The organism is Streptomyces sp. NPDC092045 (genome assembly GCF_044756005.1).
Lineage (GTDB): Bacteria > Actinomycetota > Actinomycetes > Streptomycetales > Streptomycetaceae > Streptomyces.
Genome location: NZ_JBIVSC010000017.1, coordinates 1 through 110,778, shown reverse-complemented (window position 1 = coordinate 110,778; position 110,778 = coordinate 1). Strand labels below are relative to the sequence as shown.

General features: G+C 74.6%; 102 protein-coding genes, 1 tRNA gene and 1 pseudogene (1 of these 104 only partly in view). 60 read left to right on the top strand and 44 right to left on the bottom strand.

Annotated elements, in window-relative coordinates; all coding sequences use genetic code 11:
• The 5 genes from ACIQKA_RS28090 to ACIQKA_RS28070 form a co-directional block, all read left to right on the top strand.
• Positions 1-437, top strand: the 3' portion of a protein-coding gene (locus tag ACIQKA_RS28090) for a TNT domain-containing protein (protein ID WP_402542779.1). The gene continues 187 nt to the left of window position 1, outside the view; the window shows 437 of its 624 coding nt (coding positions 188-624); the start codon falls outside the window, past its left edge; its stop codon occupies positions 435-437.
• Complete coding sequence (locus tag ACIQKA_RS28085) at positions 434-730, top strand: hypothetical protein (protein WP_383155519.1); 297 nt, start codon at positions 434-436, stop codon at positions 728-730. Before ACIQKA_RS28090 ends, ACIQKA_RS28085 begins: the two co-directional genes overlap by 4 nt.
• A gap of 115 nt (positions 731-845) precedes the next feature.
• Positions 846-2,162 (top strand): ROK family protein, encoded by a 1,317-nt coding sequence (locus tag ACIQKA_RS28080; protein WP_383155521.1) that lies wholly within the window; start codon positions 846-848, stop codon positions 2,160-2,162.
• Between the two features lie 105 nt (positions 2,163-2,267).
• Positions 2,268-3,059, top strand: a complete 792-nt coding sequence (locus ACIQKA_RS28075) for a hypothetical protein (RefSeq protein ID WP_402542767.1) — start codon at positions 2,268-2,270, stop codon at positions 3,057-3,059.
• Positions 3,056-3,439 carry a GntR family transcriptional regulator gene (locus tag ACIQKA_RS28070; RefSeq protein ID WP_383155525.1) on the top strand — a complete coding sequence of 128 codons (384 nt, stop codon included), beginning with the start codon at positions 3,056-3,058 and terminating at the stop codon, positions 3,437-3,439. Before ACIQKA_RS28075 ends, ACIQKA_RS28070 begins: the two co-directional genes overlap by 4 nt.
• A 7-nt stretch (positions 3,440-3,446) precedes the next feature.
• Here ACIQKA_RS28070 and ACIQKA_RS28065 read toward each other — a convergent pair whose 3' ends face one another.
• Positions 3,447-4,694 (bottom strand): MFS transporter, encoded by a 1,248-nt coding sequence (locus ACIQKA_RS28065; protein ID WP_383155528.1) that lies wholly within the window; start codon positions 4,692-4,694, stop codon positions 3,447-3,449.
• 85 nt (positions 4,695-4,779) lie between these two features.
• On the opposite strand from ACIQKA_RS28065, the gene ACIQKA_RS28060 reads away from it, so the two are divergent.
• Both ACIQKA_RS28060 and ACIQKA_RS28055 read left to right on the top strand, forming a co-directional pair.
• Positions 4,780-5,160, top strand: coding sequence for a MerR family transcriptional regulator (locus ACIQKA_RS28060; protein ID WP_383155530.1), 381 nt, complete (start codon positions 4,780-4,782; stop codon positions 5,158-5,160).
• Between the two features lie 121 nt (positions 5,161-5,281).
• On the top strand, positions 5,282-6,124 hold the full coding sequence (locus tag ACIQKA_RS28055) for an oxidoreductase (protein ID WP_383155532.1): 843 nt from the start codon (positions 5,282-5,284) through the stop codon (positions 6,122-6,124).
• A 13-nt stretch (positions 6,125-6,137) separates the two neighbouring features.
• Here ACIQKA_RS28055 and ACIQKA_RS28050 read toward each other — a convergent pair whose 3' ends face one another.
• On the bottom strand, positions 6,138-6,527 hold the full coding sequence (locus ACIQKA_RS28050) for a hypothetical protein (protein WP_383155534.1): 390 nt from the start codon (positions 6,525-6,527) through the stop codon (positions 6,138-6,140).
• Between the two features lie 170 nt (positions 6,528-6,697).
• Here ACIQKA_RS28050 and ACIQKA_RS28045 point away from each other — a divergent pair, with 170 nt between their 5' ends.
• Both ACIQKA_RS28045 and ACIQKA_RS28040 read left to right on the top strand, forming a co-directional pair.
• Entirely contained in the window at positions 6,698-6,853 is a 156-nt protein-coding gene (locus ACIQKA_RS28045) for a CsbD family protein (RefSeq protein ID WP_402542778.1), read from the top strand.
• Between the two features lie 159 nt (positions 6,854-7,012).
• Positions 7,013-7,774 (top strand): restriction endonuclease, encoded by a 762-nt coding sequence (locus ACIQKA_RS28040; RefSeq protein ID WP_402542766.1) that lies wholly within the window; start codon positions 7,013-7,015, stop codon positions 7,772-7,774.
• 122 nt (positions 7,775-7,896) lie between these two features.
• Here the strand turns inward: ACIQKA_RS28040 and ACIQKA_RS28035 are convergent, their stop codons facing one another.
• The 5 genes from ACIQKA_RS28035 to ACIQKA_RS28015 form a co-directional block, all read right to left on the bottom strand.
• The gene (locus tag ACIQKA_RS28035) at positions 7,897-9,033 is read right to left on the bottom strand and encodes an XdhC family protein (RefSeq protein WP_402542765.1); all 1,137 of its coding nucleotides are present in this window, start codon (positions 9,031-9,033) and stop codon (positions 7,897-7,899) included.
• Between the two features lie 40 nt (positions 9,034-9,073).
• Complete coding sequence (locus tag ACIQKA_RS28030; protein WP_402542764.1) at positions 9,074-10,540, bottom strand: NCS2 family permease; 1,467 nt, start codon at positions 10,538-10,540, stop codon at positions 9,074-9,076.
• A gap of 191 nt (positions 10,541-10,731) precedes the next feature.
• Positions 10,732-13,137, bottom strand: coding sequence for a xanthine dehydrogenase subunit D (gene pucD, locus ACIQKA_RS28025; protein WP_383155544.1), 2,406 nt, complete (start codon positions 13,135-13,137; stop codon positions 10,732-10,734).
• 2 nt (positions 13,138-13,139) lie between these two features.
• On the bottom strand, positions 13,140-13,727 hold the full coding sequence (locus ACIQKA_RS28020) for a (2Fe-2S)-binding protein (RefSeq protein WP_383155547.1): 588 nt from the start codon (positions 13,725-13,727) through the stop codon (positions 13,140-13,142).
• A 1-nt stretch (position 13,728) separates the two neighbouring features.
• Positions 13,729-14,619 carry an FAD binding domain-containing protein gene (locus ACIQKA_RS28015; protein ID WP_386373723.1) on the bottom strand — a complete coding sequence of 297 codons (891 nt, stop codon included), beginning with the start codon at positions 14,617-14,619 and terminating at the stop codon, positions 13,729-13,731.
• Between the two features lie 310 nt (positions 14,620-14,929).
• Here ACIQKA_RS28015 and ACIQKA_RS28010 point away from each other — a divergent pair, with 310 nt between their 5' ends.
• Positions 14,930-16,627 (top strand): PucR family transcriptional regulator, encoded by a 1,698-nt coding sequence (locus ACIQKA_RS28010; protein ID WP_383436223.1) that lies wholly within the window; start codon positions 14,930-14,932, stop codon positions 16,625-16,627.
• A 311-nt stretch (positions 16,628-16,938) separates the two neighbouring features.
• Positions 16,939-17,727 carry a hypothetical protein gene (locus ACIQKA_RS28005; RefSeq protein ID WP_402542763.1) on the top strand — a complete coding sequence of 263 codons (789 nt, stop codon included), beginning with the start codon at positions 16,939-16,941 and terminating at the stop codon, positions 17,725-17,727.
• A 104-nt stretch (positions 17,728-17,831) separates the two neighbouring features.
• Here ACIQKA_RS28005 and ACIQKA_RS28000 read toward each other — a convergent pair whose 3' ends face one another.
• Positions 17,832-19,502, bottom strand: a complete 1,671-nt coding sequence (locus ACIQKA_RS28000) for a WD40 repeat domain-containing protein (RefSeq protein WP_390110935.1) — start codon at positions 19,500-19,502, stop codon at positions 17,832-17,834.
• A 65-nt stretch (positions 19,503-19,567) separates the two neighbouring features.
• On the bottom strand, positions 19,568-20,455 hold the full coding sequence (locus ACIQKA_RS27995; protein ID WP_391096330.1) for an FCD domain-containing protein: 888 nt from the start codon (positions 20,453-20,455) through the stop codon (positions 19,568-19,570).
• 193 nt (positions 20,456-20,648) lie between these two features.
• On the opposite strand from ACIQKA_RS27995, the gene ACIQKA_RS27990 reads away from it, so the two are divergent.
• Positions 20,649-21,515, top strand: coding sequence for a (2Fe-2S)-binding protein (locus ACIQKA_RS27990; protein ID WP_383151025.1), 867 nt, complete (start codon positions 20,649-20,651; stop codon positions 21,513-21,515).
• 194 nt (positions 21,516-21,709) lie between these two features.
• On the top strand, positions 21,710-22,822 hold the full coding sequence (locus tag ACIQKA_RS27985; RefSeq protein ID WP_383151024.1) for a DUF2637 domain-containing protein: 1,113 nt from the start codon (positions 21,710-21,712) through the stop codon (positions 22,820-22,822).
• Positions 22,823-22,858: 36 nt separating this feature from the next.
• Here ACIQKA_RS27985 and ACIQKA_RS27980 read toward each other — a convergent pair whose 3' ends face one another.
• The 4 genes from ACIQKA_RS27980 to ACIQKA_RS27965 all read right to left on the bottom strand — a co-directional run bounded on the left by ACIQKA_RS27980 (position 22,859) and on the right by ACIQKA_RS27965 (position 30,660).
• Positions 22,859-23,263, bottom strand: a complete 405-nt coding sequence (locus ACIQKA_RS27980; protein ID WP_383151023.1) for an ATP-binding protein — start codon at positions 23,261-23,263, stop codon at positions 22,859-22,861.
• Between the two features lie 86 nt (positions 23,264-23,349).
• Entirely contained in the window at positions 23,350-25,092 is a 1,743-nt protein-coding gene (locus ACIQKA_RS27975; protein ID WP_383432544.1) for a pyruvate dehydrogenase, read from the bottom strand.
• Between the two features lie 27 nt (positions 25,093-25,119).
• On the bottom strand, positions 25,120-26,775 hold the full coding sequence (locus ACIQKA_RS27970; RefSeq protein ID WP_402542762.1) for a protein phosphatase 2C domain-containing protein: 1,656 nt from the start codon (positions 26,773-26,775) through the stop codon (positions 25,120-25,122).
• 123 nt (positions 26,776-26,898) lie between these two features.
• Complete coding sequence (locus ACIQKA_RS27965; RefSeq protein WP_402542761.1) at positions 26,899-30,660, bottom strand: S8 family peptidase; 3,762 nt, start codon at positions 30,658-30,660, stop codon at positions 26,899-26,901.
• Positions 30,661-30,893: 233 nt separating this feature from the next.
• Here ACIQKA_RS27965 and ACIQKA_RS27960 point away from each other — a divergent pair, with 233 nt between their 5' ends.
• The 3 genes from ACIQKA_RS27960 (at position 30,894) to ACIQKA_RS27950 (ending at position 33,050) form a co-directional block, all read left to right on the top strand.
• Positions 30,894-31,877, top strand: a complete 984-nt coding sequence (locus ACIQKA_RS27960; protein ID WP_390110924.1) for a helix-turn-helix domain-containing protein — start codon at positions 30,894-30,896, stop codon at positions 31,875-31,877.
• A gap of 203 nt (positions 31,878-32,080) precedes the next feature.
• Complete coding sequence (locus ACIQKA_RS27955) at positions 32,081-32,563, top strand: DUF456 domain-containing protein (protein WP_383432550.1); 483 nt, start codon at positions 32,081-32,083, stop codon at positions 32,561-32,563.
• Positions 32,564-32,648: 85 nt separating this feature from the next.
• Positions 32,649-33,050, top strand: a complete 402-nt coding sequence (locus tag ACIQKA_RS27950; protein WP_383432552.1) for a PPOX class F420-dependent oxidoreductase — start codon at positions 32,649-32,651, stop codon at positions 33,048-33,050.
• A 3-nt stretch (positions 33,051-33,053) separates the two neighbouring features.
• Here the strand turns inward: ACIQKA_RS27950 and ACIQKA_RS27945 are convergent, their stop codons facing one another.
• From ACIQKA_RS27945 to ACIQKA_RS27935, 3 genes are all read right to left on the bottom strand, one after another.
• Positions 33,054-34,586 (bottom strand): DNA-3-methyladenine glycosylase 2 family protein, encoded by a 1,533-nt coding sequence (locus tag ACIQKA_RS27945; RefSeq protein WP_390110921.1) that lies wholly within the window; start codon positions 34,584-34,586, stop codon positions 33,054-33,056.
• 89 nt (positions 34,587-34,675) lie between these two features.
• Complete coding sequence (gene rsgA / locus ACIQKA_RS27940) at positions 34,676-35,785, bottom strand: ribosome small subunit-dependent GTPase A (protein WP_402542760.1); 1,110 nt, start codon at positions 35,783-35,785, stop codon at positions 34,676-34,678.
• Between the two features lie 354 nt (positions 35,786-36,139).
• A complete protein-coding gene (locus ACIQKA_RS27935; RefSeq protein ID WP_383150991.1) occupies positions 36,140-37,264 on the bottom strand; it encodes a YihY/virulence factor BrkB family protein in 1,125 nt (374 codons plus the stop codon).
• Between the two features lie 17 nt (positions 37,265-37,281).
• Between ACIQKA_RS27935 and ACIQKA_RS27930 the strand changes: the two genes are divergently transcribed.
• From ACIQKA_RS27930 to ACIQKA_RS27855, 16 genes are all read left to right on the top strand, one after another.
• The gene (locus tag ACIQKA_RS27930) at positions 37,282-38,937 is read left to right on the top strand and encodes an acyl-CoA dehydrogenase family protein (protein ID WP_402542759.1); all 1,656 of its coding nucleotides are present in this window, start codon (positions 37,282-37,284) and stop codon (positions 38,935-38,937) included.
• Positions 38,938-39,264: 327 nt separating this feature from the next.
• On the top strand, positions 39,265-40,560 hold the full coding sequence (locus tag ACIQKA_RS27925; protein ID WP_383444353.1) for a GAF domain-containing protein: 1,296 nt from the start codon (positions 39,265-39,267) through the stop codon (positions 40,558-40,560).
• 328 nt (positions 40,561-40,888) lie between these two features.
• Positions 40,889-41,458 carry a GNAT family N-acetyltransferase gene (locus ACIQKA_RS27920; protein WP_383150987.1) on the top strand — a complete coding sequence of 190 codons (570 nt, stop codon included), beginning with the start codon at positions 40,889-40,891 and terminating at the stop codon, positions 41,456-41,458.
• A 133-nt stretch (positions 41,459-41,591) separates the two neighbouring features.
• The gene (locus ACIQKA_RS27915) at positions 41,592-41,675 is read left to right on the top strand and encodes a putative leader peptide (protein WP_310887545.1); all 84 of its coding nucleotides are present in this window, start codon (positions 41,592-41,594) and stop codon (positions 41,673-41,675) included.
• A 136-nt stretch (positions 41,676-41,811) separates the two neighbouring features.
• On the top strand, positions 41,812-43,509 hold the full coding sequence (locus ACIQKA_RS27910) for a nitrite/sulfite reductase (RefSeq protein WP_402542758.1): 1,698 nt from the start codon (positions 41,812-41,814) through the stop codon (positions 43,507-43,509).
• A gap of 118 nt (positions 43,510-43,627) precedes the next feature.
• The gene (locus ACIQKA_RS27905) at positions 43,628-43,807 is read left to right on the top strand and encodes a hypothetical protein (protein ID WP_383150985.1); all 180 of its coding nucleotides are present in this window, start codon (positions 43,628-43,630) and stop codon (positions 43,805-43,807) included.
• The gene (locus ACIQKA_RS27900; RefSeq protein WP_383150984.1) at positions 43,804-44,511 is read left to right on the top strand and encodes a phosphoadenylyl-sulfate reductase; all 708 of its coding nucleotides are present in this window, start codon (positions 43,804-43,806) and stop codon (positions 44,509-44,511) included. The genes ACIQKA_RS27905 and ACIQKA_RS27900 overlap by 4 nt, the downstream gene beginning before the upstream one ends.
• On the top strand, positions 44,511-45,092 hold the full coding sequence (gene cysC, locus ACIQKA_RS27895; RefSeq protein WP_383150983.1) for an adenylyl-sulfate kinase: 582 nt from the start codon (positions 44,511-44,513) through the stop codon (positions 45,090-45,092). Before ACIQKA_RS27900 ends, cysC begins: the two co-directional genes overlap by 1 nt.
• The gene (gene cysD, locus ACIQKA_RS27890) at positions 45,089-46,024 is read left to right on the top strand and encodes a sulfate adenylyltransferase subunit CysD (protein WP_383150982.1); all 936 of its coding nucleotides are present in this window, start codon (positions 45,089-45,091) and stop codon (positions 46,022-46,024) included. Before cysC ends, cysD begins: the two co-directional genes overlap by 4 nt.
• Positions 46,024-47,367, top strand: a complete 1,344-nt coding sequence (locus ACIQKA_RS27885; protein ID WP_402542757.1) for a sulfate adenylyltransferase subunit 1 — start codon at positions 46,024-46,026, stop codon at positions 47,365-47,367. Before cysD ends, ACIQKA_RS27885 begins: the two co-directional genes overlap by 1 nt.
• 208 nt (positions 47,368-47,575) lie before the next feature.
• Positions 47,576-48,715, top strand: a complete 1,140-nt coding sequence (locus ACIQKA_RS27880) for an aliphatic sulfonate ABC transporter substrate-binding protein (RefSeq protein ID WP_391096335.1) — start codon at positions 47,576-47,578, stop codon at positions 48,713-48,715.
• A 37-nt stretch (positions 48,716-48,752) separates the two neighbouring features.
• Positions 48,753-49,547: an ABC transporter ATP-binding protein gene (locus ACIQKA_RS27875; protein ID WP_383150979.1), complete on the top strand. Its 795-nt coding sequence runs from the start codon at positions 48,753-48,755 to the stop codon at positions 49,545-49,547.
• Complete coding sequence (locus tag ACIQKA_RS27870; protein ID WP_381400073.1) at positions 49,534-50,421, top strand: ABC transporter permease; 888 nt, start codon at positions 49,534-49,536, stop codon at positions 50,419-50,421. The genes ACIQKA_RS27875 and ACIQKA_RS27870 overlap by 14 nt, the downstream gene beginning before the upstream one ends.
• A gap of 16 nt (positions 50,422-50,437) precedes the next feature.
• Complete coding sequence (locus ACIQKA_RS27865) at positions 50,438-51,193, top strand: sirohydrochlorin chelatase (RefSeq protein WP_383150978.1); 756 nt, start codon at positions 50,438-50,440, stop codon at positions 51,191-51,193.
• A 377-nt stretch (positions 51,194-51,570) separates the two neighbouring features.
• Positions 51,571-52,785, top strand: coding sequence for a lycopene cyclase family protein (locus ACIQKA_RS27860; protein ID WP_383150977.1), 1,215 nt, complete (start codon positions 51,571-51,573; stop codon positions 52,783-52,785).
• On the top strand, positions 52,772-54,349 hold the full coding sequence (locus tag ACIQKA_RS27855; RefSeq protein WP_383432572.1) for an FAD-dependent oxidoreductase: 1,578 nt from the start codon (positions 52,772-52,774) through the stop codon (positions 54,347-54,349). Before ACIQKA_RS27860 ends, ACIQKA_RS27855 begins: the two co-directional genes overlap by 14 nt.
• A 71-nt stretch (positions 54,350-54,420) precedes the next feature.
• On the opposite strand, the gene ACIQKA_RS27850 is transcribed toward ACIQKA_RS27855, so the two are convergent.
• The 4 genes from ACIQKA_RS27850 to ACIQKA_RS27835 are packed head-to-tail and all read right to left on the bottom strand — an operon-like array spanning position 54,421 to position 59,214.
• The gene (locus ACIQKA_RS27850; protein ID WP_383432637.1) at positions 54,421-55,407 is read right to left on the bottom strand and encodes a DUF5914 domain-containing protein; all 987 of its coding nucleotides are present in this window, start codon (positions 55,405-55,407) and stop codon (positions 54,421-54,423) included.
• Positions 55,408-55,412: 5 nt separating this feature from the next.
• Positions 55,413-56,495: a phytoene/squalene synthase family protein gene (locus tag ACIQKA_RS27845; protein ID WP_383150975.1), complete on the bottom strand. Its 1,083-nt coding sequence runs from the start codon at positions 56,493-56,495 to the stop codon at positions 55,413-55,415.
• A complete protein-coding gene (gene crtI / locus ACIQKA_RS27840) occupies positions 56,492-58,048 on the bottom strand; it encodes a phytoene desaturase family protein (RefSeq protein WP_402542756.1) in 1,557 nt (518 codons plus the stop codon). Before crtI ends, ACIQKA_RS27845 begins: the two co-directional genes overlap by 4 nt.
• Positions 58,045-59,214: a polyprenyl synthetase family protein gene (locus tag ACIQKA_RS27835; RefSeq protein ID WP_402542755.1), complete on the bottom strand. Its 1,170-nt coding sequence runs from the start codon at positions 59,212-59,214 to the stop codon at positions 58,045-58,047. The genes crtI and ACIQKA_RS27835 overlap by 4 nt, the downstream gene beginning before the upstream one ends.
• Before the next feature lie 218 nt (positions 59,215-59,432).
• Between ACIQKA_RS27835 and ACIQKA_RS27830 the strand changes: the two genes are divergently transcribed.
• Positions 59,433-60,140, top strand: coding sequence for a methyltransferase domain-containing protein (locus ACIQKA_RS27830; protein WP_402542754.1), 708 nt, complete (start codon positions 59,433-59,435; stop codon positions 60,138-60,140).
• 4 nt (positions 60,141-60,144) lie between these two features.
• Here the strand turns inward: ACIQKA_RS27830 and ACIQKA_RS27825 are convergent.
• Positions 60,145-60,375: pseudogene (locus ACIQKA_RS27825) on the bottom strand (disulfide bond formation protein DsbA); the annotation flags it as partial.
• Positions 60,376-60,458: 83 nt separating this feature from the next.
• Positions 60,459-61,013 carry a DUF1697 domain-containing protein gene (locus ACIQKA_RS27820; protein ID WP_402542753.1) on the bottom strand — a complete coding sequence of 185 codons (555 nt, stop codon included), beginning with the start codon at positions 61,011-61,013 and terminating at the stop codon, positions 60,459-60,461.
• A 336-nt stretch (positions 61,014-61,349) separates the two neighbouring features.
• On the opposite strand from ACIQKA_RS27820, the gene ACIQKA_RS27815 reads away from it, so the two are divergent.
• Positions 61,350-62,207 (top strand): phosphotransferase, encoded by an 858-nt coding sequence (locus ACIQKA_RS27815; RefSeq protein ID WP_386372748.1) that lies wholly within the window; start codon positions 61,350-61,352, stop codon positions 62,205-62,207.
• 95 nt (positions 62,208-62,302) lie between these two features.
• Complete coding sequence (locus ACIQKA_RS27810; RefSeq protein ID WP_402542752.1) at positions 62,303-63,130, top strand: alpha/beta fold hydrolase; 828 nt, start codon at positions 62,303-62,305, stop codon at positions 63,128-63,130.
• Positions 63,131-63,178: 48 nt separating this feature from the next.
• Here the strand turns inward: ACIQKA_RS27810 and ACIQKA_RS27805 are convergent, their stop codons facing one another.
• Together ACIQKA_RS27805 and ACIQKA_RS27800 are read right to left on the bottom strand one after the other, a co-directional pair.
• Positions 63,179-63,904, bottom strand: coding sequence for a 3'-5' exonuclease (locus ACIQKA_RS27805; RefSeq protein WP_383150968.1), 726 nt, complete (start codon positions 63,902-63,904; stop codon positions 63,179-63,181).
• A gap of 90 nt (positions 63,905-63,994) precedes the next feature.
• Complete coding sequence (locus ACIQKA_RS27800) at positions 63,995-65,209, bottom strand: SAV2148 family HEPN domain-containing protein (protein WP_383151030.1); 1,215 nt, start codon at positions 65,207-65,209, stop codon at positions 63,995-63,997.
• 587 nt (positions 65,210-65,796) lie between these two features.
• Here ACIQKA_RS27800 and glgX point away from each other — a divergent pair.
• Positions 65,797-67,920 carry a glycogen debranching protein GlgX gene (gene glgX, locus ACIQKA_RS27795; protein ID WP_383150967.1) on the top strand — a complete coding sequence of 708 codons (2,124 nt, stop codon included), beginning with the start codon at positions 65,797-65,799 and terminating at the stop codon, positions 67,918-67,920.
• 141 nt (positions 67,921-68,061) lie between these two features.
• A complete protein-coding gene (gene treY, locus ACIQKA_RS27790) occupies positions 68,062-70,434 on the top strand; it encodes a malto-oligosyltrehalose synthase (protein WP_383150966.1) in 2,373 nt (790 codons plus the stop codon).
• Positions 70,435-70,471: 37 nt separating this feature from the next.
• Here the strand turns inward: treY and ACIQKA_RS27785 are convergent, their stop codons facing one another.
• From ACIQKA_RS27785 to ACIQKA_RS27775, 3 genes are all read right to left on the bottom strand, one after another.
• Positions 70,472-70,975 (bottom strand): hypothetical protein, encoded by a 504-nt coding sequence (locus ACIQKA_RS27785; protein ID WP_402542751.1) that lies wholly within the window; start codon positions 70,973-70,975, stop codon positions 70,472-70,474.
• Positions 70,976-71,059: 84 nt separating this feature from the next.
• Positions 71,060-72,229 carry a cytochrome P450 gene (locus ACIQKA_RS27780; protein WP_390110877.1) on the bottom strand — a complete coding sequence of 390 codons (1,170 nt, stop codon included), beginning with the start codon at positions 72,227-72,229 and terminating at the stop codon, positions 71,060-71,062.
• A gap of 237 nt (positions 72,230-72,466) precedes the next feature.
• Positions 72,467-73,015: an FHA domain-containing protein gene (locus ACIQKA_RS27775; protein WP_383150963.1), complete on the bottom strand. Its 549-nt coding sequence runs from the start codon at positions 73,013-73,015 to the stop codon at positions 72,467-72,469.
• Between the two features lie 290 nt (positions 73,016-73,305).
• On the opposite strand from ACIQKA_RS27775, the gene ACIQKA_RS27770 reads away from it, so the two are divergent.
• Entirely contained in the window at positions 73,306-74,262 is a 957-nt protein-coding gene (locus tag ACIQKA_RS27770) for a GNAT family N-acetyltransferase (protein ID WP_391096367.1), read from the top strand.
• A gap of 73 nt (positions 74,263-74,335) precedes the next feature.
• On the top strand, positions 74,336-76,087 hold the full coding sequence (gene treZ, locus ACIQKA_RS27765) for a malto-oligosyltrehalose trehalohydrolase (RefSeq protein WP_402542750.1): 1,752 nt from the start codon (positions 74,336-74,338) through the stop codon (positions 76,085-76,087).
• Positions 76,088-76,102: 15 nt separating this feature from the next.
• Here treZ and ACIQKA_RS27760 read toward each other — a convergent pair whose 3' ends face one another.
• The 3 genes from ACIQKA_RS27760 to ACIQKA_RS27750 form a co-directional block, all read right to left on the bottom strand.
• Positions 76,103-77,248 (bottom strand): M24 family metallopeptidase, encoded by a 1,146-nt coding sequence (locus tag ACIQKA_RS27760; RefSeq protein ID WP_391096345.1) that lies wholly within the window; start codon positions 77,246-77,248, stop codon positions 76,103-76,105.
• A gap of 75 nt (positions 77,249-77,323) precedes the next feature.
• Complete coding sequence (locus ACIQKA_RS27755; protein ID WP_383432594.1) at positions 77,324-78,283, bottom strand: hypothetical protein; 960 nt, start codon at positions 78,281-78,283, stop codon at positions 77,324-77,326.
• 110 nt (positions 78,284-78,393) lie between these two features.
• Positions 78,394-78,918: a tetratricopeptide repeat protein gene (locus ACIQKA_RS27750; RefSeq protein WP_383432596.1), complete on the bottom strand. Its 525-nt coding sequence runs from the start codon at positions 78,916-78,918 to the stop codon at positions 78,394-78,396.
• Positions 78,919-79,215: 297 nt separating this feature from the next.
• Between ACIQKA_RS27750 and ACIQKA_RS27745 the strand changes: the two genes are divergently transcribed.
• Entirely contained in the window at positions 79,216-79,632 is a 417-nt protein-coding gene (locus ACIQKA_RS27745; RefSeq protein ID WP_383150958.1) for a VOC family protein, read from the top strand.
• Between the two features lie 368 nt (positions 79,633-80,000).
• A complete protein-coding gene (gene fusA, locus ACIQKA_RS27740; protein ID WP_402542749.1) occupies positions 80,001-82,010 on the top strand; it encodes an elongation factor G in 2,010 nt (669 codons plus the stop codon).
• A gap of 69 nt (positions 82,011-82,079) precedes the next feature.
• Here the strand turns inward: fusA and ACIQKA_RS27735 are convergent, their stop codons facing one another.
• On the bottom strand, positions 82,080-82,559 hold the full coding sequence (locus ACIQKA_RS27735) for a hypothetical protein (protein ID WP_402542748.1): 480 nt from the start codon (positions 82,557-82,559) through the stop codon (positions 82,080-82,082).
• A 92-nt stretch (positions 82,560-82,651) separates the two neighbouring features.
• On the bottom strand, positions 82,652-83,134 hold the full coding sequence (locus ACIQKA_RS27730; RefSeq protein ID WP_402542747.1) for an ATP-binding protein: 483 nt from the start codon (positions 83,132-83,134) through the stop codon (positions 82,652-82,654).
• Positions 83,135-83,240: 106 nt separating this feature from the next.
• On the opposite strand from ACIQKA_RS27730, the gene ACIQKA_RS27725 reads away from it, so the two are divergent.
• From ACIQKA_RS27725 to ACIQKA_RS27715, 3 genes are read left to right on the top strand one after another with little or no spacing between them, the layout of a single operon-like run.
• Complete coding sequence (locus ACIQKA_RS27725; RefSeq protein ID WP_402542746.1) at positions 83,241-84,143, top strand: Scr1 family TA system antitoxin-like transcriptional regulator; 903 nt, start codon at positions 83,241-83,243, stop codon at positions 84,141-84,143.
• Positions 84,140-84,379, top strand: a complete 240-nt coding sequence (locus ACIQKA_RS27720) for a DUF397 domain-containing protein (protein ID WP_402542745.1) — start codon at positions 84,140-84,142, stop codon at positions 84,377-84,379. Before ACIQKA_RS27725 ends, ACIQKA_RS27720 begins: the two co-directional genes overlap by 4 nt.
• Positions 84,380-84,390: 11 nt before the next feature.
• Complete coding sequence (locus tag ACIQKA_RS27715; RefSeq protein WP_383150953.1) at positions 84,391-85,176, top strand: SDR family NAD(P)-dependent oxidoreductase; 786 nt, start codon at positions 84,391-84,393, stop codon at positions 85,174-85,176.
• 13 nt (positions 85,177-85,189) lie between these two features.
• Here the strand turns inward: ACIQKA_RS27715 and ACIQKA_RS27710 are convergent, their stop codons facing one another.
• Complete coding sequence (locus ACIQKA_RS27710; RefSeq protein WP_402542744.1) at positions 85,190-85,906, bottom strand: hypothetical protein; 717 nt, start codon at positions 85,904-85,906, stop codon at positions 85,190-85,192.
• Positions 85,907-86,054: 148 nt separating this feature from the next.
• Here ACIQKA_RS27710 and ACIQKA_RS27705 point away from each other — a divergent pair, with 148 nt between their 5' ends.
• Positions 86,055-86,630, top strand: a complete 576-nt coding sequence (locus ACIQKA_RS27705) for a CchlQ (protein WP_391096351.1) — start codon at positions 86,055-86,057, stop codon at positions 86,628-86,630.
• A gap of 17 nt (positions 86,631-86,647) precedes the next feature.
• Here the strand turns inward: ACIQKA_RS27705 and ACIQKA_RS27700 are convergent, their stop codons facing one another.
• Positions 86,648-87,553 carry an NAD(P)-dependent oxidoreductase gene (locus ACIQKA_RS27700; RefSeq protein ID WP_402542743.1) on the bottom strand — a complete coding sequence of 302 codons (906 nt, stop codon included), beginning with the start codon at positions 87,551-87,553 and terminating at the stop codon, positions 86,648-86,650.
• Positions 87,554-87,677: 124 nt separating this feature from the next.
• On the opposite strand from ACIQKA_RS27700, the gene ACIQKA_RS27695 reads away from it, so the two are divergent.
• From ACIQKA_RS27695 to ACIQKA_RS27680, 4 genes are all read left to right on the top strand, one after another.
• The gene (locus tag ACIQKA_RS27695) at positions 87,678-88,040 is read left to right on the top strand and encodes a winged helix-turn-helix transcriptional regulator (RefSeq protein ID WP_391096354.1); all 363 of its coding nucleotides are present in this window, start codon (positions 87,678-87,680) and stop codon (positions 88,038-88,040) included.
• Positions 88,041-88,109: 69 nt separating this feature from the next.
• Positions 88,110-89,486: a hypothetical protein gene (locus ACIQKA_RS27690; protein ID WP_402542742.1), complete on the top strand. Its 1,377-nt coding sequence runs from the start codon at positions 88,110-88,112 to the stop codon at positions 89,484-89,486.
• Between the two features lie 165 nt (positions 89,487-89,651).
• Positions 89,652-89,724 (top strand) — tRNA-Ser (locus tag ACIQKA_RS27685).
• Positions 89,725-89,807: 83 nt separating this feature from the next.
• Positions 89,808-91,031, top strand: a complete 1,224-nt coding sequence (locus tag ACIQKA_RS27680; protein ID WP_391096356.1) for a hypothetical protein — start codon at positions 89,808-89,810, stop codon at positions 91,029-91,031.
• A 94-nt stretch (positions 91,032-91,125) separates the two neighbouring features.
• Here the strand turns inward: ACIQKA_RS27680 and msrB are convergent, their stop codons facing one another.
• From msrB to ACIQKA_RS27660, 4 genes are all read right to left on the bottom strand, one after another.
• Positions 91,126-91,533 carry a peptide-methionine (R)-S-oxide reductase MsrB gene (gene msrB / locus ACIQKA_RS27675; RefSeq protein WP_376231996.1) on the bottom strand — a complete coding sequence of 136 codons (408 nt, stop codon included), beginning with the start codon at positions 91,531-91,533 and terminating at the stop codon, positions 91,126-91,128.
• Positions 91,534-91,556: 23 nt separating this feature from the next.
• Positions 91,557-92,948 carry a UDP-N-acetylmuramate--L-alanine ligase gene (gene murC, locus ACIQKA_RS27670; RefSeq protein WP_383150947.1) on the bottom strand — a complete coding sequence of 464 codons (1,392 nt, stop codon included), beginning with the start codon at positions 92,946-92,948 and terminating at the stop codon, positions 91,557-91,559.
• 161 nt (positions 92,949-93,109) lie between these two features.
• Positions 93,110-93,580, bottom strand: coding sequence for an indole-3-glycerol phosphate synthase (locus tag ACIQKA_RS27665; protein ID WP_383444398.1), 471 nt, complete (start codon positions 93,578-93,580; stop codon positions 93,110-93,112).
• 105 nt (positions 93,581-93,685) lie between these two features.
• Positions 93,686-94,495 carry a pyrimidine reductase family protein gene (locus ACIQKA_RS27660; RefSeq protein WP_383150945.1) on the bottom strand — a complete coding sequence of 270 codons (810 nt, stop codon included), beginning with the start codon at positions 94,493-94,495 and terminating at the stop codon, positions 93,686-93,688.
• Between the two features lie 36 nt (positions 94,496-94,531).
• Here ACIQKA_RS27660 and zapE point away from each other — a divergent pair, with 36 nt between their 5' ends.
• The 4 genes from zapE (at position 94,532) to ACIQKA_RS27640 (ending at position 98,589) form a co-directional block, all read left to right on the top strand.
• Complete coding sequence (zapE, locus tag ACIQKA_RS27655) at positions 94,532-95,617, top strand: cell division protein ZapE (RefSeq protein ID WP_383150944.1); 1,086 nt, start codon at positions 94,532-94,534, stop codon at positions 95,615-95,617.
• A 38-nt stretch (positions 95,618-95,655) separates the two neighbouring features.
• Positions 95,656-96,081: an OsmC family protein gene (locus ACIQKA_RS27650; protein ID WP_383150943.1), complete on the top strand. Its 426-nt coding sequence runs from the start codon at positions 95,656-95,658 to the stop codon at positions 96,079-96,081.
• Between the two features lie 169 nt (positions 96,082-96,250).
• Positions 96,251-97,627: an alkaline phosphatase PhoX gene (locus ACIQKA_RS27645; protein WP_383444404.1), complete on the top strand. Its 1,377-nt coding sequence runs from the start codon at positions 96,251-96,253 to the stop codon at positions 97,625-97,627.
• Between the two features lie 80 nt (positions 97,628-97,707).
• Positions 97,708-98,589, top strand: a complete 882-nt coding sequence (locus tag ACIQKA_RS27640; protein WP_402542741.1) for a polyphosphate kinase 2 family protein — start codon at positions 97,708-97,710, stop codon at positions 98,587-98,589.
• Here ACIQKA_RS27640 and ACIQKA_RS27635 read toward each other — a convergent pair.
• Positions 98,575-98,766 carry a hypothetical protein gene (locus ACIQKA_RS27635; protein ID WP_390110853.1) on the bottom strand — a complete coding sequence of 64 codons (192 nt, stop codon included), beginning with the start codon at positions 98,764-98,766 and terminating at the stop codon, positions 98,575-98,577. The two genes, ACIQKA_RS27640 and ACIQKA_RS27635, sit on opposite strands and share 15 nt — an antisense overlap.
• Before the next feature lie 238 nt (positions 98,767-99,004).
• Between ACIQKA_RS27635 and ACIQKA_RS27630 the strand changes: the two genes are divergently transcribed.
• Both ACIQKA_RS27630 and ACIQKA_RS27625 read left to right on the top strand, forming a co-directional pair.
• Positions 99,005-99,202 carry a hypothetical protein gene (locus ACIQKA_RS27630; RefSeq protein ID WP_402542740.1) on the top strand — a complete coding sequence of 66 codons (198 nt, stop codon included), beginning with the start codon at positions 99,005-99,007 and terminating at the stop codon, positions 99,200-99,202.
• A 26-nt stretch (positions 99,203-99,228) separates the two neighbouring features.
• Positions 99,229-100,122 (top strand): polysaccharide deacetylase family protein, encoded by an 894-nt coding sequence (locus ACIQKA_RS27625; RefSeq protein WP_402542739.1) that lies wholly within the window; start codon positions 99,229-99,231, stop codon positions 100,120-100,122.
• A gap of 25 nt (positions 100,123-100,147) precedes the next feature.
• Here ACIQKA_RS27625 and ACIQKA_RS27620 read toward each other — a convergent pair whose 3' ends face one another.
• Genes ACIQKA_RS27620 through ACIQKA_RS27610 form a run of 3 tightly spaced genes read right to left on the bottom strand, consistent with a single transcriptional unit; the run spans position 100,148 to position 102,202 of the window.
• Complete coding sequence (locus ACIQKA_RS27620) at positions 100,148-100,357, bottom strand: hypothetical protein (RefSeq protein ID WP_383432621.1); 210 nt, start codon at positions 100,355-100,357, stop codon at positions 100,148-100,150.
• A 55-nt stretch (positions 100,358-100,412) separates the two neighbouring features.
• On the bottom strand, positions 100,413-101,063 hold the full coding sequence (locus ACIQKA_RS27615; RefSeq protein ID WP_383150934.1) for an ABC transporter: 651 nt from the start codon (positions 101,061-101,063) through the stop codon (positions 100,413-100,415).
• Entirely contained in the window at positions 101,060-102,202 is a 1,143-nt protein-coding gene (locus ACIQKA_RS27610; protein WP_402542738.1) for an ATP-binding cassette domain-containing protein, read from the bottom strand. The genes ACIQKA_RS27615 and ACIQKA_RS27610 overlap by 4 nt, the downstream gene beginning before the upstream one ends.
• Positions 102,203-102,297: 95 nt before the next feature.
• Between ACIQKA_RS27610 and ACIQKA_RS27605 the strand changes: the two genes are divergently transcribed.
• The 3 genes from ACIQKA_RS27605 (at position 102,298) to ACIQKA_RS27595 (ending at position 105,616) form a co-directional block, all read left to right on the top strand.
• Complete coding sequence (locus ACIQKA_RS27605) at positions 102,298-102,981, top strand: peptidyl-tRNA hydrolase (RefSeq protein WP_383150932.1); 684 nt, start codon at positions 102,298-102,300, stop codon at positions 102,979-102,981.
• Between the two features lie 200 nt (positions 102,982-103,181).
• Positions 103,182-104,594 (top strand): DUF692 domain-containing protein, encoded by a 1,413-nt coding sequence (locus ACIQKA_RS27600; RefSeq protein ID WP_402542737.1) that lies wholly within the window; start codon positions 103,182-103,184, stop codon positions 104,592-104,594.
• A 2-nt stretch (positions 104,595-104,596) separates the two neighbouring features.
• A complete protein-coding gene (locus tag ACIQKA_RS27595; RefSeq protein ID WP_391096363.1) occupies positions 104,597-105,616 on the top strand; it encodes a TIGR04222 domain-containing membrane protein in 1,020 nt (339 codons plus the stop codon).
• Between the two features lie 203 nt (positions 105,617-105,819).
• On the opposite strand, the gene hemQ is transcribed toward ACIQKA_RS27595, so the two are convergent.
• On the bottom strand, positions 105,820-106,533 hold the full coding sequence (hemQ, locus tag ACIQKA_RS27590) for a hydrogen peroxide-dependent heme synthase (protein WP_383150929.1): 714 nt from the start codon (positions 106,531-106,533) through the stop codon (positions 105,820-105,822).
• Positions 106,534-106,550: 17 nt separating this feature from the next.
• Positions 106,551-108,047 carry a protoporphyrinogen oxidase gene (gene hemG, locus ACIQKA_RS27585; protein WP_383150928.1) on the bottom strand — a complete coding sequence of 499 codons (1,497 nt, stop codon included), beginning with the start codon at positions 108,045-108,047 and terminating at the stop codon, positions 106,551-106,553.
• 157 nt (positions 108,048-108,204) lie between these two features.
• On the opposite strand from hemG, the gene ACIQKA_RS27580 reads away from it, so the two are divergent.
• Both ACIQKA_RS27580 and ACIQKA_RS27575 read left to right on the top strand, forming a co-directional pair.
• A complete protein-coding gene (locus ACIQKA_RS27580; RefSeq protein WP_402542735.1) occupies positions 108,205-109,209 on the top strand; it encodes a DUF4349 domain-containing protein in 1,005 nt (334 codons plus the stop codon).
• Between the two features lie 10 nt (positions 109,210-109,219).
• Positions 109,220-110,593 carry an FAD-dependent oxidoreductase gene (locus ACIQKA_RS27575; protein ID WP_402542733.1) on the top strand — a complete coding sequence of 458 codons (1,374 nt, stop codon included), beginning with the start codon at positions 109,220-109,222 and terminating at the stop codon, positions 110,591-110,593.
• Positions 110,594-110,778 lie beyond the last annotated feature (185 nt).

The window sequence follows — 110,778 nt, the reverse complement described above, 5'->3', positions numbered from 1 at the left end:
GGAAGCTCTCCCCCGCCGCCTTCCTCAAGAAGTACTGGGAGGGCCCGGCCGACACCGGCGGCTGGAAGTACCCGCCGAACGACGGCTTCGGCGAGGTCGACAAGGCGCCCGAGCTGCTGGTGAGGGGCGAGCGCCTGGACCGCTTCGGCTCGGAGTTCGGCGGCTACCTGGCCCCCGCGGGCGACGCCTACGCGAAGCGGGCGCTGCCCCCGCAGAACCTCGACACCCGTGACGCCGCCTTCCCCTGCGACTACCACCTGTACGAGGTGACGCGGGCGTTCGTGGTCTGGGAGGGCTCCATCGCGCCCTGGTTCGAGCAGCCGGGCGGCGGCCGCCAGATCAAGCTGGACCCGGCGTTCCTCGACCCGGGCGAGGGGCGGCGCCTCAACGTGAAGTGGCTGCTCGACAACGGCTACCTCGTGCGCGTCCCCGCATGACCGACCACCGCCGCACGCTGGAACGGGCGCTCCAGGAGGCCGGGGTGCCCGCCGGCTACTACTGGATCGAGGGCGTCCACGAACCCTCCCCCGTCCCGACCGACTTCGCCTATCTGCGGGCGGCGCCGGGCGGGGACGGCTGGGAGACCGGGGTGTACGAGCGGGGCGCGTACGAGCCGGTGGCCACGCATCCGGCCGAGGCGGACGCCTGCGCCCACCTCCGGACGCTCCTGGGAGCCCAGTCCCGGGGCCCGGGAGGCACTTCCCCGGCACGTCCCGCGTTCGGGAAGTGAAGGCGACGGGGCCACGACCGCCTTATTTCACCTCATGACTTAAAGCTAAAGATAATGTCGCGACCCCGGCCCCGCAGCGGTATGTTCGATCAGGACTACTTCACCAGGGGGCCCAGTGACCAAGCGGAGCGGACGCACCGTCCGTGACCTGCGGCGCGAGAACCGCACCGCCGTCCTCCAGCGCCTGTACTTCGACGGGCCGACGAGCCGCTTCTCGCTGGGCCCCGCGACCGGGCTGAGTTCCGGCTCGATCAGCAACGTGGTGGCCGAACTCGTCGCGGAGGGCCTGGTCGAGGAGGCGGGCAGCGTCGACTCGGCCGGCGGGCGCCCGCGCACCCTGCTGCGGATCTCCCCCGGCAGCGGCTTCATGATCGGCGTCGACGTCGGCGAGACCCGGGTCAGGATCGAGCTGTTCGACCTCGCCCTCACCGAACTCGCGCGCGCCGAGCGCCCGCTGGCCGTGGGCGGTGCGCACCCGCACGACCGGTACGAGGTCGGGGTCGTCGTCGGGCACGTCCGGGACGGCATCGCGGAGGTGCTGCGGACCGCGGACGTGCCCGCCGAGCAGCTCCTCGGCGTCGGCGTCGGCGTCCCCGGCATCGTGGCCCGGACACCGGAGGACGGCGCGGTCGTGCACGGCCAGACCGTCGACTGGGACGGCGTGCCCCTGGAGCGCCTGCTCCGGGAGAGCGTGGAGCTCCCGGCCTCGGTGCCGTACCGGATCGAGAACGGCGCCAAGACCCTCGGCCAGGCCGAGATGTGGTTCGGCGCGGGGCGCGGCGCGCGCAGCGCCGTCGTCGTGCTCTTCGGCTCCGGCGTCGGCGCCTGCGTGGTCACCGACCCGACGGTGCCGGGGCGGGCGGTCGAGTGGGGCCACCTGAAGGTGCGGGTGCGGGGCCGCCGCTGCCGTTGCGGGGCCCTGGGCTGCCTGGAGGCGTACGCGGGCGCGGAGGCGCTGCTCGAACGCTGGCGGGAGGCGGGCGGGCGCCCCCCGGAGGACGCGGACGAGGAGACGGCCCTCACCGCCATGCTCGCCGCCGCGCGTCCCGCCGACGCCGGGACCCCGCCCGACCCCACGGCGCTCGCCGTCCTGGAGGAGACCGCCGAGTACCTGGGCGCCGGGTTCGCCGACCTCATCAACCTCTTCCAGCCCGAGCGCATCCTCGTCGGCGGCTGGGCCGGACTCCAGCTCGGCACCCGCTTCCTGGAGACGGTCGAGGGGTACGCGCGGGAGTACGCCCTGACGTACCCGGCGGCCCACGTGGACATCGGCCTGGGGACGCTCGGCCCGGACGCGGTCACGGTCGGCGCGGCGATCCTGCCGCTCGCGGACTTCTTCGCGCGCGGCGGACGGCGGGCGGAGACCGGGGGCGAGGCGGCCGGGGAGCAGCCGGTGTGGGCGACGGCCGTGCGGGAGCGGACGGCGCACTGATCCCAACCGGCCCCCTCTCCCCCTTGTGTCATCCATTTGACACAAGCTGCGGGGCCCGCCATCTTGTACTCGACACATGACACAAGAGTTCCGACGGGGGTCCCCATGCTCGACTCCGCCCCGCCCGCTCCGCTCCGGCCGGCCCGCGCCGAACTGCTCGTCCGGTGGGGCGGTGCGGCGATCGGCGCGGCGGCGGCCTGGACGGTCGCCCACGGCGCCGGGCTCGGGCTCGACGTCCTCCACGCCCTGCCGGTCTTCGCCGTCTGCGCCACGGCGGGCGTCCTGGCCGCCGACGCGCTGACCCCGGGGCCCGGCGGGGGCGCGGTGCGGCTCGCGGGCCTCGTCCCGCGCCGCGTCCGCGACGTCCTGCCGACCGGTTTCGCCCTCCTGCTCGCCGCCGAGGCCGCCGTGCTCCTCGCGCTGCTCGCCGTCGCCGCGCTCACCGCCGCCCCGGACGACACGGGCGGGGCGGGCCGCACGCTCAGCGTCGCCTGTACGAGCCTGACGGAGTCCCGGGGCCCCTGGCCCGGCCTCTTCTACGGCCTCCCGGTGCTCGCCGCCCTCGCGGCCGGCACCGCCGCCTGCGGCTACGCCCTGCGCCGCATCACCGGGCGCCCGGTCCCCGGCGGCGACTCCGCGGTGGCGGCGGACGACGCCCGGCGGCGCCGGGAACGCGCCCGCGCCGTGACGGCCGCGTGGGGCCTCCTGGTCTCGGCGCCGCTGGCCGGCGCCGCCCTCTTCGCCTCCGGCGCGCTGCGCTCGCTGTCCTGCGTGGGGCCCCTGGTCCACACCGCCGGCCTGCTCCTGCTGCCGGTCGCCGCGGTCGCGGCCGGGACGGCGCTGTGGTCGCTGTTCACCGTCCTCGCCCCGCCGGCCTCCCCCCGGAGCGGGCCGTGAACGGTCCGGCCGTACGCGTGGACACGACCGGCCCGGTCCCGCCGTACGAGCAGATCCGCTCCCAGCTCGCGGCGCTCATCGACGGCGGGGTCCTGCCGGAGGGCGAACGGCTCCCCACCGTCCGGCAGCTCGCCGCCGACCTGGGGCTCGCCCCCGGCACCGTGAACCGCGCCTACAAGGAGCTGGAGGCCGCGGGCCTGGTCCGCACCCGCCGGGGCGCGGGCACCAGGGTCGCCGCACGCCCGAACGCGGCCCCCGTCGACACCGCCGCCCTCACCCGTCTCGCCCGCGCGTACGTCGCCGGGGCCCGCGCGACGGGCGCCGACGAGACGGCCGCCCTGGCCGCCGTACGGGCGGCCCTGGACGCGCCGTCCGCCTGACGGCCCCTCAAGAGGACTCCCTGCGGGCGGGGAAGCCGTGGGTGCGGGCCGCGACGACCACGGCCGCCACGGGAACCAGGAGGGCGAGCACGCTCCAGGGCAGGGCCCCGGTGCCGAACGCGTCGAGGAGGAGGCCGCCGACCACCCCGCCGCCCGCCATGGCGACGTTCCAGAGGGTGACGAGCATCGCCTGCGCCGCGTCGGCCTGCTCGCCGCCCGCGTCGCCCGCCGCCGTCTGCAACAGGGTCGGCGCGCCGCCCCAGCCCAGGCCCCAGAGCACCACCGCGCCGTACACGAGCGCGGGCGACCGCGCGAACAGCGCGAGGATCCCGCCGGCCACCGCGACGAGCAGCGTGCCGGTGATCATCAGGGCCCGGAGCCGGCGGTTGATCAGGCTGCCGACGGCCCAGATGCTCAGCAGCGAGGCGGCGCCGAAGACCAGGAGGACGACGTCGGCCCGGCCGCCCATCCCGAGGCGGTCGAGGAAGGCGGCGATGTAGGTGTAGAGGAGGGTGTGGGCGAGGACGAAGACGAGGGTGACGGCGAGGACCGGGGCGACGCCGGGAACCTTGAGCGCGGCCGTCGTCGACGGCGAGGAGCCCTTCTCCGGGCGGTGTCCCGGGTAGTCCGGGACGGCGGCCAGGATCCAGCCGAGGAGGACCAGCGTCAGGCCGGTCATGACGAGGAAGGCCGTCCGCCAGTCGACGACCCTGCCGACGAACGTCCCGGCGGGCACGCCGAGGGAGAGCGCGACGGGGATGCCCGCCATGGCCACCGCGATGGCCTTGCCCTGGAGATGCGCGGGGGCCATCCGCCGGGCATAGCCCGCGAGCAGCGCCCACGCGAGGCCCGCCGCGACCCCCGCGGCGAACCGGGCCCCCATCGTCAGCGCGTAGGAACCGGAGAGCGCCGTCACGGTGTTGGCGAGGGCGAACCCGCCCATGGCCGTCAGCAGGAGCCGGCGGCGGCGCCATCCGGCGGTCGCGGCGGAGAGCGGGACGGCGGTGAGGACGGTGCCGAGGGCGTAGATCGTCACCGTCTGCCCGGCGGCGGACTCGCCGACGCCCAGGTCGCCGCCCATCGCGGGCAGCAGCCCGGCGGGCAGCGTCTCGGTGAGGCTCGTGATGAACACGGCGGTCGCCAGGGCGAGCAGCGCCGGCAGGGGCAACCCGCCGGACGGGGAAGGGTTTTCGGCCCGCCCCGAGGGGGCGGCGGGACGGGGAGAGGGTCCTCTGGTCAGGTCTGTGCTCGACATGGCAGCATGGTCGAACCCTTCCATTGATGTGAAGGTCAAGCGGGATCCGGAAGAGCGTCGCGGGAACGCGGGGAGGGCGGGGATCGTGCGCATCGGGGAGCTGTCGGAACGCACCGGGGTCTCCCGCCGGATGCTGCGCTACTACGAGGAGCAGGGCCTCATCGCCTCCCACCGGTGCGCCAACGGCTACCGCGACTACCCCGAGCCCTGCGTGGACCGCGTCCAGCAGGTGCGCGGGCTGCTCGACGCGGGCCTCTCGACGCAGACGATCCGCAGGATCCTGCCCTGCCTCGGACCGCCCGGCCGCATCGACATCCCGAACCCGACGCCGGAGACGATCGCGCTCCTGGAGCTGGAGTGCGCGCGCATGGCGCAGCGGATCGACCGGCTGACCCGCAACCGGGACGCCATGGCCGCGTACCTCGCGGACGTCCGCAGGGCGGCCCCGGCCGCACCGGCCGCCTGACGCCTGCCGGTGCGGCGCGGGGGCCGCGAACCCCTGTGCGCCCCAAGCCCGTTGACTTGGACGGCACTCCAGGTTCTAGCGTCGACCCGTCGGCCACAAGACGATCGGACGGTGGAAGAACATGGGTGTGTGGTTCGTCACGGGCGCCTCGCGCGGGCTCGGCGCGGAGATCACGCGTGAGGCGCTGGGCCGCGGGCATCGCGTGATCGCCGCGGCGAGGGACGCGTCGGCGGTGCTCCGCGCGTACGGGGAGAAGCCGGACGGACTGCTGGCGGTGACCGCGGACGTGACCGAACCGGAGCGGCTGGCGGCCGCGGTGGAGTCGGGTCTGAAGGAGTTCGGCCGGATCGACGTCGTGGTCAACAACGCGGGTCACGGCCTGGTGGGAGCGGTCGAGGAGACCTCCGACGAGGCCGTCCGGGCGCTGTTCGACGTCAACGTGTTCGGCGTGCTCAACACCTTGCGGGCGACCCTGCCGACGCTGCGCGCCCAACGGTCCGGACACGTCGTGAACATCGGCTCCGTGGGCGGCTTCGCCACCGTTCCGGCGGCGGGCCTGTACGGTGCGTCGAAGTTCGCCCTGGAGGGCATCTCCGAAGCGCTGCACGGCGAGCTGGCCCCGCTCGGCGTGCGCGTCACGATCGTGGAACCGGGCGGCTTCCGCACCGACTTCCTCAGCGCCTCCAGCATCCGGGTCGAGCCGGCCGCCATCGGGGACTACGCCGTCGGCGCGGGGCCGGTGCGCGAGGCGCTGGCCCGGAACGACGGCCGCCAGCCGGGTGATCCGGCGAAGGCGGCCAGGGCCGTCGTCGACGTCACGGAGGCCGCCGAGCCTCCGCTGCGGCTGCAGTTGGGCGCGGACGCGGTGGAGCGCGTCGAGGCGAAGCTGGACCTGGTGCGGCGCGAACTCGACCGGTGGCGTCACGTGGCCCTCTCGACCGGCATCGGGGAATCCGCCCGCTGACCGGGCGCCCCGGTCAGGCGGGGGCGAAGAGGTCCCCGGGCGCGTCGTCGAGCACGAAGCCGTTGTCGAAGCGGACGCGGACGGCCGTGCGGAGCTTGCGCTCCAGGTGGGCGGTCCAGGCGGGTTCCAGGGCGGCGACCCGTTCTTCGAGCTGCCGCCCGCTGGCCGGGGGCATCTGGTGGCCGAAGTCGTCCAGGAGGGACTTGAGCCGCTCGTACTCGCGCACCTCCGGGCTCTGCGGACGGTCCTCGTCCACCCGCTCGACCGTGCCCTCGGCGCCCGCCGCCAGGGCCAGGAACCCCGCCCCGGCGCCCGGCTCCGCCGGGGGTCCGCCGGCCGGGACCACCTCTCCGGCCAGCCTGAGGTCCACCGTGAGCCGCACTCGCCGGCCCTCTTTCAGCATCGTCGGTCCTTCGTCCTCGGGATGGTCGGCCGCACGCGTGGCCGCCTCGATTATCGCGCCCGGAAGCCACGACCCCGTTTCGGGGGCCGGTTCGCGGTTATGCGGCCTTTCACAAGGACAAGGGTTTTCCAGGTTCTCGGAGAGGAGCCGACGTGTCGGGCAACGAGAAGATGAAGGCCATGGGCGAGCAGGTCAAGGGCGCCGTCAAGGAGAACACGGGCCGTGCGCTCGGCGACGAGCGGATGGCCGGCGAGGGCCGCGCCGAGCGCGCCAAGGGCGACGCCCGGGAGGCCAAGGAGAAGACGAAGGACGCCTTCAAGCACTGACCCTCCGGGTCGGCACACGCCGCGGCCCCCGGCCCCTCACGGGGTCGGGGGCGCGGCGCGTGCGGGGCCGGACGGGCCGCGCGCGAGGGGCCGCACGGGCGGGGTCGTACAGGCGGGGTCGTACGCGAGGAGTCGTACGCGAGGGAGGGAGGGGCCCTGATGGGATCCGTCGGGCAGGACAGGGGCGCGGTCCGGCGCGGCCCCGTGGCGATCGGTCGCGATCTGGTGCTCGCGGTCGGGCTCGCGGGGACGTGCGTGGGCGGTCTGGCGCTCTTCTTCAAGACGGCCGAGGCGGCCGGGGACCGGGGCTCGGGGGTGCCGGCCGCCCTTCTGGTGGCGTTCGCCGCCCTCGGGGCTCTGGCCGTCGGGTTCGCGCTGATCAGGAGGGGCGCGGCGTCCGCCGGAAGGCGCGGGGCCTTCCGTACGGCCGTCGCCGCGCCGGTCCCGGCGGCGCCCGGCGTCGGCGCGGAGGTGCTGGAGCACACGCTGGTGGACCGCGCGCCGCTGGACCACACCGCGCTGGATCACGCGGCGGTGGACCCCGACGGCTTCGAGCACACGGTCGCCGCGCTCTGCGCGCGGGACGGCTGCACCCCCGTGGAGGTGGTCGGCGGCGCGGGCGACCTGGGCGCCGACGTGATCGCGACGACCGCGGACGGGCGCCGGGTGGTGCTCCAGTGCAAGCAGTACGCGGACGACCACCGGGTGGGTTCCCAGGACCTCCAGCGGTTCGGCGGCACCTGCTTCACCGTCCACGAGGCGGACGTGGCCGTGCTCGTGACCACCAGCTCGCTCACCGCGCCGGCCGCCGAGTACGCCGCCACGTGCGGGATCGTCTGCGTGGACGGCGAGGCCCTGGCCGCCTGGACGGACCAGCTCGCGCCTCCCCCGTGGGAGGCGCTTCCGGTGGATCCGGCCTGACGGCGGGGGCGGGGACGCTCCTCCGGGCCGCGGAACCGGCCCGGAGGCGGGAGCGCCCCTAGGGCGTGTGTCGAAAGTCCCGCCTGCCCGGCGGGCAGACGGCGCCACTTTCGGCACACGCCCTAGGCCGCCGAACCTATCCGGCCCGCCGGCCCCCGGGGCCCGTCGTGGTGGATCGGGGTGTGGGCTCCGGTGAGGGAGGTTCCCGTGCCGCCCCGGCGGTCGGCGACGATCTCGGCGCCGATCGAGAGGGCGGTCTCCTCCGGCGTGCGGGCGCCGAGGTCGAGGCCGATCGGGGAGCGCAGCCGGGCGAGTTCGAGTTCGGTGACGCCGACCTCGCGCAGCCGCTCGTTGCGGTCCAGGTGGGTGCGGCGGGAGCCCATCGCGCCGACGTAGGCGACGGGGAGCCGGAGGGCGACCCGGAGCAGGGGGACGTCGAACTTGGCGTCGTGGGTGAGGACGCAGAGCACGGTCCGGCCGTCGACCTCGGTGGACTCCAGGTAGCGGTGGGGCCATTCGACGACGAGCTCGTCGGCCTCGGGGAAGCGGGCCGGGGTCGCGAAGACGGGCCGGGCGTCGCAGACGGTGACGTGGTAGCCGAGGAACTTGCCGACCCGGACGAGCGCGGCGGCGAAGTCGATGGCGCCGAAGACGATCATGCGGGGGGCGGGGACGGAGGACTCGACCAGGAGGGTCAGGGGCTGTCCGCAGCGGCTGCCGTCCTCGCCGATCTCCACGGTGCCGGTGCGGCCCCCGTCGAGCATCGCGCGGGCCTCGCCGGCCGCGGTGCGGTCCAGTTCGGGGTGGCCGCCGAGCTTTCCCTCGTACGAGCCGTCGGGGCGGACCAGGAGGGCCCGGCCGAGCAGGTCGTCGGGGCCGGAGACGATCCGGGCCAGGGCCGCCGCCTCGCCCTCGACGGCGGCGGCGAGCGCGGCGGGGAGGACCCCGCCGCGGACCGGGGTGACGAGGATGTCGATGATCCCGCCGCAGGTCAGGCCGACGGCGAAGGCGTCCTCGTCGCTGTAGCCGAAGCGCTCGACGACGGCGCGTCCGTCATCGAGGGCCTGGACGCACAGGTCGTAGACCGCGCCCTCCACGCACCCGCCGGAGACCGATCCGATCGCCGTGCCCTCGCTGTCGACGGCGAGCGCGGCGCCCGGCTGCCGGGGCGCGCTGCCGCCGACCGCCACCACGGTGGCGACGGCGAAGTCGCGTCCCTGCTCGACCCACCGGTGCAGCTCTTCGGCGATGTCCAGCATCTCGGTTCTCCTTGGAAGGTGCGGGAGGGCGGTGGGGGCGTCAGCCGACGCCGAGCCAGCTCTCGATCGGATGGATGGCGAAGTACACGACGAAGATCGCGGTCAGGCCCCACATGAAGGCCCCGACCTCCCTCGCCTTCCCCTGCGCGGTCTTGATCACCGCGTAGGAGATGACACCGGCGGCGACACCCGTGGTGATGGTGTACGTGAACGGCATCAGGACCACGGTGAGGAAGACCGGGATCGCCACGGAGCGGTCGCTCCAGTCCACGTGCTTGGCGTTCTGCATCATCATCGAGCCGATGACGACCAGGGCCGCGGCGGCGACCTCCTGCGGCACGATCGCGGTGAGCGGGGTGAAGAAGAGGCAGAGGGCGAAGAAGCCGCCGGTGACCACGGAGGCCAGGCCGGTGCGGGCGCCCTCGCCGACGCCGGTGGCGGACTCGACGAAGACCGTCTGGCCCGAGGCGCCGACGCCGCCGCCGATGACGCCGCCGGCGCCGTCGATGAAGAGGGCCTTGGAGAGGCCGGGCATGCGGCCCTTGTCGTCGGCGAGCCTGGCCTCGGTGCCGACGCCCAGGATGGTCGCCATGGCGTCGAAGAAGCCGGCCAGCACCAGGGTGAAGACGATCATGGTGATCGTGATGTAGCCGACGTCTCCCCAGCCGCTGAAGGAGACCTCTCCGAGGAGCGAGAAGTCGGGGGCGGAGACGGCGCTGCCGTGCAGCTCCGGCGGACCGGAGAACCAGGCCTTGGCGGATATGTCGGCGACCGCGTTGAGGATCACCGCGACGACCGTGCCGACGACGATGCCGATGAGGATGGCGCCGGGGATGTTGCGGGCCTGGAGGGCGAAGATCAGGAGCAGGGTGACGGCGAAGATCAGGACGGGCCAGCCCTGGAGCTCGCCGGCCGGGCCGAGGGAGACGGGGCCGCCGCCCGGGGCGGGGTTCTCGTGGACGAAGCCGGCCTTCACGAAGCCGATGATCGCGATGAAGAGGCCGATGCCGATGGTGATGGCGTGCTTCAGGGCGAGCGGGATCGCGTTCATGATCATCTCGCGGAGGCCGGTGACCACCAGGAGGCAGATCACCGCGCCGTACGCCACGGACATGCCCATGGCCTGCGGCCAGGTCATGACGGGGACGACCTGCGAGGCCATCACGCCGGAGACGCTCAGACCGGCGGCGAGGGCGAGCGGGACCTTGCCCCAGAAGCCCATCAGGAGGGTCGTCGCGGCCGCGGCGAGGGCGGTGGCCGTGATGAGGGCCGGCTGGCCGAGCAGGTTCCCGTCGACGTCCTTGCCGCTGAGGATCAGGGGGTTGAGCAGGAGGATGTACGCCATCGCCATGAAGGTGGTGACGCCGCCGCGGACCTCCGTCGCGACGGAGGATCCTCTCTCCGAGATGTGAAAGTACCGGTCGAGCCAAGACCTGCCGGCGGGGGTGCGCGAGCCGGAGCCCGCGTCCTCGGCGCTGGTCTTGGGCTCCACTGACGACTGGGTCATGGGGCCTACTCCCAAGGTTCAAAGGGGCACCCGCGACGGACTTCGAAGGGTTCTGGTCCGGTGAAGCTGCGGGATTTGGGATGGTGCACGGCTGCACGACCCGGGGGACGGCCCGAGACGAACGGGGGGCTCCGGGCGGTACGGGCGGGGAGGGTGGCGTTCCCGGTACGGGCCGTACCGCCCGGAGGGTCCTACAGGGTGCCGGTGAGCGCCTCGGGGCGGACCGGCGTCTTGTTGAGCTCCAGGCCCGTCGCGTTCCGGATCGCCGCGAGGACGGCCGGGGTGGACGACAGGGTCGGGGCCTCGCCGAGTCCCCGCAGGCCGTACGGCGCGTTGGGGTCGGCCAGCTGGAGCACGTCGACCGGGATGGTCGGCGTGTCGAGGATCGTCGGGATCAGGTAGTCCGTGAAGGAGGGGTTGCGCACCTTCGCGGTCTTCGGGTCCACGATGATCTCTTCCATCACCGCGACGCCCAGGCCCTGGGTGGTGCCACCCTGGATCTGGCCGACGACGGAGAGCATGTTGAGCGCCTTGCCCACGTCCTGGGCGGTGGCGAGCTCGACGACCTTGACGAGGCCGAGCTCGGTGTCCACCTCGACGACCGCGCGGTGCGCGGCGAAGGTGTACTGGACGTGGCCGTCGCCCTGGCCGGTGACCAGGTCGAAGGGGACGGTCGGGCGGTGCCGGAACTCCAGCTCCAGGTCGACCGGGTCCTCGCCCTCCAGGACGTCGGCGAGGGTCGCGAGGACCTCGCCGCCGTCGGTGACGACCTTGCCGCCCTCCAGGAGGAGTTCGGCGGTCGCCCAGGCGGGGTGGTAGGAGCCGTTCTTGCGGCGGCCGATCTCCAGGACCTTCTCGCGGACGGCCTCGCAGGTGTTCTTCACCGCGCCGCCGGTCATGTACGTCTGCCGGGAGGCGGACGTGGAGCCGGCGGAGCCGACCTGGGTGTCGGCCGGGTGGATGGTGACCTGCGTGACGCCGAGCTCGGTGCGGGCGATCTGGGCGTGCACGGTGACGCCGCCCTGGCCGACCTCCGCCATGGCCGTGTGGACCATGGCGACGGGCTCGCCGTTGATGACCTGGAGGACCACGCGGGCGGTCGAGTAGTCGTCGAAGCCCTCGGAGAAGCCGACGTTCTTGATGCCGACGGCGTAGCCGACGCCGCGGACGACGCCCTCGCCGTGCGTGGTGTTGGAGAGGCCGCCGGGCAGCGCGCGGACGTCGGCCTGCTCTCCGGCGGCGAGCCACTGCTGCTCGGGCGGCATCGGGCGGGCCTTGACCCGGCGGAGCAGCTCGGCGACCGGGGCGGGCGAGTCGACGACCTGTCCCGTGGGCATGAGCGTGCCCTGTTCCATGGCGTTGATCTGCCGGAACTCGACCGGGTCCATGCCCAGCTTCGCCGCGAGCTTGTCCATCTGCGCCTCGTACGCGAAGCACGCCTGGACCGCGCCGAAGCCGCGCATCGCGCCGCAGGGCGGGTTGTTGGTGTAGAGGGCGACCGCCTCGATCTCGACGTCGTCGACCACGTAGGGGCCGGCGCCGAGCGAGGAGGCGTTGCCGACGACGGCCGGGGAGGCCGAGGCGTAGGCGCCGCCGTCGAGGACGATCCGGGCCTTGAGGTGGGTGAGCTTGCCGTCCTTGGTGGCGCCGTGCTCGTAGTGGAGCTTCGCCGGGTGGCGGTGCACGTGGCCGAAGAAGGACTCGAAGCGGTTGTAGACGATCTTGACCGGCTTGCCGGTGCGGAGCGCCAGGAGGCAGGCGTGGATCTGCATCGACAGGTCCTCGCGGCCGCCGAAGGCGCCGCCGACGCCGGAGAGCGTCATGCGGACCTTCTCCTCGGGCAGGCCGAGGACGGGCGCGATCTGCCGCAGGTCGGAGTGGAGCCACTGGGTGGCGACGTACAGGTCGACGCCGCCGTCCTCGGCCGGTACGGCGAGGCCGGACTCGGGGCCGAGGAAGGCCTGGTCCTGCATGCCGAAGACGTACTCGCCCTCGACGATCACGTCGGCCCGCTTGCGGGCCTCCTCCACGTTTCCGCGGACGATCGGCTGGCGGTGCACGATGTTGGGGTGCGGGACGTGTCCCGCGTGGTGGTCGTCGCGGCCCTCGTGGAGGAGGGGCGCGTCGGGGGCGAGCGCGGAGGCCTCGTCGGTGACGAGGGGCAGCTCCTTGTACTCGATCCTCACCTTGGCGGCGGCGCGGCGGGCCGTCTCCGGGTGGTCGGCGGCGATCAGGGCGACCGGCTCGCCGTGGTGCCGCACCCGGCCGTGGGCGAGGACGGGGGTGTCCTGGATCTCCAGGCCGTAGTTCTTCGTCTCGGCCGGCAGGTCGTCGTAGGTGAGGACGGCGTACACGCCGGACATCGCCAGGGCCTCGGAGACGTCGATGGAGACGATCTCGGCGTGGGCGACGGTGGAGCGGAGGGTCTGGCCCCAGAGCATGTCCTCGTGCCACATGTCCGAGGAGTACGCGAACTCTCCGGTGACCTTGAGGGTGCCGTCGGGGCGGAGCGTGGACTCGCCGATGCCGCCCTTGGTGTGGTTCTGGGTGACGTTGGTGGGCGTACCGGCGGGGACGGTACGGGTGTTCTGCGCCATGGTCAGACCGCCTCTCCCTGACGGGCGGCCGCGAGGCGGACCGCGTCGAGGATCTTCTCGTAGCCCGTGCAGCGGCACAGGTTGCCGGAGAGGGCCTCACGGATGTCCTGGTCGGACGGGTCGCTCTGCCGCTCCAGGAGCTCGTCGGCGGCGATCAGCAGACCGGGGGTGCAGAAGCCGCACTGGACGGCGCCGGCGTCGATGAACGCCTGCTGGATCGGGGAGAGTTCGACGCCCTCGCCGGTCTGGGAGTCCTGACCGGGCTTGGCCTGCCACCTCTTGGCGGCGTCGAGCGGGGTGCCGCAGGCGCCCGTTCCGCAGGAGCCGTGCTCCGCGCGCTCCTTGGCGAACTCGGCGAGGCCCTCGACCGTGACGACCTCGCGGCCCTCGACCTGGCCGGCGGCGACGAGACAGGAACAGACGGGGACGCCGTCGAGGCGGACCGTGCAGGAACCGCACTCGCCCTGCTCGCAGGCGTTCTTGGAGCCGGGAAGGCCCATCCGCTCGCGCAGGACGTAGAGGAGGGACTCGCCCTCCCAGACGTCGTCGGCCTCCTGCGGACGTCCGTTGACCGTGAAATTGACGCGCATGTTATGCAGCTCCCTCAAGCGTGCGGCCGGTGCCGCGGTACTGCTCCCAGGTCCAGCCGAGCTGGCGGCGGGCCATGATGCCGACGGCGTGGCGGCGGTACTTCGCGGTGCCCCGGACGTCGTCGATCGGGTTCGCGGCGCCCGAGCAGAGGTCGGCGAACTGCTTCGCGATCGACGGGGTGATGATCTTTCCGTTGTCCCAGAAGCCGCCCTCCTCCAGGGCCGCGTTCAGGAAGGCCTCGGCCTCCTTGGCGCGGATCGGGGTCGGCGCGGCGGAGCCGATGCCGGTGCGCACGGTCCGGGTCTCCGGGTGGAGCGCGAGACCGAAGGCGCAGACGGCGATGACCATCGCGTTGCGGGTGCCGACCTTGGAGTACTGCTGGGGGCCGTCCGCCTTCTTGATGTGGACGGTCTTGATGAGCTCGTCGGGCTCCAGGGCGTTGCGCTTCACGCCCGTGTAGAACGCGTCGATCGGGATGAAGCGGCTGCCGCGCACCGACTCGACCTCGACCTCGGCGCCCGCGGCGAGCAGGGCCGGGTGGGCGTCGCCGGCCGGGGAGGCGGTGCCGAGGTTGCCGCCGACGCCGCCGCGGTTGCGGATCTGCGGGGAGGCGACCGTGTGCGAGGCGAGCGCCAGACCGGGCAGCTCGTCCCGCAGGCTCTCCATGATCCGGGTGTACGGGACGGAGGCGCCGAGCCGGACGTTCTCCTCGCCGACCTCCCACTCGCTCAGCAGCTCGATACGGTTCAGGTCCAGGAGGTACTCGGGACGCCGGTGGTCGAAGTTGATCTCGACCATGACGTCGGTACCGCCCGCGATGGGCACGGCCGTGGGGTGCTCGGCCTTGGCGGCGAGCGCCTCCTCCCAGCTGGCGGGGCGAAGGAAGTCCATGGTGGCTCTCTTCTAGTGATTCTGGTGATCGGATGATCAGTGCGGTGCGGATGGGCCCGGGAAGACGGCCGGCCCTCGACTTGTTCATGTGCTGTTCACGCGGTGTGTGGCCTAGTACACAAGGCCACGATCGCCCGGGTGCAGTCACCGAAAACATGAAGGAGTTGGCTGGTGCCCATCGTCGTCTTGTAGATTCGAACGAAAGACGGAGAACGGAAACCTCACCGTTTCCCCATGGAAACGGTGGCACCACCGACCCGTCGACAATGCGACACCCACGACCACTGACGAGAAGGACGGCGGCGACATCATGCGGCTGCGCGCACTGCTGGAGAACGACGCGCTGGGGCTGCGCCTGCTCGGCGGCGACGACGAGCTGGACCGCACCGTCCGGGGCGTGATGACGACGGACCTCAAGGACCCCAGCCGTTACCTGTCCGGCGGGGAACTGGTCCTGACCGGTCTCGCCTGGTTGCGGGAGCCCGAGGACGCCGAGCCCTTCGTCCGGATCCTGGCCTCGGCCGGGGTGGCGGCGCTCGCGGCGGGCGAGGCGGAGCTCGGGGACATCCCCGACGATCTCGTACAGGCGTGTTTGCGCCATCGGCTGCCGCTCTTCGCGGTCAACGAGTCCGTTGCGTTCGCGACGATCACCGAGCACGTCGTTCGACAGGTGTCGGGCGAGCGGGCCGGGGACCTGGCGGCCGTCGTGGACCGGCACCGGCGCCTGATGACCTCCGGCCCGGCGGGCGGCGGCCCCGAGGTCGTGCTCGACCTGCTCGGCTCCGACCTGGACCTGCGGGCCTGGGTCCTCTCCCCCACCGGCCGCCGGATCGCGGGCGCCGGGGAGCCCCTGGACAGCGGGCTCGCCGCCTCCCTGGCCGGTGAGCACCTGGCCGCCGTCCGGACCGGCCGGCGCGGCCCGCACCGGGTCTCCGGCGGCGGCACGACGTACTCGCTCTTCCCGATCCGCAACACCGGCCGGGGCGCCGCCCCGGCCGTCCGGGACGTGCGCGAGACGGTCCTCTCGGACTGGCTGCTCGCCGTCGAGGCGGACGCCGGGGACTGGCCGGCCGCCCGGCTGGACCTGCTCCAGGGCGTGACCCAGCTGATCGCGGTCGAGCGGGACCGGCGCGACGCGGCCCGCACCGTGCGGCGCCGGCTCGCCCAGGAGGTCCTGGAGCTGGTCCAGACGGGCGCCGCGCCCGCCGAGATCGCGGCCCGGCTGCGGGTGGCCGCCCCGGTGCTGCTGCCCGGACTCGGCACGGCCCCGCACTGGCAGGTCGTCGTCGCCCGGGTGGAGTGGGAGCAGGAGGCCGGCCTGGGCTCCCCGGTGGACGGCGGGCCGGTCGCACAGGCGCTCCTGGAGGAGATCCTCGTGGACCCGGCGGCCGTCGGCGCCGAGTCCGCCGACCGGATCGCCGTCGCGCACAGCGGGGACGAGGCCATCGCCCTGGTGCCGCTGGCCGCCGGGCCGCTGCCGGACAGCGAGGACGAGGGCGGTGCCGGAACCGTCGGCCTGCACGCCGACGCGCTCCTCGCCTCCGTACGGGCCCCGCTCTCCGCGGGCCTCGCCGACGACGGGCGCCTGACCCTGGGCGTCAGCGCGGCCGTGCACTCGGCGGAGGGCCTGCGCGGGGCCCTGGAGGAGGCCCGGCACGCCCGCCGGGTCGCGGCGGCCCGTCCGGGCCGGGTCTGCGCGGCCGGCCACCACGAGCTGGCCTCGCACGTGCTGCTGCTGCCGTTCGTCCCGGACGACGTCCGCCGGGCGTTCACGGCCCGGCTGCTCGACCCGCTGCGGGACTACGACCGGCGCCACCGGGCGGAGCTGATCCCGACCCTGGAGGCCTTCCTGGACTGCGACGGCTCCTGGACGCGCTGCGCGTCCCGGCTCCACCTGCACGTGAACACACTGCGGTACCGGGTGGGCCGGATCGAACAGCTCACCGGCCGCGACCTGTCCCGCCTGGAGGACAAGCTCGACTTCTTCCTGGCCCTGCGGATGAGCTGAGCGCCTTCGGCGGAAGCCCGGAAAGACATCCGGAAATTCACTCCTCCGGAGGAGTCCGAAGGAGTGGCGTACGGGCTGGTGGGGGCCCGCCGGCCGGGTCGGCGCACGGGCCCCGCCGGGGCCCCGCCCCAGGCCCCGCCGCGATCTGACGGGCCGTCGGGGGCGCTGCGAAGGGTGGTCACCACACCGATCGTCCCTTTGTGAAATCTTTCACCCGACCCCTTGGCCGGGTATGCCGCTTCGTGCTGAGATGCGGGTCTACTCAACAGCTCGATGGCGCGCTCGGGGAGGGCAATGTGGCGGATACCGCCATGTCTGGTTCCGAATCAAGGGATGGCGAAGATCCGTCCCTCGCCCACGGCAGGGAGACTCCCGTGGAGACCGCCGTGTGGCGTCTCCGCTCCCGGGGCTGCTGGACGGACGCGGCCGCGCTGCTCGCACCGCGCGCCGCCGAACCGACCGCGGCGCTCGAACGGGCCGCGCTGCTCATCGAGCGCTGCCTCTACACCGAGAAGGGCTGGGCCGACGCCGAGGAGGCCCTGAGGACGGCCGAGGCGGTCGCCCGCACCGACGAGGAGCGCGGGGCCGCCGCCTGCGAACGCGGCTACCTCGCCTACGCGTCCACCCTCCTCGGGGTCCGCGACCGGGCCGACGAGGCCCGGATGGCCCTGGGCCGGGCGGCGGCCCTGATCGCCCCCTCCGCCGAGGGCAGGCCGCTGCTCGACTTCCGGCGCGGCCTCGTCGCCCAGAACCTCGGCGACTCCCCGCAGGCGGCCCTGGCCGCGTACCGCAGGGCGCACGCGGGGGCGGTCGCCCAGGGGGACGCGCTGCTGCTCTCCTCGACGTGGCGCCACCTCGCCGGACTGGCCCTGCGGGAGGGCGAGTTGGCGGAGGCGCGGCACGGGTTCGCCGAATCGCTGAGGATCCGGGAGGAGTTGGGCTACCTGGTGGGTACGGCTCCGGCCCTCACCGCCCTGGCCACCACGGAGACCGAACCGGAGGCCGGACGGCTGCGGGCGGAGGCGCGGCGCCTCTTCCGGCTGCTCGGCGGGGTGCCGACCTGGCTGTCGGCCCAGCTCACCCCGCACCCGGCCACGTGAAAGGCCTCCGTCCGAAGGCCTCTTGACGCCGGGTCACCTCGCCGGGTCACCCGGGGCGCGTCCGGCGGATCACGGCCGGATCCGCCGGACGCGCCCCCGCCGGGTCACCTCCTCGCCGCGAGGCACAGCAGGCTCTCGTCGGTGCCGACGAGGAGGGACCCGGAGCCGGTGACGGCGACGGCGCGGACCGGGGGGCCCGGGCGGAAGGAGAGCTTCGGGCCGCCCTCCGGCCGGTGGAGTTCGACGATGCCGTCGGCCCAGGCCGCGGCGACCAGGGGGCCGTGCGGGGTCTCCGCGGCGTGCAGCGAGACCACCGGCGAGCGGCGTTCGGCCAGGGGTTCGGGGCGCGGGTCGCGGCCCGGCGTCCAGAGCCGTACGGTCCCGTCGGCGCCGCCGGAGCAGACGAAGGGGGTCTCGGACTCCACCGCCGCGACCGCCGTGACCCGGCCGCTGTGGGAGGCCGCCTGGTGGAGGCCGGTGAGGCCGAAGGCGTGCACGGAGCCGAGCCGGTCCCCCACCACCACCGAACCGCCGATCGCCGCGAGGGCCGTGCCGGGGTGGCGGGCGAGGGTCGCGGAGACCGCCTCGGTGAGGCGCTCCAGGTACGGGGGCCGGGGCGCCGTTCCCCGTACGGCGTGCAGCCGGCCCCGGTCGTCCAGGATCAGCACCGTGCCGTCCGGCGCGGGCGCGAGGGCGGCGATCCGGCCGGGGACGGTGTGCGCCAGGCGCCCGGCGGAGCTCGCGTCGGCCTCGTGCAGCAGGCGTACGGTGCCGGTGCGGTCGCTCACGAGCAGGGTGCCCTCCAGCGGGCCGCCCGCCGCGCCGAGGACGGCGACCGGGCCCGGCCAGGGCGGGGTCAGGTCGCCGCGGTGGCGGGCCCAGCGGAGCCGCCAGGGCGCGGCCGCCGCGAGGTCGGCGAGGGCGGGGCGCAGCCGGGGGTCGGCCCCGTCGCCGAGCGCGGCGAGCAGCACCAGGGCCCGTTCCGCCGGGGGCTGGGCCCGGCAGAGCGACTGCCCGGCCCGCATCCAGGCGGTGCGCAGGCCGCCGTGGTCGTCGGCGGTGGTCTCGCCGGGGCGGCCGGACGGCTCGGGCCCGTCGAGGGTGCCGGGCACGCCGGCCGGGGCGGAGCCGGTGACGTACGCCGTGGTGACGAGCAGCGGGTCGGCGGCGCAGACGGCGGCCGGGTCGGAGAGGTCCGGCAGCGGCCGGGCGGCGGGCTCCCCGGCCGCGTCGAGGGGTCCGGGGTCGCCGTCCAGGTCCACGACGGCGACCCGGCGGTCGGCGCGCAGGGCGGTCAGGGCGGGGGTGTCGTCGCGGGCCTCGACCACGAGCCGGACCCGGCCCACTCCGGCGAGTTCCGCGACCAGCCGGGCGAGCGCCCCGGGTTCGGCGGCGGCGTGCAGGTCCGTGAGGAGGAGGACGGTCCGGCCGGTGGGCCGCGCCTCGCCGGTGGCGAGGGCGTCGACGAGGTCGCCCGGCGTCCCGGCGACCACGCCGAGGCGGTCGGCGACGGTCCAGGTGACGCCGAGGACGCTCTGTCCCGCCAGCGGGACGAGCACCCGGGCGGAGCGGCGGCGGGGGCGGCCGGAGCGCGGGCCGTGCGCGGCGAGCCAGCCGAGCAGGGCCGTCTTGCCGCTGCCGGGGGCGCCGGTGACGAGGCAGATCCGGGGCGCGTCGGGGTCGGTGAGCCAGCCGAGCAGGGCCGCTGCCCCGGGTTCCGTACCGGTGGAGGGCCGGCGTCCGTCCCAGGCCGGGGACGGGGTCGCGGACGGCATGGGGACACCTCACGGACGGCACGGTGCGAGCGGCTGACGCCCCCGACCTTAGTCGTCCCGGGCGCTCAGCACTCCGATCCGGTGAAGTGCTCCCGCACCAGGGCCCGGACGACCGTCAGGTCCTGGGCGATCAGGGCGTCGAGCAGGGCGGTGTGCTCGGCGGCGTCGGCGACGAGGACGCCGTGGCTGACGGCGGGGGCGCTGATCAGGGGCCACTGGGAGCGGCGGTGGAGGTCGTCGGCGACGGCGAGGAGCTGCCGGTTCCCGGCGAGGGAGAGGACGGCCCGGTGGAAGGCGCGGTCGGCCTCGGCGTAGTGGGCGCGGTCGCCCCGGGCCGCGGCCGTCGCGGTGGCCTCGGCCAGCGGGCGCAGCCCGGCCCAGCGGGCGGCCGGGACGGTGCGGGCGAGCCGCAGCATGACGGGGACCTCGATGAGCGCGCGGATCTCGGCCAGCTCGGCGAGCTCGCGGGGGGTGCGCTCGGTGACGCGGAAGCCGCGGTTCGGCACGACCTCGACGGCGCCCTCGACGGCCAGGCGCTGCATGGCCTCGCGGACGGGGGTGGCGGAGACGCCGAAGCGCTCGGCGAGGGCGGGCGCGGAGTACACCTCGCCGGGGACGAGCTCGCCGCCGACCAGGGCGGTGCGGAGCGCTTCGAGGACCTGTCCGCGCACGGAGTGCCGCCGCACGGACCGGGGCACGAGCCCGGCCGGGCCGCCGCGGGCATGCTCGCCGCGCGCGTCCGGGAGGTCGCCGGGGGCCGGGGCCGCGTCCTGGTACCGCTCCGGTTCCGCTCCCCCGCCCGTCTCCCCGAACCGGGCCTGGCCGGGTACGCGGGCGGAGCGCGCGTCCGGGGTCCCGGCCGGGTCCGCCGGCTCCCCGTGCGCGGCGTCGGCGGGGGGCGAGTCCGGGGACGGGGCCCCCGTCGTCCGCTCGCGCGCCGCTCCCTGCTCCACCCGGGTCCTCCTGGGGCCTCGTACCGGGCCCGGCTCGCGTCGCGCGGGTCCCCTGTGCACCATAGGCGAACGGGCCGGTGCCGAGGGTGTGAGAGACGCCTCCCGGGTCGGAACGGTGTGCTGGTGGTGAGACACCCGATCGAATCGGGTAAGGTAAGCCTTACCTGTCGACGATCGCGATTCGGTGGTCCGCATGACCGTCCCCGCCCTGTTGCCCGCCCCGTCCGCCTCACCCGTCGCGGCCTCCTACGCCCGCCTCGCCGAGGTCTTCTCGTACCTGCGCATAGAGGAACACGCCCCCGGCGACCTCCTGCCGCGCGGCGAGGGCTGGGTCGGCGCGGAGGCGCTCGCGGCCGGCGGCGCCGAGCTGGACGCCTTCCTGGCCTGGGACGACGAGCAGGTGCGGCGCGACTACGGCGCGCAGGCCCGTCCCGACGTCGTCGCCAGCTTCGGACTGCACCGCTACGCCTGGCCCGCCTGCCTCCTGGTCACCGTCCCGTGGTTCCTGGACCGCCGGGTGCCCCGCCTCCCCGTCCGGAACGTCGCCTTCCAGCGCACGCTCGGGCGCATGGCGGTCCGGATCGAGGAGTTCGCCTGCCTGCCGGGCGATCCCGCCGCGGACCTGCCCGGCGCCCGGGTCGTCGCCGACGAGGAGGCGCTGCGGGCCGAGGTGCGCTCCTCGCTCGCCGAGCACTTCGAGGCGGTCCTCGACGGCTTCGGCTCCCGGATGCGGCGCGGCCGCCGGGCCCTGTGGGGCATGGCGACGGACGAGATCGTCGAGGGCCTCTGGTACGTGGGCAACCTGCTCGGCGAGGAGCGGCGGGCCACGGAGGAGCTGGAGCTCTTGATGCCGGGCACCGCCAAGCCGCACAAGCCGTACGCGGGGGCCGCGGGCTTCCGGGAGCTGCCCGGCGCCGAGGGGCCGGACGGCGCCCCGCTCACCACCCGCGACCGGGCCACCTGCTGCTTCTTCTACACGCTGCGCCCCGAGGACACCTGCGTCACCTGCCCGCGCACCTGCGACGCCGACCGGGTGCGCCGGCTGACCGCGGCCGCCTGACGATTACGCCACCCGGAAGGGTGGCGCCAATCGAACGCAACTCCCCTTCCCTGCAAGGGCGTTCGACCAGATCGCTCCTATTCGCACGGACCGGCACCCCGATGGCGTGGTCTTGCCCGGAAACGGCGTGAGCGCCGCGCGGGGTCGGTCAGTATGGGCGACCGAACGCCCTACCGCGATGCAAGGGACACCGCATGAGACTGACCGACATATCGCTGGACTGGCTGCTTCCCGGCGGCGTGATGGTCGCCGGGGTCCTGACGGCGGTGGCGGTGCTCGCGCGCGGGAAGCGCGCCGGTGACCAGGCCCCGGCCGAGGACTCCTGGGAACGCAGCGAGGAGCGCCGGAGGCGCAAGGAGGCGATCTACGGATTCGCCTCGTACGGCCTGCTGTTCTGCTGTGCGGCCGTCGCGGCCGCGCTCTCCTTCCACGGCCTCGTGGGCTTCGGCCGCCAGAACCTCAGCCTCTCCGGCGGCTGGGAGTACCTCGTGCCCTTCGGGCTCGACGGCGCGGCCATGTTCTGCTCGGTCCTCGCCGTCCGCGAGGCCAGCCACGGCGACGCGGCCCTCGGCTCGCGCCTGCTCGTCTGGCTGTTCGCGGGCGCGGCGGCCTGGTTCAACTGGGTGCACGCGCCCAGGGGCCTCGGCCACGACGGAGCCCCGCAGTTCTTCGCGGGGATGTCCCTCTCGGCGGCGGTCCTCTTCGACCGGGCGCTGAAGCAGACGCGCCGGGCCGCGCTGCGCGAGCAGGGCCTCGTGCCCCGCCCGCTGCCGCAGATCCGGATCGTCCGCTGGCTGAGGGCGCCCCGGGAGACCTTCGCGGCCTGGTCCCTGATGCTCCTGGAGAACGTGCGGACCCTGGACGAGGCGGTCGACGAGGTGCGGGAGGACCGCAAGGAGAAGGAGCAGAACCGGATCCGCAGGCGGGGCCAGGTGAAGCTGGACCGGGCCCGGCTCAAGGCGATCAACCGTCAGCACCGGTCCTTCGGGATCGGCCGCGGCGGTGGCCGCCAGGTCGAGATGGCGGCGCTGAACGCCACGGCCGCCCCGGGCACGGCGCCCGCCCAGGTCTCCGGGTCGGGCTCCACGACGGGCGCCGTCCAGGCGCCCGTCGTGGAGCCCGCCATAGCGGATCCCGGACAGCTGCCGCTTCGACCCCGGCCATCCCTGCAAGCCGTGAGGGGCGATGAGCCCCGTGCGGGAGACTCCCGGGCGGTGGACCTCACCGCCGAGGACGACACCCAGGCGCTGCCCCGTCTCGACTCCCTGGAGCGCAAGCTCAAGGACCTGGAGCAGCAGTTCGGCTGAGCAGTACGACAGCACGGAGAACGGCGGGGCCGCCCCTCAGGCGGCCCCGCCGTTCAGTTCGAACCACACCACCTTGCCCACCCCCTGGTCCTCGACTCCCCAGGAGTCGGCCAGCGCCTGGACGAGGACGAGTCCCCGGCCGTTCGTGCGGTCGTCGGCGGGCGGTGCCTCCGGCGCCCTCAGGCCCGGGACGAAGTCGCGCACCTCGACCCGTAACTGCTCGGGGACGACCGTCGCGGTCACGACGGCCCCGTGGTCGGTGTGGACCAGGGCGTTGGTCACCAGCTCGCTGGTGAGGAGCTCGGCCACGTCCGAGGCGCCCGGGTCGCCCCACTTCCGCAGCAGTTCCCGCAGGGCGTGCCGCACTTCCGGCACCGCGGTGAGATCCGCGCACCCCACCTTTCTGAGCAGCTGAGTCGGCTGTCGTGCCTCCCCGGTCATGTCCCCCCACCCGTGGTCGCGTCGAACAGGCTCACGGGGATGCATGCCCCACGGGACCGTCGGCATACATGGGTCGTGGCGGGGGGTCAGGGCCTGGGCACGTTCCGCAGGTTGGAGCGGGCCATCTGGAGCATCCTGCCCACGCCCCCGTCCAGGACCATCTTGCTCGCGGAGAGCGCGAAGCCGGTCACCATGTCCGCCTTGATCTTGGGCGGGATGGAGAGCGCGTTGGGGTCGGTGACGACGTCCACCAGGGCCGGGCCCTTGTGCTTGAAGGCCTCCTTGAGGGCGCCCGCGAGCTGCTTGGGCTTCTCGACCCGGATGCCGTGGGCGCCGGCGGCGCGGGCGATGGCGGCGAAGTCCGGGTTCTTGTTCGTCGTCCCGTAGGAGGGCAGGCCGGCGACCATCATCTCCAGCTCGACCATGCCGAGCGAGGAGTTGTTGAACACCACGACCTTCACGGGCAGGTCGTACTGGACCAGGGTGAGGAAGTCGCCCATGAGCATGGAGAAGCCGCCGTCGCCGGAGAGCGAGACGACCTGTCGGTTCAGATCGGTGAACTGGGCGCCGATCGCCTGCGGGAGCGCGTTCGCCATCGAGCCGTGGCTGAACGAGCCGATGATCCTGCGCCGCCCGTTGGGCGTGAGGTAGCGGGCCGCCCAGACGTTGCACATGCCGGTGTCGACGGTGAAGACGGCGTCGTCGTCGGCGAGTTCGTCGAGGACGGAGGCGACGTACTCGGGGTGGATCGGGGTGTGCTTCTCGACCTTGCGGGTGTAGGCCTTGACGACCCCTTCGAGGGCGTCGGCGTGCTTCTTGAGCATCTTGTCGAGGAAGCGCCGGTCCTTCTTGGCCCGGACCCGGGGGATCACGCAGCGCAGGGTCTCCCGGACGTCGCCCCAGACGGCGAGGTCGAGCCGGGAGCGGCGCCCGAGGTGCTCGGCCCTCACGTCCACCTGGACGATCTTGACGTCGTCGGGCAGGAAGGCGTTGTACGGGAAGTCGGTGCCGAGCAGGATCAGCAGGTCGCACTCGTGGGTGGCCTCGTAGGCGGCGCCGTACCCGAGCAGTCCGCTCATGCCGACGTCGTACGGGTTGTCGTACTGGATCCACTCCTTGCCGCGCAGGGCGTGGCCGACCGGCGCCTTGATCCGCTCGGCGAACCGCATCACCTCGGCGTGGGCACCGGCGGTGCCGCTGCCGCAGAAGAGCGTCACGCGGTCGGCGTCGTCGATCATCCGGACCAGGGCGTCGACCTCGGCGTCGCCCGGGCGGACGGTGGGCCGGGTGGTGACGAGCGCGGACTCCACGGTCTTCTCCGGGGCCGGCTCGGCGGCGACGTCGCCGGGCAGCGAGACGACGCTGACGCCGCCGCGGCCGACGGCGTGCTGGATCGCCGTGTGGAGCAGCCGGGGCATCTGCTTCGGGCTGGAGATCAGCTCGCTGTAGTGGCTGCACTCGCGGAACAGCTGGTCCGGGTGGGTCTCCTGGAAGTAGGAGAGGCCGATCTCGCTGGACGGGATCTGCGAGGCGAGGGCCAGCACCGGGGCCATGGAGCGGTGGGCGTCGTACAGGCCGTTGATGAGGTGCAGGTTGCCCGGTCCGCAGGAGCCCGCGCAGGCGGCGAGGCCACCGGTGATCTGGGCCTCGGCGCCCGCGGCGAAGGCGGCGACCTCCTCGTGCCGGACGTGGATCCAGTCGATCCCCTTGGTGCGGCGGATCGCGTCGACGACCGGGTTCAGGCTGTCGCCGACCACTCCGTAGAGGCGTTTCACGCCCGCGCGCACGAGGATGTCGACGAACTGCTCCGCTACGTTCTGCTTGGCCATGGTCCCATCAACACACGGCCCGGCGGATCACGCCTCCCAGACGGCCACCCCCGTACGGTCATCGGCGTAACCGGTCACCCTCAGCTGGACGTCGGCGAGGAAGGCGGCGAGGCCGGGCGGCTCCGCGTCGGCCCAGCGGCCGGCGAGCTCGCGGGCGAGGCCCGGCTCGCCGCGCACCGGGTCGGCGAGGCCGGACGAGGCCAGCAGCAGGGTGTCACCGGGGCGGGCTACGGAGGCACGGAAGCGGAACGGCTCGGCGGGCGGCGGCACGGGCTCCTCCACGAGCGGCCCGGGCGCGGTCGTGATGCCGAGGTCCATGGTGAGCCTGTCCTCCTCCTCGGTGGCCTCCGGGACGGACGGCGCGGGCGGCGGGGAGCCGAAGCCGACGACGGGGGCGCCGGTGACGGCGGTCCGCTCGGGCAGCAGCGGCTCGATGTCCTGCCAGGCGCCGTCGCGGAGCCGGAACAGACCGCCGCCACCGACGCCGAAGAAGACCCGGGTGCGGCAGTCGGGGTCGGCGGGGAGCAGGAGGCAGCGCAGGGAGGCGGTGTACTCGTCGGGGGCGAGGCCCCGCTCGGCGGCGCGGGCGCGCAGCTTGCCGTACGTGCGGTCGGTGAGCCGGTGCAGTCCGGACTTGAGGTCGCCGCGGCGGCCGGACCTGATGTCCTCGGAGAGCCGGCCTTGGCTGCGGCAGACCGCCTCCGCGATCCAGCGGCAGGCGTCGGCGGCGGCGAGGTGGGCGTCCTCGGCGGCCCGGGACCCGGCGGCGACGGCGACGAGGACGAGCGCGGCCTCGTCGTGGCCGAAGCGGGCGGTGAGGAGGGCGTCGCGGCGGGGCTCGCCCCGGAAGCGGGCCGAGTCGCCGCGCACGGAGGCGGCGCGCAGCGTGCAGGTGCCGTAGCGGGCGCCGTCGAGGACGGTGTCCGCGACCACGTCGGCGAGTTCGCCGGGACGGGCGACGGGCAGGGCGGTGGGCTCGGGCTCGTAGGTGGGCGGTCTGCTGCCGACGAATCCGGTACGGGGACGGGGGACGGGGACCTGGACGGTCGGGGCGTGGTCGGCCGGGGTGTGGCCGGTCGGAGCGTGGCCGGTGCGGGTCGACGACCGCTCCGCCTCCGGCTCCTGTTCCTTCTCCGCCTCCGGGTCCGATTCCGGTACCGGAGGGTCCGGAGGCACCGGCACCTGGACGGTGGGCGCTTCGACCGGCGGGGTGGGAAAGGTCCGCGGCCCGCTCTCGGCGGCCTCCCAGGGGGCTCGTTCCGGAACGGGCGGAACGACGACGGGCGGAACGGGAGCGGGCGGCTCGGGGGCCGCGACCGGCGCGGGCGGTACGGGAGGTACGGGCGGCGCGGTCGGTACGGGCGGTGGTTCCGGGGCCGGGCCGGGAGCGGTGCTCCTCGGAGCGGGAGCGGGAGCCGGAGGCGGCGCCGGTGCCGTGGCCCGGGGGTCCGGGCCCGCCGGGCGGGTGGTGCCCCTCGCGGCGGCCGGGACCACCGGGTCGGCCGGGCTCTTCGCGGCGGCCGGTTCCTTCGCGTCGGTCGGCGGGCCGCCCGGTGGGCCCGTCGTGGCGCGGGCCGCCGTGTCGAAGTGGTCGTCGAGCGTGTCACCCGAGACCGTCGGGGCCGTGTCCGGCGCCGACTCGTCGTAGAGCTTGTCCCACCAGCTGTCCCCCTGCTGAGTCATGCCCTTATTGTCCACCGCGCGAGGGGCCCGAAAACGGCACATCGGAAAAAGCGTTGCGGCGAATGGGTGGTCCGCCGGGCGGCCCCACCCCCCACGGGAAGGACGCCCGGCGGACCGGCGTGGTCAGCGCACGTCGTAGGCGCGGACCACGGTCTGGGTGACGGAGTTGCCCCCGGCGTCCGTCAGTTCGGTCTTCAGGGTGACCTGCTCGCCGGTCGCGCCCGCGTGGTTCACGGTCGCGGTCCAGCGGCCGCCCTGCCGGGAGACCCGCGCTTCGGTCCAGGTCGTACCGCCGTCGTAGGAGTACGAGAGCCTGGCCGAGGTGAGCGCCGCGGGGGTGTGCCCCGCGTGTCCCGTCGCGGTGAGGCCGATGTGCTGGCCGTCGGTCGCGGCGAGGGTCTTGAGGCCGTCCTCCGGAAGGTCGTACCGGGGGAAGAGAATCGGGATGCCCTGAGAATAGACGCTCTCGTCAAGCTTGGAGGTGAATTCCCACACCGAGTTGACGGAGGTGGAGCGGTTCCACACCTTGCTGCCGAGCTTCGTGGTGTTCTGTTCGAGCGTGTACGTCCCGGCTTCGGCCGGTACCTCGAAGACGCCGTGCGGCCAGCCGGTCTCGCCGATGAGCTCGCCGTCGCGGCGGAGGCGCAGGTTGCCGATGTCGCCGAAGGAGCCGGGCTCGGCGTGGTGGGTGGAGTCGCCCCACATCGCGGCGGCGAAGCCGATGAGGTTGCCCTGGCGCTCGGCGACGAGGACCGGCTTCCCGGTGGCGTCGCGCGGGGCGGTGGGGGCGAGGACGCCGTCGTACCAGCGCTCGGTGCGCCTCTCCCCCGCCCTGTAGGCGTGGCGGGTGCCGGCCATGAGCTCGCCGAAGGGGAAGTTGCTGCCGACCAGCTGCTCCCAGGCGGTGTCGCCGGTGGAGTAGTACTCGGTGCGGGTGCCGGGCACGGGGACCGTTTCGAGGGAGCCGAAGAAGACGCGGGTGCCGTTGGGGCGGTGGGCGGCGGGGCTGTCGAAGAAGTCGGTGGCGACGCCGGTGGAGCCGTACGTGGAGTCCGTGCGGCCGAGGGCGCCGTCGCGGACCCGGTACTCCTTGGCGGAGCGGATCGCGCCGGTCTCGGGGAACGCGAGGTTGTAGACGTACGGGCTCTTCGCGGTGGCCTTCCAGGCGAGGGTGACCGGGCCGGCGGCCAGCTCGCCCAGGAGCGCGGCGGCCTCCGCGGACGGGACGGAGAGGACGGGGAGGCCGTTGCCCATGAAGCCTCCGCCGGGGTACCAGCGGCCGGGGGCCGCGTGGTGGGCCAGGACGGCGACGGCCCCGGCGGCCTTGGCGTCGCGGGCGAGGACGCTCACCTGGTTGCTGTCGTCGGGGAGGCGGACGAGGGCGACGCGGTCCTTGACGCCGGCGGCCCTCAGTTCGTCGGGGGTGCCGGTTCCGGCGTCGACGAGGCGGGCGGAGCCGGTGCCGTCGAGGTTGTCGGAGGCGAGGGAGCCGGTGAGCGGGTGCAGGGTCAGCCCGTCGCCGGTGCGCAGGGAGGTGATCTGCGGGGCGGCGGCCCGCCAGTAGCTGCCGAACTCGAAGTCGCCGTCGTCGGCGCGGCCTTCGACCGAGGCGTAGTACGCGCGGACGGTGCGCGGTCCGGCGGCGGTGCCGGCGTGCGTCCAGGTGTCGTCCCAGGAGCGGGCGAACGCGAGGGTGGCGCCGCGGAGTTCGATGTCCTTGTCGGTCCGCACGGACAGCTCGTGGGCCCTGCGGGCGTCGAGGACGACGGTGGTGTCCTTCCTCAGCTCGAACTGCGGGCGGCCGAGGTAGCTGAGCGAGTCGGTCGGCGCGGCGCCCTCGCCCGGGTCGGGCGTGGTGACGTAGGAGGAGAGGAAGTAGCTGCCGGGGCGCAGGCGGAAGACCTGGTCGGTGGCGCCCTCGTTGAAGCGGCGCTCCCCGGTGGCGTCGTCGGTGCCGATGACGTCGAGGGAGGAGGCGCCGGAGGCGGGCTCGCCGAGGCGGTCGACCAGCTTGACGCGGAGGGTGACGGTCTCGGGCTCGACGTACAGCGAGAACGGCGTGGAGACGTGGACGCCGCCCCTGCCGGTGGCGATCACGCGGCCGGTGACGTCGCCGTACTGGGCGCGGTCCAGGCGGGCGGCCGGGTCGAGCTCCAGCGGGACCTCCACGGTGGCGCCGGCGGGGACGGTGACGGTGCGCTTGCCGAGGCGGGCGACGGGCGACTTCACGCGGGAGCCGTCGTTGCCGGTGACCCGCTCGACGGCCAGGTCGAGGGCGACCGGGGCGTTCGAGGTGTTGGTGTACGGGACGGAGACGGTGGTGCGGTCGCTCCTGTCCTGCGGCCAGGGGAAGGTGCCGCCCTGGACGGCGGGGGCGCCGAGGACCCTCTGGTCGACGGCGGCCTTGACGTCCAGGCGGCCGGCGCCGACCTCGCGGACGTCGCCGGGCAGGTCGCTCTCGGCGGAGGCGACGAGCGCCGCCTTGACCTGCCGGGCGGTCCAGTCGGGATGGCGCTGCTTGACGAGGGCGGCGGCGCCCGCGACGTGCGGGGTGGCCATCGACGTACCGGACATGGACCGGTAGGCGTACACGCCCCGGCCGCCCGCGGCGGCGGCGGATATGGCGACGCCGGGCGCGGCGATCTCCGGCTTGAGCGTGTGGTTGACGAGCGTCGGGCCTCGGCTGGAGAAGGACGCGGTGGAGTCGTCGCGGTCGGTGGCGCCGACGGTGAGGACGCCGGGCGCGCAGCCGGGCGAGGAGACCGTGTTGGGGGAGGGGCCGGTGTTTCCGGCGGCGACGACGAAGAGGGTGCCCCCGTTCCCGGCGAGCTCCTCGGCGGCGACGCTCATCGGGTCGGTGCAGTCGGTGGGGACGGGGCTGCCGAGGCTCATGGAGACGACGTCGGCGCCTTGGGCGACGGCCCACTCCATGCCGGCGATGATCCAGGAGATCGCGCCGGAGCCGGAGTCGTCGAGGACCTTGCCGTTGAGGAGTTCCGCGCCGGGCGCGACGCCCTTCTTCTTTCCGCCGCTCGCGGCGCCGGAACCGCCGACGGTGGAGAGGGTGTGGGTGCCGTGGCCCTGGCGGTCGCCGGTGGTGTCGGAGCCGGTGAAGTTCTCCGAGGCGACGACGCGGCCCTTGAGGTCGGGGTGGTCGGTGTCGGCTCCGGTGTCGAGGACGGCGACCCTGGTGCCCCTGCCGTCGTAGCCGGCGGCCCAGGCCTCGGGGGCGTGGACCTGCTTCGTGGAGCGTTCCAGGGTGGCCTCGACCTTGCGGTCGAGCCAGAGCTTCTCGATGCCGGAGGCGGCGCGGGCCTCCGGGGCGTCCACCTCGGCCCAGAAGGTGGCGGCGGTCTTCTTCTCCGCCCGGAGGGCGACGCCGTCGACGGCCTCGAGGACCTGGCCGCGCCGGGCGCCGCGCGGGGCGAGGGGGACGGAGCGGGCGACGTCGGAGCCGTAGACCGCGATGAGGGGCAGGGCGGTGGTGGCGGTGTCGTCGTAGCCCTGGCGGACGAGGCCGGTGACGTTGAAGAGCTCCTCGTCGACGCGTCCGGCGGCGAGCGCGGCGGTGGCGGCCTCGGGGTAGACGTACAGGTCCCGGCCGGAGCGGCGGGTCTGGACGAGGGGGACGGTGCCGTCCTCGCCGGGCAGGGCCGTGGCCGCCGGGACGCCCGCGGCGTCGCGGGTGACCAGGACGCGGTCGCCGGTGACCAGGGTCACCGTGGTGGTCCCGGCCCCGGCGCGGGCCGGGGCCTCGCTGCCGACCGGGGGCCGCTTGCCGGCCGTTCCGTCCTGCGGCACGTTCGCCACGGACGGCGCGACCGCGGTGGCGGCCAGGACGGCGGCGGTCGCCGCCCCCAGGGCCGTACGCGAAATCGGGCGCATCACTCTCCCCATCGTTTTCCGGGCACGGCGGAGCGAATCGCCCGTTCCCGGAGGCTGTTGGTGCTGCGGTGGCGCCACATTGGCAGAGGTGAGGGCGGTACAGGGATGATGAGCCGGGCGGGAACACGCCGTGGCCGTTTTCCGCCAGGTCACCGACGGAACGAAAGCCTCCGGCGGGCGTCCCCGGAAGACGCGGGGCGCCCGGCGCGGGTGGGGCGAGGGGTGGGGCATCCATGCTGGGAGCGATAGGACTCGACGAGCGCCAGGAATCGGCGTACCGCGCTCTGGTCTCGCTGGGCGCGGCCGAGGTCACGGACCTCGCCCACCGGCTCGCCCTGCCCGAGCAGGAGACCGAACGGGCCCTGCGGCGCCTCGAGTCGCAGGGGCTCGCCGCCCAGTCCTCGGCCTGCACCGGGCGATGGGTCGCGGCCCCGCCCGGGGTGGCGCTCGGCGCGCTGCTCACCCAGCAGCGCCACGAGCTGGAGCAGGCCGAGCTGGCGGCGGCGCTCCTCGCCGAGGAGTACCGGGCGGAGGCGGCGGAGGCGGCCGTGCACGACCTGGTGGAGGTGGTGACCGGGGCGAGCGCGGTGACCCACCGCTTCCTCCAGCTCCAGCTGGGCGCGACGGAGGAGGTCTGCGCCCTGGTGACGGGCAAGCCGATCGCGGTCTCCGGCCTGGAGAACGACGCGGAGGAGCAGGCGGCCGGGCGGGGCGTGCGCTACCGGGTGGTGATCGAGCGCGAGGTGCTCTCCCTGCCGACGGGGCTGATGGAGCTCTCGGCGGCGCTCGGCCGCGAGGAGCGCATCCGGATCGCGGACCGGGTCCCCACGAAGCTGGTCGTCGCCGACCGGTCCCTGGCGATGGTGCCGCTGACCGGGCGGGGCGTGGAGCCGGCGGCGATCGTGGTGCACGCGAGCGGGCTCCTCGAATCGCTGATGGGGCTCTTCGAGTCGGTGTGGCGGGAGGCGCTGCCGCTGCGGCTCGGGGCGGGCGCCCAGATCACCGAGGACGAGGCGCCGGGCCCGGACGCGGTGGACCTGGAGATCCTCTCCCTGCTGCTCGCCGGGATGACGGACGCGAGCGTGGCGAAGCAGCTCGACCTGGGGCTGCGGACGGTGCAGCGGCGGGTGAAGGGGCTGATGGAGCTGTCGGGCGTCTCGACCAGGCTGCAGCTGGGCTGGCACGCGTACGAGAAGGGGTGGGTGGCGCGGAGGTGAGGCGGGGACGGGCCGGGGGCGGGGTCGGGGAACCGGCTCTGGGGCCGGGCCCCGGGCCCGGGCCCGCGCGCCTCCGACCACCGTCCCCGTCCTTCGCCTCCCGCCCTTCGCCTCCCGTCCGCCCTCCTCCGTCCCCCGGCCGCCGTCCCCCGTCCGCCCGCCGCGACCTGCGGGAATCCGCGGTGTCGTGCACGCTGGGCAGCGTGGGTGTGTGGCAGCTCCTGATGGTCGCGACGGTGATGCTGCTCGGTCTGTTCGGGGTCCTGGCGCCCGGCGTGCCGGGAACGTGGCTGGTGTGGGCGGCGATGCTCTGGTGGTCGCTGCACGAGCGGACGGACCTCGCATGGATCCTGCTCGCCTCCTCGACCGGTCTGCTGCTGCTCACCCAGGTGGTCGTCTGGCAGCTGCCGGCGCGCCGGTTCCGGGGGGTCGGCATCACCCGCCGGATGGTGGCGTACGCCGGGGCGGGCGCGCTCCTGGGCTTCGTCCTGGTCCCGGTGGTCGGCGCGGTGCCCGGCTTCGTGGGCGGGATCTACCTCGCGGAGCGGCTCCGCCTGGGCGGGCACGGGCAGGCCAGGGCGGCGACCCGGACGGTGATGCGGGCGGCCGGCACGAGCGTGCTCGTGGAGCTGTTCGCCTGTCTGCTGGTCGTGGGGGCGTGGGCGGGGGCGGTGCTCTGGGGCTGAGGGTGCGGGTCCTGGTCCCGGAGACGGAGGCGGCGTCGGTCCCGTCGCCGATCCGCCGGGCGGGGATCGGCGCGATCCTGGACCCATGAGGAACTTCGAGGGTTTCAGCGGGACGGAGTGGACCTACCTCACGGAGGACCGGGGGCGGCTCGGCCGGATGGCGACCGTCGACCCGTCCGGGCAGCCGCAGGCCAACCCGGTGGGGTTCTTCCCGCAGGAGGACGGCACCGTGCTGATCGGCGGGTTCGCGATGGGGCGTACGAAGAAGTGGCGCAACCTGCGGGAGAACCCGAAGGTGGCCCTGGTCGTGGACGACGTGGTGAGCGTCCGCCCCTGGCGGGTGCGGGGCGTCGAGATCCGCGGCGAGGCGGAGCTGCTCGTGGGCCCGCACGGCCTGGGGCCGCACTTCAGCGAGGAGGTCGTCCGGATCCGTCCGCACCGGATCCACAGCTGGGGACTCGACGACTCCCGGGACGCGGACGCCTGAGGGTCACCCGGAGCGGGGTCCGGGGGTGGCCGGGACCATGAGGTAGCGGGCGGCGTAGGAGCGCCAGGGGCGCCATTCCCCGGTGTCGGGGAAGTCCGGCGGGGCGGTGTCGGGGCGGGGAGCCGGGGGCGCGCCGAGGCCGGGGGCCGAGGTCGCACCGACGCCGGGAGTCGAGGTCGCGCCGGGCCCGGCACCCGGAAAGACGCCGGGCCCGGCCCCCGGAAGCACGTCGGGACCGGTCTCCGGGAACACACCGGTGCAGGTCTCCGGGAACACGTCGGGGTCGCCGAGGGCCCGCATCCGGATCAGGGCGGCGGCCCCGGGGGTCACTCCGGGGACGGCGAGCAGCGCGCGCTCCGCCTCGTCGCGGTCGGCGCCGGGGTCGAGCCGTACGGCTCCGTCGGCGAGGGCGCGGGCCAGCGGCCCCGCGACGGGGTGGCCGGTCAGGTCCCGGGGCGCCGGGAAGAGGTGGGTGAGGCCGCCGCAGGCGGTGGCCAACGGGGTGCCGTGCTCCTCGACGACCCGGGCGGACTCCCCGGCGCCGAGGAGGGTCCGCAGCGCGAACTCCTCGGGTTCGGCCGTGCCCGGGGAGCGGACGCCGGGCCGGGCGGCCACCCGGGCGGCGAGCCCGGGGGCGGCCCCGAGGCGTTCGGCGACGGCGTAGGGGTCGGCGTCCAGGTCGAAGAGGCGGCGGAGCCGGTGCACGGCGGTGGTCAGGTCGCGCAGCTCGGTGAGGTGGATGCGGGCGTCGAGCCAGCGCCCGGCGGAGCGCTCGTCGACGGAGACGATCCCGGTGCCGTACGGAAGGCGGAGGGTGCGCCGGTAGGTGCGGGCGCCGGGGGCGCCGGCGACCTCCTCGACGCGGGGCACGGCCTCGGCGGCGAGCAGGTCGAAGACCTCGCCGGCCGCGTACGGCCCGCGGTGGGCGAGCCGGAGCGGCACTCCGGCGGCGAGGGCGGTGCGGGCTCCCGCGCCGGTGCCGGCCTCGGCGCGCAGGGCGGTGGGGGTGCGGGCGTAGACGGCGCGGATCGTGTCGTTGAACTGGCGGACGCTGGCGAAGCCGGCCGCGAAGGCGATCTCGGTGACAGGGAGGTGGGTGGTCTGGAGCAGCAGCCGGGCGGTGTGGGCGCGCTGGGCGCGGGCGAGGGCGACGGGTCCGGCGCCGAGTTCGGCGGTGAGCTGGCGCTGGACCTGGCGGGTGCTGTAGCCGAGGCGTCCGGCGAGGCCGGGGACGCCCTCGCGGTCGACGACGCCGTCGCCGATCATGCGGACGGCGCGGCCGACGACGTCGGCCCGGACGTTCCACTCGGCGGAGCCGGGCACGGCGTCCGGGCGGCAGCGGCGGCAGGCCCGGAAGCCGTGGCCCTGGGCGGCGGCGGCCGTCGGGAAGAAGGCGACGTTCCGCCGCTTGGGGGTGACGGCGGGGCAGCTGGGACGGCAGTAGATGCCGGTGGTCCGGACGGCGAAGAAGAACTCTCCGTCGAACCGCGCGTCCCTGCTGGTGACCGCCTCGTAGCGGGTGTCGTCGTCCCTCACGGTCTCCAGTGTGCGGGGGCGCACGGCCCGGGGCTCGCGGTTTTCGGACACCGCGCTCCCCCGGGGCCGTACGCCCTCGCCCGTAAGGGCTACCGCAGGCGTCCGTTGCGCTTGAACTCGACGGCGGCGCGACCGGCGGTCATCGTGCGCTTCCAGTCCTTGCGGATCTCGTTGCGCAGGCGGGCGTCGGTCTTGGCGACGAGCCGCTGGTTCTCGCGCATGAGCTTGCGGAAGCTCTCCAGGCGGCGGACGGGCAGGGTGCCGTCCTCGATGGCGGCCGCCACGGCGCAGCCCGGCTCCGCCTCGTGGGCGCAGTCGTGGAAGCGGCACTCGGCAGCCAGTTCCTCGATCTCCGAGAAGACCTGGCCGACGCCGGCCTCGGCGTCCCAGAGTCCGACGCCGCGAAGGCCGGGGGTGTCGATGAGGACGCCCCCGCCCGGCAGGACGAAGAGGTTGCGGGTGGTGGTGGTGTGGCGGCCCTTGCCGTCGACGTCGCGGGCGGCTTGGACGGACATGACGTCCTCGCCGACGAGGGCGTTGGCGAGGGTCGACTTGCCGGCGCCGGAGACGCCGAGCAGCACGGTCGTGCCGCCCGCGACCACCGCGGAGAGCACGTCGACCCCCTCGCCCGTGGCCGAGCTGAGGGGCAGCACCTGCACGCCGGGGGCGACGGTCTCGACGTCCTCGACGAGGTAGGAGAGGCCGACGGGGTCGGGGACGAGGTCCGCCTTGGTGAGGACGACGATCGGCTGGGCGCCGGACTCCCAGGCCAGGGCGAGGAAGCGTTCGATCCGGCCGAGGTCGAGCTCGACGGCGAGCGAGACGGCGATGACGGCGTGGTCGACGTTGGCGGCGAGGATCTGTCCCTCGGACCGCTTGGAGGAGGTGGAGCGCGCGAAGGCGGTGCGGCGCGGCAGGCACGTCCGCACGTACCGGGGGTCGCCGGCGCCCTCGGGGTCGACGGCGGCCCAGTCACCGGTGCAGACGACCCGGAGCGGGTCGTGCGGGGTGACGAACGCCGTGTCGGCGCGGACGGTCCCGTCGGCGGTGACGACGTCGCACTGCCCGCGGTCGACCCGGACGACCCGCCCGGGGACGAGCCCCCGCGCGGCGTACGGCTCGAAGGCGGCGGCCCAGCCGGAGTCCCAGCCGTGGGCGTCGAGCAGGGAGGAGGAACCGGGGGAAAGCGAGGAAGACAAGGGGAACCCTTCGAAGGGCGGCCCCGGCGGCGCGCTCCGAGCGCGCGGATCGAGTGGGTGTCAGCCGGAGGCCACGGGGGTGGGAACGATGAACTCCTGAATGCGGGCAGTGCCCGTCACCGTGACAGTCATCAATGTCCTCACCTCCGGCTTCTTCTCTACGTACCGACGTACCGACGTACCGGCGCACCGATCACCGCTCACTCACGAGCGGACGGTCAGCACCATAGCCCCCTCCCGTGGCACGGCACCACCGAATTGAACGCCGCTGCCGACGGCTCAGCGGGACCGCACGGACCGGCTCGCCGGGCTTCGCCCCGGCTGACGTGGACCGGTGGGGCTCCTGGCCCGGCGTCAGTCCTTCTCCCAGTTCGAGTGCAGGCGGGACTTCACGTCGTCCGGGGGGAGGAACTTCGACCAGCGCTCGGGGAACTCGGAGGGCATGTCCGGGTCGTCCTCGTCGACCTCGTCGGCCTCGGCGCGGACGCGGGCGACGAGTTCCGCCGCCTGGACGGCGCGGGCCCGTTCGTTGGCCTCGCGGGCCGCGGCGGTGGCGACGGAGGGCCAGACGCGGTCGATCGCGGCGTTGACGGCGGCGCCGACGAGGACGGCGAAGGCCGAGACGCCGATCCAGAGGAGGACGGCGATGGGCGCGGCGAGGGAGCCGTAGATGGTGGGGCCCTCGACCTGGCTGGTCAGGTAGATGCGCAGCAGGAAGCTTCCGAGGGTCCACATGGCGAGTGCGACGAGGGCGCCGGGGATGTCCTCGATCCACGGCGACCTGACCGGCACGGACACGTGGTAGAGCGTGGTGAGGAAGGCGATGGAGAGGAGGATGACGGCCGGCCAGTACAGGACGGAGACGACCTCCGTGCCCCAGGGGATGAGCTCGACGACCCGGTCGGGGCCGACGACGGCCAGTGGCAGCACGACGGCGCCGATGACCAGGGCCACGAGGTAGAGCAGGAAGGCGAGGAGCCGGGTCTTCACGATGCCCCGGTGCCCGTCGAGGCCGTACATGACGGTGATGGTGTCGATGAAGACGTTCACCGCGCGGGAGCCGGACCAGAGGGCGATGGCGAAGCCGAGGGAGATCAGGTCGGGCCGTTTGCCCCGGGTGACGTCGTCCAGGACCGGTTTGGCGATCTCCTCGACGCCCCGGTCGGAGAGGACCGTTCCGGCGGCGCGGAGGATGTTCTCCTGGATGCTGGTGACGGTGTCGGTGTTGGTCCAGTCGTCGGCGTAGCCCAGGAGGGCGATCAGGCCGAGGAGCAGGGGCGGCAGGGACAGCAGGGTGAAGAACGCCGCCTCGGCGGCGAGGCCGAGGATCCGGTACTCGACGCACGAGTTGACGGTGTCCTTGAGGAGCAGCCAGACCAGCTTCCGCTTCGAGACGTTGCGGTAGAGCACACGGGCGCGGTGGAGCCTGCTCCAGGGCCGCCCCTCGGGCCGTTCGGGTGTTTCTCTTGCTGCCTGCACCTGCTTACCGTATCCGCATGGCGCGGACCACCCACACAGTGACCAATCAGCCCCCTCCCCTGGTGGGGTACGACGTCTTCACGGGCGACCGTGCCCTGGTCGAGGCGGTCGAACGGCACCTCGACCCGGGGCTGCTCGGGGAGGCGCGGGAGTCCCTCGCGCTGCTCGGCCGGGCGACGGGTTCGGAGCAGGTGCGGGAGTGGGGCGAGCAGGCGAACGAGAATCCGCCCCGGCTGCGGACCCACGACCGCTACGGCCACCGGGTCGACGAGGTCCGCTTCCATCCGGCCTGGCACCGGCTCCTGGGGCGTTCCGTATCGGCCGGGCTCACGGACGCGTGGGGCCGTCCGGGCGGGCACGTGCGGCGGGCCGCCGGGTTCCTGGTGGCGACGCAGGCGGAGGCGGGGCACGGCTGCCCGCTGTCGATGACGCACGCGTCCGTGCCCGCGCTGCGGATCGAGCCGGAGCTCGCCGAGGTGTGGGAGCCGGCGGCCCGCTCGCACGTGTACGAGCGGGCGCTGCTGCCCGTCGCGGAGAAGCCGGGCGCGCTGCTCGGGATGGCGATGACGGAGAAGCAGGGCGGCAGCGACGTCCGGGCGAACACCACGCAGGCGCGTCCGCTGGCGGCCGCGGGCGAGTACGTCCTGACCGGGCACAAGTGGTTCTGCTCGGCTCCGATGTCGGACGCCTTCCTGGTCCTGGCGCAGGCCCCGGCGGGCCTCACCTGCTTCCTGGTGCCCCGGGTGCTCGCGGACGGCTCGCGCAACGCCTTCGCGATCCAGCGCCTCAAGGACAAGCTGGGCAACCGGTCGAACGCCTCGGCCGAGGTCGAGTTCGACGGGACGACGTGGGCGCGCCGGATCGGCGAGGAGGGGCGCGGGGTTCGCTCGATCATGGGCATGGTGACGGCGACCCGGCTCGACTGCGTGCTCGGCTCGGCGGCGCTGATGCGGCAGGCGGTGGCGCAGGCCGTGCACCACTGCGCGTACCGGAACGCCTTCGGCGGGCCGCTGATCGAGAAGCCGTTGATGCGGAACGTGCTCGCGGACCTGGCCCTGGAGTCGGAGGCGGCGACGGCCCTGGGGATGCGGCTGGCGGCGGCCTACGACGCGGCGGAGGACGGCGGGGCGGACGCCGACCGGGAGCGGGCGCTGCTGCGGATCGCGGTGCCGGTGGCGAAGTACTGGGTGACCAAGCGGTGTACGCCGGTGGTGGCCGAGGCCCTGGAGTGCCTGGGCGGCAACGGGTACGTGGAGGAGTCGGGGATGCCCCGGCTGCTGCGGGAGTCGCCGCTCGACTCGGTCTGGGAGGGCTCGGGGAACGTGCAGGCCCTGGACGTGGTGCGGGTGCTGCGGACCGAGCCGCTCTCGCTCGACGCGTTCCTGCGGGAGGTGGGGGCGGCGCGGGGCGCGGACCACCGGTTCGACCGGGCGGTGCGGGAGCTGCTCGTCGAGCTGGCGGACCTGAGCGGGATCGAGGCGCGGGCGCGGCGGCTCGCGGAGCGGATGGCGCTCGTGCTCCAGGGCGCGCTGCTCGTGCGGTGGGCCCCGCCGGAGGTCGCGGACGCGTTCTGCGCGGCGCGGCTGGGCGGCGACGGCGGCGCGGCCTTCGGGACGCTGCCGCACACCCTGGACCTGCGGTCGGTGGTGGAGCGGGCGCGGGTGGAGGTGTAGAAGACGCCGGGGCCTGCGGCTCGTACGCCCGGGCCGGGCCCGTGGCCGGCGTACGGCCGGGCGTGGCGGAGGAGGCGGGCGCGCGGAAAAGCGGGGGTGGTGCTGCGCCGACACGGCACCACCCTCCGCTCGCACAAGCCTCGTCCAGGAGGGCGGGTGAGGGCGAGAGTTGCAAAGGGTTGCAGGATTACCCGAACCGGGTCTCGCCGGACGGTCCCGGGCGGCACGATGGGCACCGACGCTCCGGACGTCCGCCCCCGTGCGGAACTCCGGCCGTCTGCCCCTGTGCAGAACCGATACAGCACCCCGGGTGGCTGGGAGAGACCGATGAAGAACACGCAGCTCGACATGGGGCGGCTGGCCGCCATGGACGCCGCCCGGGCCGCCCGGCTGCTGCACCGGGTGCGCGAGGAGACGCTGGCGGGCCGGACGCCGCCGATCGCGCCCCGCCCGGTCATCGACGCGTCCTGGCAGCGGATGGCCCGGCTCGGCCTCGACCCCGACCGGGGCACGAACAGCGTGCTGCTCCGGCGCGACGAGCTGGAGGAGCGGCGCAGGACCACGCTCCTCGCCGAGGTCGTGCAGACGCTGACCGGCGGTCTCGCCGGGATCGCCGACGCCTCCCTCCAGATCATGGTGGTCACCGACGAGCACGGCCGGGTGCTGTGGCGCCAGGGGAACTCCGGGGTGCTGCGGCGGGCGAACGGCATCTGCCTGGAGGAGGGGGCGGCCTGGACCGAGCACACGACCGGCACCAACGCGGTCGGCACGGCGCTCGCCCTGGGCCGGGCGGTGCAGGTCCACTCCGCCGAGCACTACCTGCACACGCTGCACAACTGGACCTGCGCCGCCGCGCCCGTGCGCGATCCGCGCGACCGGCGGCTCCTGGGCATCCTCGACGTGAGCGGTCCGGCCTCCACCTTCCACCCGGCGATGCTGGCCCTGGTCCACTCGGTGGCGCAGCTCGCCGAGGCCGAGATGCGGGAGCGGCACCGCCGGTCGGTCGAGCGGCTGCGGTCGGTCGCCGCGCCGATCCTGTGCCGGGTGGGCGGCCGGGCCGTCGCGGTGGACGTCCACGGCTGGACGGCGGCGGTGACCGGGCTCGCGCCGGTGGACCGGATCCCGCTGCCCAAGTCCTTCCGCGCCGGACGGGTGTGGCTGCCCTCGCTCGGGACCTGCGCGGTGGAGCCGCTGCCGGGCGGCTGGCTGCTGCGGGTCGAGGAGGAGGCCGGGGCGGCCGGGGAGCCGGGCGCGGAGGCGGCGCAGCGGGTGGTCCTCGACCTGAGCCGGCCGCGCCGCTGGACGGTGTCCGTGTCCGGCCCCGCGGGCGGCTGGCAGCAGGAGCTCAGCCCCCGGCACGCCGAGCTGCTCTACGTCCTGGCGCTGCACCGGGGCGGGCGGACGGCGGCGGAGCTGGCGGAGGACGTGTTCGGGGACCGGACGAGGACGGTGACCGTGCGGGCCGAGATGTCCCGGGTGCGCCGGACCCTGGCGGGGGTCCTGGCCCACCGCCCGTACCGCTTCCGCGAGGAGGTGGCGGTGGAGGTCCTCCGTCCGGAACTCCCGGCGGACCTGCTGCCGCACTCGACGGCACCGGCGGTACGGGAGGGAGTACGGGGGTAGCCGGCGGGCGCGGGACGGGCGGCGGTACAGGCGCGGGACGGGCGGCGGTACGAGCCGGATCCCGGCCCCGGCGTCAGGCCCCTCGGCGTCACCGCCCCGGCGCCACGGGCTCCAGCGCCACCGCCTCCGGCGTCAGAGTCCTCGGCGTCAGGCCCCCCGGCGCCACGGCCCTCGGCGTCACCGCCCCGACACCACCGCCCCGGCGCCACGGGCCCGGACCGGGACGCACCCCTCCCTCCGTCCACCATGCGGACAGCCGTCTCCCCGGGAGCCTCCCCTCCCCGGGGCCGCCCTGCGCATCCCCCGCCCCGCATGATGCGATGGCCCCATGAGCATCACTCTCACCACCTGGTCCCTCGAACAGACCTCCCCGTCCGACCTGCGCCCCGCCGTCCCGCCGGAGGGCGACGACGTGGTGATCCGGCGCGCCGAGGTGCCGTCGGCGGAGTTCAGCCGCTTCCTCTACACCGCCGTCGGCGGCGACATCCGCTGGTCCGACCGCCTGTCCCTGACGTACAAGCAGTGGCAGGAGATCGTCGAGAAGCCGGGCGCCGAGATCTGGGTGGCGTACGAGAGGGGGACGCCGGCCGGGTACGTGGAGCTGGAGGCCCAGGCCGACGGCGTGGTCGAGATCGTCTACTTCGGCCTGATCCCGGCCTTCCGGGGGCGCCGGATCGGCGGCCACCTCCTGTCGTACGCGACGGCCCGCGCCTGGGACCTGGCCGACCGCTGGCCCGGCCGGGAGGCCACCGGGCGCGTCTGGCTGCACACCTGCTCGCTCGACGGCCCGCACGCCATGGCCAACTACGAGCGGCGCGGCTTCCGGCTGTTCGACACCAAGGTGGAGCAGGCCGAGGAGAGCGCGACGCCCGGCCCGTGGCCCGGCGCGTACGCCTGAGGCCGGTCGGCGAGGGGCCCCACCGGGCCCCTCGCACGTGACCCAGAACACATCGTCTCGACAAACGAGACGACAATGTCCATATCCTGGACGATGCTGGACTGGTTCCAAAGTCCCGTGACACGCTTCCGCCATGCCTGGAACTGGAATTGCCTTGGTGAGTCGGCGGCACGTCGACCTCGGCCGCATGTCCAGCGCCATCTGTCCGGCGCGCTGAGAGAACCAGCACCGCCGCGATCACCCTTTCCACCCGACTCTGCCCCACCCTGCTGCGCACTGCCGCGCCCCCCTCTGACCGAGCGCGAGTGTGCAGGTCAGAGCCGCCCTCTCGCAGTCCCGAAGGACGAAACGCCATGGCCGCCACCCCGGAAAACCCCACCCCCGCCGCCGCCCGCCGCAAGGCCGGACGTCACCGCGGCGAGGGTCAGTGGGCCGTGGGGCACTTCACCCCCCTCAACGGCAATGAGCAGTTCAAGAAGGACGACGACGGTCTCAATGTGCGGACACGCATTGAGACGGTCTACTCGAAGCGCGGCTTCGACTCCATCGACCCCAACGACCTGCGCGGACGCATGCGCTGGTGGGGCCTCTACACCCAGCGCAAGCAGGGTCTGGACGGCACCAAGACGGGCGTCCTGGAGCCGGAGGAGCTGGACGACGAGTACTTCATGCTCCGGGTCCGCATCGACGGCGGCCGGCTGACCACCGAGCAGCTGCGGGTCGTCGGCGAGATCTCCGAGGAGTTCGCCCGGGGCACCGCCGACATCACGGACCGGCAGAACGTCCAGTACCACTGGATCCGCATCGAGGACGTCCCCGAGATCTGGAACCGCCTGGAGGCGGTCGGCCTGTCCACCATCGAGGCCTGCGGCGACACCCCGCGCGTCATCCTCGGCTCCCCCGTGGCCGGCATCGCCGCCGACGAGATCATCGACGGCACGCCCGCCATCGACGAGATCCAGCGGCGCATCGTCGGCAACAAGGACTTCTCCAACCTGCCCCGCAAGTTCAAGTCGGCGGTCTCCGGCTCGCCGCTGCTCGACGTGGCGCACGAGATCAACGACATCGCCTTCGTCGGCGTCCGCCACCCGGAGCACGGCCCCGGCTTCGACGTGTGGGTCGGCGGCGGCCTCTCCACCAACCCCAAGCTCGGCGTCCGCCTCGGCGCCTGGGTCCCGCTCGACGAGGTGCCCGACGTGTACGAGGGCGTCATCTCGATCTTCCGCGACTACGGCTACCGCCGGCTGCGCAACCGCGCCCGTCTGAAGTTCCTCGTCGCCGACTGGGGCCCGGAGAAGTTCCGGCAGGTCCTGGAGGACGAGTACCTGAAGCGGAAGCTGACGGACGGCCCGGCCCCCCAGGACCCCGCAGGCCGCTGGCGCGACCACGTCGGCGTGCACCGGCAGAAGGACGGCCGGTTCTACGTCGGCTTCGCGCCCCGCGTCGGCCGCGTCGACGGCGCCACCCTGACGAAGATCGCCGAGGTCGCCGAGGCGCACGGCTCCGGCCGGGTCCGCACCACCGCCGAGCAGAAGATGCTCGTCCTCGACATCGAGGAGAACCAGGTCGACTCGCTGGTCTCCGCCCTGGAGTCGCTCGACCTGCGGGTCACCCCCTCGCCCTTCCGGCGCGGCACGATGGCCTGCACCGGCATCGAGTTCTGCAAGCTGGCGATCGTCGAGACCAAGGGCCGCGGCTCCTCGCTCATCGACGAACTGGAGCGCCGCGTCCCGGACTTCGACGAGCCGCTGACCATCAACATCAACGGCTGCCCGAACGCCTGCGCCCGCATCCAGGTCGCGGACATCGGCCTCAAGGGCCAGCTCGTCCTGGACGACGAGGGCAACCGCGTCGAGGGCTACCAGGTGCACCTGGGCGGCGCGCTCGGCCTGGAGGCCGGCTTCGGCCGCAAGGTCCGCGGCCTCAAGGTCACCGCGGCCGAGCTCCCCGACTACGTGGAGCGGGTCCTCAAGCGCTTCCGGGCGGAGCGCGAGACCGGCGAGCGCTTCGCGACCTGGGCGGCCCGCGCCTCCGAGGAGGCCCTGTCGTGAGCGACGCACGCGCGGCCACCGGGCCGCGGCCGACGACGAAAGCCGCCCCGCTGCGCCGCGCGGGCGGAGATGGGGGTACCCCCGGGCCGAAGGCCCAGGGGGAGATCGAGGAGGCACCGTGAGCGAGCGCGCCGCACCGTTCTTCTGCCCCTACTGCGGCGACGAGGACCTGCGTCCCCACGAGCAGGGCCACGGCGCCTGGGAATGCGCCGCGTGCAGCCGGGCCTTCCAGTTGAAGTTCCTGGGGCTGCTCGCCCCGGGGACTTCGGGCAGGACCTCTGGAGGGGAAGAGATATGACGCTCGCTCAGGACGTCACCGCGGCCGACCTCAAGGCACTCGCCGAACGGGCCGGCCGCGAGCTGGAGGACGCCTCCGCCACGGAGATCCTCCGCTGGGCCGTCGACACCTTCGGCGAGCGCTTCTGCGTCACCTCCTCCATGGAGGACGCGGTCGTCGCCCACCTCGCCTCCCGGGTCCGCCCCGGCGTGGACGTCGTCTTCCTCGACACGGGCTACCACTTCGAGGAGACCATCGGCACCCGCGACGCCGTGGACGCCGTCATGGACGTCAACGTCATCACCCTGACACCGCGCCTGTCCGTGGCCGAGCAGGACGCCGAGTACGGTCCCAAGCTGCACGACCGCGACCCCGACCGGTGCTGCGCGCTGCGCAAGGTCGCCCCCCTCGAAGAGGGCCTGACCGACTACCGCGCGTGGGCCACGGGACTGCGCCGCGACGAGTCACCGACCCGGGCGAACACCCCGGTCGTCGGCTGGGACGAGAAGCGCCGCAAGGTGAAGGTCTCGCCCATCGCCCGCTGGACCCAGGACGACGTCGACGCGTACGTCGCGGAGCACGGCGTCCTCACCAACCCGCTCCTCACGGACGGGTACGCCTCCGTCGGCTGCGCCCCCTGCACCCGCCGGGTCCTGGAGGGCGAGGACGCCCGCGCCGGACGCTGGGCGGGCCGCGCCAAGACCGAGTGCGGGCTGCACGGCTGATGACCACGACCCCCCGACCCCCTTCAGAGACCTCCCGGGAGAACCACGTGACCGGTGCCACCATCTGGCTCACCGGCCTGCCGAGCGCCGGCAAGACGACCATCGCGTACGAGCTGGCCGGACGGCTGCGCGGCGAGGGCCACCGCGTCGAGGTCCTCGACGGCGACGAGATCCGCGAGTTCCTCTCGGCGGGCCTCGGCTTCACCCGCGAGGACCGGCACACCAACGTGCAGCGGATCGGCTTCGTCGCCGAGCTGCTCGCCTCGCACGGCGTGAAGGTCCTGGTGCCGGTCATCGCCCCGTACGCCGACAGCCGCGAGGCCGTCCGCAAGCGCCACCACGCCGGGGGCACCGCCTTCGTCGAGGTGCACGTGGCCACCCCCGTCGAGGTCTGCTCCGTCCGCGACGTGAAGGGCCTGTACGCCAAGCAGGCGGCGGGCGAGATCAGCGGCCTCACCGGGGTCGACGACCCCTACGAGGCCCCCGAGACGCCCGACCTGCGGATCGAGTCCCAGAACCAGACCGTGCAGGAGTCCGCGGCGCAGCTCCACGCGCTGCTCACCGAGAAGGGTCTGCTGTGACCACTGTCGCCCACGTCCACGACACGACCGACGGCTCGTTCGCGCTGTCGCACCTGGACTCCCTGGAGTCCGAGGCGGTGCACATCTTCCGCGAGGTGGCGGGGGAGTTCGAGCGGCCGGTGATCCTCTTCTCCGGCGGCAAGGACTCCATCGTCATGCTGCACCTGGCGCTGAAGGCGTTCGCGCCGGCGCCGGTGCCGTTCACGCTGCTCCACGTCGACACCGGGCACAACTTCCCCGAGGTCATCGAGTACCGCGACCGCACGGTCGAGCGGCACGGCCTGCGGCTGCACGTCGCCTCCGTGCAGGAGTACATCGATGCCGGAAAGCTCCGCGAGCGCCCCGACGGCACCCGCAACCCGCTCCAGACCGTCCCGCTGACCGAGGCGATCCAGCGGCACCGCTTCGACGCCGTCTTCGGCGGCGGGCGCCGCGACGAGGAGAAGGCCCGCGCCAAGGAGCGGGTGTTCAGCCTCCGCGACGAGTTCTCGCAGTGGGACCCGCGCCGCCAGCGCCCCGAGCTGTGGCAGCTCTACAACGGCCGCCATGCCCCCGGCGAGCACGTCCGCGTCTTCCCGCTCTCCAACTGGACCGAGCTGGACGTCTGGCAGTACATCCAGCGCGAGGGGATCGAGCTCCCGGAGATCTACTTCGCGCACGAGCGCGAGGTGTTCGCCCGCGCCGGCATGTGGCTGACGGCCGGCGAGTGGGGCGGCCCCAAGGAGTCCGAGACGGTCGAGACGCGGCTGATCCGCTACCGCACCGTGGGTGACATGTCCTGCACCGGCGCCGTCGACTCCGACGCCACCACGCTGGACGCCGTCATCGCCGAGATCGCCGCCTCCCGGCTCACCGAGCGGGGCGCCACCCGCGCCGACGACAAGATGTCCGAGGCCGCGATGGAAGACCGCAAGCGCGAAGGGTACTTCTAATGAGCACGTCCACCGAGCAGCCGGCCGACCTGGCGGCGGCCACCACCCTGCTGCGCTTCGCGACCGCCGGTTCCGTCGACGACGGCAAGTCCACCCTGGTGGGCCGGCTCCTGCACGACTCCAAGTCGGTCCTCGCCGACCAGCTGGAGGCCGTGGAGCACGCCTCGCGCTCCCGCGGCCAGGAGGCGCCCGACCTGGCGCTGCTCACCGACGGCCTGCGGGCCGAGCGCGAGCAGGGCATCACCATCGACGTGGCCTACCGCTACTTCGCCACCGCCCGGCGCCGGTTCATCCTCGCCGACACCCCCGGGCACGTGCAGTACACCCGGAACATGGTCACCGGCGCCTCGACCGCCGAGCTGGCCGTGGTCCTGGTCGACGCCCGCAACGGCGTCGTGGAGCAGACCCGCCGGCACGCCGCCGTCGCCGCCCTGCTCCGCGTCCCGCACGTGGTCCTGGCCGTGAACAAGATGGACCTGGTCGACTACGCGGAGCCCGTCTTCGCCGCCATCGCCGAGGAGTTCACCACGTACGCCTCCGAGCTGGGCGTCCCGGAGATCACGGCCATCCCGATCTCGGCGCTCGCCGGCGACAACGTCGTGGAGCCGTCGGCGAACATGGACTGGTACGGCGGCCCGACGGTCCTGGAGCACCTGGAGACGGTCCCGGTCAGCCACGACCTGACGGCCTGCCACGCCCGCTTCCCCGTGCAGTACGTGATCCGGCCGCAGACCGCCGAGCACCCCGACTACCGGGGCTACGCCGGTCAGATCGCCGCCGGGGCCTTCCGGGTCGGCGAGGAGGTCACCGTGCTGCCGTCCGGGAAGACCTCCACGATCACCGCGATCGACGCGCTCGGCGCGTCCGTGGACATCGCGTGGGCGCCGCAGTCGGTGACGATCCGGCTGGCGGACGACATCGACATCTCGCGCGGCGACCTGCTCGCCCCGGCCGGTGACGCCCCGGCCACCAGCCAGGACGTCGAGGCGACCGTCTGCCACGTGGCGGACCGGCCGCTCGCGGTCGGCCAGCGGGTCCTGCTCAAGCACACCACCCGCACGGTCAAGGCGATCGTCAAGGACATCCCCTCGCGGCTGACCCTGGACGACCTCTCCCAGCACCCGGCCCCCGGGCAGCTGGTCGCCAACGACATCGGCCGGGTCGTGGTCCGCACCGCCGAGCCGCTCGCGCTCGACGCCTACGCGGACTCCCGCCGCACCGGTTCGTTCCTGCTGATCGACCCGGCGGACGGCACCACGCTCGCGGCCGGCATGGCGGGCGAGTCCTTCGCCACCGCCAAGGCCGTCGCGGTCGTCGACGACGAGGAGGGTTGGGACTTCTGATGGACCAGAACGTCTACGCCACTTTCGCGAAGGAGGGTGGCCGCGTCGGCAGCGGCACCCTCGGCAGCGGCCAGGGAGGGGTGGCGCGATGTGCGCGATGACGTACGCGCACCGCATGCGCGCCCACACCCCCCACGAGCCGTACCCGCCCCTGCTCCACCGCCGAAGACGTGCGTCATGAGACCACGTGCCGAGAGGAACGCCTCCCGTGTCTGCCAACGGAAACGCCCGCACCACGAGTAAGACCCCGCGCCGCGGCGTCGTCGCCGCCGCCGCCCTGCCCCTGCTGATCGGCGCGCTCGCCTCGTGCGGCTACGGCTCCGACGCGAAGAAGGACGAGTCCGCCGACAAGAAGGCCCCGGTCGCGGCCGACGCGAAGAAGCTCTCCGCCTCCGAGGTGCGGATCGGCTACTTCCCGAACCTGACGCACGCCACCGCGCTGATCGGCGTCCAGGACGGCCTCATCCAGAAGGAGCTGGGCGCCACCACGCTGAAGCCCCAGACCTTCAACGCCGGCCCCTCCGAGATCGAGGCGCTCAACGGCGGCTCCCTCGACATCGGCTTCATCGGCCCCTCGCCCTCCATCAACGCGTACGTCAAGTCCAAGGGCCAGAACCTGCGGATCGTCTCCGGCTCCGCCTCCGGCGGCGTGAAGCTGGTCGTGAACCCGGCGAAGATCAAGACCCTGGACGACCTCAAGGGCAAGAAGATCGCCACCCCGCAGAAGGGGAACACGCAGGACGTCGCGCTCCTCAACTGGATCTCCGAGAAGGGCTGGAAGGTCGACCCGGAGTCCGGCAAGGGTGACGTCTCGGTCGTCCGCACGGACAACAAGGTCACCCCGGACGCCTTCAAGTCCGGTTCGATCGACGGCGCGTGGGTGCCGGAGCCGACCGCGTCCAAGCTGGTCTCCCAGGGCGGATCCGTCCTCCTCGACGAGACCACGCTGTGGCCCGACAAGAAGTTCGTGATCACGAACATCATCGTGTCGCAGAAGTTCCTCGCGGAGCACCCGGACGTCGTCGAGGCCGTCCTCAGGGGGACGGTGAAGACCAACGAGTGGATCAACGCCAATCCGGACAAGGCCAAGGAGTCGGCCAACGCGGCGCTGAAGGCGGAGACCGGCAAGCCCCTGGCCGCCAAGGTCATCGACCCGGCGTGGCCCAGCATCGCGATCACCGACGACCCGCTGGCCTCGACGCTGAAGACCCAGTCCGAGTGGGCCGTCAAGGCCGGGCTCATCAAGCAGCCCGACCTGGCCGGCATCTACGACCTGACGCTCCTCAACAAGGTGCTGAAGGCCGCCGGCAAGCCCGAGGTCTCCGACGCCGGCCTCGGCGCCAAGTAACCGCCGGCGCATCCACGAACCCCAGGAGGTGACGACCATGGCCACGACGCTCGCCAAGGCGGCCGAGGGCACGGCTGCGGAGCGGACGCACGCAGCCCGGATCGAGCACGTCTCGAAGTCCTTCACCGGCCCGGCCGGTACCCAGCTCGTCCTGGACGACGTCAGCCTCGACGTCGCGCCCGGCGAGTTCGTCACCCTCCTGGGGGCCTCGGGGTGTGGCAAGTCCACGCTCCTGAACCTGGTCGCGGGCCTCGACCGGCCGACCCAGGGGTCCATCGCGACCCCGGGCGGCCGGCCGGCCCTGATGTTCCAGGAGCACGCCCTCTTCCCGTGGCTGACCGCGGGCAAGAACATCGAACTCGCCCTGCGGCTGCGCGGGGTGCCCCGGGCCGAGCGCAGGACGGAGGCCGAGCGGCTGCTCGAACTCGTCCGGCTCGGCGGCGCGTACGGCAAGCGGGTGCACGAGCTGTCCGGCGGCATGCGGCAGCGGGTGGCCCTCGCCCGGGCGCTCGCCCAGGACAGCCAGCTCCTGCTGATGGACGAGCCGTTCGCCGCCCTGGACGCCATCACGCGCGACGTGCTGCACGGCGAGCTGACCCGCATCTGGGAGGAGACCAGCCTCTCCGTCCTCTTCGTCACCCACAACGTGCGCGAGGCCGTCCGCCTCGCCCAGCGCGTGGTCCTGCTCTCCTCCCGGCCCGGCCGGGTGGCCAAGGAGTGGACCGTGGACATCCCGCAGCCGCGCCGCATCGAGGACGCGAACGTGGCCGAGCTGTCCGTCGAGATCACTGAACACCTGCGTGGGGAGATCCGCCGCCATGGCCAGCACTGACACCGCCCCGAAGGCCAAGGCGGACGACCTCGCCGGCCTGGAGGCCGGGCTCGACGCCCTGGACGCGGTCGAGATCCGCCGCACCCCGGTCCGCGAGGTCCTCGTCAAGAAGGTCCTCCCGCCCACCCTCGCCGTCACCCTGGTCCTCGCCGTCTGGCAGGTCCTCGTCTCCGCGGGGATCACCGAGGAGACCAAGCTGCCCGCGCCGTCCGCGGTGTGGGACGGCCTGGCCGACATGTGGCTCCAGGGCACCCTCCTGGAGGTCATCTGGACCAGCGTGTCCCGGGGCCTGGCGGGCTTCCTGCTCGCCCTCGCCATCGGCACCCCGCTGGGCCTGCTCGTGGCCCGGGTGAAGTTCGTGCGCGCCGCGATCGGCCCGATCCTGTCCGGTCTCCAGTCGCTGCCGTCGGTGGCGTGGGTGCCGCCGGCCGTGCTCTGGTTCGGCCTGAACGACGCGATGATGTTCACCGTCATCCTGCTCGGCGCCGTCCCGTCCATCGCCAACGGCCTGGTCTCCGGCGTGGACCAGGTCCCGCCGCTGTTCCTGCGGGCCGGCCGCACCATGGGCGCCACCGGTCTCAAGGGCACCTGGCACGTGGTCCTGCCGGCCGCGCTGCCCGGCTACCTGGCGGGCCTGAAGCAGGGCTGGGCGTTCTCCTGGCGCTCGCTGATGGCCGCGGAGATCATCGCCTCCTCCCCCGACCTGGGCCTCGGCCTGGGCCAGCTCCTGGAGAACGGCCGCAACAACATCGACCTGCCCGGCGTGTTCCTGGCGATCCTGCTGATCCTGATCGTCGGCATCGCGATCGACCTGCTGATCTTCAGCCCGCTGGAGCGGTGGGTGCTCCGCAGCCGCGGCCTGCTCGTGAAGTGAAGTGAGCCGAACCACCATGAACCACCCCCCCGTCCTCCTCGTGATCGCCCACGGCAGCCGCGACCCGCGGCACGCGGCCACCGTCCAGGCGCTGGTGCGCCGGGCCGGCGCGCTGCGGCCGGGGCTGCGCGCGGAGACGGCGTTCCTGGACTTCAACCTGCCGTCGGTGACGGGGGTCCTGGACCGGCTCGCCGCCGAGGGGGTGCGGGACGTGGTGGCGCTGCCGCTGCTCCTGACCCGCGCCTTCCACGCGAAGGCGGACGTGCCGGCCGTCCTGCGGCAGGCCCCCGCCTCGCTGCGGATCCGGCAGGCGGAGGTCCTGGGCCCGTCGCCGCTGCTCGTCGCGGCGGTGGAACGGCGGCTGTACGAGGCCGGGCTCGCGCCCGGCGACAAGAGCGCGACCGGGGTCGTCCTGGCCTCGGCGGGCTCCACCGACCCGGAGGCGATCGCGGTGATCGCAGAAACGGCGCGGGAGCTGCGGCGCACCGGTTGGTGCTCCGTGCGGCCCGCGTTCGCCTCCGCATCCCTTCCCCGTACGGAGGACGCCGTACGGGCCCTGCGCGCCGAGCCGGGCGTCCGGCGGGTGGCGGTCGCCCCGTACGTGATCGCGCCGGGGCGCCTCCCGGACCGGATCGCCGCGGGCGCGGCGGAGGCGGACGTCCTGGCGGACGTCCTCGGCCCCTCGCCCGAGCTGGCCCGGCTGCTGCTCGCCCGGTACGACGGGGCGGCGCGGGCGGCCGGGCGCGAGCGGGTGACGGCGGCGGCCGTCTGAGCCACCCCGGCCCGTGAGCGGGCCCTGCGTCCGGCCCATGAGCGCGCCGCCACCCGGCCCGTGAACGGGGCTCGTCGTCCGGCCCGTGAACGGAGCCTGTCACCCGGCCCGTGGGCGGGGCTCGTCGTCCGGCCCGTGAGCAGGGCCCTTCGCCCAGCCCATGAGCAGGACCCGTCACCCGGCCCGTGAGCAGGACCCGTCGCCCGGCCCGTGGGCGGTCCGTCATCCGGTCACGAACTTTCGCGACACCTCCTCCCCCGCCGCATCCGCCGCCCCCCGATGGGCCGAATGCAGCACGGGGCCACGCATCGCCCCCGTTCCCGGGTACACCCACCGGGACCGCTGCCGAGGTGACGTGAGGGAGGTGACGGACGCCCGTGGACACCGGCACCGAGGTGGTCGTCGTCGGGGGCGGCGCGGCCGGGCTCTCCCTCGCGTGGCGGCTGCTCGCGCCCCCGGACGGCGTCCCCGCCCCCCGCGTCACCCTCGTCGAGGCCCCGCCGGGCCCGCTGCGGCCCCCGGAGCGCACCTGGTGCTTCTGGGAGGCGGGGCCCGGCGCGTACGACCCGTTCCTGACCGCGAGTTGGGGCGGGCTCCGGGTGCGGGGCCCCGACGGGTCGGGGCCCGTGCGGCCCCTCGGCGGCCTGCGCTACAAGATGCTGCGCTCCGGCGGGTTCGAGCGGGGCCTGCGGCCGGGGCTCGCCGGGCTGCGCCGGGTCGAGGCCGTCGTGGAGGAGGTGGCCGACGGGCCGGACGGCGCCGTCGTGGTCTGCCGCGCGGCCGACGGGACCGTCTCCCGGCTCACGGCCCGCTGGGTCTTCGACTCCCGGCCGCCCGCCGCCGCGCCGCCCGCCCGCACCGCCCTGCTCCAGCACTTCCGGGGCTGGTTCGTGCGGACCGGGCGGCCGGTGTTCGCGCCGGACGTCGTCGAGCTGATGGACTTCCGCACGCCCCAGCCCGCGCACGGCCTCTCCTTCGGCTACGTGCTGCCCACGAGCCCGTACGAGGCGCTCGTCGAGTACACCGAGTTCGGCCGGGCCCCGCTGACGCCCGCCGCCTACGACCGGGCCCTGGCCCGGTACACCCGGGACGTGCTGCGGCTCGGCCCCTTCCGGGTGCTCGACACCGAGCAGGGGGCCATCCCGATGAGCGACGGCCGCCACCCCCGCGAGGCCGGCCGGCACGTCTTCCGGATCGGGGCGGCGGGCGGGGCCGTCCGCCCCTCCACCGGGTACGCCTTCGCGGCGATCCAGCGGCAGGCCCGGGCCGTCGCGGACGCCCTGCACCGGGGCCGCCGCCCGGTGCCCCCGTCCGCGTACTCCTCCCGGGCGCTCGCGATGGACTCCGTCCTGCTGCGCGGCCTCGACACCGGGCGGATCGACGGCCCGGCCTTCTTCACCGGGCTCTTCGCCCGCGTCCCCTGCGAGCGCCTGCTCCGCTTCCTGGACGGTGCCACCGGCCCGGCCGAGGAGTTCTCCATCGGGCTGCGCACGCCCGTCCCCGCCATGCTCCGCACGGCGGCCGAAGTCCCCCTACTCCCCCGGCGCCCCCGCCCGGGACCGCACCAGGAGGCCCCCGATGACCGGTCGTGAACGCTCCTCCGCCCCGGAGCGGCCCCCGGTGCCGCGCCGCGGCCGTGACCGCCGGGCGGCCGTCCTGCCCGCGCGCCCCGGACGGGACCGGGCGGACCGGGACGGGCCGCGCTGCGCGGTCGTCGGGGGCGGGATCGCGGGCATCGCCGCCGCGACCGTCCTCGCGGAGCGCGGGGTCCGCGTCACCCTGTACGAGCGCGAGGCGTCGCTCGGCGGCCGGCTGGCCGGGTGGCCCGTGGAGCTGGCGGACGGCTCCGCCGCGACGATGAGCCGCGGCTTCCACGCCTTCTTCCGCCAGTACTACAACCTGCGCGGGCTGCTGCGGCGGGTCGATCCGGGCCTGGAGCGGCTGCGACCGCTGCCCGACTACCCCCTGCTGCACGGCTCCGGCCTGTACGACAGCTTCGCGCGCGTGCCCCGCACGCCGCCGTGGAGCGCCGTGGGCTTCGCCGCGCTCAGCCCCTCCTTCGGCGCGCGGGACCTGGCCCGGATGAACCCCCGGGCCGCGCTGCCCCTCCTGGACGTGCGCCTGCCCGGCGTCCACCGGCGGTACGACGACGTCAGCGCGCGGGAGCTGCTCGACCGGATCCGGTTCCCGGAGAAGGCCCGGCACCTCGCGTTCGAGGTCTTCTCCCGCAGCTTCTTCGCCGACCCCGGGGAGCTGTCGGCGGCCGAACTGGCCCTGATGTTCCACATCTACTTCCTGGGCTCCTCCGAGGGGCTGCTCTTCGACGTGCCCGACGAGCCCTATCCGCAGGCCCTGTGGGAGCCCCTCGCCCGTTATCTGGAGGGCCACGGCGTCGACATCCGGGCCGGCGCCCCCGTCGTCCGGATCGACTCCTCGCCGGGCGGGGGCCACCTGGTGCACGGCCCGAGCGGCACGGAGCGCGTCGACGCGCTGGTCCTCGCGCTCGACACCGCCGGGCTCCGGGCGGTCGCGGCGGCCTCGCCCTCGCTGTGCGACGAGGCCTGGCGCGCCCGGGTCGCCGCGCTGCGCACGGCCCCGCCGTTCCTGGTCACCCGGCTCTGGCTGGACCGTCCCGTCGCCCCGGACCGGCCCGGTTTCCTCGGGACCGGCGGCTACGGCCCGCTGGACAACATCAGCGTCCTCGACCGGTGGGAGGGCGAGGCCGCCCGCTGGGCCGGGAAGACCGGCGGTTCCGTGGTCGAGCTGCACGCCTACGCGGCGGACGCGGCGGCGGGTCCGGAACCGGTCGCGCGGGAGCTGGTCGAGCAGCTCCACCGCGTGTACCCGGAGACGGCGGCCGCGCGGATCGTCGACCGGCGCGACGAGTGGCGGGACGACTGCCCGCTCTTCGCCGTCGGGGGCCGCGCGGACCGGCCGTCGGTGGACACCCCCGACCCCACCGTCACCGTCGCCGGTGACCTGGTCCGCACCGACCTGCCGGTGGCGCTGATGGAACGGGCCGCCACCACGGGCTTCCTGGCCGCCAACGCGCACCTGTGGCGCTGGGGACTGCGGGGCCAGACGCTGTGGACGGTGCCCCGGCGGGGCCGGTCGGCGGTCCTGAGGGCGGCGGCCCGGGCGTACGGGGAGTACTGAGCCGGCGGCCCGGGCGTACGGGGGTGCCGGACCGGCTCCCGTACGAGCGGTCCCGGGCCCGCCGCCGCACGTCAGCCCGGGAACAGTCCCCGCGCCCGCAGGGACCAGCGCCGTTCGGCGTACGCCAGGTCGTCGCGCCACAGGCGGGCCGCCGCCGCCCGCATCGCCGGGCGGAGGAGCGGCGTCGCCAGGCGGGCCGCGGCGAAGCCCCGCCGGTCCGAGCCGGCGACGACGGCCTCCACGACGGCGGTGCGCGGGCGCCGGGCGCCCGCCGGGGTCAGGGGGGTCGCGTGCGTCTCGACCACCGAGCCCGTCCCCTCGCCCGCCGTGATCCGCATGACGACCGTCCTCGGGCCGGGCGCGGTGAAGACGGCCCGGACGGGCACCACGACCCGTCCGGCAACCTTGAAGGAGACCTCCACCTCCAGCTCGTCGTCCTCCTCCGTCGGGGTCCGCAGCACCTCCAGGTCGACGAAGGAGTACGGGTGGAGCCAGGCGCCGTGCCAGGGGTCGAGCCGGTTGGCGACGACGTCCTCCGGTTCGCAGGTGCCCGCGCCCGTGTAGACGGCGGCGACCGCCCCGTGCGCGGGCGGGCGTTCGGGCACGGGGGGCCGCTCCGTCGGGGTCTCGCCGCCGATCCGGTCGAGCCTGACCCAGAGCAGCGTCCCGTCGTCGTGGACGGGCCACGGCGCCCAGCCCGCGAAGGGGCCGCCGTCCAGGGCGAGTCCGTGCCAGTGGCAGATCAGCGTGCCGCACCGCACGACGCTGTCCTTGAGCGGCGCCCCCAGGTGCGGGCAGGCCCCCGGGCCCGCGTGGGGCGTGCCCCCGGCGTCGCGCCAGAGGACCACCTCGGTGCCCGCGACGGTCCGTCCGAGCGGCCGGCCGTCCCCGAGGTCGCGGCTGCCGCCGACGACGAACCAGTTGCCCGTGGGGCGGGTCCCGGCGCGGTCGAGGGCCTCGGCGATCAGGGCCGGTTTGGCGTCCCGCCAGGTCGGCCGCTGCCGCTCCCAGGCGACGGCGTTCCGGCGCAGCCGCAGCGGGATCTCCGGCCTCCGCATCGCGCTCACCGCTCACCGCCTCCTGTCGTCCCCGTCGTGTGCGTCGTGTCCGCCGCCCGCGTCGCGCGGTCGAGTTCGGCCCCGCTCCGCGCCCACGTCCTGCGGACGTCCGTGCGCGGAGCGGCCGGGACGGCGGGGGCGGCGGGGCGGGCGCGCTCCGGCAGGGTGCGGGCGGCGAGGGCGCCCGCCAGGCCGCGCGCCGCCACGGCCGCCCGGCGGCGGCGGCCGACGACCGCCCGCCGGTGCACCGCCGCGTACCCGTCGCGCTCGATGGCCGCCAGGATGTCGCGGTACAGCACGAAGGCGGTCCGCACGCAGGGCGCCGAGACGGGGGCGAGCCGGGCGATGCCGGGCTCGGCCTCCCGGTAGACGCCCCGGGTCAGGGCGGCGGCGGCCCGCAGCGCGGCGGTGATCCGGGGGTCCCGGCAGCCGGTCATCCTGCTCCACATCAGCAGGTCGGGGTCGACGCCGTACGCGGCGAGGAGGTCCAGGGGCAGGTAGACGCGTCCCCGGTCGAGGTCCTCGCCCACGTCCCGGAGGAAGTTGGTGAGCTGGAAGGCCCGGCCGAGGGCCGCCGCGTACGGCTCGGCCTCCGCGCGGGGGACGACGGTCCCGAGGACGGGGACCATCTGGAGTCCGATGACGGCCGCCGAGCCGTGCATGTAGGCGTGGAGGTCGGCGTAGGTCGGATACCGCTCGACCGTCAGGTCGCTGCGCATCGACGTCAGGAAGTCGGTGAAGTGGCCTTCGGGGATGTGGTGGCGGGCGCGGGCGTCGGCCGCCGCCATCACCACCGGTTCGCGGACCTCCCCGCCCCGGACGGCGTGCCGCCACTGGCTCTCCAGGACGTCCAGGGCGGCGGCGCGCTCCTCCGTCGTCGCGTCGGTGCCGAGGTCGTCGACGATGTCGTCGGCGCGGCGCGCGAAGCCGTACAGGGCGTGGACGGCCGCGCGCCGGTCGACGGGCAGGAGGCGGGTGGCCAGGAAGTACGTCCTGCCGTGGCGGGCGTTCAGCCGCCGGCAGGCGGTGTACGCGGCCCGCAGGCGCGGGTCGGTGATGCCGGCCGCGTCCAGCTCCCGGGCCGTCATCGCGCGGCTCCGCTCGTGCCGGGCACCCGCGTGCGGTCCGCCGCCGGTGGCGCGGGGCGCCGGCCGGGGCGGGCGGGGCCGCCGGTGATCCGGGCCGCCGCGAGCTTCCCGGAGAGGAGCACCGTGGGGACGCCCACGCCGGGGGTGGTGCCGCAGCCGGCGAGGACGGCGTTGGCGGTGCCCCGCACCAGGTTCCGGGGCCGGAAGGGGCCGGTCTGGGCGAAGGTGTGGGCGGCGGAGAAGGGGGTGCCGGCGGCGTGCCCCCGGGCGGTCCAGTCCGCCGGGGTCACCAGGGCCTCCTCCTCGACGGCGTCGCCGAAGCCGTCGAGGCCCCGGCGTTCGAGCTCGCGGACGAGCGCGTCGCGGTAGCGCGGTCCGAGTTCGCCCCAGTGGGCGGCGTCCGGTCCGACGGAGGTGTTCGGGCAGGGGGCGAGGACGTAGTGCAGGTGGCGGCCGGGCGGGGCGAGCTCGGGGTCGGTGGCCGTGGGCCGGGTGACGAGCAGCGAGGGGTCGCTCATCAGGCGGCCCCGGTCGATCAGTTCGTGGAAGGTGCCCTCCCAGGCGTGCCCGAAGGAGATCGTGTGGTGGGCCAGCCGGTCCCAGGTGCGGTCCGTCCCGGCGTGGATCACGACCGCGCTCGGGGAGTGCCGCAGCCGGACGGGGCGGCGGGGTTCGCGGCCGAGGAGGCCGTAGGCGACGGGCAGGTCCGGGGTGAGGACCACCGCGTCGCAGGGGATCCGGCCGTGTGCGGTGAGGACGGCGGTGACGCGCTCGCCCCGGCGTTCGAGCGCGGTGACCGGCTCGTCGTACCGGACGGTGCCGCCGGCCCGTACCACCGCGTCCGCCATGGCCGCCGGTACGGCGTGCATCCCGCCGCGCGGGAAGTACACCCCGGCGACGGTGTCCATGTAGGCGATCACCGCGTAGGCGGCGAGGGCCCGGGAGGGGGCCACGCCCGCGTACAGGGCCTGGAAGGAGAAGACGCGCCGCAGCCGCTCGTCCGACAGGAAGCGGCCCACGGCCCGGTCGAGCCGGCCGAAGCCGCCGAGGGCGGCGAGCCGGGCGAGGTCGGGGTGGAGGAGCTGGGCGGGCGAGTCGAAGTTGGCGTCGATGAAGCGGCGCTTCTGGAGCGCGTACAGCTCCTCCAGCCAGCGGCGCAGCCGCCGGTACCCCTGGGCCTCGCGGGGCCCGGCGAAGGCGGCGACCTGCGCCTCCATGGCGTCGGCGTCGGTGTGCACGTCGAAGCGGGTGCCGTCGGCGAACAGGGCCCGGTAGGCCGGGTGGAGCGGGACGAGGTCGACCCGGTCGCGCAGGGAGTCCCCGACCGCCCGGAAGGCCTCGTCGAGGAGGTCGGGCATGGTGAGGACGGTCGGCCCGGTGTCCGTCCGGTAGCCGCCGAGGTCGAGGCGGCCGGCGCGGCCGCCCGGGAGCGGGTCGCTCTCGACGACGGTCACCCGGCGTCCGGCGCCGAGGAGGTGGAGGGCGGCGGCGAGCCCGGAGAGGCCCGCGCCCACCACGACGACGTGGTCCGTCGGTCCCGTGATCGTCCTCACCGGGCCTCCCCGATCAGGACCGGAAGGGTGGACGGGGCGGCGGGCGCGGGTGGTTCCGGCGGGGCGGTGGCGCGTCCCGGTTCCAGTCCGCAGGCCGCTCCGAAGAGCTCTCCGATCCGGTCCGCGGCGCCCCGGGCGAGCCCGGCGCGCGCCACCGTCTCCGCGCCCCGGGCGCACAGCTCCCCGACCCGCCGGGCGACCCGGTCCCGGGCCCCGCAGGAGACGAGCAGGTCGAGCACGCGGTCCACGTCCTCCTCGGTCGTGCGGGCTCCGGTGGTGATCCGCTCCAGGAGTCCGAGCCCCGCCCGGTCCCCCAGCTCGGCGCACCGCTCCCCGGCGACGGCCAGGAGGTAGGTCGCCTTTCCCTCCCGGATGTCCTCGCCGACCGGCTTCCCGGTGGCCGCCGGGTCGCCGAAGGCGCCCCGCACGTCGTCGTGGAGCTGGAAGGCGAGCCCGGCGGACCGTCCCGCCTCGCGGAGCGCGCGGACCGTGCCCTCGGGGGCCCCGGCGAGCGTGGCGCCCAGGGCCAGGGGGTGTCCCATCGAGTAGAGGGCCGTCTTCAGGACGGCCGTGCGCGCCGCCCGTGCGGCCGAGCCGTCGCCGGTGACCTGGCCGCGCAGGTCGAGGTACTGGCCCGCGACCATCTCGGTGCGCATCACCCGCCAGACCCGGGCGGCCCGGGGCGCCGACGGCAGCCCCGCCACGGACTCGGCGAAGGAGTCGTCGGCCCAGGCGAGGGCCAGGTCGCCGGCGAGGACGGCGGCGGCGGCGCCGAACGTGCCGCAGGGCAGGGCGCGCTCCCCGGTGCCGAACAGCGCGTCGAGCTGCACGTGCACGGCGGGGCGCCCCCGGCGCAGGGGCGAGCCGTCCATCACGTCGTCGTGGATCAGGGCGCACGTCTGGATCAGTTCGAGGGCCGCCGCGACCCCGAGGGCCGCCGGCGTCTCGCGCGTCCCGCCGCCGCTGCCCCGCATCGCCCACCACAGGAACTCGGCGCGCAGCCGCCTGCCGCCGCCCAGGGCGAAGGCCGCCACCCGGTCGGCGATGTCGGACGCGAAGTCCGGGTCGGCGGCCGCCGCGTCGGCCACCCGCTGCCGGAGGACGGCGGCGAGGTGATCCTCGACGGCGGCCGGCACCCCCTCGTCTACCTGAAGTGGATCGGGCACGCGCATCGGTTCACCCCTCGCTCGCCGGGCGGCATCTCTTCGTCCTCACGGGTCATTCAGTACCGCCGGGGGCAACGGATGCACCGTTCCTTGGGCCGGGCGGCCCAATGACCGCCCGCCGCCGCCCGCGACCGCCCGGGTCGGGCGACACTACGGGCGGAGCCCGGTGCGGGAGCCCCCGACGAACCGGTGCGGGAACCATGACGGAGGAGCAGGCCATGACCTTGTTGCGCGACGCCGACCTCGCCCACGCCTTCGACCGCGCCTCGCGGACCTACGACCGGATGACCTCGGCGAGCCCCGGCTACCACCGGGACCTGCTCCGCTCCGCCCGCCGCCTCGCCCTGCCCGACGCGGGCCGCGGGTGGTCGGTGCTCGACCTCGGCTGCGGTACGGGGGCGTCGACGCGGGCGCTGCTCCGGGCGGCGCCCGGGGCGTCCGTCACCGGGGTCGACGCGTCGGCCGGGATGCTCTACCGGGCGCGGGACAAGCCGTGGCCGCCCGGGGTCTCCTTCGTGCACGCGCCCGTGGAGGGCATGGCGGAGGCCGGGGTGCGCGGCCCGTACGACGCGGTCTTCGCCGCCTATCTGTTCCGCAACGTCGCGGATCCCGACGGGGCCCTGGACCGGGTGCGGGAGGTCCTGCGGCCGGGCGGGCGCCTGGTCGTCCACGAGTACGCCCTCGGGGGCCGGGCCGTCCACCGGGCGTTGTGGTCGGCGGTGATGGGCGCGGTCGTGCTGCCGTGGGGGCGCCGCCACGGGGACGGGGCGCTCTACCGGCACCTGTGGCGCAGCGTCCTGGACTTCGACACCGCGCCCGCCTTCGCCGGCCGGCTGCGCCGCGCGGGCTTCACGGGCGTGCGGGCGCTGCCGCAGCCGGGCTGGCAGACGGGCATCACGCACACGTTCACCGGGGTGCGGCCGTAGGGCCTCGCGCGGCCCCGGTCCGCCGGGCGGGCCCGGGGCCGGGGGAGGCGTCGACGAGCTCCCGGTACCGGCCGGGCAGTTCGTCGCCCTCGTCGTGGAGGTACGGGCTCGTGGTCCGGAGGCGGAGGTCGACGTCCCGGTGGCGCTCGACCTCCAGGAGCCGGCGGGAGGTGATCCGGGCGAAGGGGCGGGCGGGGTCGGAGGAGAGGTCGACGGTGGTGCGGGCGGTGGTCACGGGGCCGAACCCGGGCGGCGGGTGGCCCGTCTTCCTGGTCCGTTCCGAGGCCGTTCGGGTGGGCCGCTTCGTCACCGGCCCCCTCAGCCCTCCCGGGTCAGCTCCACCAGCTTGAGGACCGTGTTCCAGTTGCGGGCGGTGACCACCAGCCCCTTGGAGAGGGCGGGCCGTGAGACGGCCTCGCCCAGCCCGGACCTGCCGAGGCCGTCGGGGACGTAGAGGTAGAGGACCCGGTCGCCGAGCGCGAAGGCCTCGGGGCGGTGGGCCTCCTGGTCGATCGCGGCGAAGCGCCCGGCGTCGGGAGGGCCCGAGAAGTAGAGGGCGTGGAGCTGCCTGCCCTCGATCCCGGCGGTGGGGAACGGGCAGGCGTCGGCGACGGCGGCGAGGTAGGCGCCGTTCCGGACGAGGCAGTCGACGCGGAATCCGAAGCGGTCCTCGATCGCGGCTTCGAGCGCGGTCGTCAGCTCGTCCTCCGAGGCGCCCGTGTCCGTGGTGAAGACGGCGTTCCCGCTCTGGAGGTGGGTGCGGACGGCTCCGTGGCCGAGGCCTTCGAGGAGGGAACGGAGTTCCGCCATGGGGACCTTCCGGTGTCCGCCCACGTTGATGCCCCGGAGCAGCGCCGCGTATGTCTGCGTCATGGCCCCAACCTACGGCCCGGACCGGCCGTCGCGGTCGCCCTTCGTCGCGGGCGCCCGCCGCCGTCGCGCTCACCCGTCGTCGCGGTCGTCCTCGCGGTCCGGACGGGGAAGGGCCACCGCGCCTCGTGGGGGGCGGCACGGTGGCCGGTTCGAACACTGTCCGATGAAGGGGGGCGGGAGAAGGACCTTCACCCTACTGTGACTTTTTCAACAAGGTTTCGTAATGACGGGCCGTCCGCGAACCGTTCATTTGCCCCGATAGCGGGCGGGCGCCCGGTCGCCGCGCCCGGGCGGATGCGAGACTTCGACGCGAACGCACAGGTGAGGGAGAGGCCGATGGACGAGGCGCGGGCACGGGAGGTCCTGGACGGGGCGGGGCTGCCGGCCGGGGAGGCCGGGCTCCTCGCGCTCGGGGAGAACGCGGTGTTCGCCGTGGGCGGCCTGGTGGTGAAGGTCGGCCGGGACGCCGAACTGCTCGGGCGGGCGGAGCGGGAGCTGGCGCTCGCCGCCTGGCTCGCGGAGGCCGGTGTCCCGGCCGTGCGGGCGGCGGAGGAGAAGCCCCGGCTGGTGGCGGGGCACCCCGTCACCCTCTGGCACCGGCTGCCCGGGGCGGTCCGGCCGCCCGAGCCCCGGGACCTCGCCCCGCTGCTGCGCCGGGTCCACGCCCTGCCGGAGCCGGAGGGCTTCGCGCTGCCCCGCCGCGAGCTGCTCGGCGGGGTCGAGCGGTGGCTGCGGCTCGCGGGGGACGCGATCGACCCGGCGGACGCGGCCTTCCTGCGCGAGCGGCGCGACTCCTTCGCCCCGGCGGCGGCCGCCCTGGCCCCGCACCTGACCCCGGGTCCGATCCACGGCGACGCCCTGCCCCGGAACGTCCACGTCGGTCCGGACGGCCCGGTCCTGGTCGACCTGGAGACCTTCTCCTCGGACCTGCGCGAGCACGACCTCGTCGTCCTGGCCCTCTCCCGGGACCGGTACGGCCTCGACCCGGCCGCGTACGACGCCTTCACGGAGGCGTACGGCTGGGACGTGCGGGAGTGGGAGGGGTGCGCGGTGCTGCGCGGGGCGCGGGAGACCGCGAGCTGCGCGTGGGTGGCGCAGCACGCGCCGTCGAACCCGAAGGCGCTGGCCGAGTTCGAGCGCCGGGTGGCCTCGCTGCGGGACGGCGACCCGGAGGTGCGCTGGTACCCGTTCTGACCCGCGGCCCTTCCGACGCCCCCGCAGCCGCCCCGCGCCCGCCCGCTCTGCCATCATGGTCCCGTCGAACCGGGCGACGGGACCAGGGAGTTGCGATGCGGGTGGAGCTGTCGGACGTCACGCTGGACGTCGAGGTGAGCGGCGAGGGCCCGGCCGTGCTCCTCGTGCACGGCTTCCCCGACAGCCGCCGGCTGTGGCGCCACCAGGTCCCGGCCCTGACCTCGGCGGGCTTCCGGTGCGTGGTCCCCACCCTGCGGGGCTTCGGCGCGTCGGACCGGCCCGGGGGCGGCGCGGAGGCGTACCACCCGGCGAAGCACGTCGGCGACCTGCTCGAACTCCTCGCCCGGCTGGACGTGGACCGGTTCCACCTGGTCGGCCACGACTGGGGCTCGGGCGTGGCGCAGGGTCTCGCCCACGCGGTGACGGACCGGGTGCGGAGCCTGACCCTGCTGTCGGTGGGGCACCTGACGGCGAACCTGGAGGCGGGCTGGGAGCAGCGGCAGCGCTCCTGGTACATGCTGCTGTTCCAGCTCGCCGGGGTCGCCGAGGACTGGCTCGCGCGGAACGACTTCGCGCAGCTGCGCGAGATGCTGGCCGAGCACCCGGACGCGGAGTCGGTGATCGAGCCGCTGCGGGCGCCGGGCGCGCTGACGGCCGCGCTGAACATCTACCGGGCGGGGCTACCGCCGGAGGCCCTGTTCGGCGCGGACGGGTCGGCGCCGCCGCTTCCGGAGGGCGTTCCGGTGATGGGCGTCTGGTCGACGGGCGACCGCTTCCTCACCGAGCGCTCGATGTCCCGTACGGGCGAGCACGTCGCCGGGAGCTGGCGCTACGAGCGGGTCGAGGACGCGGGGCACTGGCTCCAGCTCGACCGGCCGGAGAGGGTGAACGAGCTGCTGCTCTCCTTCTTCAAGGAGAACTAGCCCCCCAGGAGGACCAGACCCGAGGAGGACCGGCCCTTCCGGCGGCTCCTAGCGCGCCGGTACGACCGCGTCGCGCAGGGGCCACGCGGTCTCGACGACCGCGTCCGCGTTCCCCTTGCGGCGCAGGAAGGCCTGGAAGTCCTCGGCCCAGGCGCGGTACCAGTCGATCTGGCGCGCGTGGAGCTCGGCCGGATCCAGCTCGGCGACCCGCCGGTGCCGCTCGGCTATCGCCACGGCGACCCGGACGGCGGCGAGCGCGTCGGCGGCGGCCTCGTGCGCGGATTCGAGCACGACGTCGTACTCCGCGCAGACCGCCTCCAGGTTCCGCTTGCCGCGCCGGTAGCGGTCGACGGCGCGGTCGATGGTGTACGGGTCGACGACCGGGCCGATCTCCGTCCCGCCGAGCCGCTCCTCCATCGAGGGCAGTCCGTGGCGGCGCAGCTCGGCGGCGAGGAGCGTGAGGTCGAACGAGGCGTTGTACGCCACGACCGGGACGCCGTCCTCCCAGTACTCCGCGAGGGCCTTCGCGATCTCGTCGGCCACCTCGCGCACCGGCCGGCCCTCGGCCGTCGCGCGCTCGGTGGTGATGCCGTGGATCGCGGCGGCCTGGTCCGGGATGCCGACTCCGGGGTCGGCGAGCCAGTCCCGCCGCCGCGCGACGCTCCCCCCGCCGTCCACCTCCACGACCGAGGCCGTCACGATGCGGGCCTCCAGCGGGTCGGTGCCGGTCGTCTCCAGGTCGAAGCCGACCAGCGTCTCGCCGTGCCAAGCCATCGGGTCCTCCTTACGTGATCTCCCCCGTGGTACCGACCACCCTCGCACGCGGGACTGACAACCGCCTCGGGTCCCCCTCGCACCGGGGGATCAGGAGACGGGCCGGGAGTCGAGCCAGATCGATTCGAACTCCTCCCGGTACGTCTCGAACAGTCCGTGGTCCCCGTCGCGGGCGTGCTGGCCGTGGCGGACCACGTTCCGGCCGCCGCCGCGCAGCACCAGGACGGGGGCCTCCATGCCCCGGGCGCGGCGCAGGTAGGACTGGACGACGCCGACCCCGTCGGGGCCGTCGCCGTCCACCAGGTAGGCGGTGAAGCGGGGCGTCTCGTCGAAGACGTGGATCTGGAAGGCGCCCGGGTCGCGGAGCTTGGAGCGGACCCGGCGCATGTGCAGGATGTTCATCTCGACCGAGCGGCTCAGCTCGCCCTTCTTGAGGCCGAGTTCGCGCTCGCGGCGCTTGACGGCGCTGCTCGCGGGGTTGAGGAAGAGGAGCCGGGTCCGGCAGCCGGACTCGGCGAGGCGCACCATGCGGCGCCCGGAGAAGTTCTGCACGAGCAGGTTCAGGCCTATGCCGGTGGCGTCGAGGCGGCGGGCGCCGCCGAAGAGGTCCTCGGCGGGGAGCTGCCGCTGGAGCCGGACCCGGTCGGGGTGGACCTGCACCACGTCCGCGTACCGGTCGCCGACGAGGTCCTCGACGGCGTCCACGGGCAGCCGGTCGGCGGACGGGACCCCGGCCCCGCTGCCGAGGATCTCCAGGATGCGGGCGGAGGCGCGTTCGGACTGGGCGAGGACGGTCAGCGAGAGGGCGCGGTTGCGGGAGACCACGTTGCGCGTGACCTCCAGCTCGTCGAGGGCGAGCTCGACCTCGCGCCGGTCGTCGAAGTAGGGCTCGAAGCAGGGCCAGTGCTGCACCATCAGCTCGCGGAGCTGCGGGAGGGTGAGGAAGCTCAGCACGTTGTCGTCGGCCGGGTCGAGGAGGTAGCCCTTGCGGCGCGAGACCTCGCGCACGGCGACCGCGCGCTGCACCCACTCCTGGCCGGCCGGGCCGGCGGCGGCGACCACCCACTCCTCGCCGTGGACCGGTTCGTACACGGGCCGCAGGACGGCGGCGACGACGGCCCGCAGGCGCTGTTCGACGAGATTCAGCCAGATGTAGGCGCGGCCGGCGCGCTGGGCGCGGGTGCGGACCTCGCTCCAGGCCTCGGCGTCCCAGTCGAGCTCGGCCCCTATCTCGACCGGCCTGGTCACGGCGACGGTGCCGGGCGGGGCACCGGTCCCCGAGGGCGCGCCCGCGCCCGGCGGCACACCGGCCCCCGGGGGTGCGGCCGCTCCGGGCGGCGCCTCGGCGGGGCCGGCCGGGCCTCCGTCCCGCTCCGCGTCCCCTGGGGGCAGCTCCAGACCTCCCGAGCTCACCCGCGCACCGCCTTCTGCTCCTGGACACTCGTTTCGACCACTCCGGCAACGATCAAGGAAGGGTACTCCGGGAGCGGGAGGCGGTGCAGCAGGATCGTCAGGCTCCTTCCTCAACTGCCAAGCCGGAAGCGTCCGTTCCACGGGGCGAGATCGGGTGGAGTGAGCGGATTCATAGCGGTTGCGCCCCGGGGTGCCGGCGGGGGCCCGCCGGTGGGCCGGGGCCGGGCGCCGCGAGCCGTCCGGGGCGACGCGGCGGAACCCGGTGTTGACTCCGGAGGCGGTCCGTCCGCTCCCTCCCGAGTTGTCCGTTCCCCCGGGTGGCGGGATGTCATTTCGTACACGTTTCCCCCCCGTCCCCCGCACGGTCGCCGGTCACCCGGCAGGACCGGGCGAAGTCCTGGGAACTCGCGCCTCTTTCGGGCAGGATCTGGCCGAAGACCATCCAGAAGAACCCGGACAGAAGAGGAATAGTCGTATCCATGCAGGTCTGGCCGGGACAGGCGTACCCCTTGGGCGCCACCTATGACGGTGCGGGAACCAACTTCGCGGTCTTCTCGGAGGCCGCCCACAGGATCGAGCTGTGTCTGCTCCACGACGACGGCTCGGAGACGGCGGTGGAGCTGCGCGAGACCGACGCGTTCGTGCGGCACGCCTATCTGCCGGGCGTGATGCCCGGGCAGCGGTACGGATTCCGGGTGCACGGCCCGTACGCCCCGGAGCAGGGGTTGCGCTGCAACGCGGCGAAGCTGCTGCTCGACCCCTACGCGCGCGCGATGTCGGGGCGCGTCGAGTGGGGCGAGGCGGTGTACGGCTATCCGTTCGGGAAGCCGGACGCGCGCAACGACCTGGACTCGGGCCCGCACACGATGGCCTCGGTCGTGGTCAACCCGTACTTCGACTGGGGCGACGACCGGCGCCCGCGCACCGAGTACCACCACACGGTGATCTACGAGGCCCACGTGAAGGGCCTGACGATGCTGCACCCGGACCTCCCCGAGGAGCTGCGGGGCACGTACGCGGGCCTGGCGCACCCGTCGGTGATCGGGCATTTGAAGGAGCTGGGGGTGACGGCGCTCGAACTGATGCCCGTGCACCAGTTCGTGAACGACCACCGGCTCGCGGACGCCGGGCTGTCGAACTACTGGGGCTACAACACGATCGGCTTCTTCGCCCCGCACAACGCGTACGCGTCCTGGGGCGACCGGGGCCAGCAGGTCCTGGAGTTCAAGTCGGCGGTCCGGGCGCTGCACCAGGCGGGCATCGAGGTCATCCTCGACGTGGTCTACAACCACACCGCCGAGGGCAACCACCTGGGCCCGACGCTCTCCTTCAAGGGCCTGGACAACCCCTCGTACTACCGGCTCGTGGACGACGCTCCCGCGCACTACTTCGACACCACCGGCACGGGGAACTCGCTGCTCATGCGGTCCCCGCACGTGCTCCAGATGATCATGGACAGCCTGCGGTACTGGGTGACCGAGATGCACGTGGACGGCTTCCGCTTCGACCTGGCCGCCACCCTGGCCCGCCAGTTCCACGAGGTGGACCGGCTCTCGTCCTTCTTCGACCTGGTGCAGCAGGACCCGGTGGTGAGCCAGGTCAAGCTGATCGCCGAGCCGTGGGACGTGGGCGAGGGCGGCTACCAGGTGGGGAACTTCCCGCCGCTGTGGACCGAGTGGAACGGCAAGTACCGGGACTGCGTGCGGGACCTGTGGCGGGGCGAGCCGCGCACCCTCGCGGAGTTCGCCTCCCGGCTGACCGGCTCCTCCGACCTCTACCAGGACGACGGCCGGCGCCCGCTCGCCTCGGTCAACTTCGTGACCTGCCACGACGGCTTCACCCTGCGCGACCTCGTGTCGTACAACGAGAAGCACAACGAGGCGAACGGCGAGGAGAACCGGGACGGCGAGAGCCACAACCGCTCGTGGAACTGCGGCGCGGAGGGCGAGACCGAGGACGTCGGGATCGCGGAGCTGCGCGCCCGCCAGATGCGCAACTTCCTCGCCACCCTGATGCTGTCGCAGGGCGTGCCGATGCTCAGCCACGGCGACGAGTTCGGGCGGACGCAGGGCGGCAACAACAACGCGTACTGCCAGGACAACGAGGTGTCCTGGGTCCGGTGGCCCAAGGAGAACAGCGAGGCGGAGGCGACCCTGCTCCGCTTCACGCGGGCGATGGTGCGGCTGCGCCGCGAGCACCCCGTCTTCCGGCGGCGCCGCTTCTTCCACGGGCGGCCGGTCGAGGGCACCCACGACGAGCTGACCGACATCGCCTGGTTCACGCCCGAGGGCGAGGAGATGACCTCCCGGGACTGGCAGGCGGCGCACGCCCAGGCGCTGACCGTCTTCCTCAACGGGAACGCGATCTCGGAGCCGGGCACCCAGGGCGAGCGGATCGCCGACGACTCCTTCCTGCTGATGTTCAACGCCTCGTCGAAGGAGCTGGAGTTCTCGGTGCCGGACAGCCACGGCCACTACTGGCGCACGGTCGTGGACACCTCCGACCCGCAGGGCATGCCGCCGCACGAGGGGCCGGAGCTGGCGGGCGGCGAGCGGGTGAGGCTCGCGCCGCTCAGCCTGACCGTGCTGCGCCGTCCGGCCTGATCGCCGCCTCCGGGCCACGGCCCCGCCGGGAGACCGGCGGGGCCGTTCGGCGTCATCCTTTCGGGGGAATCCGGTGCGGTGGGCACGGGCGGACGCGGAGGCGATGACACAGAGGCCCTCCAGCGGGGTACGTACGTTCGCATGACCTCCTCTCCGGCCCCGTCCCCGCTCTCCCGCCCCACCGCCCCGCCGACCGCCACCTACCGGCTCCAGCTCCAGCCGGACTTCCCGTTCGCGGCCGCCGAGCGCGCCGTGCCGCACCTGGCCGGTCTCGGGGTCTCCCACCTGCACCTCTCCCCCGTCCTGGAGGCGGTGCCCGGCTCCACCCACGGCTACGACGTCACCGACCACCGGTCCGTACGGGCCGAGCTGGGCGGCGAGGAAGGGCTGCGGGCCCTGGCCGCGACCGCGCGGGCGCACGGGCTGGGCCTGGTCGTGGACCTGGTGCCCAACCACATGGCGGCCTCCCCGGTCCACAACCACGCGCTGCGCGCCGTGCTGCGCGACGGCCCCGACTCGCCGTACGCCCGCTGGTTCGACGTGGACTGGCGGGCCGGGGAGGGCAGGCTGCTGCTCCCGGTGCTGCCCGCGCGGCTCCCCGAGGTGCGGGACCGGTTCCGGGTCTCCGACGGGGTGCTGCGCCTGGACGGGCAGGAGTTCCCGCTGCGCCCCGGCACGGAGGGGCTGCCGCTGGACGAGCTGCTCGACGCCCAGTGGTACCGGCTCGCCTGGTGGCGCCTCGCCCGCACCGAGCTGAACTACCGGCGCTTCTTCACCGTCTCCGACCTCATCGGGGTGCGGGTGGAGGAGCCCGGGGTGTTCGGGGCCACCCACGCGAAGATCCTGGAGCTGGTCGCGGACGGGGTGGTCGAGGGGCTGCGCATCGACCACCCGGACGGCCTCGCGGACCCGCAGGGCTATCTGGAGGACCTGGCGGAGGCGACCGGCGGGCGCTGCTGGACGGTGGTGGAGAAGATCCTCACCGGCGCGGAGGAGCTGCCGGCCGCCTGGCCGGTGGCGGGCACCACGGGGTACGACGCGCTGCGGCGGCTCGACGGGGTGTTCACCGACCCCGTGGGCGCCGACACGCTCGCCGAGCTGTACCGGGGGTTCGTCGGCAAGGCGGCCGACCGGGGCGGCCGCTGGGAGGCGACCGAGCGGCGCGCCGCGTACGAGGTGGCCGGGCACGACCTGGCGGCCGAGACGGCCGCGCTGACCCGGATCGCGGAGCGGATCTGCGCCGCCGACCCGGCCCTGCGGGACCACGCGCCCTGGGCGCTGCGCACCGCGGTCCGGGAGCTGCTCGTCCGGGTGCCGGTCTACCGGACCTACCGGACCGGTGGCGAGGAGGTGATCACCCCGGAGGCGGCGCGCGGCGCGAAGGCCGCGTTCGCGGTGGAGGAGGAGGCGACGGCGGTCGACCTCGTGCGGGACCTGGCCCTCGGACTGCGGGGCGACGGTCCGGAGCACCGGGCGTTCCGGGCCCGGTTCGCGCAGACCTCCTCGGCGCTGCGGGCCAAGTCCGTGGAGGACACGGCCTTCTACCGGTACACGCCGCTGCTCTCGGCGAACGAGGTGGGCGGCGACGCGGGGCGCCCGGCGGTGCCGGTGGAGGAGTTCCACGCGTACTGCCTGCGGATCGCGCGGGACTGGCCGGCCACGGGCACGGTCCTGTCCACCCACGACACCAAGCGGAGCGCGGACGTGCGGGCCGCGATCGCGGTCCTCGCCCAGTGCCCGGAGGTGTGGGCGGAGCTGCTCGGGGAGGTGGCGGGGGTGCCCGCGCCCGACCAGCACCTGGCGTGGACGGCGTGGCAGACGGCCTTCGGCCTCGGCACGCCGGACGCGGACCGGCTGGTGCCCGCGCTCCTCAAGTCCGTGCGGGAGGCCGGACTCAGGACGAGCTGGACCGAGCCGGACGAGGGGTACGAGCGGGCGGTGGCCGAGTTCGCGGCGGCCGGGCCCGGCCGGATCCCGCTCCGGGCGGCCTCGGAGGCGGCCTTCGCCCTGGAGCCGCACATCCGGGCGCACGCGCTGGGCGCGCTGCTCGCGCAGCTCACCATGCCGGGGGTGCCGGAGCTGTACCAGAACACGGAGCGGGAGTACCGGGCGCTGGTCGACCCGGACAACCGGGCGCCGTTCGCGGCCGGTCCGGACGACGACCGGACGGCCCTGGTCCGGGCGGCGCTGCGGCTGCGGCGCGAGCGTCCGGGGGCCTTCGGCCCCGGCGGGGCGTACGCGCCGCTGACGGCCGAGGGGCCGGCCGCCGGCCACTGCCTGGCCTTCGCCCGCGCGGGCGAGGTGGTGACGGCGGTGACCCGGCTCCCGCTGCGGCTCGCGGAGGCGGGCGGCTGGCAGGACACGGAGCTGGTGCTGCCGGAGGGCCGCTGGGCCGACGCGCTCGGCGGGGTGCGGGAGTTCACCGGCGGCCCGGCGACGGAGCTGAAGCTGGCGGAGCTCTTCGAGGAGCGGCCGGTGGCGCTGCTCGCCCGGATCCCGGACGAGGCGGGATGACGGAGAGGGGGGCGCGGACCGCGCCCCCCTTCGCCGGTCAGGAGCGGTTGGCCCGCGTGACCTCGCACTTGGTGTACTCGGAGCCGTCGCCGGTGCCGGGGTACGCGGTGGTCATGTCGACGCTCTTGGAGGCGCCCGCCGTGACCGCGATGTCGGTCGTGGTCGCGGTCGCCGGGACCGCGGAGGTGCCCTTGAACCGCAGCGTGACGTCGTAATCGTAGTCGAGCACGCCGTCGTTCTTGACGGTGATGCGCGCGGTGAGGTTCTTGCTCGCCGCGTCGTAGGCGCACGTGTCGATGGTGATGTCGCGCAGGGCCTTGTTCGCGCTGCCGGAACCGCCGGACGCGGAACCGCCGGAGGTGCCGTTGTCGTCGTCGTTGTCGTGGTGGCTGCCGCTGCCGCCGCTGGAACTGGAGCTGCTGGAGCTTGAGCCGGAGCTGCTGTGGTTGTCGCAGCCGCCACCGCCCGAACCGCGGGCACCGGTCAGCGTGACGAGCGCGACGCCGAAGACCGCGAGCGCGCGGACATGACGCATCTTCATGTTTCGAACCCCGTTGAAAGTGGTAATAAATATGGCTCGGTTGACGAGCGCACGTCACCCTAGCAGCGGCTGTGGGAGCGCGCCTCAGCCTCCCGGACGGACGATCAGGGTGCGCGGGGCGCGGGTGATGAGCCCCGCGGAGGTGGGGCGGAAGCCGTCGGCGAGGCGCAGCCGGGGCATCTCCGCGAAGAGGGCCCGCAGGGCGTACTCGGCCTCGATGCCGGCCAGGAGGACGGCCGGGCAGAAGCCGGGACCGTAGGTGAGCTGGCCCGGGTCGTCGCGGAGCGGGTCGAAGAGGTCGGGCTCCCGGAAGCGCTCCGGGTCCCGGCCTGCCGAGCCGACGAGCAGGGCGACGGACGCGCCCGCCGGGACGGTGCCGCCGCTCACCGGGACCTCGGCGGCGGTGCGGCGCACCGCGATCTGCACGGGCGGGTCGCGGCGCAGCGACTCGGTCCAGGCGCGGGCCACGAGCGCGGCGGGCGCGTCGCGGAGGGCGGCGACCCGGTCGGGGTCGGAGAGGACGTTGCCGAGGAAGGAGGCGAGCGCCTTCTCCCGTACGGCGATCTGGGTGCCGCACTCCCCCGCGAGGGCTCCGGCCGCCCGGCCCCGCACGAGCCGCATCATGTCCCGGTAGGGGACGCCGACGGCGGCGGCGACGGTTCCGGCGGGCAGCCAGTGGCAGAAGTCGGCGACCAGGTCGGCCTGCGGCCGTCCGGCGATCCGGCGGGCGAGGACGTACGCGGTGCGTTCGGTGACGGCCCGCAGCGCGGCCGTGTCGACGTCGACGTGGGCCCGGACGCACGGCGGGTCGCCGGGGCGGTGCCCGTGGGTGAAGCGGGCGTCGGTGAGGGCCGTGGCCACGTCCGCGTACCGGCTGAGGACCCAGGCGCGCAGCAGCGGGTCGTAGGTCAGCGGGAACTCCTCGCGGAGCCTGCGGTGGATGCCGTGCGGGTCCTGCGAGGCGCCGGGGTCGAGGGGGCTCGGCGCGACGGTCCGCCCGCCGGTGCGGCCGGGGCCGGCGGGCGGGGCGGGCGCGGTGCGCACGCGGCCGGGGAGGGGCGCGGCGCTCCGGCCGGTCCGTACGGACGGGGTGCGGTGCGGGCCCGCCCCGGCGGGGGTGGCGGCCGAGGGAGAAGCGGGGTGCATGGCCGGCAGCCGGGTCCAGGCCCCGCCGGGCTCCTCCGGCCGGTCGTCGCGGACGCCCCGGTCCTCCGGCCGGTCGTCGCGTATGCCTCGGGTCGGTTCGGCGGTCATCACGCCCCCTGCGGTCGGCGGTGGGTGCCGCGGCCGGAGAACGTGGCCCGCGTCCGCTCCAGCCCACCATCCGGGGCTCCCCACCGCCCACCCATGCACCGCCGAACGGGTGAACCTTCCGAGGCCGTCCGGCCGGGGACGGACCGGGGACGGAAGGGAGAGAGAGGGGCGCTCGGCCGCAGGGACGCGGAGCGCTCAGCCGTGGGAGGGGGGCTCAGCCGTGAGGGGGAGGGGTGCTCAGCCGTGGGAGAGGCGGAACGACATCTGGCCGAAGCCGACCACGTCCCCGGGCCGCACCACCACCGCGCCGGTCACCCGGCGCCCGTTGACGGTGGTGCCGTTCGTCGAGCCGAGGTCGCGCAGCACCCACAGCCCGCCCTGGAGCGAGAGCTCGGCGTGCAGCCGGGAGGCGGTCTCGTGGCTGAGCCGCAGTCCGTTGACCGGGTCGCGGCCTATCCGCAGCGGATGCGGGCCGGGGTGCGGAAGGAGCAGCTTCGGCAGCCGCTCCGCGTGCCAGGCCCGCCCGAGCTTCGCCGTGAACGCGGACATCCGCTCCACCACGCCCACCGCGCGCCGGGTCCAGGTCCCCTCGGTCCTCAGGTCGGCGACGAGCAGGTCGAGTTCGTCGGGCCGGCGGGCCCGTAGCGCGCGCTCCATCCGGAAGACGAAGGTGTCGTGCGAGAGGCGGCCCTGGGCGGCGCCCTCACGGAGCAGCACCAGCGCGCGGTCCCGCTCGGCGTCGGTCAGCCGAGGGGAGTTCGCCGGAAGCTCGAAAGGGGTCGTCACACCCGAGATTGTCGGCCCGACGGGCCCGAAGTGTCCAGAAGGGCCCCACGAAGGGCGCTACCGGAGCGCTCCGGGACCGCGACCGGCTCCGGCGACCCGCACCGCGGCGAGCCCCGTCGACTCCGGCGACCCCAGCGACCCGTCACCCCCGGCGGCCTCGCCGCCCCCGCCGCCCCCTCCGACCCCGCCGGTCCCGGTGACCCGCGGAAAACTCCGTACCCCCTTCTCCGGGATCACTGCTACGGTCGCCCGGCCTCGTCACCGAACTCCCCGGGAGAACACCGCACGTGATCGTGATACGCCCGCTCGCGGGACCGCGGGAGCTGGACCTCTTCCTCCGTCTCTCCTACTCGCTCGACCACGAGCTCGCCGACGACCTCGCCGCCGGCCGCCGCCTCCCGGAGTGGATGTGGGTGGCCCTGGACGGCGACCGGCTCCTCGGCCGGATCGCCTGGTGGACCCACGGGGCGGGCGCCGAACCGCAGGCGCTCGACTTCTTCGACCTGGACCCCGAGCTGTCCGCCGAGGACCGCGCCGACGTCGGTCTGCGGCTCCTGGAGACGGCGACGGCGGCGGTCGTCCCGGCGGGCGCGCCGCGCCCCGAGTACGGGCGGTTCGTCCCGGGCGACTGGCGCGAGGTCCCGGAGACCCGGGCGTACCTGGAGTCGGTCCTCGCCGTCCTGGAGCTCTCGGGCGCCCGCCCCCTCGTGGAGCGGCTGCGCCTGGAGTGGCGGCCCGGCACCCCCGTGCCGGAGCCGGCGGGGCGTCTGGAGTTCCGTCCCGTGCGGGACCGCGAGGACCTGGTCTCCCTGATGGTCCCGGTCCTCGACGGCACCCTCGACGCGCACGGACGGGCCGACCTGGCGTCCGGGCTCTCGGCGCGGGAGGTGGCGGAGCGGCACTACGACGAGGAGTTCGCGCACTACTCCTCGCCCCGGGAGTGGTGGCGGGTGGCGCTGCTGCCGGGGACCGGCGAGCCGGTCGGCTTCGTCGTCCCCGCGCGGAACAACTACCACCACACGATCGCGTACATCGGTGTGCTGCCCGCCCACCGGGGGCACGGATACGTCGACGACGTCCTGGCGGAGGGGACCCGGATCCTGGCCGGCGTCGGCGTGCCCCGGATCCGGGCGGCCACGGACCTGGGGAACGTGCCGATGGCGGCCGCCTTCGCCCGTACGGGCTACGACACGTTCGAGCGCGCGATCAACCACGTGTGGGACGCGCCGGGCACGCCGGGGTCCTGACTGCCAGGATGGTCGCGGTGGTCGGCCGTCACCATCGCGCGGCCGACCGGTTGACGACGACGAGGGGATCCCCGTGCTCTTCGAGGTGTGGGCGCCGAACGCCCGTGACCGGGTGACGCTGGAGCTGAACGGCACCGGCCACCCCCTGGAGAGGGACGCCGAGCGGGACGGCTGGTGGAGCGGTGTGGCGCCCGCCGCGGACGGCGACCGGTACGGCTTCGCCGTGGACGACGGCCCCGTGCTGCCCGACCCGCGCTCCCGCCGGCTGCCCGACGGCCCCGACGGCCGGAGCGCGGTCGTCGACCACTCCGCGTACGCCTGGCGCAACGAGTCACCGAAGCTGCGGCTGCGCGGCGCCGTCCTGTACGAGCTGCACGTCGGCACCTTCACGCCCGAGGGCACGCTCGACGCGGCGGCCGGGCGCCTCGGGGAGCTGGCGGGCCTGGGCGTCACCCATGTGGAGCTGATGCCGCTGTGCCCGTTCCCCGGGACCTGGGGCTGGGGGTACGACGGGGTGGCGCCGTGGGCGGTGCACGAGCCGTACGGCGGTCCCGAGGCGCTGAAGCGGTTCGTGGACACGGCCCACGGGCTCGGCATGGGCGTGGTCCTCGACGTGGTCCACAACCACCTGGGCCCGTCCGGCAACTACCTGCCCGCCTTCGGGCCGTACTTCACGGACACCCACCACACCCCGTGGGGCTCGGCGGTGAACCTGGACGCGGCCGGTTCGGACGAGGTGCGGGCGTACTTCCTGGGGAGCGCGCTCGCCTGGCTGCGGGACTACCGGATCGACGGGCTGCGGCTCGACGCGGTGCACGCGCTCGCGGACACCAGGGCGCTGACGTTCCTGGAGGAGCTGTCGGCGGCCGTGGACGAGCTGGCGCGGGAGCAGGGCCGCCAGCACTTCCTCGTCGCGGAGTCCGACATGGGCGACCCGCGCACGACGACCCCGCGCGCGCTGGGCGGGGTCGGGCTCCACGCCCAGTGGAACGACGACTTCCACCACGCCCTGCACACCGCCCTGACCGGCGAGTCCCAGGGCTACTACGCCGACTTCGCGCGGGCCCCGATGGCGGCGCTGGCCAAGACGCTCACGCACGTCTTCTTCCACAACGGCACGTACTCCAGCTTCCGGGGCCGCCACCACGGGCGGCCGGTGGACCGGGAGCGGACCCCCGCCCACCGCTTCCTCGGGTACGCGCAGACGCACGACCAGATCGGCAACCGGGCCCTCGGGGACCGCCTCTCGGCCTCGGTCTCCCCCGGTCTGCTCGCCTGCGCGGCGGCCCTGGTCCTGACCGGGCCGTCGGTGCCGATGCTGTTCATGGGCGAGGAGTGGGGGGCGACGACGCCCTGGCAGTACTTCACCGACCACACCGATCCGGAGCTCGCGGAGGCCGTGCGGCGCGGGCGGCGGCGGGAGTTCGCGGAGCACGGCTGGGACGAGAACGAGGTGCCCGACCCGCAGGACCGGGCCACCCGGGACCGCTCGGTCCTGGACCGGAGCGAGCGCGAGGAGGACCCGCACAGGCGGCTGCTCGCCTGGCACCGGGAGCTGATCGCGCTGCGGCGCACCCTGCCGGACCTGACGGATCCGGACCTGGGGGGCGTGAAGGTCGCCTACGACGAGGAGGACCGCTGGCTGGTCTTCCGGCGCGGTGACCTGCGGGTGGCGGTGAACCTGGGCAAGGAGCCGGCGGTGATCCCGCTGGGTTCCAACGGCCGGGACCGGGTCCTGGCGTCCTGGGAGCCGGTCGATCCGCCGGCGGAGGACGGGGTCCTGCGGGTGCCGGCGGAGTCGGCGGTGGTCCTGGCGGACGGCTGACGCCCGCCGCCCCGGTCACTCCACGATCGCCATCTCGTGCGGGGTGTTGTTGAAGCGGCGCGCCCCGCCGTCCTCCGTGGCCGTGACGATGTCCTCGATGCGGACGCCGAAGCGGCCCGGCAGGTAGATCCCGGGCTCGATGGAGAAGCACATGCCGGGCACGACCGGCAGCTCCTCTCCCTCGATCATGTACGGGGGCTCGTGGGTGGTGACGCCGATGCCGTGGCCGGTGCGGTGGATGAAGTACTCGCCGTAGCCGGCGTCCGTGATGACCTTGCGGGCCGCCCGGTCGACGTCCTGGCAGGCCGCCCCGGGCCGTACGGCCTCGAAACCGGCCTGCTGGGCCTCCCGCACGAGGTCGTGGACGCGCCGCTCCTCGTCGGTGGGCGCGCCGACGTGGACGGTGCGGGTGGTGTCGGAGCCGTAGCCGTCCTTGAGGCCGCCGAAGTCGAGGACGACCATGTCGCCGCGCTCGATGGTCCGGTCGCCGGCCTCGTGGTGCGGGTCGGCGCCGTTGGGTCCGGAGCCGACGACGGTGAAGTCGACCTGGGAGTGCCCGAAGCGCAGCAGCAGCGCGGCGAGGTCGGCGGCGACGTCGGTCTCCTTCCGGCCCTCGAAGCGGACCTCGAGGATCTCGCCGTACGCCCGGTCGGCGGCGGCCCCGGCAGCGGCGATCCGGGCCAGTTCGTGGGCGTCCTTGACGCCCCGGAGCATCGGCAGGGCCTCGGTGAGGGAGACGTACGAGGTGCCGGGCAGGGCCTGCTGGAGGCCGAGGAGGTGCAGGGACCAGGCGTTGTCGCTGATGCCGAAGCGTCCGCCTGCGTCGAGGAGGGGCGCGGTGACGGCGTACGGGTCCTTGCCGTCGGTCCAGTCGCGCAGGGTGAGCGCGGCGGCTCCGGCGGAGCGCTCGGCGTCGGGGGCCTCCAGGGTGGGGACGACGAGGACCGGTTCGCGTCCGGCCGCCAGGACGAGGACGGTGAGGCGCTCGGTGATCGCGGTGGGCCGGTAGCCGGTGAGGTAGACCAGGTCGGGTCCGGGGGCGACGAGCAGGCCCGCGAGCCCGGCGCCGGCGGCGGACTCGGCGGCGCGGGCCATCCGGGCGCGGTAGTCGTCGGCGGTGAAGGGCACGGGCTCCTCGGTGGGGGCGGGGGTGCTCGGCATGAGGGGGCTCCTTCTCGGACCGCTGCGTCCCGGACGTACAGCATCCTGCCCGGCGGGGGGCTCCGCCGCGACCGGTCAGTGGCGGTCGGGGCCCTGGGCGATGAGCCGTTCCAGGAGCTCCTGGAAGTCGTCGCCGACGACGATCCGCAGGTCGCCGCGCTCCTCGTCGTGCTCGCTGAGCTGGGTGAGGCCGCCGTCGCGCCACCAGAAGACGTACGGGCTGATGGCGCCCGGGGTGTCCTCGTAGCCGGTGGCGGCGAAGGAGGCCATCGCGCCGAGGGCCGGGATGACGGAGGTGTCCCGGATGGGGTGGAAGGCGAGCTGGTGCCGGAAGGGCAGGGCGACCAGGGCGCCGTGCTCGCCGAGCGGGAGGCCGGTGACGCGCCGGGCGACCCCGTCGAGGTCGAGGACGCGGCTCGCGGTGTAGAAGGACTCCCCGAGGACGATCTCGAAGCACATGCCGTCGGCGTCGCGGACGGTCTCGTGGCCCTCGACGGGGAGGCCGCGCAGGTTGCGCAGGGCCCGGTCGCGGAGCTGCGCGTGGTTCCCGAGCCGGGCGAGGGCGTCGTCGGTGAGCATCATGACGCTCTCGGGCAGGTCGAGCGCGAGGATCTCGTACAGGCCGGGGGCGACGGTCCTGGCGTAGCCGAAGGAGCCGGCGTCGATGCCGTCACCGCTGACGACCCGGGGGTAGAGCTGGGCGCGGATCTGCTCGGGCGGCAGGGTGTCGAGCGCGGAGGGGCCGTCCATGGCGCGGACGACCAGCTCGATGTGGCGGCGGATCAGTCCGGGCCAGACGCGGGGGCCGCGCCGGTCCCGGTGGCAGACGGCGGCGAGGTTGGTGAGCCCGAAGCGGCGTCCCCGGTCGTCGACGACGTGGTCCGCGTAGACGGTGACCTCCAGGCCGAGTTCGGCGAAGGTCTCCCGGACCCGGCCGCGGAAGAGCGCGGCCTCGTTCCGGGAGAAGTACGCGAACCCGGGATCCCTCGGCGCGTCGTCGCCGTCACGCCTGGGTCCCCGCCGAAGCCAGCCCACGCCCGCCCGCCTTCCGTCGCCGTTGGGCCCAGGGTAGCGAGTGCGGGTGCCGGCCCTCTTACGGGCGGGTCAACTCGGCCGCTCCCCGGGCCGGTTCGCCGTGCCGCCGCTCAGGAGCCGTCGGGGGCGGTGAGGAGCGCGCGGGCGTAGTGGGCGAGGGAGCGGTTGTAGCGGGGCAGCAGGGGCGCGAGGGCGCCCAGGGCGAGGGAGGCGGCCTCGCGGTCGCGGCCGGTGTCGGCCAGGGCGAGGGCGAGGAAGGCGTCGACGGCTCCGGCGAGGGCCCGCTCGTCGGCGTCGAGCCGGTCGGCGGGGAGGGCCTGCTCGGCGGTGAGGAGTTCGACGGCGCGGTCGGGTCGGCCGAGGTTGCGCAGGCTGCTGGCGAGCTGGATCACGGCGCGGCGGCGGCGCGGTCCGGTGAGGCCGAGGTCGAGGGCGCGCCGGTAGTGCGCGACGGCCTCCTCGGGCAGGCCGGTGGAGTCGTGGGCGGCGCCCTGCTCGAAGAGGGCGGCGGGGTCCCCGTCCGGCCGCTCGGCGGCGAGCCCGGCCACGCGGGCACGGAAGTCGGCGGGCTCGTGCTCGTCGATGCGCTCCCAGAGCGCGGCGATCCGCCGCTCCCAGTCCTGGTCGTCGGTCATGGCTCCCACCCTAGGGGGGTGTCTCGCCGATCGTGCCGGGCGCGCGGTGTCCGGTGCCGGCCCCCGGACGGGTCCCGCCCGGGGGCCGGGGGCCGCGCACGGCCCGATCGACGAGACACCCCCGGGGGGCAGGGCCGCTCCGGCGGTACGACTCGTCGGGGCGGGCGCGGTCCCGACGTCCGCCGGGCCCTCCCCCGGCCCGCGGGGCGCTCGGATTGTTGCGTGTCCATGTCGGCCGTTCCCCCGGCGGGCGTGCCGGTTGACGCGGGTAGATTCCCGCGTACTACGTTGGGTTCCATGCCGTCCATCGCACTCGTCACCCTCGTCGTCCGTGACTACGACGAGGCCATCGCCTTCTACACCGACGCCCTCGGGTTCGACCTCGTCGAGGACACCGACCGGGGCGGCGGCACCCGCTGGGTCGTCGTCCGTCCGCCCGGCGCGGCCGGGGTCGGCGGCCTCGGGAACGCGGGCCTGCTCCTCGCCCGCGCCAAGAACGACGCCGAGGAGGCCTCGGTCGGCCACCAGACCGGCGGCCGGGTCGGCTTCTTCCTGCACACCGAGGACTTCGCCCGCGACCACGCCCGCATGACGGAGGCCGGCGTGAAGTTCCTGGAGGAGCCGCGCCACGAGCCGTACGGCTCGGTCGCCGTCTTCGAGGACCTGTACGGCAACCGCTGGGACCTCCTCCAGCCGGCGGACGCGTCCGCGTAGGCCCCGGGGCGTCCGGAGCCGGCCCCCGGACGGGCCCCCGGGGGCCGCGCCCCGCGCGCGGCCCCGCGGAAAACCGCTGTCCCGCGGCCCGTTCGGCTCCCTACACTCACGTCCCGGCGCACCGTTCGGCAGCGCCGTCAGACGTCCGTCCGAGGGGAGAGGACCGTGCGCAGCCACGCCGCCGTCGCCGTGTCCTCCTCCCGTGCCCGGTACGACGTGATCCTCGCCTCCCCGGCCGAGCGGTGGCGGCTGCGCGCCCGCCATCGCCGCCCGTGACGACCCCGCACGCCTTCCGCACCCGGTAGGCGCCCGTCGTCCGGGAATCGCGCTGCCCGTTCCACCACCGCAGCAGCGAAAGGCACGAGACCGTGCGCACCCCTGAGATCACCGCCGTCCGCAACCTCGGCATCCTGGCCCACGTCGACGCCGGCAAGACCACCGTCACCGAGCGGGTCCTGTACCTGACCGGAGCCGTCCACAAGCGGGGCGAGGTCCACGACGGCACCACCGTGACCGACTTCGACCCGCAGGAGCGGGACCGGGGCATCACGATCTTCGCGGCGGCCGTCAGCTGCGACTGGGCCGGCCACCGGATCAATCTGATCGACACGCCCGGCCACGTCGACTTCTCCGACGAGGTCGAGCGCTCGCTGCGCGTCCTCGACGGCGCGGTGGCGGTCTTCGACGCCGTCGCGGGCGTCGAACCGCAGAGCGAGACGGTGTGGCGGCAGGCCGACCGGCACGGCGTCCCGCGCCTCGCGTTCGTCAACAAGCTGGACCGGGCGGGCGCGGACCTCGACGCCGCCGTGGAGTCCATGCGCGACCGGCTCGGCACCGTGCCGCTCCCCGTCCAGCTGCCCATCGGGCGCGAGGACGGCTTCACCGGCGTCGTGGACCTGCTCCGGATGCGGGCGTACGTGTGGACCGACGGCGCCGCCGCGTACGCCGAGCGGGCCGTCCCCGACGACCTCCTCGACGAGGCCCGGCACCGCCGGCGACGGCTCGACGAGGCCGTGGCGGAGCTGCACCCGGGCGCCTTCGAGGAGTTCCTCGCCCGCGAGGAGCTGGCCGAGGAGACCCTGCGGGGCGCGCTCCGCGACCTCACCCTCGCCGGGGAGGCCGTGGTCGTGCTGTGCGGCTCGGCCTACCGCAACCGGGGCGTCGAACCCCTGCTCGACGCCGTCGTCGCCTACCTCCCGGCCCCGTCGGACATGCCGCCCGTGCGCGGCGACGTCCCGGCGGACCCGGAGGCCCCGTTCACCGCGCTCGCCTTCAAGGTGAACGCCACGGCCACCGGCCGCATGACATACGTCCGCGTCTACGCGGGCACGATCGGGAAGGGGGACACCGTGCTCGACGCGACCGGCGGACGCACCGAGCGGATCGCCCGCGTCCTGCGCGTGCAGGCGGACCGGGCGACGGAGGTCGAGGCGGCGCGCGCCGGTGACATCGTCGCCGTCGTCGGCCCGAAGTCCGCCCGCGCCGGGGCGACCCTGTGCGACCCGGCCGCGCCGGTCGTCCTCGAACCGCCGACGACCGCCGACCCGGTGGTCTCGGTCGCCGTCGAGGCCCGTCGCGCCACGGACACCGGCCGCCTCGCGACGGCCCTCGCCCGTCTGTCGGAGGAGGACCCGTCGCTCGTCGTCCGGTCCGACCCGGAGACGGGCCAGACGGTCCTGTCCGGACTGGGCGAACTGCACCTGGAGGTCGCGGTGGAGAAGCTGCGCCGCGACCGGGGCCTGGAGGTCGCGGTCGGGCGCCCGCAGGTGGCGTACCGCGAGACGGTGGCGAAGGGCGTCACCGGCCTGCTGTACCGCCACGTCAAACAGGACGGCGGCGCGGGCCAGTTCGCCCACGTCGTCATCGACGTCGAACCGCTGGAGCGTGACGGGGAGTTCGCGTTCCGCTCCACCGTCGCGGGCGGTCGCGTGCCGCGGGAGTACGTCCGCGCGGTCGAGGCCGGCTGCCGGGACGCCCTCCTGGAGGGCCCGATCGGCGGCCATCCGGTGACGGGCGTCCGGGTCACGCTCGCGGACGGCGCCACGCATCCGAAGGACTCCTCGGAGACGGCGTTCCGCACGGCGGGCAGGTTCGCGCTCCGCGAGGCGCTCCGGGCGAGCGCGATGACGCTCCTGGAGCCGGTGGCCGACGTGACGGTCACCGTCCCCGCCGAGTCCGTCGGCGCGGTCCTCGGCGACCTCGCGGCCCGCCGGGGCCGGGTCACCGACCGGACGGCCCGGGGCGGTACGGCGGTGGTGACGGCGACGGTGCCGCTGGCCGAGCTGTTCGGCTACGCGTCCCGCCTGCGGGGCCGCACCCAGGGCCGGGGCACCTTCACGACCCGCCCGGCGGGTTACGCCCCGGCGCCGGTCGCGTAGCCGGCGGACGCCCGCGCACCGGCGCGGGCGGTGACGTCCGGGCCACGGTCACCCCGTGGCCCGGACGCCTCACCCCACGGACCGCCGCCGCCTCCACGGCGCGAACGCCCACCAGCAGGCGAACAGCGCGAAGAACACGGCCAGGGCACCCGACACCACGGCCGGTATCGCCGCCCCGCCCCCGTCGACGTCCCGCGCGAGGGCGGCCACCCGGGGGTCGTCCGCCCGGTACCGGACGTCCACGGAATCCCCCACCGAGAGCGCCTTGCTGCCGCTCCCCGCCGGCAGTTCCGCCAGCACCTCCCGCCCCCCGGCCTCGAAGGAGACCAGGCAGCCGCCCGTCATGCACGGGCCGTTCGTCCGCATCGTCGCCCGGACCGGCCGGCCGTCGGCGAGGGAGCGGAGGTGCTGGGCCGCCGGATGCAGCACCAACACCGACAGCGCCCCGAAGAGCAGCGCGAGCACCAGCGAGAGCCAGAGGCTCGCACGCGGCCCCAGGGTCTCCTTGGTTCCGTTGCCCCCGCCGGTCCCGTTCGACACCGTCGTCATCCGCTCCGCCCCCTTCGTCCGTGCGCCGCCCTCGCTCACGGTAGGGCGCACGATCCGGCAGTCTCAGGGACGGCGTCGGCACTCCGGCCGCGTCATGACTGCCGGTCGTCGGCAAGGAGGTCCCGGCGCTCACCGCCGAGGGGCCCGAGGTCCAGCTCGGCCCGTACGGTCTTCCCGACCGGTACGCGGTCGAGCACGGCCCACCGCGAGGCCAGCGCCCCGACCAGGAGCAGTCCGCGCCCGCCCTCGTCGAGCGATCCCTGCTCGGCGGGGACGGGCCGCCGCTCGCCCCGGGTGTCGGAGACGTCGACGCGGAGCAGCCGCCCGGGCACGTACGAGAGCGTCAGCTCGCAGTCGCGTCCGGGCACCCGGCCGTGGGTGACGGCGTTCGCGGCGAGTTCGGCGACGAGCAGCGCGACGGTCTCGGACGTTCCGGAGCCGTACGGGACGCCCCAGCGGTCGAGCTGGAGCACGGCGAGCCGACGGGCGAACCGGGCGCCGCGCGGGGTCGAGCTGAAGCGCTGCGCGAACACACGTACGGTGACGGGCACTTCGCGGGTCACGGGGGAGGTCATGGGGCCAATGTGGCGTTGTGCGGGGAGTGTTGCCAGCTCAGAAACCCGTACGCTGCGACAGCGTACGGGTTCACCCTCTGGACCGTACCGATCACCATCCGTGACGATGGAACCGTTCCAGACGAGCGCACGGGTGCGGGAGGTGGCCGGGGTGACGGACGAGGTTCCGGAGGACGTGGCGGAGGGGTCCCAGGGGCGGGGCGAACCGGAGACGTCGGACAGCCTGAAGACGTTCGGGGCGGTGGTCAAGGCCTTCCGCAAACGGGCGGGCCTCACGCAGGAGGGGTTCGCGCCGAGGGTCGGGTACTCGCTCCAGACGGTGGCCTCGATCGAACAGGGCCGTCGTTTCCCGCCTCCCGGTTTCGTGGAGTGCGCGGAGGAGGTATTAGACGCGTTCGGGGCCATCAAGGGCGCGGCGCAGCACTTGGGCCGCAAGCCGGGCCTGGCGAAGTGGTTCCACCAGTGGGCGAAGCTGGAGCTTCTGGCGGTGACGCTCTACACGTTCGAGAACCGGTTCGTTCCGGGTCTGCTCCAGACGCCCGCGTACGCGAGGACGCTTTTCAGCGGACGCATTCCCGCACTGGACGACGACCAGATCGAAACCCTGCTATCCGCCCGAGTGGAACGGAAGAAGGCTCTCACCGAACGCCCCCACACCATCTTCAGCTTCATCGTGGAGGAGCACGTGTTGCGCCGCCTGACGGGCGGTGCGGAGGTCATGCGGGAGCAGATCGACCACATCCTCGACCTCTGCGAACGACGCAACGTGGACTTCCAGATCATGCCGCAGGCACGCGGGTACCACGTGGGTCTGGATGGCCCCATGCGTCTCCTGGAGACTCCGGAGAACAACTGGTACGCCTACTGCGAAGGGCAGGAGAGCGGCCAGCTGATCCCTGACCCCAAAGTGGTCAGCATCCTCCAGAAGCGATATGCCAGGATGCGGGCACAGGCTCTGTCCGTGGAGGACTCCGCGAGCCTGCTGCGGGAGATCCGAGGAGCACTATGAGCACCACAGACCTGGCCTGGTTCAAAAGCAGCTACAGCGGCAGCAGCGGCGACGACTGCGTCGAAGTAGCCCTCTCCTGGCACAAGTCGAGCTACAGCAGCAGCGGTGACGGCGACTGCGTCGAGGTCGCCCCCTGCCCCTCCACCGTCCACGTCCGCGACTCCAAGAACGTCACCGGTCCTCAGCTCGCGCTCTCCCCCGCCGCCTGGACCTCGTTCCTGACCCGGCTGAGCTGAAGGACGTCACCATGAGCACGACCCCGGCCGACTACCTCTCCGGCCTCTTCTCTCTCGACGGGCGCACTGCCCTCGTCACGGGAGGCAGTTCCGGTATCGGCCGGGCCATCGCGGGGGCGCTGGCGCGCGCCGGGGCGAAGGTGGTCGTGCTCGCGCGCAAGGAGGCGGACCTCGTCGCGACCGTGGACGAGCTGACGGCCGACGGCTGCCGGGCCGCCTGGGTGAGCGCGGACCTGAGCACCCGGGAGGGCATCAGGGCCGGGGCCGAGGAGGCGGCGGCCGTGTTCGGGGAGCCGGACATCCTGGTGAACTCGGCGGGGATCAACCTCCGCCCGCCGCTGGGCGAGCTGGGCGAGGACGTCTGGGACGTGACGATGACCGTGAACCTGGAGGCGCCCTTCCTGCTCGGTCAGCGGTTCGGGCCCGGAATGGCCGAGCGCGGCTTCGGGCGGCTCATCCACGTGACCTCGCAGCAGGCGCACCGCGCGTTCGTGCAGAGCGGGGCGTACGGGGTGTCGAAGGGCGGTCTGGAGTCGCTGGCCCGCTCGCAGGCGGAGGCGTGGTCGGCGTACGGGGTCACGGCGAACACGCTCGTGCCCGGGGTCGTCCTGACCCCGCTGAACGAGCGGCTGGCCTCCGACCCGGAGAAGGTCGCCGCGCTGGCCGCCCGCACGATGGTCGGCCGCAACGGGCTCGCGGAGGACTTCGCGGGCGCGGCCGTCTTCCTGGCGAGCACGGCCTCCGCGTACGTCACGGGGCACTCCCTCTTCGTGGACGGCGGGCTGTCCGTCCACTGAGCGGGGCCACTCCTCAGTCGTCGGCCGGGCCCGCGACCAGCACATCGGCGTCGGCCGGGTGCCGCACGTCCAGCGGGCGGTCGAAGGCGCTGAACGTGGTGGTGGTCCGGTGCGTGGGGCCCTCGTAGTCGACCTTGAGGATGTACGGCTCGCCCTCGGTGGCGACGTAGAAGGTGTAGGTGCCGCCCTCCTCCGCCTTGTCGTTCACGACCAGGGGGACGGCGGGGGTGTCGCCGATCTTGGTCCGCCCGCCCTTGACGGCGGTGCCGAAGGAGGCGAACTCGCGGGTGCAGGCGGTCGGTCCGTCCTCGGCCGTCTCCTTGCCGACGGGGGCTTTGCGCCAGAGGTCCGGCTTCCCCGGCCTGGCCGTCCTCGGGCTGGTCGTCTCCCTCTCGGGGCCCTTGAGGGAGGCGCGGTCGACGCGGGCGTAGGCCGTGTCCCCGAGCCGGATCTGTTCGTAGGTCCCGCTGTTGGTCCAGGTCACCCTGGACGTGCACATGTCCTTGAGGTCGGTCGTCATGCGGCCGGTCTGACGGGCGCCGGTGGCGACCCCGGTGTGGGTCCAGTCGACGGTCACGGAGGTGAGCGCCTTCATCGTCTCGTTCGCGCGGTCGAGCAGTTCCCCGGCGGAGGGCTCCGGCGGGGCCGCGTCGTCCGAGCAGCCGGCCAGGGCGGCACCCGTCACCACGCACAGCAGCGCGGCCGTCACAGCGGTCGATGTCGTTCGCACGAGCCCCCCAGGAGAATACGAGCGGCTCAAGGTAGCAGCGCGGTTCGGGCCCGCGGGAGGTGCGCGGCGGGCCTCGTCCTTCGGGCATGATCGGGGGGAGGGAGGCGGCGCGGGGGCGCCCCTCCGGAACGCCGACGGGGGGCACGGCATGGAGTGGGGGACGCTGGTCGCCACGCTGGGCGGCGGTCTGATCGCGATGGCGGGCACGGTCCTCGCCGACCGCCTGCGCACCGGGCAGGAGCACCGGCGCGGCCTTCAGGAGCGCCGCCGGGACGTCTACACGGAGTTCATCGCGGCGGCGGGCGCGGCCCACACCGAGCTGCGGCGGCTGGCGCAGCTCGGTGCCGGGGCGGACGGTGCCGGAGGGCACGGTCTGGAGGAGGCGAGCCGGTCGGCGCTGACGGACGCCCGGGTCTACGAGGTGCGCGAACGCCTCTTCCTCGACGGCAGTGCCGGGGTCACGGGGGCGGGCCAGACCATGTTCGAGCACCTGCGCGCCCTGCGGAGGGCGGTCGCCGGGGGCGCCGGGATCGCGGACCCCGCCTTCCACGACGTCTACCACCCCTACCTGGACGCCGTCTGGGCCTACCGCGAGGCCGTCCGCGACGAGTTGGAGGGGAGCCCCCTCGCCCCGGCCGACTTCGGCTGGTCCGCGTGGGACGGCCGCGAGCGCTGCCCGCACTGCGCGGGGCGTACGGATCGGGTCGGCCGCCCGAGGCTCTAGGCCGGTCGCCCGGGGCTTCAGGCCGGTCGCCTGAGGCTCTCGTAGACGCGGGCGAAACCCTCCGCCCCGTGGCCCGCGTCGATCTGACGCCGAATCAGCCCTTGGACCATGGCGACCGCCTCGGTGCCGACGCCCTGCGCGGAGCCGGCGGCCAGGATGTCGCCGAGGTCGGAGAACTCCAGGCTCTGCTGTCCCTCCATGGTGTAGTCCCCGCCGTCGATCACCTCGGCGTACTCCTGGAAGGAGCCGGTCATCGCGGTCAGCCAGGGCGCGGCCCTGGAGGCGAACTCGCGCGCCGACACCCCGGCCGGCGCGACCATGGCGGCGCCCTGCATGAACCCGGCGAACATGACGTACATGCCCGCGAGCAGGGCGAGGTCGTACAGGGAGGCGAGGCCGGCGTCCTCGCCGAAGTGGTCGCCGGTCCCCCACAGGCCGAGCAGCGCCTCGTACCGCTGGAAGACCTCGGCCGATCCGCTGTAGAGGACCGAGGAGTCGGGCCCGCCGATCATGTCCGGCACGGCCATGATCCCGCCGTCCAGGTAGGCGATCCCGGCCCGGTCGGCCCAGGCGGCCAGCTCGCGCGACTGCTCGGGGGACGTCGTGGTCACGTTGACCAGGGCCCGCCCGGCCAGGTCGCCGGAGAGCGGATCGAGCACCTCGTGGACCGACGCGTGGTCGAGGAGGCAGACGACCACCAGCTCTCCGGCCCGGACCGCGTCGCCGGCCGTGGCGGCGGCCCGCGCGCCGAGGGCGACGAGGCCGTCCGCCTTCCCCGGCGACCGGTTCCAGACCGTCGTCGTGTGTCCGGCCTTCACCAGGGCGGCCGCGAGCGCGCCGCCCATCGCTCCCAGTCCGAGCACGCTCACCCGGACGCTGCCGCTGCCATCACCGCTGCCGTTGCCGCTGCCGTCGGTCGTCATCTTCGGGGCTCCCTCTCGTGTTCCTCGTTCGCCTTCGATCCTCCGCGCCGCCGGTAGGGTTGACCAGTACGGACTAATTAGTGGGGTACTCACCCCGAGGTAAGTACGGTGCGAGGGAGGGCTGATGGCGGCATCGGCACGACGCGGTCCCTACTTCTGCGGGATCGACGCGGCGATGGACGTGGTCACCGGCAAGTGGAAGTCGCTGATCCTCTGGGAGCTGGAACACCACGGGGTCCGCCGCTTCACCGAACTCCGGCGCGGCCTGCCGGGCGTCAGCGAGAAGATGCTGGTTCAGCACCTGCGGGAGATGGAGGAGGACGGGCTCGTGCACCGCGAGGTGTACCCCGAGGTGCCGCCGAAGGTGGAGTACTCCCTGACCGAGCACGGCGTCTCGCTCAACGCCGCCCTGGACTCCCTCGGCAAGTGGGGCACCGAGCGGATGCGGCGGATCGGCGCGGAGAAGGTCTCCGTCGACGCCGGGTAGGCCCCGGCGGCGGAGGCGTGTCCCCTTATTCGGTGGAGCCGTCGCGGCGGTGCTGACAGGGTGAGCCGCATGCCGTCGCACCCCGCCGAGGAGCAGCTGCGTCACCTGCACGCCTCGCTCCGGCTCCGCAAGCGCCCGGAGGACATCGCCCATCTGGTCCAGGAACTGTTCACCGCCCTGCGGATCACGCCCGATCCCGCGACCGCGACCGCTCTGGAGAAGGCCGCCGCGCACGCGCTGAGCAAGGTGTGGCACGGATACACCTCCATGCGGGAGGACTTCGCCCGTCCCGTCGGCGCCCGGCGCCAACTCGGCCGCGCCGCGGCCCTCTTCCCCTCGCTGCCCCCGCTCCCCGGGGACGCCGGCGACGATCCCGCCCGGATCGAGGCCGTGATCCGGCGGGCCGGCGAGGAGATAGGCCGGGAGTACGGGGAGAACGACTTCGGCATGGACCGGCTGAACCGGGCGGAGCGCACCGAGGCCGGGATCGGCGAGCTGTCCAAACGTCAGTACAACAAGCGTTTCCGGCTGCTGCGGCGGATGGAGGCCAAGCTGGCCCGGCTCCTCCACGAGCAGCGCCGCCGCGAGGTCGTCGTCACCGGCAAGGGCGCGCTCGCGCACACCCTGTCGTACGAGGAGTTCGCGGGCGATCCGGACACGGCGGCCTTCGTCGCCTACCTCACGGCCCGCGGGTACATGCGCAGCGTCTTCACGAACGGCCGGCAGCGCAGGCCGTACGACGAGGTGGCGGACGCGCTGTTCCAGCGGCTGCGGGCGGCGGAGGAGCGGACGAACTGGTACGCGGTGGCGCACGTGCACCCCGTCCCCGAGGTCCTCGGGCACCTGTCGGACGACGAGCTGGTCCGGCTCCTGGTCCGCTGGAACCGTTTCCTGCGCGAGGTGGCCGAACTCCTCGAAGACGCGTGGAACCGCTCCTCCTCCATCGAGCCCGCGAGCATGGTCGTGCGCCCGGGGCACGACTCCTCCACGTGGAACCAGGCGGCCCAGGCCTGGAGCACCGCGCGGGCCCACTGGTTCGCCCTGATGACGGAGCTGGGGCAGGAGGAGGTCCTGGACCGGGTGTGTCCGGGCAAGGTCCCGCGGCTGATGGCGGCGGACGTGGCGTACTGGCACCGCAGGAGCGGCGGGGGCCTGCACCCCGACACGCACGTGTGGGCGGACCTGCCACGACCCTGGCAGGTCCTCCGGGGCGAGGAGGAGTGCCCGCGCTCGCTGGTCGAGACGGTCTGCGCGCGGTACGGCGTGGATCCGGTGGCGGGCGGCTGGACGGCCCCCCGGCCGGTGGCGGAGCCCGCCCCGTTCCGCCGTACACCGGAACTCGTCCACGGCGTGGCCGTCGCCGACCCGCTGGTGGCGAGCGCCCTGCGGTCGGCCGGGGTCTTCTCGGGCAAGGGGCAGCGGGCAGCGGCGGCCGAATGGCTGTGACGGGCCGGTCGGGCCGGTCAGGCCGGTCAGGCCGGTCAGACCGGTCAAGCCGGTCAGGCCGGTCAGGGTGTTCGCGACGGTCGGACCGGCGGCGGTGGCCGGGCCGGTCCCGGCGGCGTTAATCGTTTGCCCCGGTCGTCCGTCCGGACGGATGATCGGGGCGGCGGCGAGGAAGCTCTGCGGAGGAGCGCCCGGCTCGATCTCCGGGTGGACGCAGGTTCGAATCCTGTCCTTGCCGCCGCTTCTCTTTCCTGCCCCGGGGTGACCGTTCCGTGACGTGCGGGAAGGCAACCTGCGCCCCGGCCGGGAGGTCATGTGATCGTGATCAGACGCCTTGCGCGCATCGCCGCGCTCCCCGCCGTCCTCCTTCTGCTCACCGCGTGCAGCGGTGGCGACGACGGGGACGCGCACGCGAAAGCACAGCCGTCGCGGCACCCGGTCTTCGACCAACCGCTCGACCGCCAGGTCTTCCTGGCCCTGCGCGAGACGCAGAAGTCGGGCAGCGCGAGCTTCACGCAGACGGTGTCCTTCGGGTCCGCGAAGGGCACGGCCGTACAGACGCTGAGCGGCAGGCTGGACTTCACGGAGGGGGCGGGCGAGGCCGCCGTGCGGTGGCAGGTGCCGGAGAAGTACTCCGCCGCGGCGAAGGGGACGCTCCTCGGCATCACCCCCGGCGGGACGGCGGGGGCGGGTTCCGGCAGGTTCGTCGTCGACCGGCAGCAGATCCACTACCGCGCCGCTTCCGCGGGCTACTGGCTCCGGTACGGGAGCGCCGACACCCTCTCCGTGGGGGACGGCAACGACCCGATCGGCCACCTGCGGGGCTCCGAGAGCCCGGTCGGCGGCACCCTCCTGGAAGGCGTGGGCGGCTCGGACGCGAAGGCGCAGCAGAGCGGGCCCGCGGGCGGCCGTACGTACAGGACGGAGATGCCCTTCTCGACGGGGTGGACGATGTTCCCCGCGGACCTCCGCAAGGAACTGGCCGCCGAAATGGGCACCAACGCCCTCCAGGCCGGCTTCCCCCTGACCGTGTCCGTGGATCCGCGGGGCCGGATCACCCACGGCCGGGCGGACATGTCGCGGCTCCTGAGGAAGAGCGGCGCCCTCGCCGACGTGACCTCGCTGACGATGGACCTCACCCTCACCGGGTTCGGCTCGTCGAAGCCGGCCGGGGCTCCCACGGAGAGCGTCCGCAAGGCCGCCGAGGCCGTGCTGCCCATGCGCGACGTGAAGAACGGCGGCTGCGTCGACTTCGACACCGGTCGGCGTGCGGCGCACGTGGTCGCGGGCGTGCCCTGCTCCGGACCGTACGACGCCCGTGTCTTCATCCGGCTTCCCCTGCGACCGGGTGCCACGGCGGCGGAGACCCAGGAACGGGCCGACATCGCCTGCGGGCTCGCCCACGACGCGGTCAGGCCTGCGTGGGTGCCGAAGAAGGCGGAGATCTGGTCCTGGTGGACACCCGGTCACGCGTCGGGGCCGGGGGGCAAGGACCTGGTGACCTGCTACCTGACCACGAAGCGGGGCGAGTCCCAGGACGGGTGAGAGGGGAACGGCCCCCACGGCCCGCACCCCGGGCGCCCTCCCGTTTCCTCCGCCCTCTCGGGGCGGGCGGCGCGGGAGGGTGCCCGGCACCCTCTCAGCCCTCCACCGGCTCCAGCCGCAGCGAGATCGAGTTGATGCAGTACCGCTGGTCCGTCGGGGTCGGGTAGCCCTCGCCCTCGAAGACGTGGCCCAGGTGGGAGCCGCAGCGGGAGCAGCGGACCTCGGTGCGGACCATGCCGTGGGAGCGGTCCTCGATCAGCTCGACCGCGTCGGAGTCCTTCGGGTCGTAGAAGGACGGCCAGCCGCAGTGCGACGAGAACTTCTCGTTCGAGGTGAACAGCTCCGCGCCGCACGCCCGGCAGGAGTAGACGCCCTTGGTGGTGGTGTCGGTGTACTCGCCGCGGAAGGCGGGCTCGGTGCCCGCCTGGCGCAGCACCTGGTACTCCGCCGGGCTCAGCTCCGCACGCCACTGCTCGTCCGGCTTCTCGACGTCGTACGCCATGGGCTCGCTCCCTCTGCTCCGTGCTACTTCGACAGGTGGTCCAGGATGCGCGGGCCGAGGTCCGTGACGTCGCCCGCCCCCATGGTGAGAACGAGGTCGCCGGGTCCGGCCATTCCCTCGACGATCTCGGGCACGGCCCCCTTGTTGTGGACGGGCGTCACGTCGGCGCCGGCCTTGCGCGCGGCCTCGACGATCAGCTCGCTGGTGACGCCCGGGATCGGGTCCTCGCGGGCCGGGTAGATGTCGAGGACGACGGAGGCGTCCGCGAGGGCCAGCGCGTCGCCCATCTCCTTGCCCAGCTCCTGGGTGCGGGAGAACAGGTGCGGCTGGAAGACCACGAGGAGCCGGGAGTCGCCGGCGGCGCCCCGCATGGCCTCCAGGTCGGCGGTCATCTCGGTGGGGTGGTGCGCGTACGAGTCGATGACCTGCACGCCCTTCGCCTCGCCCTTGAGCTGGAGGCGGCGGCCGACGCCCGTGTAGGCGGTGAGGGCCTGCGCCAGTTCGGCCGGGTCGATGCCGACGCGGGCGCCGGCGGCGAGCGCGGCGGCGGCGTTGTGGGCGTAGTGGCGGCCGGGGACCGAGACGGTGAAGGTGTGCTCGGCGCCGTCGAGGGCGACGGTCACCTCGCTCTTCATGCCGTTCGGGACGATCTTCAGGATGCGCGCGTCGGAGTCCTCGGACTCGCCGACCGTGACGACGTCCAGGCCCTCGCGGTCCGCGACCCGGCGGGCCAGCTCGCGGGCGCCCGCGTGCTCGCCGACGACGAGGGTGCCGCCGGGGCGGATCTTGGCGGTGAAGGCCTCGAAGGACTCGTAGATCTCGTCCATGGAGGCGTAGTTCGCGTGGTGGTCCAGCTCGACGTTGAGGACGATCGCGACCTCGGGGTCGTACTTCTGGAAGCTGCGGTCGCTCTCGTCGGCCTCGGCGACGAAGACCTCGCCGTCGCCGTGCAGCGCGTTGGTGCCGGGGCCCGCCAGGTCGCCGCCGATGGCGTACGAGGGGTCGAGGCCGAGGTGGGTGAGGGCGACGGCCAGCATGGAGGTGGTCGTCGTCTTGCCGTGCGTGCCGGCGACCGCGATCGCGCGCAGGCCGTCCATGAGGGAGGCGAGGGCGTCGGAGCGGTGCACGACCGGGACGCCGAGTTCGGCGGCGCGGGCCAGCTCGGGGTTGTCGGCGCGGATGGCGCTGGAGACGACCACGGCGGAGGCGTCGTCGGCCAGGTGCTCGGCCGCGTGGCCGATGTGCACGGTGACGCCGAGGGCGCGCAGGGCCTCGGCGGTCGCGGACTCCTTGGCGTCGCTGCCGGCGACCTTGGCGCCGCGCTGGGCCAGGATCTTGGCGATGCCCGACATCCCGGCACCGCCGATGCCGATGAAGTGCGGCCGTTCCATGGCGGCGGGAATGGCGGGTGCCATGTGGATCTCTCCCCGAGACGTTTCGTGAGTGTTCGATGCGTACGCAGGTGCGTACGCACCTGGTGTCCCCCAGCCTAGTGGCTGGCTCCGGGCCCGCCCGGCAGGGCACAGCCCGGCCCGCGCCCCCTGCACGGAGCGCGGGCCAGGCCGTCACCGCGCGGTCACCCGCTGTGCGCGAAGAGCTTGAGCACCGGGACGCCCACCTTGTGGCGGGCCCGGGAGGCCCAGTCGCGGTGGAAGAACTCCTCCACGTAGTGCGGCGCGGTGAGGACGATCACCTCGTCCGCCCCCGCCTCCTCGACGACCGCCCTCATCCGGTCGAGCGGGTGGTCCTCGACGACCTGGCCGACCGCCTCGCAGCCGGCGTCCCTCAGGGCCCGGAGGGAGTGCTCCAGGGCCTGCTCGGCGGGGGGACGGGCCTCCCTGCCCTCCGGTTCCTCGCCCTCGCGGGCCGCTTCCTTCAGCTCGCCCATGGCCACGTCGTCGATGGCACGCAGCAGTACATCGGCCTGGTCACCGCGCGGCTGCATCAGAACGATGAAGGACACGCCCTCGTCGCCGTGCAGCGTGGTGACGAATTCCACGTCCACGGACGTCAGCGGCTTCTCGATCATCAGAACGCTTGTGAACACCTCGGGAGCCCTTCTGCGGAAACCATCCTTCCCCGTGTTCGCACGGGGTCTGCGACAGTAAGTGTGCCCAGCGGACGGTAAGCGGAACGGCGAATTCCGCTTTTCTCAGGACCGAAGGTAGCGGGTGAAGAGGAAGCCGTCCCGCTCCAGGACGGAAGCCACCCGGAAACGTGTCGGCACCGCCACCGGAGGACCTCCGGCGATCCGCTGGGCGTCCCCCGCCGTCATCGTCGGCGAGATCGTCAGGCACAGCTCGTCCAGGACCCCCGCCGCCACGAACTGGCCGAGCAGCCGCGGGCCGCCCTCGGTGAGCTGGCGCCGCAGGCCGCGCTCCGTCAGCGCCGCCAGGGCGCGGGCGGGGTCCACCCGGGCCCCGTCGCCCGCGAACAGCACCTCCGCCCCCGCCTCGCGGGCCGCCCGGACCCGCTCGGCGGGGGCCCCGCTCCCGGTCAGGACCAGGGTCGGCACCAGCGGCGCGGTGAAGAGCGGAAGCGAGAAGTCCAGGTCGAGGGAGCCGGTGACCACGGCGATCACGGGGGCCGGGCCCTGCCCGGCGGCGGCCCGGCGCTCCGCGAAGGCCTCCCGCGCCCGGGCGGGGCGGTAGCCCTCCAGGCGCACGGTCTCCGCGCCCACCACGATCACGTCGGCGAGCCCGCGCAGGGTTCCGAAGATCCTCATGTCGGTGTCGGAGGAGAGCGGCTGGGAGCGCCCCCCGTGCTGGCCGGCGCCGTCGAGCGAGGAGACCATGTTGGCCCGCAGCCAGGGCCCCCCGCCCTCCGGGTAGGCGTAGGCGTCGGCGAGCGCGTCGAGGGACCAGCCCCCGTCCCCCGCCCCGTCCTCGCGGGCCGGTCCGGCGGGCGCGGTCGGCGCGGCCGGCCCGGCTGTCATGTCCGTCACAGGAAACAGGCGTCGCATCCGGGCAGTCTGACATGGCGCTTAGAGTGGGGAACTGTGTCGACCCGTGCCCTCACCGAAGCCGTCTCCTCCGCAGCGGCCCCGCTCTCGCTCTGCTCACGAGAGCCCCACGTCCCCGCCGAGCGCCTCGTGGCGGAGATGGTGCCGCCGCCGCGCTTCGACTCCGTGCGCTTCGACACGTACATCCCGGACCCGAACCAGCCCAGCCAGACGCAGGCCGTCGAGGTCCTGAGCGCCTTCGCCGAGGGCCTGGGCGGGGCGCACGCCTCCGGCGCCGGGAAGCGCCGCTGGTTCGCGAAGAAGCCCGCCGCCCCCACCGGGCCGCGCGGGGTCTACCTGGACGGCGGGTACGGCGTCGGCAAGACCCACCTGCTCGCCTCGCTCTGGCACGCGACCCCCGCCGATCCCGCCCTGAAGGCCTTCGGCACCTTCGTGGAGTTGACCAACCTGGTCGGCGCGCTCGGCTTCCAGCAGACCGTGAAGACGCTGAGCGGGCACCGGCTCCTCTGCATCGACGAGTTCGAGCTCGACGACCCGGGCGACACCGTCCTCGTCTCCAGCCTCCTCGGCAAGCTGGTCGAGGCGGGCGTGGCGCTCGCCGCCACCTCCAACACGCTCCCCGGCAAGCTCGGCGAGGGCCGCTTCGCCGCCGCCGACTTCCTCCGCGAGATCCAGGGCCTCTCCGCCCACTTCCGGCCGCTGCGGATCGACGGCGAGGACTACCGCCACCGCGGTCTGCCCGAGGCGCCCGCGCCGCACTCCGACCAGACCGTCACGGAGACCGCGTACGCCACGCCGGGCGCCTCCCTGGACGACTTCCCGAGCCTGCTCGAACACCTGGCCAGGGTGCACCCGAGCCGGTACGGCGCCCTCACCGACGACCTCACCGCCGTCTGCCTCACCGACGTGCGGCCCGTGCCCGACCAGTCGACCGCGCTGCGGCTCGTCGTGCTGGCCGACCGGCTGTACGACCGCGAGATACCGGTGCTCGCCTCCGGCCTGCCCTTCGACCGCCTGTTCAGCGAGGAGATGCTGAACGGCGGGTACCGCAAGAAGTACTTCCGGGCGATCTCGCGGCTCACCGCGCTCGCCCGCGACGCGAAGGGGCTCGTCGCGCAGTAGCTTGGGGGCCGTACCCGATCGATCGAAAGGGATCCACCATGGCCACCGTGCGTCACGCCCACACCGTCTGGGAGGGCAACCTCGTCCAGGGTTCCGGGGTCGTCTCCCTCGACTCCTCCGGCGTCGGACAGTTCGACGTCTCCTGGCCCTCCCGGTCGGAGGAGCCCAACGGGAAGACCAGCCCCGAGGAACTGATCGCGGCCGCGCACTCCTCCTGCTTCTCGATGGCCCTCTCCCACGGCCTGGCCGGCGCGGGCACCCCGCCCGCCCGCCTGGAGACCAAGGCCGACGTCACCTTCCAGCCGGGCGAGGGCATCACCGGCATCCACCTCACCGTGCGCGGCGAGGTCCCGGGCCTGGACGCGGAGGCCTTCCGGTCCGCGGCGGAGGACGCGAAGAAGAACTGCCCGGTCAGCCAGGCGCTGTCGGGCACGAACATCACGCTCACCGCAGAGCTGGGCTGATTCCACACCTGACCACCGGTCAGGAACCGCACAACACGCGACAGTCGCGGCCCGCACGGTTCACGCGCCACCGGAGCGCGTGATACACACGTGCGGGCCGCACGTCACACCGGCAACACGTGACGCGACGGAGCGTCACCACCTGTCCGCCAACAGGGAGCGTTGCCCCATGTCCGCAACACGACGTCAGATCCTGTCCCGCACCGGCGCGGCCGCCGCCGGGATCGCCTTCACCGGCGCCCTCTCCGAACTCTTCGCCGGAAGCGCGTGGGCGGCCCCGGGCGACCGGCCGCCCCGGGGCGGCCACGGCCCCCTCGTGCCCGATCCCGAAGGCCTCCTCGACCTGCCGGCCGGCTTCCGGTACGAGGTCCTCTCCCGGGAGGGCGACCCGCTGCGCTCCGGCGAGGGCCCCGTCCCGGGCAACCACGACGGCATGGGCGCCTTCCCCGGACACCGGGGCCGGGTGCACCTGGTCCGCAACCACGAGAACAGGGCCACCGGGAAGATCGGCGTCCCGACCGTCCCCGGCCTCACCTACGACCCGGCGGCCAAGGGCGGCTGCACGGTCCTCGAACTCGACGGCCGGAACGGCGTCCTCGGCGAGCGGGTCGCCGTCGCGGGCACGGCCGTCAACTGCGCGGGCGGGCCCACGCCCTGGAACACCTGGCTGACCTGCGAGGAGACCGAGGACAAGGCCGGTACGAACGGCTACGCCAAGGACCACGGCTTCGTCTTCGAGGTCGACGGCGCCGACCCGCGCCGCACCGGGGCCGTCCCGCTCACCGCCATGGGCCGCTTCCAGCACGAGGCCGTCGCCGTCGATCCGCACAGCGGCATCGTGTACGAGACGGAGGACGCCTTCGACCGCCCCTTCGGGCTCTTCTACCGCTTCCTCCCCCGCAAGCCGCTCGGCGGCACGGGCTCGCTGCGCGCGGGCGGCGCCCTGGAGGCGATGCGGGTGCCGGGCGTCCCCGACCTCTCCGCGGTCCAGGAGACCGGCGCCCGCTTCGAGGGCGTCGAATGGGTCCCCGTACCGGATCCGCTCGCGGCCGGAACGCCCATCAGGTTCCAGGACTTCGGCCCCCGGGGCATCACCCACGCGCAGAAGCTGGAGGGCTGCTACTGGGGCGGGCGGGCCGTCTACTTCGTGTCGTCGTTCGCGCGGACCGGGGACGGCTCGGCGGCCACCCACTTCGGCCAGGTGTGGAAGTACGAGCCGCACCGGCGCCGGCTCACCCTCGTCGTCCTCTTCGGCCCGAGCACCGACGTCCGGCTGCCGGGGGAGTCGCCGGACAACATCTGCCTGGCGCCGGCCGGGGGCCTGATGGTCTGCGAGGACGGCGGGGGCGCGCAGCACGTCTTCGGGGTGGACGAACGGGGCGCGGTCTACCCGGTCGCGCGCGGGCGGCAGAACATCGGCACCCCGGAGGAGCCGGAGTGGGGCGAGTTCGCCGGGGTCACCTTCTCGCCGGACCGGAGCACGATGTACGTCAACTGCTACACGCCGGGGACGACGTTCGCCGTGACGGGCCCCTGGCACCGCTGATCCGTCCCCGGAGGTCGCGGGCGGCCCGGTTGCGGTGGAGGATCGGGGGCAGGAGGGCGGGACTGCGGAAGGAGCGCGAGATGGCGAAGAAGCACGAGGGCAAGAAGCGGCGCGAGGAGCGGGAGCCGGTCCTGCGGGACGTCCTGCGCGTCCCCGTGGGCGAGCCGGTCGACCTCGCCTCGTACGACGCCCGCGGCATCCCGGCCGGTCCCGCCGACAAGGCGGCCGGGACGGCCGCCACCGCCGTGCTCGGGCCGCGCCTCGCCGAGCTCCAGGAGCGCCTGTACGCGTCGAGCACCGCCGGGGACCGCCGACGGCTGCTCCTGGTCCTCCAGGGCATGGACACCAGCGGCAAGGGCGGCACGGTCAAGCACGTGATCGGGTTCCTCAGCCCGTCGGGCTGCCGGGTGCGCGCCTTCAAGGCGCCGACGACCGAGGAGAAGGAGCACCCCTTCCTCTGGCGGATCGAGAGGGCGCTGCCCCTGCCGGGCGAGATCGGCATCTTCGACCGCTCGCACTACGAGGACGTCCTCGTCCCGCGCGTCCACGAGCTGGTCTCCCGCTCCGAGATCAAGCGCCGCTACCGGCAGATCAACCACTTCGAGAAGTCCCTCGCGGACGACGGCGTGACGGTGGTCAAGGTCTTCCTCCACCTCTCGTACGAGGAGCAGCGCGCCCGGCTCCTCCAGCGCCTCGACGACCCCGACAAGCACTGGAAGTTCAACACGGGCGACATCGAGGAACGGGCCCTGTGGCCGGACTACCGCAAGGCCTACGAACTGGCCCTGGAGCGCTGCGGAACGGACGCGGCGCCGTGGTACGTGGTCCCGGCGGACCGCAAGTGGTACCGGAACTGGGCGATCAGCAAGCTGCTGCTGGAACACCTGGAGGCGCTGGACCCGAAGTACCCGCCGGGGGACTTCGACGTGGAGGAGAGCCGGAAGCTGCTACTGGCTTCTTGAGCGGCGCCAGTCGGTGACGGCGCGCCTCAGGCGGGCGGACGCCCCGAGACGGAGGAGGCTCGGTCTTCCCTCCTCCGCCATCGTGGTGAACAGCCGGTCGAGGAGCGCCGACTCGTCGGCGTGGGCCAGCCGCGTGGCGAAGAGGGTGATGACCTCCGTGTCGTCCAGCCACGTCACCAGGTCGAGCAGGACGCCGATCCGCTCGCCGTCGAACTCCCGGATCCGTCGGCCGAGCCGTGACTCGTCGTCCGTTCATCCGCTCCGCGTCCCGCCGCGAGCGGGCCGGCTCGCCCCGTAGGGTCTCCAGCTCGTATTCGGCCGGGTTGCAGGCCCGCAGCGCCTCCGGGCGCCGGCCCCGGATCGCCTCCTTGACCTCAAGGCGGAGGGGCGCCCCGACGTGCTCCTCGGAAACCCGATGCGTACCCTCCGCTGGGCCCAGCGCGGCCTGATCGTCCTCGTTTCGACCGTTCCCCTCCTCCTCGTCACCCTCGCCCTCCTGCCCGCCCTGCTCGTCCTGCCCTTCCGGCGCGAGCGGGCCGCGCACGCCCAGGCGATGGTGCGTCAGCTCGGCGCGTGGACCCGGGTGCTGCTCCTGTCGAGTCGCGAGCGATAAGTCATCTGATCGGATAACTTCCGGCTGTGAACATTTATGTACGAAAAGTGGCGGTGCTCGGGCTTCTGGGCGCCGCCCTCGTCGGCTGCGGCGAGGGCGCCGCCCCCAAGGCCCCGAGCGCGAGGGCGTCGGCCGGCGTCCCCTCGCCCTCCGCCACCGCCCGCGCGAGCGCCGCCGCCCTTCCCAAGCCGGGCGCCGAGCCCGCCGCCGCGCCCACCATGGCGCCCGGCCCGAACGGGCTCGCCCCCGTCTACACGCGCCGGGCCGCGAGCTCCCCGAAGGCCGCCGAGAAGGTCGTGGCCCTCACCTTCGACGCCGACATGACGGCCGACCAGGGGCCCAGGGCCGCGCGCGGCGAGCGCTTCGACAACCCGGAGCTCATCGCCACCCTCCGCCGCCTGGAGGTGGACGCGACCGTCTTCATGACGGGCCGCTGGGCGGAGGAGTACCCGGACCAGGCCAGGTCCATCGGCGGCGATCCGCGCTTCGAGATCGCCAACCACTCGTACAGCCACCACGCCTTCGCGTCGCCCTGCTACGGCCTGCCCACCGTCCCCGGGCCCGACATGGCGGCGGACGTGCGGCGCGCCTTCGACGCCTTCCGGGACGCCGGGGCCGTCAACGTCGTCCCGTACTTCCGGTTCCCCGGCGGCTGCTACGACGACACGGCCCTGCGCGCCCTCGGCCCCGCCGGGGTGACGGCGGTCCAGTGGGACGTGGTCAGCGGGGACGCCTTCGCGAAGGACGCGGACGCGGTCGCCGAGCAGGTGCTCGACGGGGTGAAGCCCGGTTCGCTCGTGGTCATGCACTGCACGCGCAGCGCCGCGCCCGTCACCGAGCGGGCGATCCGCCGGATCGTCCCGGAGCTGCGGGCCCGCGGCTACCGCTTCGTGAAGGTGTCCGACCTCATGCGCGGCTGAGGGGCCCGGGGAGGGGCCTCGGGCCTCAGCCGGAGCAGGACATGCGCTGGGCCTCCTGCCACTCGCACACCGGGCAGAGCGTGATGCCCTTGGCCGACGCCGGGTACTCGGTCGGCTCCCGGCACAGCACGCAGGCGGCGAACGGGCCCTCGGCCGCCGGTTCGGGCCTCGGGGCGGGCTCGGGGGCGCAGGACGACGCGGACGCGGATGCGGACGCGGGCGTGGTCTCGGTCATGTGTCCGAGCGTACTCCCGGCGCGCCCGCCCCGGCCGTACGCGATCCGGCCGCGCTCACTCCAGGCGTGCCGTGGCGCGGCAGGCGAGGAACGCCGCTCCCGCCGCGAGGAGCAGGGCGCCCGCGAAGGCGGCCCAGGGCGGGACGGCGGTCCCCGCGCGGGCCCCGGCGGTCAGGGCCGTCATGGCGTGCTTCGCCGGGGACCCGGTGGTCACGAAGGCCAGGAGGGAGCCGAGGACGAGGACCGCGAGGGACCAGCCGGGGGCCTTGAGGAAGGGGCGGGAGGCGAGCGCGCCCACGGCGGCGCCCGTGAGGGCGCAGGCGAGCGCCGCGAGCAGCCCGGTGGCGGCCGCGGCGGGGGCGGCGATCCCGCGCCGGTCGCTCACGGCCGTCACCACCAGGACGGCGGCCGTGCCGGGCAGGACCGGCCAGGCTGTTCCGGTGAGGAGCGCCGCGAGGTGCGCGCGGTTCCGGCCGGCGGCGGCCGCGACCACGTTCCGCGCGGCGGGCGGCTCCTGGGTGAGGCAGATCCGCACCGTCCAGGCCGTCACCGGCAGCAGGGCCGCGGCGGTGAACCCGAGCGCGTCGAGCACCGGCTCGGCCGCCCGCACGCCGACGCCGATGAAGACCGCGTACAGGAGGAGCGGCGCCAGCCACCGCTGCGAGCGGAGCAGGAGACCCGACTGGTAGCGCAGCAGCGCCGTCATGCCCGTACGCCCCCTTCGGAGGGTTCGGTCCGCCCGGTGTGGAGCCGGTGGACGTGCCAGGAGGCCGCGAGGAGCTCCCCGAGCAGGGCGTCGGAGTGGGCCTCGTCCACGGTGAGGACGGTGGTGCCGTCGGGGCCGGGCGCGACGGCCGGCCCGCCCGGCGGCCGTGCGGGGAGCGCCCGCCCGCCGGAGACGGTGATCCGCACGAGGGCGCCGGAGGCGCCGGGAGCGTCGGGAGTACCGGGAGTACCGGGAGTACTGGGGGCGCCGGAAATGCCGGGGGCGCCGGGAGCGCCGGAAATGCCAGGGACGCCGGGAGCGCCGGGAGCGCCGGGAGCGTCGGAAATGCCGGGGGCCCCGGGAGCGCCGGAAGTCCCGGGGACACCGGGAGTCCCGGGGACACCGGGGGCGCCGGAAGTCCCGGGGGCGCCGGAAGTCCCGGGGGCGCCGGGAGCGCCGGGGGCCCGGAGGGCTCCGGGCGGCTCTTCCGCCGGCTCCCTCCCCGGCCGCACCCGCCCCGCCGCCACCTCGTACACCGCGTCCGCCTCGCCCCGCAGCCTGCGCGGGTCGTGGTCGACGAAGACGACCGTCGCGCCCGCCGCGACGCGTTCGCGGACGGCGGCGTCGAGCGCGGCGCGGGCTCCGGCGTCGAGCCCGGTCCAGGCCTCGTCGAGGACGAGGAGCTCCGGGTCGGCGAGGAGCGCCTGCGCGACGGCGACCTTCTGGCTCGTGCCCTTGGAGAGCTCCGCGAGTCCGGTGCGGGCGTGCCCGCCGGCCCCGAAGCGCTCCAGCCACTCCCCCGCCCGGGCCCGGGCGGCCGTCCGGCCGAGGCCCTGGACGCGGCCGAGACGGACCAGGTAGTCGAGGGCCGTGAACGGCAGCGCGACGGGGAAACGCTCGGGGACGTACGCGGTGCGGGCGGGCCGTCCGGTGACGCGCCCCTCGGTGGGCGCGTCGATGCCGGCGAGCAGCCGGAGCAGGGTGGACTTGCCGGTGCCGTTGGTGCCGGTGACCCGGACCAGGGCGGCGGGAGGCAGGCCGAGGTCGACCCCGCGCAGCACCCACGGTCCCCGCGGGCCGTGCCGGCGCCCGGCCCCCTCCAGCCTCGGCCGCCCGGCGGCGGAAGGATCACCCGTCATGGGCGGCATCCTGGCGCGGAAGCGGCGATTCCCACAAGAACCGCTCGTCGCGGAGCCGGTGACGGCGCTCGTGGCGGCGATGGCAGACTTGCCCGGTGAGCAGCGATGAGACCGATCTCCGCGACGAGAAGCCCCAGTTCGTCCTCCCCCTGGTGGTGCGGATCGAGCGCGACGCGCCCCCGGCCCGCACCGACGCCCTGGAGACCGCGGCGCGGGCCGTCCTGGAGATCCTGACCGACGGGCGTTCCACCGGCGGGGGCGAGTGGGCGCGGGCCATGGAGGACTGGCAGGACGCCCGGATCCGCAAGGTGGTGCGCCGGGCGCGCGGCGCCGAGTGGCGGCGGGCGTGCGCGCTCCCCGGCATCACGGTCACCGGCGCGGAGGCGGAGGTGCGGGTCTTTCCGCCGGTCCCGCTCGACGGCTGGCCCAAGGACCTGGCCCGCCTCCAGGTCTCGGGCACCGACCTCGACGACCCGGCCGCCCCCGGCCCCGCGCCGGAGGGGGCGGCGGTGCTGTGGTTCAACCCGGACCTGGAGATGTCGGCCGGCAAGTCGATGGCCCAGGCGGGCCACGGCGCCCAGCTCCTCTGGTGGGCGATGCCGGAGGCCGGGCGCGAGGCCTGGCGGGAGGCGGGCTTCCCGCTCGCCGTGCGCACCGCCCCGGCCGCGGACTGGCCCGCCCTCACGACGAGCGGCCTCCCGGTCGTCCGCGACGCGGGCTTCACGGAGATCGCCCCGGGCTCGGCGACGGTGGTGTCGGCGTTCCCCCGGACCGGCTGATCCCCGGACCGGCTCATCCCCGGACCGGCCGGTCCCGGACCGGCCGGTCCCCGCGCCGGTCGGTCGCCGCGCCGACGGGGACCACCGCCGGGGCCCGGAACCCGGAAACCTCAAATGAAGCTCTGAACGTCCTCCTCCCGGGGTTCGAACGTTCCCGCGTGGGCCATCACAGGGGAACTGAGGACCGAAGGAGGGGGACCATGACGGAACTCGGCACAGGCATCGGCTGGCGTCCCGAGATCGCGGAGGCGGTGGAGGGACTGGCCGGGGTCGACTGGGTGGAGGTCGTCGCGGAGAACATCTGCGCGGACCATCTGCCCGACTCCCTGACCCGGCTGCGGCGGCGCGGCGTCACGGTCGTGCCGCACGGGGTCTCGCTCGGGCTCGGCGGCGCGGACCGGCCGGACCCCGGCCGGCTCGCGGCGCTCGGCGAGAAGGCGGTGGCCCTCGGGGCGCCGCTGGTGACGGAGCACATCGCGTTCGTACGGGCCGGAGGGGCGCTCACCGCGTCCCCGGCGCTCGAAGCGGGCCACCTGCTGCCGGTGCCCCGCACCCGGGACGCCCTCGACGTGCTCTGCGAGAACGTGCGCATCGCCCAGGACGCGCTGCCCGTGCCGCTCGCCCTGGAGAACATCGCCGCCCTGATCTCCTGGCCCGGCGAGGAGATGACGGAGGGGCGGTTCCTCGCGGAGCTGGTGGAGCGCACGGGGGTGCGGCTCCTCATCGACGTCGCCAACCTGCACACCAACCGCGTCAACCGCGGCGAGGACCCGGCGCGGGCCCTGTCCGAACTGCCCGTCGAGGCCATCGCGTACGTGCACGTGGCGGGCGGCGTCGAGCGGGACGGCGTCTGGCACGACACCCACGCCCACCCGGTGCCCCGCCCGGTCCTCGACGTCCTCGCCGACCTCGCCTCCCGGGTCTCCCCGCCCGGGGTGCTCCTGGAGCGGGACGACGACTTCCCGGCGGCGGCGGAGCTGGCGGAGGAACTGACCGTGATCCGGGCGACGGTGACGGGGGCCTCGGCGACCGGGGCACCGGCCGGGGCGTCCGCCCGGCGCGGCGCGGAGGCGGAGCGGCCGGCCGGCCGGCCGCTGCTCATCGGCGCCGGTGCCCGCGTCTCCGGCGGGCCGATGCCCCGGGCCGTCCCGGACGCGCCCCCGGCGGCACCGGAGACCGGCGCGCCCGCGCCCGTGGAGGACGGGGGCGCGCGGCAGCGGCTCGGGCTCGCGCAGGCCTCGCTGCTCTCGGCGCTCGTCGCCGGGACGCCCGTGCCCGAGGGGTTCGACAGCCGGCGGATCGGAGTGCAGAGCCGGGCGCTCGCGGCCAAGCGGGCCGGGGTGGTCGCGAAGGTCGCGCCGGAGCTGCCCGGGATCCTGGGCCGGGAGTTCCGGCCCGCGTTCCTCGCGTACGCCCGGTCCCGTCCCATGACCGGCGGCTACCGCAGGGACGCGCTCGACTTCGCCGAGCACCTGCTGCTCGCCGGGCGCCCGGAGGACCCGGCCGCGCACCGCCTGCTCACCCGGTGGTGGCAGGACCGTTCCGGCAGCCGCCCGCCGGGCCCCGCCGCGCGGCTCGTCCGGGCCGCCCGCCACGCACTCGTACGGAGATGACCATGGGCCTCCCGATCGTCCTGTACTACCTCGTGGCCGCCGGCGCCGTCGCCCTGCTCGTCACCCGGGTCGTCCGTTCGCGCGGCGGCTCCGGCGGGCCGGTCCACGACCGGTACGAGGCCGCCTTCCTCAACGGCGGTCCGGCCGGGGTCGCCGACAGCGCCCTCGCCGCCCTCCAGGCGGACGGCCGGATCGCGGTCGGCGGGCCCGGCATCGTGGCCGTCGTCCGCCCGATCGCGCGCGACCTGGTGGAGCGCGCGGTGCTCCAGGAGCACGCCGCCGCCCCGCACGGGGCGCTGCACCACCTGCGGCTCGCCGTGATGCGGCACCCGGCGGTGCAGGAGACCGGCGACGGGCTCGCGGAGCGCGGGCTCCTCGTGGACCCGGCGACGCGGCGCGTCACGAACCGGTGGTGCGTCGTGGTCGGCGTCGCGGCGTTCGTCCTGTTCCCGGTCTCGTTCTTCCTCACGATCGCCGACTTCGCCACGAACGACGGGTTCTCGGTGCCGTTCACCTTCAAGGTGGTCCCGGCGCTGTTCGCCATGGGGGCCGCGGCCCTGATCTGCGGAACGGCCTCCGCCGGGCGGGTCACCCCGGCCGGCCGGCGCGCGCTCGCCGCGTACGGGCGTGAGCGGGGGCACCTGGCGGACGCGGGCCACCTCGTGGCCCTCCACGGGCTGCGGGCGCTGCCGGACCCGGCGTTCCGGGAGCAGCTCCTCGCCGCCGCCCGGGTCAACGGGCCGCGGAGGCCAGGACGCGGCGGGCGCCCGGGGCCGTTCCCGCACCACCGCTCCTCCTCGTCCTCCTCGGGCGCGGACGCGCTCGGCGTGGCCGCCGTGTGGTGTGCGGACTCGGGATCGTGCGGCGGAGGGGGCGGGGGTTCCTGCTCGTCGGGCTCCTGCTCCTCCGGATCCTGCTCGGGAGGGGGCTCCGGCGGTTGCGGGGGGAGTTCCAGCTCGTGCTCAAGCTCCAGTTCGTGCTCAAGCTCCAGTTCGAGCTCGTGTTCCAGCTCCAGCGGCTGACCGTCCGTACCGCACGGGGAAGGGGCGGGAGAGGCCCCGGAGATGACGCCGGTGCGGCGCGCGTGAAGCGCGCCGCACCAGGAGCCGGACCCGGTGTCGCTGGAGCGGCGGGCGGATGGTTTCCGTCGGCCGTCTGATCTTCCGGGTCGGGGGATGGCGCGCCCGGCCGGGAGCCGGGCCGCCACCAGGTCTTCGTACGGCCGTCAGGCCAGGCCCGCCACCAGGTCGGCGACGTCCTTGCGGCGGCCGGTGTAGAACGGGACCTCCTCGCGGACGTGCATCCGCGCCTCGGAGGCGCGCAGGTGGCGCATGAGGTCCACGATGCGGTGCAGCTCGTCGGCCTCGAAGGCGAGGATCCACTCGTAGTCGCCGAGCGAGAAGGAGGCGACCGTGTTGGCGCGGACGTCGGGGTAGCCCCGGGCCATCTTGCCGTGGTCGGCCAGCATCCGGCGGCGGTCCTCGTCCGGCAGCAGGTACCAGTCGTAGGAGCGGACGAAGGGGTAGACCGAGACGTAGTCGCGCGGGTTCTCGTCGGCCAGGAAGGCCGGGATGTGCGACTTGTTGAACTCGGCCGGGCGGTGCAGCGCCATGTTCGACCAGACCGGCTCCAGGGCGCGGCCCAGGCGGGTGCGGCGGAAGAGGTTGTACGCGTCCTGGAGCTCGTCGCTCGTCTCCGCGTGCCACCAGATCATGACGTCGGCGTCGGCGCGCAGACCCGAGAGGTCGTACGTGCCCCGGACGGTGACGTCCTTGGCCGCGAGCTGGTCGAACAGCTCCTGGACCTCGTCGGCGTAGCCGCTCCGGTCCTCGGGCAGGACGTCGCGCAGCTTGAAGACGGACCACAGGGTGTAGCGGATGACCTCGTTGAGGTCCTTCGCCTTCTTACCGGCGTTCGGGATCTTTTCGGGCGCACTCATGCGCCTATTCTCGCCCGTCACGAGGAGTGCCCCGCACCGGGGGCCGCCGTTTCCGACGTGGCGATGATCTCGTCCGCGGAACCGGCGCCTCCGCCGGTGGGCGCGCCTGCGATCCCGTCGGCCGCGCGGTGCGCCGAGGCGATGCAGGCGGGGATGCCGACGCCGTCGTACGCGGCGCCCGCGATCCGCAGTCCGGGCAGGGCGGCGACGGCCTCGCGGACGCGGGCGACGCGGGCGAGGTGGCCGACCGGGTACTGGGGCAGGCCGCCGGCCCAGCGGGTGACCGCGGTGGCGACCGGGCGGGCGCCGAGCCCGGTGGCGGCGGCGAGGTCCTTGAGGGAGGCGTCGACGAGGTCGGCGTCCTCGCGGTGGAGCTGCCCCTCCTCGCCGTGGCGGCCGACGGAGGTGCGGAGCACGAACAGGTCGGGGGCCGCGTCGGCGACCCAGCCCCACTTCCGCGAGGAGAAGGTGGAGGCCTTGATCGTGCGGCCGTCCACGGGGGGCACGAGGAAGCCCGAGCCGGCCGGGAGCGAGACGTCCGAGCGGCGGAACGCGAGGGTGACCAGGGCCATGGAGGCGTACTCGATCGCGCCGAGCTCGCGGGCGGCGGCGGGGGCGTGCTCCGCGAGGAGCGCGGCGGCGGGTCCGGCGGGGGTGGCGAGGACGACGGCGTCGGCGGTGAGGACGCGGTCTCCGCTCACGACCTGCCAGCCGGTGGCCCCGGTGCGGCGCAGCGCCGTCACGGGGGCGTTCAGGAGGATCTCGCCGCCGGCGGCGCGGACCGCGTCGGCGACCGCGCCGGGCAGGGTGCCGACGCCGCCCTCGACGCCGGCGAAGACGGAGCCGCCGAGGCCGGTGGCGGCGCCCGCCGCGTCGGCCGGGACGGCGGCGCCGGCCCGCTGGACGGCGCGGACGGCGGCGGTGAGCGTGGGGTGCTCGCGGGCGGCCTCGAAGAGGGCGGGGACGGCGGCCTTCATGGAGATGCGGTGGGCGTCCCCGGCGTACACCCCGCCGAGGAGGGGTTCGACGAGGCGGTCGACGACCTCGTGGCCCATGCGGGCGGCGACGTACGCGCCGATGGCGATGTCGTCCCCGATCTCGGTGGGCGGCAGGTCGAGGTCGGCGGCGATCCGGCGCACGCCCTCCTCGGAGAGCAGGCCCCCGACCGCGCGGGCGTCGCCGGGGACGCCCATGACGTGCCCCTTGGGCATGGGGACGAGGTCGCCCCGGGACCAGACGGACGCGGTGGTGGTGGCGGGGGCCGACAGCCGGTCGCCGAGGCCGACGGCACGGGCGAGGGCGACCGCCTCGGGGCGGCGGGCGAGCAGCGACTCGGCGCCGAGGTCCACGGGGGCGCCCGCCACCTCTCCGGCGAGGAGCTTGCCGCCGAGCCGGCCGTCCGCTTCGAGGAGGGTCACCCGGTGGCCGGCGAGGGCCAGCCGGTGGGCGGCCGCGAGGCCGGTGATCCCGCCTCCGGCGACGACGACGTGGGGTGCCGTGGTGTCCGCGTTCATGGGACCACTCTCTCAAATCGCCCGTCCGCTCCCGTTCCGAGGCCCGACCGTGACCGCATCGCTACCGCGGAACGGCAACCCGCGCCACGGGGTCGCGCGTCAAAGGGGCATCACCGAGAAGGCATTGCCGAAGACATCACCACCCTGGGGGGATCCCGTGCGGAGAGCGAGTACGGCGGCCGCCGTCCTGCTGACGGCTTCACTGGTTCTGGCGGGCTGCGGCGCGGGCGGGTCGGACGCGGGCGGCGGGGCGGCGGGGGCGCGGGCGGCGCGGCCGGCCGACCGGGCGCCGGACGGGTCCTCGGGGGCCTCGGGGTCCTCCTCCGGTTCCGGGACCGATTCGGGTTCCGCTTCCGGTTCCGGCAAGGCCCCGGCGAAGGCGCCGGCCCCGCAGCACGTCATCCGCACCGCCTCGCTGTCCGTGGAGGTCGCGGACGCGGCGAAGGCCCTGGCCACGGCCCGTGCGGCGGCGGTGGACGCGGGCGGGCGGGTCGAGAACGAGTCGACGGAGCGGGTCGACGACGCGTACCTCGCCTCGCGGATCGTGCTGCGGGTGCCGCAGGAGAAGTACGACCGGGTCCTCGCCGAACTGGCGGGCACCGGCAAGCTGCTGGGCCGCAAGGCCGACGCCCAGGACGTCACCGACCAGGTGGTGGACGTGCAGAGCCGGATCGCCACCCAGCGGGCGAGCGTGGCGCGGGTGCGGGAGCTGATGGACCGGGCGGAGCGGCTGTCCGACGTGGTGACCCTGGAGGCCGAGCTGAGCCGGCGTCAGGCGGACCTGGAGGCGCTGCTCGCGCAGCAGTCCTCGCTGAAGGACCGGACGTCGCTGGCGACGATCACCCTCCAGCTCACCGAGGAGCGGAAGGAGCGGCCGAAGACCGAGGAGCCGAAGGAGGAGGGCCGTCCCGGCCTCCTGGACGCGCTGGGCGGCGGCTGGAACGCGCTGGTCGCCGTGGTGGCCTGGGTCCTGGTCGTGCTCGCCGCCCTGGCGCCGTGGCTCGCGGTCGGCCTGGTCGCCCTCGTCCTCTGGCGCCGGCTGGTCCGCCCCCGGCTCGCCGCCCGCCGCCCCGCGCCGGTGCCGGGGCCGCGCCCCGGGGAGGCGCCGGGAACGACGGGGCCCGCAGGTGCCCCGGAGAAGTCGGGGGCGGCGGAGAAGTAGCGTCGTCCCCATGAGCGAACGACTGGTGGTCATCGGTGGCGACGCGGCGGGCATGTCCGCCGCGTCGCAGGCGCGCAGGCTCAAGTCCCCCGGGGAGCTGGAGATCGTCGCCTTCGAGCGCGGTCACTTCTCCTCGTACTCGGCCTGCGGCATCCCGTACTGGGTCGGCGGGGACGTCGGCTCGCGCGACGAGCTGATCGCCCGGTCCCCCGAGGAGCACCGGGCCCGTGACATCGGCCTGCGGACGCGGACCGAGGTGACGGAGATCGACGTCGAGCGGCAGCGGGTCCGCTCCCGGGACCTGGAGTCCGGCGCGGAGGAGTGGACCGGCTTCGACGAGCTGGTGATCGCGACGGGGGCGCGGCCGCTGCGCCCGCCGGTGCCGGGGATCGACGCGCCCGGGGTGCACGGCGTGCAGAACCTGGACGACGGCCAGGCCCTGATCGACACCCTCTCCCGTACGGAGGGCCGGCGGGCGGTGGTGGTCGGCGCCGGGTACATCGGGGTGGAGATGGCCGAGGCGCTCCTCAACCGGGGCTACGAGGTGACCGTCCTCAACCGCAGCGAGCAGCCGATGGCGACCCTCGACCCGGACATGGGCCGGCTCGTGCACGCGGCGATGGACGGGCTCGGGATCAGGACGGTCAACTCGGCGGCGGTCACGGAGGTGCTCACCGGACCCGACGGCCGGGTGCGGGCGGTGGCGACGGACGAGGAGGAGTACCCGGCGGACGTGGTGGTCCTGGGCACGGGCGTGCGGCCGGAGACCTCGCTCGCCGAGGAGGCGGGGCTGCCGCTCGGGGCGTACGGCGGGCTGCTCACCGATCTGGCGATGCGGGTGCGGGGGCACGGGAACGTCTGGGCGGGCGGCGACTGCGTGGAGGTCCTGGACCTGGTCTCGGGCCGGATGCGGCACGTGGCCCTCGGGACGCACGCGAACAAGCAGGGCCAGGTCATCGGGACGAACGTCGGCGGCGACTACGCGACCTTCCCGGGCGTGGTGGGCACGGCGGTCTCGAAGGTGTGCGACCTGGAGATCGCGCGGACCGGCCTGCGGGAGAAGGAGGCGCTGGAGGCGGGGCTGCGGTTCGTGGCGGTGACGGTCGAGTCGACGAGCCGGGCGGGCTACTACCCGGGGGCCGCGCCGATGACGGTGAAGATGCTGGCCGAGCGGCGCACCGGCCGGCTGCTCGGGACGCAGATCGTGGGCCGGGAGGGCGCGGCGAAGCGGGTGGACGTGGCGGCGGTGGCGCTCACGGCGGGGATGACGGTGGAGGCGATGACGGCCCTGGACCTGGGCTACGCGCCGCCGTTCTCGCCGGTGTGGGACCCGGTGCTCGTCGCGGCCCGCAAGGCGACGGCGGCGGTCCGCGCGGCGGGCTGAGCGCGGTGACGGCGACGGCCGCCGGGCGGGTGCCCGGCGGCCGTCGCCGTCGCGCGAGCGCTTCCCGGCGGCCGGCCGGCCGCGCGCGTACTAAAGGGTGTTGCAGAAGGTCGGGTTCGGACAGGCCTGAATGGCGTTTGACCTGCCATTTCACCGGGTCATGGCGAGGTTGTGCATGGCGGCGA

What these genes read in the sequence shown, in the direction of transcription:
- ACIQKA_RS28005 (WP_402542763.1), top strand. Translation starts at nt 16,939, where the DNA reads ATGTCTGGTTCCGAATCAAGGGATGGCGAAGATCCGTCCCTCGCCCAC.
- ACIQKA_RS27730 (WP_402542747.1), bottom strand. Translation starts at nt 83,134, where the DNA reads ATGACCTCCCCCGTGACCCGCGAAGTGCCCGTCACCGTACGTGTGTTC.
- ACIQKA_RS27720 (WP_402542745.1), top strand. Translation starts at nt 84,140, where the DNA reads ATGAGCACCACAGACCTGGCCTGGTTCAAAAGCAGCTACAGCGGCAGC.
- ACIQKA_RS27610 (WP_402542738.1), bottom strand. Translation starts at nt 102,202, where the DNA reads ATGACGGGTGATCCTTCCGCCGCCGGGCGGCCGAGGCTGGAGGGGGCC.
- ACIQKA_RS27715 (WP_383150953.1), top strand. Translation starts at nt 84,391, where the DNA reads ATGAGCACGACCCCGGCCGACTACCTCTCCGGCCTCTTCTCTCTCGAC.
- murC (WP_383150947.1), bottom strand. Translation starts at nt 92,948, where the DNA reads ATGGCACCCGCCATTCCCGCCGCCATGGAACGGCCGCACTTCATCGGC.
- pucD (WP_383155544.1), bottom strand. Translation starts at nt 13,137, where the DNA reads ATGGCGCAGAACACCCGTACCGTCCCCGCCGGTACGCCCACCAACGTC.
- ACIQKA_RS27975 (WP_383432544.1), bottom strand. Translation starts at nt 25,092, where the DNA reads ATGGCCAAGCAGAACGTAGCGGAGCAGTTCGTCGACATCCTCGTGCGC.
- ACIQKA_RS27660 (WP_383150945.1), bottom strand. Translation starts at nt 94,495, where the DNA reads ATGCGACGCCTGTTTCCTGTGACGGACATGACAGCCGGGCCGGCCGCG.
- ACIQKA_RS27925 (WP_383444353.1), top strand. Translation starts at nt 39,265, where the DNA reads ATGAAGAACACGCAGCTCGACATGGGGCGGCTGGCCGCCATGGACGCC.
- ACIQKA_RS27575 (WP_402542733.1), top strand. Translation starts at nt 109,220, where the DNA reads ATGAGCGAACGACTGGTGGTCATCGGTGGCGACGCGGCGGGCATGTCC.
- ACIQKA_RS27850 (WP_383432637.1), bottom strand. Translation starts at nt 55,407, where the DNA reads ATGCGGAGGCCGGAGATCCCGCTGCGGCTGCGCCGGAACGCCGTCGCC.
- ACIQKA_RS27970 (WP_402542762.1), bottom strand. Translation starts at nt 26,775, where the DNA reads ATGACTCAGCAGGGGGACAGCTGGTGGGACAAGCTCTACGACGAGTCG.
- ACIQKA_RS27745 (WP_383150958.1), top strand. Translation starts at nt 79,216, where the DNA reads ATGCCGTCCATCGCACTCGTCACCCTCGTCGTCCGTGACTACGACGAG.
- ACIQKA_RS27725 (WP_402542746.1), top strand. Translation starts at nt 83,241, where the DNA reads ATGGAACCGTTCCAGACGAGCGCACGGGTGCGGGAGGTGGCCGGGGTG.
- ACIQKA_RS28050 (WP_383155534.1), bottom strand. Translation starts at nt 6,527, where the DNA reads ATGCTGAAAGAGGGCCGGCGAGTGCGGCTCACGGTGGACCTCAGGCTG.
- ACIQKA_RS27965 (WP_402542761.1), bottom strand. Translation starts at nt 30,660, where the DNA reads ATGCGCCCGATTTCGCGTACGGCCCTGGGGGCGGCGACCGCCGCCGTC.
- msrB (WP_376231996.1), bottom strand. Translation starts at nt 91,533, where the DNA reads ATGGCGTACGACGTCGAGAAGCCGGACGAGCAGTGGCGTGCGGAGCTG.
- ACIQKA_RS27990 (WP_383151025.1), top strand. Translation starts at nt 20,649, where the DNA reads ATGACCGTCCCCGCCCTGTTGCCCGCCCCGTCCGCCTCACCCGTCGCG.
- ACIQKA_RS27885 (WP_402542757.1), top strand. Translation starts at nt 46,024, where the DNA reads ATGAGCACGTCCACCGAGCAGCCGGCCGACCTGGCGGCGGCCACCACC.
- ACIQKA_RS27695 (WP_391096354.1), top strand. Translation starts at nt 87,678, where the DNA reads ATGGCGGCATCGGCACGACGCGGTCCCTACTTCTGCGGGATCGACGCG.
- treY (WP_383150966.1), top strand. Translation starts at nt 68,062, where the DNA reads ATGACCTCCTCTCCGGCCCCGTCCCCGCTCTCCCGCCCCACCGCCCCG.
- cysC (WP_383150983.1), top strand. Translation starts at nt 44,511, where the DNA reads ATGACCACGACCCCCCGACCCCCTTCAGAGACCTCCCGGGAGAACCAC.
- ACIQKA_RS27950 (WP_383432552.1), top strand. Translation starts at nt 32,649, where the DNA reads ATGAGGAACTTCGAGGGTTTCAGCGGGACGGAGTGGACCTACCTCACG.
- ACIQKA_RS27900 (WP_383150984.1), top strand. Translation starts at nt 43,804, where the DNA reads ATGACGCTCGCTCAGGACGTCACCGCGGCCGACCTCAAGGCACTCGCC.
- ACIQKA_RS28010 (WP_383436223.1), top strand. Translation starts at nt 14,930, where the DNA reads ATGCGGCTGCGCGCACTGCTGGAGAACGACGCGCTGGGGCTGCGCCTG.
- ACIQKA_RS27930 (WP_402542759.1), top strand. Translation starts at nt 37,282, where the DNA reads ATGGCGCGGACCACCCACACAGTGACCAATCAGCCCCCTCCCCTGGTG.
- ACIQKA_RS28000 (WP_390110935.1), bottom strand. Translation starts at nt 19,502, where the DNA reads ATGCCGTCCGCGACCCCGTCCCCGGCCTGGGACGGACGCCGGCCCTCC.
- ACIQKA_RS27920 (WP_383150987.1), top strand. Translation starts at nt 40,889, where the DNA reads ATGAGCATCACTCTCACCACCTGGTCCCTCGAACAGACCTCCCCGTCC.
- ACIQKA_RS28020 (WP_383155547.1), bottom strand. Translation starts at nt 13,727, where the DNA reads ATGCGCGTCAATTTCACGGTCAACGGACGTCCGCAGGAGGCCGACGAC.
- ACIQKA_RS27865 (WP_383150978.1), top strand. Translation starts at nt 50,438, where the DNA reads ATGAACCACCCCCCCGTCCTCCTCGTGATCGCCCACGGCAGCCGCGAC.
- hemQ (WP_383150929.1), bottom strand. Translation starts at nt 106,533, where the DNA reads ATGAGTGCGCCCGAAAAGATCCCGAACGCCGGTAAGAAGGCGAAGGAC.
- ACIQKA_RS27705 (WP_391096351.1), top strand. Translation starts at nt 86,055, where the DNA reads ATGGAGTGGGGGACGCTGGTCGCCACGCTGGGCGGCGGTCTGATCGCG.
- ACIQKA_RS27820 (WP_402542753.1), bottom strand. Translation starts at nt 61,013, where the DNA reads ATGACGCAGACATACGCGGCGCTGCTCCGGGGCATCAACGTGGGCGGA.
- ACIQKA_RS27620 (WP_383432621.1), bottom strand. Translation starts at nt 100,357, where the DNA reads ATGACCGAGACCACGCCCGCGTCCGCATCCGCGTCCGCGTCGTCCTGC.
- ACIQKA_RS27615 (WP_383150934.1), bottom strand. Translation starts at nt 101,063, where the DNA reads ATGACGGCGCTGCTGCGCTACCAGTCGGGTCTCCTGCTCCGCTCGCAG.
- ACIQKA_RS27915 (WP_310887545.1), top strand. Translation starts at nt 41,592, where the DNA reads ATGCCTGGAACTGGAATTGCCTTGGTGAGTCGGCGGCACGTCGACCTC.
- ACIQKA_RS28030 (WP_402542764.1), bottom strand. Translation starts at nt 10,540, where the DNA reads ATGACCCAGTCGTCAGTGGAGCCCAAGACCAGCGCCGAGGACGCGGGC.
- ACIQKA_RS27735 (WP_402542748.1), bottom strand. Translation starts at nt 82,559, where the DNA reads ATGACGACGGTGTCGAACGGGACCGGCGGGGGCAACGGAACCAAGGAG.
- ACIQKA_RS27960 (WP_390110924.1), top strand. Translation starts at nt 30,894, where the DNA reads ATGCTGGGAGCGATAGGACTCGACGAGCGCCAGGAATCGGCGTACCGC.
- ACIQKA_RS28085 (WP_383155519.1), top strand. Translation starts at nt 434, where the DNA reads ATGACCGACCACCGCCGCACGCTGGAACGGGCGCTCCAGGAGGCCGGG.
- ACIQKA_RS27640 (WP_402542741.1), top strand. Translation starts at nt 97,708, where the DNA reads ATGGCGAAGAAGCACGAGGGCAAGAAGCGGCGCGAGGAGCGGGAGCCG.
- ACIQKA_RS28055 (WP_383155532.1), top strand. Translation starts at nt 5,282, where the DNA reads ATGGGTGTGTGGTTCGTCACGGGCGCCTCGCGCGGGCTCGGCGCGGAG.
- ACIQKA_RS27910 (WP_402542758.1), top strand. Translation starts at nt 41,812, where the DNA reads ATGGCCGCCACCCCGGAAAACCCCACCCCCGCCGCCGCCCGCCGCAAG.
- ACIQKA_RS27650 (WP_383150943.1), top strand. Translation starts at nt 95,656, where the DNA reads ATGGCCACCGTGCGTCACGCCCACACCGTCTGGGAGGGCAACCTCGTC.
- ACIQKA_RS27830 (WP_402542754.1), top strand. Translation starts at nt 59,433, where the DNA reads ATGACCTTGTTGCGCGACGCCGACCTCGCCCACGCCTTCGACCGCGCC.
- ACIQKA_RS27855 (WP_383432572.1), top strand. Translation starts at nt 52,772, where the DNA reads ATGACCGGTCGTGAACGCTCCTCCGCCCCGGAGCGGCCCCCGGTGCCG.
- ACIQKA_RS27750 (WP_383432596.1), bottom strand. Translation starts at nt 78,918, where the DNA reads ATGACCGACGACCAGGACTGGGAGCGGCGGATCGCCGCGCTCTGGGAG.
- ACIQKA_RS27595 (WP_391096363.1), top strand. Translation starts at nt 104,597, where the DNA reads ATGGGCCTCCCGATCGTCCTGTACTACCTCGTGGCCGCCGGCGCCGTC.
- ACIQKA_RS27985 (WP_383151024.1), top strand. Translation starts at nt 21,710, where the DNA reads ATGAGACTGACCGACATATCGCTGGACTGGCTGCTTCCCGGCGGCGTG.
- ACIQKA_RS27630 (WP_402542740.1), top strand. Translation starts at nt 99,005, where the DNA reads ATGCGTACCCTCCGCTGGGCCCAGCGCGGCCTGATCGTCCTCGTTTCG.
- ACIQKA_RS28040 (WP_402542766.1), top strand. Translation starts at nt 7,013, where the DNA reads ATGGGATCCGTCGGGCAGGACAGGGGCGCGGTCCGGCGCGGCCCCGTG.
- ACIQKA_RS27980 (WP_383151023.1), bottom strand. Translation starts at nt 23,263, where the DNA reads ATGACCGGGGAGGCACGACAGCCGACTCAGCTGCTCAGAAAGGTGGGG.
- ACIQKA_RS28035 (WP_402542765.1), bottom strand. Translation starts at nt 9,033, where the DNA reads ATGCTGGACATCGCCGAAGAGCTGCACCGGTGGGTCGAGCAGGGACGC.
- ACIQKA_RS27815 (WP_386372748.1), top strand. Translation starts at nt 61,350, where the DNA reads ATGGACGAGGCGCGGGCACGGGAGGTCCTGGACGGGGCGGGGCTGCCG.
- ACIQKA_RS27845 (WP_383150975.1), bottom strand. Translation starts at nt 56,495, where the DNA reads ATGACGGCCCGGGAGCTGGACGCGGCCGGCATCACCGACCCGCGCCTG.
- ACIQKA_RS27785 (WP_402542751.1), bottom strand. Translation starts at nt 70,975, where the DNA reads ATGAAGATGCGTCATGTCCGCGCGCTCGCGGTCTTCGGCGTCGCGCTC.
- ACIQKA_RS28075 (WP_402542767.1), top strand. Translation starts at nt 2,268, where the DNA reads ATGCTCGACTCCGCCCCGCCCGCTCCGCTCCGGCCGGCCCGCGCCGAA.
- ACIQKA_RS28045 (WP_402542778.1), top strand. Translation starts at nt 6,698, where the DNA reads ATGAAGGCCATGGGCGAGCAGGTCAAGGGCGCCGTCAAGGAGAACACG.
- ACIQKA_RS27600 (WP_402542737.1), top strand. Translation starts at nt 103,182, where the DNA reads ATGACGGAACTCGGCACAGGCATCGGCTGGCGTCCCGAGATCGCGGAG.
- hemG (WP_383150928.1), bottom strand. Translation starts at nt 108,047, where the DNA reads ATGAACGCGGACACCACGGCACCCCACGTCGTCGTCGCCGGAGGCGGG.
- ACIQKA_RS27805 (WP_383150968.1), bottom strand. Translation starts at nt 63,904, where the DNA reads ATGGCTTGGCACGGCGAGACGCTGGTCGGCTTCGACCTGGAGACGACC.
- ACIQKA_RS27690 (WP_402542742.1), top strand. Translation starts at nt 88,110, where the DNA reads ATGCCGTCGCACCCCGCCGAGGAGCAGCTGCGTCACCTGCACGCCTCG.
- ACIQKA_RS28065 (WP_383155528.1), bottom strand. Translation starts at nt 4,694, where the DNA reads ATGTCGAGCACAGACCTGACCAGAGGACCCTCTCCCCGTCCCGCCGCC.
- ACIQKA_RS27700 (WP_402542743.1), bottom strand. Translation starts at nt 87,553, where the DNA reads ATGACGACCGACGGCAGCGGCAACGGCAGCGGTGATGGCAGCGGCAGC.
- ACIQKA_RS28015 (WP_386373723.1), bottom strand. Translation starts at nt 14,619, where the DNA reads ATGGACTTCCTTCGCCCCGCCAGCTGGGAGGAGGCGCTCGCCGCCAAG.
- glgX (WP_383150967.1), top strand. Translation starts at nt 65,797, where the DNA reads ATGCAGGTCTGGCCGGGACAGGCGTACCCCTTGGGCGCCACCTATGAC.
- ACIQKA_RS27780 (WP_390110877.1), bottom strand. Translation starts at nt 72,229, where the DNA reads ATGACCGCCGAACCGACCCGAGGCATACGCGACGACCGGCCGGAGGAC.
- ACIQKA_RS27870 (WP_381400073.1), top strand. Translation starts at nt 49,534, where the DNA reads ATGGCCAGCACTGACACCGCCCCGAAGGCCAAGGCGGACGACCTCGCC.
- ACIQKA_RS27875 (WP_383150979.1), top strand. Translation starts at nt 48,753, where the DNA reads ATGGCCACGACGCTCGCCAAGGCGGCCGAGGGCACGGCTGCGGAGCGG.
- ACIQKA_RS27760 (WP_391096345.1), bottom strand. Translation starts at nt 77,248, where the DNA reads ATGCCGAGCACCCCCGCCCCCACCGAGGAGCCCGTGCCCTTCACCGCC.
- ACIQKA_RS27645 (WP_383444404.1), top strand. Translation starts at nt 96,251, where the DNA reads ATGTCCGCAACACGACGTCAGATCCTGTCCCGCACCGGCGCGGCCGCC.
- ACIQKA_RS27810 (WP_402542752.1), top strand. Translation starts at nt 62,303, where the DNA reads ATGCGGGTGGAGCTGTCGGACGTCACGCTGGACGTCGAGGTGAGCGGC.